104 protein-coding genes and 4 tRNA genes (2 of these 108 cut by a window edge) are annotated in these 114,071 nt (G+C 68.2%); 39 read left to right on the top strand and 69 right to left on the bottom strand.

Translation table 11 applies throughout. From position 1 onward, the window contains the following. The 3 genes from SSMG_RS00785 to SSMG_RS47525 all read left to right on the top strand — a co-directional run. Window positions 1–245: the 3' portion of a TetR/AcrR family transcriptional regulator gene (locus SSMG_RS00785; RefSeq protein WP_009071849.1), read on the top strand. Its footprint begins 334 nt before the window's first position; 245 of the gene's 579 nt are visible here — the last part of the coding sequence; its start codon lies beyond the left edge, outside the window; the stop codon is at window positions 243–245. An 85-nt stretch (window positions 246–330) separates the two neighbouring features. Next, window positions 331–615, top strand: a complete 285-nt coding sequence (locus SSMG_RS00780) for a hypothetical protein (protein WP_234392796.1) — start codon at window positions 331–333, stop codon at window positions 613–615. A 120-nt stretch (window positions 616–735) separates the two neighbouring features. Continuing rightward, on the top strand, window positions 736–1,359 hold the full coding sequence (locus SSMG_RS47525; protein ID WP_199785741.1) for an oxygenase MpaB family protein: 624 nt from the start codon (window positions 736–738) through the stop codon (window positions 1,357–1,359). 28 nt (window positions 1,360–1,387) lie between these two features. Here the strand turns inward: SSMG_RS47525 and SSMG_RS00775 are convergent, their stop codons facing one another. Beyond that, window positions 1,388–1,924 carry an ABATE domain-containing protein gene (locus tag SSMG_RS00775; RefSeq protein WP_199785740.1) on the bottom strand — a complete coding sequence of 179 codons (537 nt, stop codon included), beginning with the start codon at window positions 1,922–1,924 and terminating at the stop codon, window positions 1,388–1,390. A 54-nt stretch (window positions 1,925–1,978) separates the two neighbouring features. Between SSMG_RS00775 and SSMG_RS00770 the strand changes: the two genes are divergently transcribed. Beyond that, on the top strand, window positions 1,979–2,836 hold the full coding sequence (locus SSMG_RS00770) for an alpha/beta fold hydrolase (protein WP_009071844.1): 858 nt from the start codon (window positions 1,979–1,981) through the stop codon (window positions 2,834–2,836). Here SSMG_RS00770 and SSMG_RS00765 read toward each other — a convergent pair. Beyond that, window positions 2,795–4,234, bottom strand: coding sequence for an amidase (locus SSMG_RS00765; protein WP_009071842.1), 1,440 nt, complete (start codon window positions 4,232–4,234; stop codon window positions 2,795–2,797). The genes SSMG_RS00770 and SSMG_RS00765 overlap by 42 nt on opposite strands. A 169-nt stretch (window positions 4,235–4,403) precedes the next feature. Beyond that, entirely contained in the window at window positions 4,404–4,664 is a 261-nt protein-coding gene (locus tag SSMG_RS00760) for a DUF397 domain-containing protein (RefSeq protein WP_037712143.1), read from the bottom strand. A gap of 481 nt (window positions 4,665–5,145) precedes the next feature. On the opposite strand from SSMG_RS00760, the gene SSMG_RS00755 reads away from it, so the two are divergent. Continuing rightward, window positions 5,146–5,379 (top strand): hypothetical protein, encoded by a 234-nt coding sequence (locus tag SSMG_RS00755; RefSeq protein WP_009071836.1) that lies wholly within the window; start codon window positions 5,146–5,148, stop codon window positions 5,377–5,379. 113 nt (window positions 5,380–5,492) lie between these two features. On the opposite strand, the gene SSMG_RS00750 is transcribed toward SSMG_RS00755, so the two are convergent. Beyond that, a complete protein-coding gene (locus tag SSMG_RS00750; protein ID WP_037712141.1) occupies window positions 5,493–6,083 on the bottom strand; it encodes a TetR family transcriptional regulator in 591 nt (196 codons plus the stop codon). A 94-nt stretch (window positions 6,084–6,177) separates the two neighbouring features. Between SSMG_RS00750 and SSMG_RS00745 the strand changes: the two genes are divergently transcribed. Both SSMG_RS00745 and SSMG_RS45185 read left to right on the top strand, forming a co-directional pair. Continuing rightward, window positions 6,178–7,371, top strand: coding sequence for an MFS transporter (locus SSMG_RS00745; protein ID WP_050788100.1), 1,194 nt, complete (start codon window positions 6,178–6,180; stop codon window positions 7,369–7,371). Between the two features lie 17 nt (window positions 7,372–7,388). Beyond that, complete coding sequence (locus SSMG_RS45185) at window positions 7,389–7,772, top strand: nuclear transport factor 2 family protein (RefSeq protein WP_009071830.1); 384 nt, start codon at window positions 7,389–7,391, stop codon at window positions 7,770–7,772. Window positions 7,773–7,806: 34 nt separating this feature from the next. On the opposite strand, the gene SSMG_RS00735 is transcribed toward SSMG_RS45185, so the two are convergent. Further along, window positions 7,807–8,655 (bottom strand): SAM-dependent methyltransferase, encoded by an 849-nt coding sequence (locus SSMG_RS00735; RefSeq protein WP_009071827.1) that lies wholly within the window; start codon window positions 8,653–8,655, stop codon window positions 7,807–7,809. Window positions 8,656–8,775: 120 nt separating this feature from the next. Here SSMG_RS00735 and SSMG_RS00730 point away from each other — a divergent pair, with 120 nt between their 5' ends. Further along, a complete protein-coding gene (locus tag SSMG_RS00730) occupies window positions 8,776–9,930 on the top strand; it encodes a glycosyltransferase (protein ID WP_037712139.1) in 1,155 nt (384 codons plus the stop codon). On the opposite strand, the gene SSMG_RS00725 is transcribed toward SSMG_RS00730, so the two are convergent. Continuing rightward, window positions 9,890–10,744: a helix-turn-helix transcriptional regulator gene (locus SSMG_RS00725; RefSeq protein WP_037712135.1), complete on the bottom strand. Its 855-nt coding sequence runs from the start codon at window positions 10,742–10,744 to the stop codon at window positions 9,890–9,892. The two genes, SSMG_RS00730 and SSMG_RS00725, sit on opposite strands and share 41 nt — an antisense overlap. 283 nt (window positions 10,745–11,027) lie before the next feature. On the opposite strand from SSMG_RS00725, the gene SSMG_RS00720 reads away from it, so the two are divergent. Then, the gene (locus SSMG_RS00720) at window positions 11,028–11,945 is read left to right on the top strand and encodes an MBL fold metallo-hydrolase (RefSeq protein WP_009071821.1); all 918 of its coding nucleotides are present in this window, start codon (window positions 11,028–11,030) and stop codon (window positions 11,943–11,945) included. Window positions 11,946–12,001: 56 nt separating this feature from the next. Next, entirely contained in the window at window positions 12,002–13,438 is a 1,437-nt protein-coding gene (gene gndA / locus SSMG_RS00715) for an NADP-dependent phosphogluconate dehydrogenase (protein WP_009071820.1), read from the top strand. Between the two features lie 96 nt (window positions 13,439–13,534). Here the strand turns inward: gndA and SSMG_RS00710 are convergent, their stop codons facing one another. From SSMG_RS00710 to SSMG_RS00695, 4 genes are all read right to left on the bottom strand, one after another. Continuing rightward, complete coding sequence (locus SSMG_RS00710; protein ID WP_037712132.1) at window positions 13,535–14,257, bottom strand: Clp protease N-terminal domain-containing protein; 723 nt, start codon at window positions 14,255–14,257, stop codon at window positions 13,535–13,537. A 61-nt stretch (window positions 14,258–14,318) separates the two neighbouring features. Then, complete coding sequence (locus tag SSMG_RS00705; protein ID WP_009071816.1) at window positions 14,319–15,491, bottom strand: 4-hydroxybenzoate 3-monooxygenase; 1,173 nt, start codon at window positions 15,489–15,491, stop codon at window positions 14,319–14,321. Window positions 15,492–15,503: 12 nt separating this feature from the next. Continuing rightward, the gene (locus SSMG_RS00700; RefSeq protein ID WP_009071815.1) at window positions 15,504–16,727 is read right to left on the bottom strand and encodes an NAD(P)/FAD-dependent oxidoreductase; all 1,224 of its coding nucleotides are present in this window, start codon (window positions 16,725–16,727) and stop codon (window positions 15,504–15,506) included. A gap of 67 nt (window positions 16,728–16,794) precedes the next feature. Beyond that, the gene (locus tag SSMG_RS00695) at window positions 16,795–17,874 is read right to left on the bottom strand and encodes an erythromycin esterase family protein (protein ID WP_009071812.1); all 1,080 of its coding nucleotides are present in this window, start codon (window positions 17,872–17,874) and stop codon (window positions 16,795–16,797) included. An 89-nt stretch (window positions 17,875–17,963) separates the two neighbouring features. On the opposite strand from SSMG_RS00695, the gene SSMG_RS00690 reads away from it, so the two are divergent. Continuing rightward, window positions 17,964–18,635 (top strand): MerR family transcriptional regulator, encoded by a 672-nt coding sequence (locus SSMG_RS00690; RefSeq protein ID WP_009071809.1) that lies wholly within the window; start codon window positions 17,964–17,966, stop codon window positions 18,633–18,635. Here the strand turns inward: SSMG_RS00690 and SSMG_RS00685 are convergent. Together SSMG_RS00685 and SSMG_RS00680 are read right to left on the bottom strand one after the other, a co-directional pair. After that, complete coding sequence (locus SSMG_RS00685; protein WP_009071806.1) at window positions 18,623–18,943, bottom strand: NIPSNAP family protein; 321 nt, start codon at window positions 18,941–18,943, stop codon at window positions 18,623–18,625. The two genes, SSMG_RS00690 and SSMG_RS00685, sit on opposite strands and share 13 nt — an antisense overlap. Then, complete coding sequence (locus SSMG_RS00680; protein WP_009071804.1) at window positions 18,940–20,061, bottom strand: 5-methyltetrahydropteroyltriglutamate--homocysteine S-methyltransferase; 1,122 nt, start codon at window positions 20,059–20,061, stop codon at window positions 18,940–18,942. Before SSMG_RS00680 ends, SSMG_RS00685 begins: the two co-directional genes overlap by 4 nt. A gap of 73 nt (window positions 20,062–20,134) precedes the next feature. Here SSMG_RS00680 and SSMG_RS00675 point away from each other — a divergent pair, with 73 nt between their 5' ends. Continuing rightward, window positions 20,135–21,475 carry a nucleobase:cation symporter-2 family protein gene (locus SSMG_RS00675; protein ID WP_009071802.1) on the top strand — a complete coding sequence of 447 codons (1,341 nt, stop codon included), beginning with the start codon at window positions 20,135–20,137 and terminating at the stop codon, window positions 21,473–21,475. Window positions 21,476–21,479: 4 nt separating this feature from the next. On the opposite strand, the gene SSMG_RS00670 is transcribed toward SSMG_RS00675, so the two are convergent. Further along, entirely contained in the window at window positions 21,480–23,342 is a 1,863-nt protein-coding gene (locus SSMG_RS00670) for an amino acid transporter (protein WP_286157012.1), read from the bottom strand. Window positions 23,343–23,478: 136 nt separating this feature from the next. On the opposite strand from SSMG_RS00670, the gene SSMG_RS00665 reads away from it, so the two are divergent. The 3 genes from SSMG_RS00665 (at window position 23,479) to SSMG_RS00655 (ending at window position 27,918) form a co-directional block, all read left to right on the top strand. After that, window positions 23,479–24,069, top strand: a complete 591-nt coding sequence (locus SSMG_RS00665) for a hypothetical protein (protein ID WP_158687976.1) — start codon at window positions 23,479–23,481, stop codon at window positions 24,067–24,069. Window positions 24,070–24,147: 78 nt separating this feature from the next. Further along, window positions 24,148–25,095, top strand: coding sequence for a rhomboid-like protein (locus SSMG_RS00660; RefSeq protein ID WP_199785738.1), 948 nt, complete (start codon window positions 24,148–24,150; stop codon window positions 25,093–25,095). Window positions 25,096–25,212: 117 nt separating this feature from the next. Further along, the gene (locus tag SSMG_RS00655) at window positions 25,213–27,918 is read left to right on the top strand and encodes an EAL domain-containing protein (protein ID WP_009071793.1); all 2,706 of its coding nucleotides are present in this window, start codon (window positions 25,213–25,215) and stop codon (window positions 27,916–27,918) included. On the opposite strand, the gene SSMG_RS00650 is transcribed toward SSMG_RS00655, so the two are convergent. Then, a complete protein-coding gene (locus SSMG_RS00650; protein ID WP_037712130.1) occupies window positions 27,912–28,712 on the bottom strand; it encodes an arylamine N-acetyltransferase in 801 nt (266 codons plus the stop codon). The genes SSMG_RS00655 and SSMG_RS00650 overlap by 7 nt on opposite strands. A 153-nt stretch (window positions 28,713–28,865) precedes the next feature. Between SSMG_RS00650 and SSMG_RS00645 the strand changes: the two genes are divergently transcribed. After that, the gene (locus SSMG_RS00645; RefSeq protein ID WP_009071788.1) at window positions 28,866–29,699 is read left to right on the top strand and encodes a hypothetical protein; all 834 of its coding nucleotides are present in this window, start codon (window positions 28,866–28,868) and stop codon (window positions 29,697–29,699) included. Window positions 29,700–30,231: 532 nt separating this feature from the next. Here SSMG_RS00645 and SSMG_RS00640 read toward each other — a convergent pair. From SSMG_RS00640 to SSMG_RS00620, 5 genes are all read right to left on the bottom strand, one after another. Further along, on the bottom strand, window positions 30,232–31,971 hold the full coding sequence (locus SSMG_RS00640) for a glycoside hydrolase family 9 protein (RefSeq protein WP_199785737.1): 1,740 nt from the start codon (window positions 31,969–31,971) through the stop codon (window positions 30,232–30,234). Window positions 31,972–32,412: 441 nt separating this feature from the next. After that, window positions 32,413–32,486: transfer RNA gene (locus SSMG_RS00635), tRNA-Phe, on the bottom strand. Between the two features lie 31 nt (window positions 32,487–32,517). Continuing rightward, window positions 32,518–32,591 (bottom strand) — tRNA-Asp (locus SSMG_RS00630). A 14-nt stretch (window positions 32,592–32,605) separates the two neighbouring features. Then, window positions 32,606–32,678: transfer RNA gene (locus tag SSMG_RS00625), tRNA-Glu, on the bottom strand. Window positions 32,679–32,954: 276 nt separating this feature from the next. After that, a complete protein-coding gene (locus SSMG_RS00620; RefSeq protein ID WP_009071784.1) occupies window positions 32,955–33,206 on the bottom strand; it encodes a hypothetical protein in 252 nt (83 codons plus the stop codon). A gap of 451 nt (window positions 33,207–33,657) precedes the next feature. Between SSMG_RS00620 and SSMG_RS00615 the strand changes: the two genes are divergently transcribed. After that, window positions 33,658–34,080 carry a hypothetical protein gene (locus tag SSMG_RS00615; RefSeq protein ID WP_037712127.1) on the top strand — a complete coding sequence of 141 codons (423 nt, stop codon included), beginning with the start codon at window positions 33,658–33,660 and terminating at the stop codon, window positions 34,078–34,080. Between the two features lie 647 nt (window positions 34,081–34,727). On the opposite strand, the gene SSMG_RS00610 is transcribed toward SSMG_RS00615, so the two are convergent. Beyond that, window positions 34,728–34,931 (bottom strand): cold-shock protein, encoded by a 204-nt coding sequence (locus SSMG_RS00610; protein ID WP_003097368.1) that lies wholly within the window; start codon window positions 34,929–34,931, stop codon window positions 34,728–34,730. Between the two features lie 457 nt (window positions 34,932–35,388). Between SSMG_RS00610 and SSMG_RS00605 the strand changes: the two genes are divergently transcribed. From SSMG_RS00605 to SSMG_RS42200, 4 genes are all read left to right on the top strand, one after another. Next, the gene (locus SSMG_RS00605; protein WP_037712122.1) at window positions 35,389–36,597 is read left to right on the top strand and encodes an Ig-like domain-containing protein; all 1,209 of its coding nucleotides are present in this window, start codon (window positions 35,389–35,391) and stop codon (window positions 36,595–36,597) included. 162 nt (window positions 36,598–36,759) lie between these two features. Continuing rightward, window positions 36,760–37,059 (top strand): hypothetical protein, encoded by a 300-nt coding sequence (locus SSMG_RS00600; protein ID WP_009071772.1) that lies wholly within the window; start codon window positions 36,760–36,762, stop codon window positions 37,057–37,059. 7 nt (window positions 37,060–37,066) lie between these two features. Continuing rightward, entirely contained in the window at window positions 37,067–37,612 is a 546-nt protein-coding gene (locus SSMG_RS00595) for a SigE family RNA polymerase sigma factor (RefSeq protein ID WP_009071769.1), read from the top strand. A 5-nt stretch (window positions 37,613–37,617) separates the two neighbouring features. After that, entirely contained in the window at window positions 37,618–38,127 is a 510-nt protein-coding gene (locus SSMG_RS42200) for a hypothetical protein (RefSeq protein ID WP_158687975.1), read from the top strand. 354 nt (window positions 38,128–38,481) lie between these two features. On the opposite strand, the gene SSMG_RS00585 is transcribed toward SSMG_RS42200, so the two are convergent. Then, a complete protein-coding gene (locus tag SSMG_RS00585; protein ID WP_037716365.1) occupies window positions 38,482–39,840 on the bottom strand; it encodes an MFS transporter in 1,359 nt (452 codons plus the stop codon). Between the two features lie 204 nt (window positions 39,841–40,044). Between SSMG_RS00585 and SSMG_RS00580 the strand changes: the two genes are divergently transcribed. After that, a complete protein-coding gene (locus tag SSMG_RS00580; RefSeq protein WP_037712119.1) occupies window positions 40,045–40,623 on the top strand; it encodes a PaaI family thioesterase in 579 nt (192 codons plus the stop codon). 58 nt (window positions 40,624–40,681) lie between these two features. On the opposite strand, the gene SSMG_RS00575 is transcribed toward SSMG_RS00580, so the two are convergent. The 8 genes from SSMG_RS00575 to SSMG_RS00540 all read right to left on the bottom strand — a co-directional run bounded on the left by SSMG_RS00575 (window position 40,682) and on the right by SSMG_RS00540 (window position 50,512). Then, window positions 40,682–43,765 carry a serine/threonine-protein kinase gene (locus SSMG_RS00575; protein ID WP_286156922.1) on the bottom strand — a complete coding sequence of 1,028 codons (3,084 nt, stop codon included), beginning with the start codon at window positions 43,763–43,765 and terminating at the stop codon, window positions 40,682–40,684. Between the two features lie 72 nt (window positions 43,766–43,837). Beyond that, a complete protein-coding gene (locus SSMG_RS00570; RefSeq protein ID WP_009071759.1) occupies window positions 43,838–44,803 on the bottom strand; it encodes a glutamate ABC transporter substrate-binding protein in 966 nt (321 codons plus the stop codon). Further along, on the bottom strand, window positions 44,800–46,188 hold the full coding sequence (locus SSMG_RS00565; RefSeq protein WP_009071756.1) for a hypothetical protein: 1,389 nt from the start codon (window positions 46,186–46,188) through the stop codon (window positions 44,800–44,802). Before SSMG_RS00565 ends, SSMG_RS00570 begins: the two co-directional genes overlap by 4 nt. 91 nt (window positions 46,189–46,279) lie before the next feature. Further along, window positions 46,280–47,335, bottom strand: coding sequence for an ATP-NAD kinase family protein (locus SSMG_RS00560; protein WP_037712117.1), 1,056 nt, complete (start codon window positions 47,333–47,335; stop codon window positions 46,280–46,282). A gap of 143 nt (window positions 47,336–47,478) precedes the next feature. Next, window positions 47,479–47,700 (bottom strand): heavy-metal-associated domain-containing protein, encoded by a 222-nt coding sequence (locus tag SSMG_RS00555; protein ID WP_009071751.1) that lies wholly within the window; start codon window positions 47,698–47,700, stop codon window positions 47,479–47,481. Window positions 47,701–47,882: 182 nt separating this feature from the next. After that, window positions 47,883–48,086 carry a cold-shock protein gene (locus tag SSMG_RS00550; RefSeq protein ID WP_009071749.1) on the bottom strand — a complete coding sequence of 68 codons (204 nt, stop codon included), beginning with the start codon at window positions 48,084–48,086 and terminating at the stop codon, window positions 47,883–47,885. A 211-nt stretch (window positions 48,087–48,297) separates the two neighbouring features. Beyond that, a complete protein-coding gene (locus SSMG_RS00545) occupies window positions 48,298–48,573 on the bottom strand; it encodes a hypothetical protein (protein WP_037712115.1) in 276 nt (91 codons plus the stop codon). A gap of 295 nt (window positions 48,574–48,868) precedes the next feature. Beyond that, a complete protein-coding gene (locus tag SSMG_RS00540; RefSeq protein WP_009071745.1) occupies window positions 48,869–50,512 on the bottom strand; it encodes a thiamine pyrophosphate-binding protein in 1,644 nt (547 codons plus the stop codon). A 124-nt stretch (window positions 50,513–50,636) separates the two neighbouring features. Here SSMG_RS00540 and SSMG_RS00535 point away from each other — a divergent pair, with 124 nt between their 5' ends. The 3 genes from SSMG_RS00535 to SSMG_RS00525 all read left to right on the top strand — a co-directional run bounded on the left by SSMG_RS00535 (window position 50,637) and on the right by SSMG_RS00525 (window position 52,840). Continuing rightward, window positions 50,637–51,917, top strand: coding sequence for a hydroxyacid-oxoacid transhydrogenase (locus SSMG_RS00535; protein ID WP_009071743.1), 1,281 nt, complete (start codon window positions 50,637–50,639; stop codon window positions 51,915–51,917). After that, window positions 51,914–52,318, top strand: coding sequence for a thioesterase family protein (locus SSMG_RS00530; RefSeq protein ID WP_199785736.1), 405 nt, complete (start codon window positions 51,914–51,916; stop codon window positions 52,316–52,318). The genes SSMG_RS00535 and SSMG_RS00530 overlap by 4 nt, the downstream gene beginning before the upstream one ends. Before the next feature lie 446 nt (window positions 52,319–52,764). Then, window positions 52,765–52,840 (top strand) — tRNA-Lys (locus SSMG_RS00525). A gap of 41 nt (window positions 52,841–52,881) precedes the next feature. Here the strand turns inward: SSMG_RS00525 and SSMG_RS00520 are convergent. The 8 genes from SSMG_RS00520 to SSMG_RS00485 form a co-directional block, all read right to left on the bottom strand. Further along, window positions 52,882–54,075 (bottom strand): site-specific integrase, encoded by a 1,194-nt coding sequence (locus tag SSMG_RS00520; RefSeq protein ID WP_009071737.1) that lies wholly within the window; start codon window positions 54,073–54,075, stop codon window positions 52,882–52,884. After that, complete coding sequence (locus SSMG_RS00515; RefSeq protein ID WP_009071735.1) at window positions 54,075–54,272, bottom strand: AlpA family transcriptional regulator; 198 nt, start codon at window positions 54,270–54,272, stop codon at window positions 54,075–54,077. Before SSMG_RS00515 ends, SSMG_RS00520 begins: the two co-directional genes overlap by 1 nt. Window positions 54,273–54,290: 18 nt before the next feature. After that, window positions 54,291–55,883 carry a replication initiator gene (locus SSMG_RS00510; RefSeq protein WP_009071733.1) on the bottom strand — a complete coding sequence of 531 codons (1,593 nt, stop codon included), beginning with the start codon at window positions 55,881–55,883 and terminating at the stop codon, window positions 54,291–54,293. Then, complete coding sequence (locus SSMG_RS00505; protein WP_009071732.1) at window positions 55,883–56,269, bottom strand: hypothetical protein; 387 nt, start codon at window positions 56,267–56,269, stop codon at window positions 55,883–55,885. The genes SSMG_RS00510 and SSMG_RS00505 overlap by 1 nt, the downstream gene beginning before the upstream one ends. After that, window positions 56,266–57,816 (bottom strand): FtsK/SpoIIIE domain-containing protein, encoded by a 1,551-nt coding sequence (locus SSMG_RS00500; RefSeq protein WP_286156921.1) that lies wholly within the window; start codon window positions 57,814–57,816, stop codon window positions 56,266–56,268. Before SSMG_RS00500 ends, SSMG_RS00505 begins: the two co-directional genes overlap by 4 nt. A 332-nt stretch (window positions 57,817–58,148) precedes the next feature. Beyond that, a complete protein-coding gene (locus tag SSMG_RS42195) occupies window positions 58,149–59,057 on the bottom strand; it encodes a Scr1 family TA system antitoxin-like transcriptional regulator (protein WP_078560674.1) in 909 nt (302 codons plus the stop codon). 53 nt (window positions 59,058–59,110) lie between these two features. Then, a complete protein-coding gene (locus SSMG_RS00490) occupies window positions 59,111–59,569 on the bottom strand; it encodes a hypothetical protein (RefSeq protein ID WP_009071728.1) in 459 nt (152 codons plus the stop codon). Window positions 59,570–59,594: 25 nt separating this feature from the next. Further along, a complete protein-coding gene (locus SSMG_RS00485) occupies window positions 59,595–59,825 on the bottom strand; it encodes a hypothetical protein (RefSeq protein ID WP_009071726.1) in 231 nt (76 codons plus the stop codon). A 248-nt stretch (window positions 59,826–60,073) separates the two neighbouring features. Here SSMG_RS00485 and SSMG_RS00480 point away from each other — a divergent pair, with 248 nt between their 5' ends. Then, on the top strand, window positions 60,074–60,817 hold the full coding sequence (locus SSMG_RS00480; RefSeq protein WP_009071724.1) for a DUF5919 domain-containing protein: 744 nt from the start codon (window positions 60,074–60,076) through the stop codon (window positions 60,815–60,817). A 10-nt stretch (window positions 60,818–60,827) separates the two neighbouring features. After that, window positions 60,828–61,298, top strand: a complete 471-nt coding sequence (locus SSMG_RS43075; protein WP_009071722.1) for an NUDIX hydrolase — start codon at window positions 60,828–60,830, stop codon at window positions 61,296–61,298. Between the two features lie 31 nt (window positions 61,299–61,329). Here the strand turns inward: SSMG_RS43075 and SSMG_RS45180 are convergent, their stop codons facing one another. From SSMG_RS45180 to SSMG_RS00465, 4 genes are all read right to left on the bottom strand, one after another. After that, window positions 61,330–62,262: a hypothetical protein gene (locus SSMG_RS45180; RefSeq protein WP_009071720.1), complete on the bottom strand. Its 933-nt coding sequence runs from the start codon at window positions 62,260–62,262 to the stop codon at window positions 61,330–61,332. A gap of 32 nt (window positions 62,263–62,294) precedes the next feature. Next, window positions 62,295–63,356, bottom strand: coding sequence for a hypothetical protein (locus SSMG_RS45175; protein WP_158687974.1), 1,062 nt, complete (start codon window positions 63,354–63,356; stop codon window positions 62,295–62,297). Window positions 63,357–64,051: 695 nt separating this feature from the next. Next, window positions 64,052–64,291 carry a hypothetical protein gene (locus tag SSMG_RS00470; protein WP_037712111.1) on the bottom strand — a complete coding sequence of 80 codons (240 nt, stop codon included), beginning with the start codon at window positions 64,289–64,291 and terminating at the stop codon, window positions 64,052–64,054. 445 nt (window positions 64,292–64,736) lie between these two features. Further along, entirely contained in the window at window positions 64,737–65,009 is a 273-nt protein-coding gene (locus SSMG_RS00465) for a hypothetical protein (RefSeq protein WP_009071712.1), read from the bottom strand. Between the two features lie 92 nt (window positions 65,010–65,101). On the opposite strand from SSMG_RS00465, the gene SSMG_RS00460 reads away from it, so the two are divergent. Further along, entirely contained in the window at window positions 65,102–65,830 is a 729-nt protein-coding gene (locus SSMG_RS00460) for a hypothetical protein (protein ID WP_009071710.1), read from the top strand. A 387-nt stretch (window positions 65,831–66,217) separates the two neighbouring features. Here SSMG_RS00460 and SSMG_RS00455 read toward each other — a convergent pair whose 3' ends face one another. The 3 genes from SSMG_RS00455 to SSMG_RS00450 all read right to left on the bottom strand — a co-directional run bounded on the left by SSMG_RS00455 (window position 66,218) and on the right by SSMG_RS00450 (window position 75,505). Beyond that, window positions 66,218–66,766: a hypothetical protein gene (locus SSMG_RS00455; RefSeq protein WP_159396474.1), complete on the bottom strand. Its 549-nt coding sequence runs from the start codon at window positions 66,764–66,766 to the stop codon at window positions 66,218–66,220. A gap of 275 nt (window positions 66,767–67,041) precedes the next feature. After that, a complete protein-coding gene (locus tag SSMG_RS45170; protein WP_158687973.1) occupies window positions 67,042–67,197 on the bottom strand; it encodes an RICIN domain-containing protein in 156 nt (51 codons plus the stop codon). A 70-nt stretch (window positions 67,198–67,267) separates the two neighbouring features. Next, window positions 67,268–75,505: a M91 family zinc metallopeptidase gene (locus tag SSMG_RS00450; protein WP_078560671.1), complete on the bottom strand. Its 8,238-nt coding sequence runs from the start codon at window positions 75,503–75,505 to the stop codon at window positions 67,268–67,270. Between the two features lie 492 nt (window positions 75,506–75,997). Between SSMG_RS00450 and SSMG_RS00445 the strand changes: the two genes are divergently transcribed. Further along, window positions 75,998–76,525: a hypothetical protein gene (locus SSMG_RS00445; RefSeq protein WP_009071702.1), complete on the top strand. Its 528-nt coding sequence runs from the start codon at window positions 75,998–76,000 to the stop codon at window positions 76,523–76,525. 133 nt (window positions 76,526–76,658) lie between these two features. Continuing rightward, a complete protein-coding gene (locus tag SSMG_RS00440) occupies window positions 76,659–77,126 on the top strand; it encodes a hypothetical protein (RefSeq protein WP_009071701.1) in 468 nt (155 codons plus the stop codon). 629 nt (window positions 77,127–77,755) lie between these two features. On the opposite strand, the gene SSMG_RS00435 is transcribed toward SSMG_RS00440, so the two are convergent. Further along, window positions 77,756–78,058, bottom strand: coding sequence for a hypothetical protein (locus SSMG_RS00435; protein WP_158687972.1), 303 nt, complete (start codon window positions 78,056–78,058; stop codon window positions 77,756–77,758). A gap of 286 nt (window positions 78,059–78,344) precedes the next feature. Here SSMG_RS00435 and SSMG_RS46590 point away from each other — a divergent pair, with 286 nt between their 5' ends. Next, window positions 78,345–78,641: an SIS domain-containing protein gene (locus SSMG_RS46590; protein WP_009071698.1), complete on the top strand. Its 297-nt coding sequence runs from the start codon at window positions 78,345–78,347 to the stop codon at window positions 78,639–78,641. A 589-nt stretch (window positions 78,642–79,230) separates the two neighbouring features. On the opposite strand, the gene SSMG_RS00425 is transcribed toward SSMG_RS46590, so the two are convergent. From SSMG_RS00425 to SSMG_RS00310, 24 genes are all read right to left on the bottom strand, one after another. Then, the gene (locus SSMG_RS00425) at window positions 79,231–81,222 is read right to left on the bottom strand and encodes a M6 family metalloprotease domain-containing protein (RefSeq protein WP_037712104.1); all 1,992 of its coding nucleotides are present in this window, start codon (window positions 81,220–81,222) and stop codon (window positions 79,231–79,233) included. Window positions 81,223–83,009: 1,787 nt separating this feature from the next. Beyond that, on the bottom strand, window positions 83,010–84,014 hold the full coding sequence (locus SSMG_RS00415; RefSeq protein ID WP_234392794.1) for a hypothetical protein: 1,005 nt from the start codon (window positions 84,012–84,014) through the stop codon (window positions 83,010–83,012). A gap of 680 nt (window positions 84,015–84,694) precedes the next feature. After that, the gene (locus SSMG_RS00410; RefSeq protein ID WP_234392793.1) at window positions 84,695–85,687 is read right to left on the bottom strand and encodes a hypothetical protein; all 993 of its coding nucleotides are present in this window, start codon (window positions 85,685–85,687) and stop codon (window positions 84,695–84,697) included. A 1,106-nt stretch (window positions 85,688–86,793) separates the two neighbouring features. Next, the gene (locus SSMG_RS00405; RefSeq protein ID WP_009071689.1) at window positions 86,794–88,476 is read right to left on the bottom strand and encodes an alpha/beta hydrolase; all 1,683 of its coding nucleotides are present in this window, start codon (window positions 88,474–88,476) and stop codon (window positions 86,794–86,796) included. Between the two features lie 81 nt (window positions 88,477–88,557). Further along, on the bottom strand, window positions 88,558–88,737 hold the full coding sequence (locus SSMG_RS00400) for a hypothetical protein (protein WP_158687971.1): 180 nt from the start codon (window positions 88,735–88,737) through the stop codon (window positions 88,558–88,560). 165 nt (window positions 88,738–88,902) lie between these two features. Next, window positions 88,903–89,352: a hypothetical protein gene (locus SSMG_RS00395; protein WP_037712093.1), complete on the bottom strand. Its 450-nt coding sequence runs from the start codon at window positions 89,350–89,352 to the stop codon at window positions 88,903–88,905. Window positions 89,353–89,410: 58 nt separating this feature from the next. Then, window positions 89,411–89,626, bottom strand: coding sequence for a hypothetical protein (locus SSMG_RS00390; RefSeq protein WP_037712090.1), 216 nt, complete (start codon window positions 89,624–89,626; stop codon window positions 89,411–89,413). Window positions 89,627–89,765: 139 nt separating this feature from the next. Next, window positions 89,766–90,008, bottom strand: coding sequence for a hypothetical protein (locus SSMG_RS45165; RefSeq protein WP_009071682.1), 243 nt, complete (start codon window positions 90,006–90,008; stop codon window positions 89,766–89,768). Between the two features lie 50 nt (window positions 90,009–90,058). Beyond that, complete coding sequence (locus SSMG_RS00385) at window positions 90,059–90,337, bottom strand: hypothetical protein (protein WP_009071681.1); 279 nt, start codon at window positions 90,335–90,337, stop codon at window positions 90,059–90,061. Then, window positions 90,334–91,107, bottom strand: coding sequence for a TauD/TfdA family dioxygenase (locus SSMG_RS00380; protein WP_009071679.1), 774 nt, complete (start codon window positions 91,105–91,107; stop codon window positions 90,334–90,336). The genes SSMG_RS00385 and SSMG_RS00380 overlap by 4 nt, the downstream gene beginning before the upstream one ends. Further along, window positions 91,091–91,594, bottom strand: coding sequence for a TauD/TfdA family dioxygenase (locus SSMG_RS45160; protein WP_050788098.1), 504 nt, complete (start codon window positions 91,592–91,594; stop codon window positions 91,091–91,093). Before SSMG_RS45160 ends, SSMG_RS00380 begins: the two co-directional genes overlap by 17 nt. 583 nt (window positions 91,595–92,177) lie before the next feature. Further along, window positions 92,178–93,197 carry a hypothetical protein gene (locus tag SSMG_RS00370; RefSeq protein ID WP_009071675.1) on the bottom strand — a complete coding sequence of 340 codons (1,020 nt, stop codon included), beginning with the start codon at window positions 93,195–93,197 and terminating at the stop codon, window positions 92,178–92,180. An 11-nt stretch (window positions 93,198–93,208) separates the two neighbouring features. Then, window positions 93,209–94,060, bottom strand: a complete 852-nt coding sequence (locus tag SSMG_RS00365; RefSeq protein ID WP_009071673.1) for a TauD/TfdA family dioxygenase — start codon at window positions 94,058–94,060, stop codon at window positions 93,209–93,211. A 2,336-nt stretch (window positions 94,061–96,396) separates the two neighbouring features. Further along, on the bottom strand, window positions 96,397–96,792 hold the full coding sequence (locus SSMG_RS00360) for a VOC family protein (protein ID WP_037712088.1): 396 nt from the start codon (window positions 96,790–96,792) through the stop codon (window positions 96,397–96,399). A 17-nt stretch (window positions 96,793–96,809) separates the two neighbouring features. Continuing rightward, a complete protein-coding gene (locus SSMG_RS00355; RefSeq protein WP_234392792.1) occupies window positions 96,810–97,226 on the bottom strand; it encodes a hypothetical protein in 417 nt (138 codons plus the stop codon). A 248-nt stretch (window positions 97,227–97,474) separates the two neighbouring features. Then, on the bottom strand, window positions 97,475–98,056 hold the full coding sequence (locus SSMG_RS00350) for a TetR/AcrR family transcriptional regulator (protein ID WP_009071666.1): 582 nt from the start codon (window positions 98,054–98,056) through the stop codon (window positions 97,475–97,477). Between the two features lie 182 nt (window positions 98,057–98,238). Next, entirely contained in the window at window positions 98,239–98,493 is a 255-nt protein-coding gene (locus SSMG_RS00345) for a MerR family transcriptional regulator (protein WP_286157011.1), read from the bottom strand. Window positions 98,494–99,271: 778 nt separating this feature from the next. Then, window positions 99,272–100,219, bottom strand: coding sequence for a helix-turn-helix transcriptional regulator (locus tag SSMG_RS00340; RefSeq protein WP_037712086.1), 948 nt, complete (start codon window positions 100,217–100,219; stop codon window positions 99,272–99,274). A 101-nt stretch (window positions 100,220–100,320) separates the two neighbouring features. Next, window positions 100,321–100,719: an STAS domain-containing protein gene (locus tag SSMG_RS00335; RefSeq protein ID WP_009071661.1), complete on the bottom strand. Its 399-nt coding sequence runs from the start codon at window positions 100,717–100,719 to the stop codon at window positions 100,321–100,323. A gap of 296 nt (window positions 100,720–101,015) precedes the next feature. Further along, the gene (locus SSMG_RS00330) at window positions 101,016–101,855 is read right to left on the bottom strand and encodes an SDR family oxidoreductase (RefSeq protein WP_009071660.1); all 840 of its coding nucleotides are present in this window, start codon (window positions 101,853–101,855) and stop codon (window positions 101,016–101,018) included. Then, complete coding sequence (locus tag SSMG_RS00325; protein WP_009071658.1) at window positions 101,852–102,784, bottom strand: patatin-like phospholipase family protein; 933 nt, start codon at window positions 102,782–102,784, stop codon at window positions 101,852–101,854. Before SSMG_RS00325 ends, SSMG_RS00330 begins: the two co-directional genes overlap by 4 nt. Before the next feature lie 153 nt (window positions 102,785–102,937). Continuing rightward, window positions 102,938–103,273 (bottom strand): hypothetical protein, encoded by a 336-nt coding sequence (locus SSMG_RS00320; protein WP_037712084.1) that lies wholly within the window; start codon window positions 103,271–103,273, stop codon window positions 102,938–102,940. A 106-nt stretch (window positions 103,274–103,379) separates the two neighbouring features. Further along, on the bottom strand, window positions 103,380–104,981 hold the full coding sequence (locus SSMG_RS00315) for a carboxylesterase/lipase family protein (RefSeq protein ID WP_009071654.1): 1,602 nt from the start codon (window positions 104,979–104,981) through the stop codon (window positions 103,380–103,382). A gap of 268 nt (window positions 104,982–105,249) precedes the next feature. Beyond that, window positions 105,250–106,566, bottom strand: coding sequence for a helix-turn-helix domain-containing protein (locus SSMG_RS00310; protein ID WP_009071653.1), 1,317 nt, complete (start codon window positions 106,564–106,566; stop codon window positions 105,250–105,252). A 334-nt stretch (window positions 106,567–106,900) separates the two neighbouring features. Between SSMG_RS00310 and SSMG_RS00305 the strand changes: the two genes are divergently transcribed. The 8 genes in view from SSMG_RS00305 to SSMG_RS42180 are tightly spaced (at most 36 nt apart) and all read left to right on the top strand, a layout consistent with a single transcriptional unit that may run on beyond the window. Further along, window positions 106,901–107,488 (top strand): toll/interleukin-1 receptor domain-containing protein, encoded by a 588-nt coding sequence (locus SSMG_RS00305; RefSeq protein ID WP_158687970.1) that lies wholly within the window; start codon window positions 106,901–106,903, stop codon window positions 107,486–107,488. 36 nt (window positions 107,489–107,524) lie between these two features. Beyond that, window positions 107,525–109,654 carry a hypothetical protein gene (locus SSMG_RS00300; protein WP_009071650.1) on the top strand — a complete coding sequence of 710 codons (2,130 nt, stop codon included), beginning with the start codon at window positions 107,525–107,527 and terminating at the stop codon, window positions 109,652–109,654. Continuing rightward, entirely contained in the window at window positions 109,651–110,628 is a 978-nt protein-coding gene (locus SSMG_RS00295; protein ID WP_009071649.1) for a hypothetical protein, read from the top strand. The genes SSMG_RS00300 and SSMG_RS00295 overlap by 4 nt, the downstream gene beginning before the upstream one ends. Before the next feature lie 3 nt (window positions 110,629–110,631). Beyond that, entirely contained in the window at window positions 110,632–111,651 is a 1,020-nt protein-coding gene (locus tag SSMG_RS00290) for a hypothetical protein (protein ID WP_009071648.1), read from the top strand. Continuing rightward, complete coding sequence (locus SSMG_RS00285; RefSeq protein ID WP_009071645.1) at window positions 111,648–112,592, top strand: protein kinase; 945 nt, start codon at window positions 111,648–111,650, stop codon at window positions 112,590–112,592. The genes SSMG_RS00290 and SSMG_RS00285 overlap by 4 nt, the downstream gene beginning before the upstream one ends. Then, entirely contained in the window at window positions 112,589–113,290 is a 702-nt protein-coding gene (locus tag SSMG_RS00280; RefSeq protein WP_009071643.1) for a vWA domain-containing protein, read from the top strand. The genes SSMG_RS00285 and SSMG_RS00280 overlap by 4 nt, the downstream gene beginning before the upstream one ends. After that, entirely contained in the window at window positions 113,287–113,808 is a 522-nt protein-coding gene (locus tag SSMG_RS00275; RefSeq protein WP_158687969.1) for a hypothetical protein, read from the top strand. Before SSMG_RS00280 ends, SSMG_RS00275 begins: the two co-directional genes overlap by 4 nt. Further along, window positions 113,792–114,071, top strand: the beginning of a protein-coding gene (locus SSMG_RS42180) for a zinc finger Ran-binding domain-containing protein (RefSeq protein ID WP_009071640.1). The gene runs 461 nt beyond the window's last position; only the first 280 of its 741 coding nucleotides appear in the window; it begins with the start codon at window positions 113,792–113,794; the stop codon falls past the right edge of the window. Before SSMG_RS00275 ends, SSMG_RS42180 begins: the two co-directional genes overlap by 17 nt.

Here is a 114,071-nt window from a genome sequence, read left to right as displayed (position 1 = left end):
CGCACGAGCTGTATCTGCAAGCCGCACGCGACCCTGGCTTGCACGAAGCATCGGCGAAATGCTTTGCGGCGTATGACGAATTGGCCATCACGATCCTCACCGCACTCGGCCTGCCGGACCCGGAACGGGTAGCCGGACCGGTGGTCGCGCTGATCGCCGGACTGCAATTGCGTCGGCTGGCCACCGGCACGGACGTTCCGGCCGCCGAGCCGTTGATGATGCTGCTGCACGGCGCGCGAGGCTGACCCGGCCCCGCCGGTCGTTCGAGGTACCGCGGCTTGGCGGTATCTCGGCGACTTCCGCGGCGCGCTGCTCGCCGGACAGGTGCACGTGATCGGGCAATTGCCGTTCGGCACGGACGACCTCACGCCGCATGAGCTGTATCTGCAAGCCGCACGCGACCCCGGCTTGCACGAAGCGTCGGCGAAATGCTTTGCGGCGTACGACGAATTGGCCATCACGATCCTCACCGCACTCGGCATACCGGACCCGGAACGGGTAGCCGGACCGGTGGTCGCGCTGATCGCCGGACTGCAATTGCGTCGGCTCGCGACCGGCACGGACGTTCCGGCCGCCGAACCGCTGATGATGCTGCTGCACGGCGCGCGAGGCTGACCCGGCCCCGCCGCGGCTTGGCGGTATCTCGGCGGCTCGCTGGGAAGGTGCTCGTGCTGCAGGTCGCGCATCCGGTCGTCGCGGCCGGGGTACGGGATCATTCGGACTACCGCCCGCTTTATGCGCACCGTCGCTCCGCTGTCGATCTACGCGTGCGGCGAGACAAGGCACGCAAGTCGAGGCCGCGCGGTTGCGGAAACTGCACTGATCGTTCACCGGAACCGCCGATACAACCCGCTCGGCCCTGGTGCATACGCATGGGTGCACGCGGCGTTGGCGATGACTCCCGTTGCCGCACAACGGTTATTGAGCCACCCAATGTCCACTTCGGAGCTTGACGAGCACCACACGCAGATGCAGATCCTCGGCGTGCGCGAACGCGATCCGCCGCCGACCTGGCCCGGAATTCGAGCGGTACTACCGGGAGATAATCGCCAGGTTCCGAACGAGACGATCCGCACACTGCTCGAGACCATCGACTCGGTCCGGAACCCGTTCTCCCACTTGTCAGCGGGCTCAGGTCCAAAGAGGACACTCAAGCGCACAGATGTTCCTGATCCGCATGCCGGACGCGCCCCTTCGCCCCGACCCGCCAGCGCAGCCCCGCCCTCCTCCGGGGGACGGCCCTTGTCCAGTCTATCCGCCCTCACCGACAACCCGGCTCACTTCGGGCGGGTTGTCCACAGTGACTTCGACTTGTGGAGAGTCCGTGCTCACCGCCCCAGGGGGCGATCGGCAAGCTGAACGGGGGACTGCGCGCGCACCCGTGGGCTTAACGGTTCTTCGTCCGCTCGTAATGTGCCCGGGCTTTCACCCGGTTGCCGCAGCGGGACATCGAGCACCACTGGCGGGTCCGGCGGGGCGATGTGTCGACAAACCGCAAGCCGCAGTCGTGGGCCGAGCAGATGCGGATATCTTCCGTGCCGGTGGCGAGGTCGACGGCGTCGGCGGCCAGCACGGCGAACGCCGTCGCCACCGGGTCTGCCGGAGCAGGTACTTCCCGCTGCAGGATCCCGTGCTTCACCACCAGCCGGTCCGGTTTCGGGGCGGCGGCGAGCGCGTCGTTGACCAACCGGACGTCGGCGACCATCGGCTTTGCGGTGAGCAACCGGTTCACCGCCTCGCGAAGCTCCTTCGCCGACTCCAGCTGGGCAACGGTCACTGGCAGGCGGCCGAACCCGGCCAGCTCAAGCCATTCCGCCAGCGCGTCCGGGCCGGTCAGCAGCTCTATGCCCTCGGGGAGATGCCGGGAGCGCAGCGTATTCACCAGGTGCAGACACGGCCGTCCGCCGTCGAACACCCACTCCATGCCGCCCATTCTAACCATTGAAACCGGTGAGAACGCGCGCTACCGTCTAACCCCATGAGCCGGTTAGAAGCAGCCATGGCCCAGGTAGGCGACCTGCGCATGCATTACCTCCGGGGCGGCGACGGTCCGCCGCTGTTCCTCCTGCACGGCTGGCCGCAGACCTCGCACTGCTGGCGCCGCGTCGCCGGACCGTTGGCCGAGGAGTACACCGTGATCGCGCCTGACCTGCGCGGATACGGGCGCACCGACAAACCCCGCACTGGCTACGACAAGCGCACGATGGCCGCCGACGTCGCGAAACTGGCCGAGCAGCTCGGGTTCGACCGGGTCGCGGTGGCGGGGCACGACCGCGGCGGACGGGTCGCGCACCGGTGGGCACTCGACCGTCCGGACCAGGTCGAACGCCTGGCCGTACTGGACATCGCGCCGACCCGCGAGATGTGGCGTCGCCTCGACAAAGACCTCGGAAAGGCGTACTGGCACTGGCTTTTCCACCTCCAGCCAGACCTGCCGGAGCTGCTGGCGGGCCAAAACGTCGCCGCCTACCTCGGATACTTCTTCGAACACTGGACCTTCCAACGCCAAGGCCTGCCCGCCGAGGACATCGCCGAATACGTGCGCGCCTTCGAAGCACCCGGCGCGCTCCGAGCCGGTTTCGACGACTACCGCGCCTCATTCCCGGACGACGCCGAACTGGACAACGCGGATTACGCCGCCGGGAAACGCCTCACCCAGCCGGTACTGGCGATGTGGGGCAAGGCCGGCCTGCTCGGCAACCTGCCCACGCTCGACATCTGGCGCGACTACGCGGACCACGTCACCGGCATCGGCCTCGAAGACTGCGGACACTTCCTGCCCGAGGAACAACCCTCACAGGTCGTCGCGCATCTTCGGGAATTCCTGGCCAGTTAACGAAATTCGCGAGAAACCCGCACCCACCGTCTGCTCGATCGCCGCGCCGACCCGGAACGCCGTGCGGTCGGCGTACTTGCCCGCGACCACCTGGACCCCGGTCGGCACGCCATTGCTCGCCCACCCGGACGGCACGGCGAGCACCGGATGTTCGCTGCCGACATTGAATGCCGGGGTGAGCGAAGCGTCCGAAAAGTGTTCCAGCGCAATGCCATCGACCATGACCTGCGCAGAAAGGTAATCCTCCCCGGCGGCGAAAGCGGTGGCACCGAGCGTCGGCACGATGAGTGCGTCGAAGCGCGCGAACACCGCGTCGAGGCGGTCAAGGATCGCCGCTTCGACCGCGCGGCCGGTTTCCGCGTCCACAATGTTCTCGACGCCCTTGCGCGCGAAAGCCTGGCAGTACGGGGTAATCACGCCCGGGTTCCGCCGGTCCAGCTCCAGGACTTCGGCGGCCAGGCCGGTCCCGAAGTGCGCCCAGAGGGCCTGTTTGACCATGTCGAGCGTCCAGTCGATCTCGATCTCGGTCACCACCGCACCGGCGGACGCCAGCGCGTGCGCGACGGCGCGGGTATTGACGGCGACCTCCGCGGCCACCGGGAAATCACCCGGCACCGGGCAACACGCGACGCGGAGCCCGCGCACGTCGCCCAACTCGATCGGCGCCGACGGAAGCCGGGAGTGTGGGTCACGCGGGTCCTCGCCCGCCATGACGTTCTGCAGCAGCGCGCAATCGGCGACGGTCCGGGCCATCGGGCCGTGGTGGTAGTAAGTATCCAATCCGGCGGGCGGGAGGACCGGATTCCGGCCGTGCGGCGGCTTGAACCCGACAACGCCGGTGAAGGACGCGGGCGCGCGAAGCGAACCGCCGATGTCCGACCCGGTGGCGAGGAAGGCGGTTCCGGCCGCCAGCGCCGCACCCGAACCGCCGGACGAGCCGCCCGCCGCGGTCTGGAGATTCCACGGGTTGCGCGTGATTCCCCAGCGCCGCGTGTGGGACAGCGGCATGCAGCAGAACTCGGACGTCGTCGTGCGCGCGTGCAGAATCCCGCCGGCCGCCTGGATCCGGCTGAGCCCGATCGCCGTTTCCCGCGCGATCCGGGGCGGGCGCAGGAGGGTGCCGTCGGTGACCGAGTGCCCGGCCAGCGGCTGTTCTTCCTTCGCCGCGATGGGCAGTCCTTCCAGCGGCCTCGGCTGGCCGCCGGGCGCGTACCGCTTCTCCGCGACGGCCGCCGCCCGCAGCGCCTGCTCGAACAACTGCTCGGCGAACGCGTTGACGTCCGGCTCGACCCGCTCCGCCCGTTCCACGACCGCGCGCATCAACTCCACCGGCGAGAGCTGCCGGGTCCGGAAGAGGCGCAGTGCTTCGCCGGCGGGGAGGTAGTGGAGTGGGGTCATGGCGCGCTCCGCGAGGTCGGGCCGCTCAACCTACTCAGCTGGCGACCCTCGCCAAACCGACATTGAGCCCACACCGCCCGGCACTCACGGTGACCAGGTCCGATCCACGCTCCACCCGATCGAGTGACTGTTTGCGAATCGCTCTCAGCCGAGACCTCGTCGTGGTGGACTACTCGCTCGGCGGCAGGTCGAACTGGCCCGCCTTGACCGCGACGAGGAAGGCGTCCCACTCGCCGCGGTCGAACACCAGCACCGGGCTCGCCGCGAGCTTGGTGTCGCGCACGCCGATCAGGCCGGGACGGGAGAGGTTGACCTCGACACAGTTTCCGCCGTTGGGTTCGCTCGCGAACGACTTCGCCCAGGCCGCGGCCGCGAACAGCGACTCCGCCGTGTCCGGGTCGTAATCCTGGGGCGACGGATAATCCGCCATGGGTCGTCCACCTCCGAGCCTTGTGCAGGGCGTGCGGTCTGGTGCACGTCCCCGGCTTCTTTGCGTCACTACGGAGCAAACCGCAGGGCCAAGCGGGTGATCAACTCGCCCCGATCTCGACATGAAGATTATTCCAGGAGTAGGATTAATCGCAGCGATCGGGGCGTCAGTGGTGGGTGAATGGCTTGCGACATTCAGCCCAACACCGGCAGCACCGGCCCGGGCACCCGGCCCGGGCGGCGGAACAGCCGCGAGAGATCGGGAGGAGTGCGGATGCGAGCCGACCCGTTCGGACCGGCGATCCCATCCGCGAGCCTCGCCGGAATCGGCGCTGGTCCAGGTGCTGCGACGACCCTGCGGAGACGCCGCAACGGAGCGGTTTCCCTGGTGCCCGGCGTTGACCCGCCGAGCGCGAACCACCCCGATCCGGCCGGCGCCGACCCGCGCCGGTTCCCGTTATCCGAACTGGGGGTGTGATCCCATGGCCGTACGGCTCACCACGCTTTTCCGCCGTGAGGACGAACACACTCGCGGCCGGCGTGGGATCAATCACGAATTGCGCAACCGGTTCGGGTTCAGCCTGATCCAGGCCCCGCTGCGCAGCCCGATGGTCGTGGACACCGAAATCGAAGTACCGGCTCCGCGCCAAGCGGACCCCGTCCACGCCACCCACCGTCGCGAGACACGAGTACCGCTGCTCCACGGGCTCGGCTGAGCCGCCGCCCGCATCGTCCACGCTCCCCGGAACTTCTTTGCCGGGGAGCGTTTTCGTGTCCGGACCGCCCCGCCCCGGTCCAGACCACCTCAGAGGTCTGGACCAAAACCCGCTCATTCCGAGGACGCGGACCGGTCGCGAGCCTTCCCGGCCATCGCCTGGACCGCCGCCGAGACCTGAGCGCCGAGCTGGTCCAGCGAGTAGTCCTCCCCTAGCACCATGCGGCGCAGCTGCGGCATCGACAGACTCCAGCCGACGAGCCCCATCGTGAAGAACAGCAACGCCTTCGGATCCTCGCCACCGCCCGCGAGCGCGGTTTCCGCGGCCGCGACCTTGTCCAGGTAATGCCGGGTCCGGGCCGCTTCCTCGGGCACCGGTTCGTCGCCCATCTCCAGCGCTTCCCACAACAGCAATCGCAGCGCCTCGGGGTGGGCGCGGTGATAGTCGAACAGGGCTCCCGCATACGCGCCGAGGTCCGCGCCCTCCGCGGGCGGGACAGCTTCGGCCAGTTCGGTCATCAGCCGTTCCAGCACGGCCGCGAACAACGCCTTCTTGTCGCCGAAGTAGTCGTAAATCGCCCGCTTGTTGGCTTCGGCAGCGCCCGCGATGCGGTCGACCCTGGCACCGGCCACCCCGTACGCGGCGAATTCGGCCGACGCGGCGGCGAGGATGCGGTCCTTGGTCGCGGCTGAGTCGTAGGCCATGCGACCAGGGTAACGAACCAGTTCGTTTGACAACCCTCGCCCGTCTCCCCTTAACTGACCGAACCAACTAGTTCGATCGATTGGGAGGACGCTGATGACCACGGCGGAAAGCCCGCCGCTCGCCCGGCCGTTGCTGTTCGGGGCGATGGCGGTGTGCAGCGGCGCGGCCGTCGCGAACGTGTACCTGGCGCAGCCGCTGCTCACGTTGTTCGCGAGGGAGTTCGGCGGCGGAGCGTCCTCGGCCGGGCTGGTGGTGACGTGCGCGCAATTCGGCTACGCGGCGGGGATCCTGTTCCTGGTGCCGCTCGGCGACGTGCGCCGCAGGCGTCCGCTGCTGAGCGCACTGCTCGCCGGGACGGTCGCCGCCCTGCTGCTCGCGGCGGCCGCGCCGAGCCTGTCGCTGGTAGCGGCGGCCGCGGCGCTCGTCGGCGGGTTCACCGTGCTCCCGCAGGTATTGATCCCGCTGGCCGCGGAATTGGCCCCGCCGGAGAAGCGAGCTTCGGCAGTGGCCGGGGTCCAGATCGGGCTGATGACCGGGATCATCGGATCCCGGGTGCTCGGCGGCGCGGTCGGCGAAGCGGTCGGCTGGCGTGCGGTGTATCTGCTCGCGGCCGTGCTGACCGCGGCGTCGGGCCTGGCGACCGTCGCGCTGGTGCCGCGCGAACCCGTCCGGGCGAACGCCGTCGGGTATGGGCAGTTGCTGGCGTCGCTGCCTCGCTTGCTGCGCGGCGAACCTGTCCTGCGGCAGTCCTGTCTGCTGCACGCGTGCCTGTTCGGCGCGTACAACGCCACCTGGACCTCGCTGGTACTGGTGCTCACCCACGATCCGTACCGCTTCAGCACCGCGACCGCCGGATTGTTCGGTCTGCTGGGACTGGCGGGCGCGTTCGCCGCGCCGTGGGCGGGCCGGTACATCGACCGGCGCGGCGCGTTGCCGATCGTCGCCGCGGCACTGCTGCTGACGTTGGGCTCAGCCGGCGCCTACGCGCTCGGCCAGGTCTGGCTCGCGTTCCTGGTCGCGGCGATCGTCGCGGTCAATATCGCCGTGCAATGGAGCCAGATCGCCAACCAGGCCCGCATTTTCGCCCGGCTCCCCGACGCGCGCAGCCGCGCCAACACCGTCTACATGGTCGCGGTTTTCCTCAGCGGCGCACTGTGCGCGGCGCTGGCCGTGGCCTGCTACAGCACGTTCGGCTGGCTTGGAGTCTGCGCACTGCAAGGGATCCTCGCCGTGGCCGGTCTCGCCGTCCTGCCCGCCGCACGCCGTTCCGACCGAAATTCCGCCTGAGCACCAAGGAGATTCCCATGCTCGCGATGCCCCCTGCGGTCACGCAGTTCTTCACCGCGTCCCAATCCGGAGACGCGGACGCCTGGGCCGGCGCGTTCGCCGCCGACGGCGTCTTCCACGACCCGGTCGGCGAGCCGCCGATCGTCGGCCGCGCCGCGATTCGCGAGTTCATCGCGTCGGTGCTGCCGAACTTCAGCCCGTTCCTCGGCCTCACCCCGCGCGAGGCGCACGCCGTCGGCCGATCGGTCGCCGTTTCCTGGAGCGGCGCGGCCGTCACCGGCAGCGGGGTTCCGGTCAACTGGTCCGGCATCAACGTCTACGACCTGGGCGAGGACGGCCTGATCAGCGAGGCCCGCGCCTACTTCAATCGCGCGATCTTCCAAGCCCAGCTCAACGGATGACCCCCCGGGGCCGGAGCCGGCCGGCTCCGGCCCGTCAGGGCTTGCGCCCCAGAGCGCAAATCCCGCCGCTGAACGAGGGATCGTCCGCCATCCGGTCGCCCGCGCTCGATTCGCCCGCTTCCGGGTGCCAGGCCGAGACCCACGAGATGCCCGGCTCCACCAGTTCGAGCCCGGAGAAGAACTCCGCGAACTCCGCCCGCGAGCGGAAGTGGAACGGCGTGCTCGACTGCTGGTACTGCTTGTGGATCGCGTCGCGGCTTTCGCCGTCGCTGGTCGGCACGCCGTCGTCGGTCAGGTGCGAGGACAGGAAGTACGAGCCGGACGGCAGCAGCGACAGATACTTCTGCACGATCTCCAGTGCCGGTTCGTCGCGGCCGATGAAGTACAGCACCCCGACCATGATCAGGCCGATCGGGCGCTTCGGGTCGAGGACGCCGGTGTCGAGCGCGCGCGGCCAGATGTCGGCTGGGTCGCGCAGGTCGCCCTGCAGGACCGCGTGCCGGTCGGCGACGCCCTCGCGTTCCAGCAGGACCTGCGAATGCGCGACGGCCACCGGTTCGTTGTCGACATAGACACAGCGCGCGTTCGGGTTCACCGACGTGGCGATCTCGTGCACGTTGCCGACCGTGGGCACGCCGGACCCGATGTCGAGGAACTGGTCGATCCCCTGTTCGGCCATGTACCGCACGCCGCGGCCGAGGAACTCGCGGCCCGCCCTGGCGATGGTCTTGATCATCGGAAAGGTCTGGACCGCCCGTTCGCCGAACTCGCGGTCGATCGCCCAGTTCGCGGTGCCGCCGAGGAACCAGTCGTAAATCCGCGCCGCGTTCGGCCGATCGAGGTCGACGCCCTCCGGGGCTTCCGGATCCGGTGCCTGAGTCATCAGCTTCCCCTTCCGTGCGGGTACCAGTCTGCCCACTCGCCGCGGCCGCGTGCCGCCGCCCCCGGCAACCGCCCGAAAATGCCACGACTTCGGTACGTCCGGGCTACTAGGTTGCGGTGGATGCGCATTCTCTTCTCGTTCGTCGGCGGTCGCGGGCACTTCGATCCGATGGCGCCGGTCGCGCGAGCGCTTGCCGCGCACGGGCACACCGTAGCCGTCGCGGGCGGCGGTTCGCACGTACCGGCGCTGGCCAAAGCCGGGTTCACGACCTTCGCGGTGAACGAGCCCCGCGAAGTCGAGGCGACACGGCAGCCGATGCCGCCGGTCGATCCGGCGCGCGACGACTGGGAAATCCGGGAGCTGTTCGCCCGCCGCGCGACGCGCGAACACGTGCCGGTGCTGCTGGAGCTGGCCCGGGAATGGCGGCCGGACCTGATCGTCCGGGACGAGGTCGACTTCTCCGCCGCGCTCGCCGCCGAGGTGCTGGGCCTGCCGTGCGCGACCGTACTGGTGCTCGCCGCGGGAACGTTGCTGCGCAAGGAACTCCTCGCCGAGCCGCTCGCCGAGGCCCGCGCCGCGCACGGTCTGCCGGACGACCCGGAGCTGGAAATGCTGACCCGCGGCCAGGTGCTTTCGCCGCTCCCGCCGTCCTTTCGCGACCCCAGCGCGCCGCTGCCGCCGGGCACTTTCTCGTTCCGCCAAGGAGATCCGGTCGCGCCGCGCCGGCCCGCCGGGAAACCGCACGTGTACTTCACTCTCGGCACCAACTTCAACCTCGAGTCCGGCGACCTGATCGAGCGCACGCTCGCCGGGCTAGGCCGATTGGACGCCGAGGTGACCGCCACCGTCGGCACCCAGATCGACCCCGCCGAGTTTGGGCCGCAACCCGCGCACGTCCGGGTGGAACGGTTCGTCCCGCAGGCCGAACTGTTGCCTCGCCTCGATTTGATGATCTCGCACGCCGGGTCCGGCAGCGTGATCGGCGCGCTCTCGCACGGTCTGCCGTCGCTGCTCTTCCCGATGGGCGCGGACCAGCCCGGCAACGCCCGGCGCTGCGTCGCGCTGAACGTGGGCCGCGCGCTCGACCCGGAAACGTCCACTCCGGACGAAATCTGCCAGGCGGCCGCGGCGATGCTCGCCGATCCCAGCTACCGCGCGGCCGCGCAGCGCGTACAGGCGGAGATCAACGCCCTGCCCGCCGCCGAGGCCGCCGTGCCGGTGCTCGAAGCACTCGTCACATCATCTGCGAGCGGTAGCTTTCCGCCAGCTCCTTGAGGAACTGCCGCGTCTCGCCGCGCTCCAAGGCAGCGCCGCGCAGCCGGTCCCACGAGTCCACGAAGATGTTGAAGTCCTTCACGTCGTCGAGGTACAGCCCGCCCGCGGAGTGTTCGATGTAGACGAAGTCGCGCGTGCGGTCCGGGAACCGCATGATCGTGAAGTCGTTGGGCACCGCGGCGAGCTTCGCGCTGAACGGCAGGACGTGCACGTAGACGCGCGGGTGCCGGTCGAGCGCGAGCAGGTGCTCGACCTGGTCCAGCATCACCGCGGGCGCGAACCCGCCGGGCGCGCGGCGCAGCGCGCCCTCGCTGATGATGAACCGGTAGTACGGCGGCTGCTGCTGGTCGAACACCGCCTTGCGGTCGAGCCGGTTGCGCACGAGCGACGTGACGTCGGTGGCTCCCGCCTCGGTGAACTGCTTGAGCATGTAGTGCTCGGACTGCAGCGGCCCCGGCACGCGCTCGCCGTGCCAGGTGAGGATCTCCGCGGCGGCCGGCTCGAGGTCGGTGAAGGTGCGGAACCAGTGCGGCACCACCGACCGGTAGCCCGACCAATGGCCGCGCTGCCCGGCCGCGGCCCGGGCCAGGTTCATCAGAGTGTCGGCCTCTTCGCCGTTGATCCCGAACGCGTTCAGCATGGTCCGCACATCTCCGAGCTTGACCCCCACCGCACCGGACTCGATCTTGTTGACCTTGCCCTGGGTGCAGCCGAGTACCTCGGCGACTTGCTGCTGCGTCATCTTCGCGGCGTTTCGAGCATGCCTGAGCTCATTGCCGAGCTGCTTGCGGCGCGAGGTGACGGTGCTCGCCATCTCCCCTTGCTCTCCTGGACCACTACTGCCGACGGGCTTTCCGCCGGACCGCGAACTACGAACCACCCAGGCCACTGCGACCCAACGGAGTTCGATGATGACACCCGGCAGCGTTTCAGGAAATGCGCCAGAACGCCAGTCACCCGGCATGTCACCCTGCCGGAGCAGTGGATTCCGGGCGCCGCGGACATCCCGGCTACTCCATTCGGATTAAGAGGAGACTTCCGGGCACAGCTGATCCGCCGGTCCACCACTGCGCCGCCCGGGACGGCATAGTGGCGGCGTGATCGATCGATCCCCCGGCGCGGCGAGCGTCAAACAGCTGGCAGACGGCGCGTTCGGCTACGTCCAGCCCGACGGTTCCTGGTTCATCAACAACTGCGGCTTCGTCGATGCCGACGGGCACGCTGTGCTTATCGACACATGCGCGACCGAGCGGCGCACGCGTGCGCTGCTCTCGGCCGTCGGCGACACCGTCGGCCCGGTCACGACGCTCGTCAACACGCATCACCACGGCGACCACACCAACGGCAACTACCTGGTCGGCGGCGCCACCGTCGTCGGCCACCGCAAGACCCGCGAGACCCTGCTGGCCGACGGAATCCAGCGGTACGAGGGAGTCTTCACCGACAGCGACTGGGGCAAGCTCGAACTGCGCGTGCCCGACCTGGTCTTCGACGACACGGTCACCCTCTACGCCGGACAGACCCGGATCGACCTCATCCACCCCGGCCACGCCGCGCACACCACCAACGACGTCCTGGTCTGGCTGCCCGAACAGCGCCTGCTCTACGCGGGCGACCTGGTGTTCAACGGCGGCAGCCCGTTCGCGCTGATGGGGTCGGTGGCGGGCTGGCGGGCCGCGCTGAACCTGATCCGCGAACTCGACCCGGCGGTCATCCTGCCCGGGCACGGCCCGGTGTGCGGGCTCGAAACGGTGGACGCGGTCGACGACTACCTGGAGCTGGTCCAGCGCGCGGCGGAAACCGGCAAGGCGGCCGGGCGCTCGCCGCTAGAACAGGCGAAGGCGACCGACCTCGGCCGGTTCGCCGAGCTGACCGAGCAGGAGCGCCTCGCCGGGAACCTGCACCGGGCGTACGCGGAACTCGACGGCGAAGGGTGGGGTGCGCCACTCGATCTGGCGGCTCCGCTGAAGGACATGCTGGCCTGGAACGGGGGCCCGATCCGCTGCTTCTCGTGAGCACCGGTTTTGTGGCTAGGCTCGGAATCCGGCAGAGGTTTTCGGAAAGGTTTCGGATGAGCAAGAAGGCGAGCATCGGGGTCACCGGCCTCGCGGTCATGGGCCGCAACCTGGCGCGGAACCTGGCCCGGCACGGGCACACGGTCGCCCTGCACAACCGCTCCGAGGAGCGCACCCGCTCGCTCGTCGAGCAGTTCGGCGACGAAGGCGACTTCATCCCGGCGTACACCGCGCAGGAGTTCGTCGACGCGCTGGAGCGGCCGCGGCAGATCGTGATCATGGTGAAGGCGGGCGGCCCGACCGACGCCGTCATCGAGGAGTTCGCGCCGCTGCTGGAGCCCGGCGACGTGATCGTCGACGCGGGCAACGCGCACTTCGCGGACACCCGCCGCCGCGAGCAGGCGCTGCGCGAACGCGGCCTGCACTTCGTCGGCACCGGCGTGTCCGGCGGCGAGGAAGGCGCGCTGCACGGGCCGAGCATCATGCCCGGCGGGTCGAAGGAGTCCTACGAGTCGCTCGGGCCGCTGTTCGAGGACATCTCGGCGAAGGTCGACGGCGAACCGTGCTGCACGCACGTCGGCGCGGACGGGGCCGGGCACTTCGTCAAAATGGTGCACAACGGCATCGAGTACGCCGACATGCAGCTGATCGCCGAGTCGTTCGACCTGCTGCGCGGCGCGGCCGGCTACTCGCCGGCGGAGATCGCCGACGTGTTCGGCACCTGGAACACCGGGCGGCTCGATTCGTACTTGATCGAGATCACCGCGCAGGTGCTCAAGCACGTCGACGGCGCGTCCGGCAAACCGTTCGTCGACGTGGTCGAGGACGCGGCGGAGCAGAAGGGCACCGGCCGCTGGACCGTGCAGATCGGCCTCGACCTCGGCGTGCCGATCAGCGGCATCGCGGAAGCCGTGTTCGCGCGTTCGCTGTCCGGGTCCACCGGCTTGCGTTCGGCCGCGCGCGGCCTGGGCGGCCCGACGCGCACGCCGCTCACCGGGTCCGCGCTGGAGACCTTCGCGGACGACGTCGAGCAGGCGCTGTACGCGTCGAAGGTGGTCGCGTACGCACAGGGCTTCAACCAGATCCAGGCCGGCGCCGCGGAGTACGGCTGGGACATCGACCTGGGCCGCGTCGCCTCGATCTGGCGCGGCGGCTGCATCATCCGGGCGAAGTTCCTGAACGACATCACCTCCGCCTACGCCGCCGAGCCGGGCCTCCCGACGCTGCTCACGTCCGGCGACTTCCGCGCGGCGGTCGAAAACGCGCAGGACTCGTGGCGTTCGGTCATCTCGACGGCGGTCCGGCTCGGCATCCCGACGCCCGGCTTCTCGACCGCCCTGGCGTACTACGACGGCCTGCGCGCGGACCGGCTGCCGGCCGCGCTGGTGCAGGGCCAGCGCGACTTCTTCGGCGCGCACACCTACCGGCGCGTGGACCGCCCCGGCTCGTTCCACACGCTGTGGGCCGGGGACCAGTCCGAGGTCGACGCCTGATTTTTGTTTGCGACGGAAGGGCTCTCCCCGGTCTGGGGAGAGCCCTTCTTCGCTAGATGAGGGTCAAGACGAACAACACCGCGAGCGCGACCGCGATCATTTCTGCAACGTGCTGAGAATTTCCGCGAGGAACTCCTTGATCTTCATTTCGGCCCGGTCCTTGTCGACCCCCAGTGCGGCAAGGACTTCGTAGCCCGCGCCCTCGCCCTGTTCCAGCAAGGCGAGGAGAATGTGCTCGGTGCCGATGTAGTTGTGGCCGAGCCGCAGCCCCTCGCGCAGAGTGAGTTCGAGGGTCTTCTTGCCGGCGGCCGCGAACGGCACCGGATCCGGCGCGTCGTCGACCGGCTCCGGCAGCCTCGCCTCGGCCGCTTCCTTCACCGCGTCGAGAGTGATCCCCTGCGCGGCAATGGTGCCCGCCGCGAGCGCGTCGGGTTCGGAAAGCAGGCCGAGCAGCAGGTGAACGGTGTCGATTTCGGGGTTCTTGTGGTCGATGGCCGCCTGCTGAGCGGCGACGATGACGTGCCGCGCCCGGTCGGTGTAGCGGCCGAACATCCGTTGTATTCCGCCGGAGGAATCGTCGCTCTTCGGAACGAATCTCTTCTGGGCGGCCTGTTTGGATACCCCCATGCTGGCCCCGATGTCGGTCCAGGAGGCCCCGCTGCGCCGCGCCTGGTCGACGAAGTGGCCGATCAGGTGGTCCGCGACGTCGCCGAGATGCTGGCCGACGTAGACGGCGTCGGTGAGCTGGGCGAGGGCGTCTTTCTCGTTGTTGGCCTTGATGGCGCTGATGAGGTCGTCGAGTTTCACTGAGTCGGTCATGGCGTCAACTGTAGGTTGACGATTGCCGGGCGTCAACCCTGGGTTGACCAGGTGAGCGGACTCAAGCGAACGGCAGCCCCACGTAGTTCTCCGCCAAACTCGTCGCCGCCGCCCGGGACGAAGCCGTGTACCTCAGCTGCGAGAGCTGCAGCCGCCGGGCGAAAGCGTCCGCCCCGGGGTCCACGTGCAGCATCGTCGTCATGAACCACGAGAAGTGCTCCGCTCGCCACACCCGGCGCAGGCAAGTGTCCGAATAGGACTCCGCCAGTGCCGAATCCCCTTGCAGCAACGCAGCCAAAGCCCGCGAAAGCACCACCACGTCCGCGACGGCCAGGTTCATGCCCTTGGCTCCCGTGGGCGGCACGATGTGCGCCGCGTCGCCGGCCAGGAACAGCCGGCCGTGGCGCATGGGTTCGGTGACGAAGCTGCGCATCGGCGTGATGCCCTTGTCCAGGATCGGCCCCTCCTGCAGGGTGAACTCCCCGTCGACCGCCAGGCGCGTCGACAGTTCCGTCCAGATCCGGTCGTCCGACCAGGCCGCCAGGTTCTCCCCGGGGGCCACCTGCAGATACAACCGCGTGACGTCCGGAGACCGCATGCTGTGCAAGGCAAATCCCCGGGGATGATGCGTGTAGATCAGCTCCTCGTGCGACGGCGGCGTCTGCGCCAGCACCCCGAGCCAGGCGAACGGGTACTCCCGCTCGAAGGTGGTCAGCACACCGTCCGGAATGGACGGACGGGAGACTCCGTGGAAGCCATCACAGCCTGCCACCGCATCGCATTCGAGGGTTTGCACAACCCCAGCGGAATCCCGGTAGCGCACCACCGGGCGCGAGGTGTCCAATGCGGACAGAGAAACTTCCGAAACCTCAAAGTGCAGCGGCAATTCCGCGGCCTCGTGCGCGTCCACGAGGTCCTTCACGATCTCCTGCTGCCCGTACACGGTGATCGCCTTGCCGGTCAGCTCGGTGAGCGCGATCCGGTGGTCGGCACCGTCGAACCGAAGCGAGAAACCCTCGTGCGGCAAGCCTTCCGCGGCCAGCCGTCCGCCGAGGCCGATCTCGGTGAGCAGGTCGACCGTCGGTTGTTCGCAGACTCCGGCGCGCACGCGTTGCCGCACGTACTCGCGGTCGCGGGCTTCGAGCACCACCGCCTCGATACCCGCCTGGTGCAGCAAATACGACAGCAGCAACCCGGCCGGGCCGGCACCGATCACGGCGACCTGCGTGCGCAACGGAACCTCCGATCAAGCCGCGGTGCGCGACTTCAGGTGTGCTTTCAGATCAAACGAACTGGCTTCCAGATCCGCGTACGCCGGATGCGGGTCCGCGGCGAACAACCGGCGCGCGGCGATGTGGTCCGGCGCGCGGTTGACCGATTCGACGGCGATCAGCACGTCGTCGCGGAAGGACAACACGGAGAACTTCCCGGCGGCCCGATCACCGGTGACCACGGTCCGGTCCGCGGCCCCGAGAATGCCCGCGATCTGCAGTTTCGCGCCGGTCTGGTCGGTCCAGAACCACGGCAGGCTGTCGTACCGCGCGGGCTCCCCGGCGATCGCCGCGGCCACCGAACGGGCCTGGTCAACGGCGTTCTGCACGGACTCCAACCGCGTCGCGGCACCGGCCTGCACGCACGGGAAGCACGCGCAGTCGCCGATCGCGAAAATCTTCGGGTCCGCAGTGCGCAGGTGTTCGTCCACGACGACGCCGTTGCGCACCTCAAGCCCGGCCGCCTCGGCCAGCGCGGTCTCCGGCAGCACCCCGACCGCGACGACCACGAGGTCCGCGGGCAGCCGTCGCCCGTCGGAGAGTTCGACCGACTCCACGTGCCCGGCCCCGTGCAGCGCGGTGACCCCGACGCCCAGCAGCAACGTGTGCCCAGCCGCGCGGTGATGTTCGGCGAAGAATTCCGAGATCTCCGGCGACGCGACCCGCGCGAGCAGCCGGTCCTGAGCCTCCACCACGGTGACCGGACGCCCGGCGTGCGAAGCGAATTCCAGCCCGATGAACCCGCCGCCGATCACCACGACGTCGCCCGCCGCGTCCAGCGAAGCCCGCAGCCGGTCGGCATCCGCGCGGGTGCGCAGCGTCAGGACGCCTTCGAGGTCGGCGCCGGGCACCGGCAACGCGCGGTTGCGCGCGCCGGTGGCCAGCACCAAATGGTCGTACCCCAGCTCCGCACCGTCCTCGAGCCGGACTTTCGCCGCGTCCCGGTCGATCGCGGCGACCCGGCCGCGGACCAGCTCGATGTCCTTTTCGGCGAAGTAGTCCTCCGGCCGCAGCACCAGTTGCTCGACGCCCGCGCTGCCCGCCAGGTACGCCTTCGAAAGCGGCGGTCGCTGATACGGCACCCCCGGCTCGTCGCCGATCAACACCACGCGGCCGGCGAACCCCTTGTCCCGCAAGGACGCCGCGGCCTGGAACCCGCTTTGCCCGCTGCCGACGACGAGAACGGTCTCGGTGCTCATCTCGCTCCTCCCGACATCTCGGGCTCCATCTGAGCACACCTCGGCCAAGATCGTCGAGGAGCGGCCGTCACACCCGGTGCAGGAACGCGATCGCGTCCGCCGCTTCGACCGCGTCGAACGGCAGATACCCGCGTCCGTCACCGGGCCGCGCGGGCAGCCCGGGGTCGATTCCGGCGGTTTCGACCAGTTCACGGTCCCGCACCGTCGCGGCGAGATACGCCTGCAGCGTCCCCGGCGCGGGGTTCCCTACCGCATCGGACGAGCCGAAATCGGTGGCAATGAACACATACCGGTCGCCGAGCCGGTGCGCGACGTGCGAGCCCGCGCTCCACCACTGCGCACCCATCATCGACGCCGCGCGCCGCTGCAGGTGCTGGTTGTGCGCGGAGACGAACGTGCCCGGCAGCGCGAGCAGGTTGTCCGCCATCATCGCGTCGCGCTGCGCCCCGAGCCGGCCCAGCCGTTCCGGCGAGGTGTCGGCCATCAGCGAGTGGTAGCGGCAGAGCCCGACCGCGGTCCGGGCGAGCAGGTCGCCGCCTTCCGGCAACGCCGGACGCGCCCGTTCGAAGTGGCCAGCGAGATCGTCGGCGACCAACCGCAGCTCCCGCGCGTCCGGACTGTCCCCTTTGGACTTCGCCCCGTCCCACATCGCCGCTTCGTCCGCCCAGGCCGCGTCGTCGCCGGCCAGCCGCTCGATGGTCGCGACGTCGTGCGGCACGTCGTCAAGATGCTTGGACAGGAAGCCATGCAGTTCGGTGAGCACCGCGCGCGGGCTGGGTGCGCTGGCCATCTCGAGCGGGGCGTCGAAGCCGTGGAAGCGGACCTGATCTTCGGGCGCGCGGCCGGCGTTGTGGTCACGCAGCCACTCGACCAGCGCGCGGTTCGACGGGAACGCTCCGAAACCGTGGCTGAACCCGGTGGCGAGCACCTGGTCGAGGTCGCCTTCGCCGGTGGTCACGTAGCGGTCGACCAGGCGTCCGGCCAGGCAGTCGGTCTCCAGCGCGATCGACCGGTAGCCGTGTTCGCGGACCAGGTGCTGGAAGATTTCGTTGCGGAACAACGGGAAAGCCTCGGTCCAGTGCGTGGGCTCGCCCAGCCCGAGCAGGGTAGGCGAACGGCGGGCGAGGAAGTCGTCAAGGGTCTTCATTGCTTTGACCGTATCGTTGAACTCTCGGTTGGCACTTTTGCGCGAAACACCTGGTTGAATGGCTCCGAAACCCTCAAATCGGAGGCGAGATGCGGCCGAAGGACCTCGCCCGCGAGCACGGCTTGTCGACCCAGGCTGTCCGCAACTACGAGGAGGACGGCATCCTCCCGCCCGCCGAGCGCGGACCGCAGGGCTACCGGACGTACACCGAGCAGCACGCCCAAGCATTGCGCGCCTTCCTCGCCCTGCGCTCCGGCTTCGGCCACGCCCGCGCGGCAGCGATCCTCCGCGCGCTCAACGAGCGTTCGGAAGACACCGCGTTCCAGCTGATCGACGAGAGCCATGCCGAGCTGCTGCGCGACCGCGGCACCCTCACCGAAGTCGAGCACGCGCTGCGGAACCTGACCCGGGAACCGGACGTGCGCCAGACCGTGCCGTCGATCGGCGCGCTCGCGCACCAGCTGTCCGTGCACCCCGCCACGCTGCGGAAATGGGAGGCCGCCGGGATCCTCCAGCCGGAGCGGGACCGAGCCGGAAACCGCCGCTACCCGCCGGCCGCGGTCCGCGACGCCCGCCTCGCGCACCAACTCCGCCGCGGCGGCTACCCGCTCGCCCGGATCGCGGCGGTGCTGGAGCAGGTCCGGCACGCGGGCGGGGTCGCGCCGCTGGAAGAAGCCTTGCGCACCTGGCGTTCCCGGCTCACCGCACGGGCGCACGCGATGCTGGACGGGGCCGCCCAGCTGTCGCGTTACCTCGGCTGATCCTCCGGCAAAAGGGGCCGCATGAACGTCCGCCGGTACCGGATCACGCAGCCGCTCTCGTCCCGGATCCGGTCCGCGGCCACGAACTCGGGGTCCACTCCGAACAGCTCCCGATACCGCTCGTAGGCGGCCAGGCTGTCGAAGCTGAACAACGCCCGAGCCTCGTCGCTGGCCCCTTCCGCGGGAAGGAAATACCCGTGGTGCACCCCGCCCTCGCGCCGCACCAGCCGCATCCACTCGGCGGCGAACCGTTCGAAGTCCGCGATCTTCTCCGGGTCGATCACGTAGTCGACGACGCAGGTGATCACGAGCGGCCCCAGACCCGCTCCGCCGTCGCCACGATCAGCTCCAGCTTCCGCAGCTGCTCACCGGCGGTCAGGTCGTTTCCCTCCTCAGTGGACGAGAACCCGCATTGCGGCGACAAGCACAGCTGGTCGATGTCGACGTACCGCGACGCTTCCTCGATCCGCCGCACCAGCGCGTCCGCGTCTTCCAGCTCCGGCCGTTTGCTGGTCACGAGCCCGAGCACGACCCGTTTTCCCTTCGGCACGAACCGCAGCGGCTCGAAGCCGCCCGAGCGTTCGTCGTCGTACTCCAGGAAGAACCCGTCCACCGCGAGCTCGCCGAACAACGCCTCGGCGACGAACTCGTAGCTGCCGGACGCCACCCACGACGAGCGGAAATTGCCGCGGCACAGGTGCGTCGTCACGGTCAGGTCGTCCGGTTTCCCGGCGAGCGCGGCGTTGATCGTCGAGATGTTGCGCAGGTGCATGGTGTCCGGGTCGCCGCCCATGCGCGCGACGAGTTCGCGCTGCTTCGGGTCGTTGAGATACGCCAGGCTGGTGTCGTCCAGCTGCAGGTACGTGCAGCCCAGCCCGCTCATCGCGCGCAGCTGCTCCGCGTACGCCGCGCTGAGGTCGGCGAAGAACTCGTCCAGCTCCGGGTACACGGTCTCGCTCACCGCCGCCCGGCCGCCGCGGTGATAGACCATGCTCGGCGACGGGATGGTCAGCTTCGGCGTGATGCCCGGGTCGGTGTGCGCCTTGAGGAACTCGAAGTGGTCGGCGAAGATCGGATTGTCGAGCCGCACCTTGCCGTCGACCTGCAGGCCGGGCGGGCTGAACTCCAGGTCGCCTGCCAGATTGTGGAATTTCACGTGCAGCCGCTCGTCACTGCGCGAGACGCCGCCGAGCTGGTAGATGAAGTCCATGTGCCAAGAGGACCGGCGGAACTCGCCGTCGGTCGCCGAGTGCAGGCCGGCCGCCTTCTGCATCTTCACGACGTCGCGGATCGCGTCGTCCTCGACGGCTCGCAGTTGTTCGGCGGAGATCTCCCCCGCCGCGTGGTCGCGCCGCGCTTCGCGCAGCACCGGCGGCCGCAGCAGGCTCCCGACATGATCGGCACGGAACGGAGGTCGTGCAGTCATGCTGGCATCGTCACACACAAACCGGTGGTATGTGCAGCGATAATCCGGCGGAACCACACAGAAGGAGCCGCTCATGACCAACGCCGCGCACCCGGTCGACCGGGGCCTTCCCGCCGGACGGCTGCTCCTGCTCGGACTGCAGCACATGGCGATCATGTACACCGGCTGCATCGCCGTGCCGCTGGTCATCGGCAGCGCGCTGCACCTGGACAACGCGTCGATCGCGCTGCTGGTGAACGCGGACCTGTTCGTCGCCGGACTGGCCACTTTGGTCCAGTCGGTCGGCATCGGGCGGCTGTTCGGCGTCCGGCTGCCGGTGGTCGCGGGCGCGACCTTCACCGTGGTCAACCCGATGATCCTGATCGCCGCGCAGTACGGCATCACCGCGGTGTACGGCGCGATGATCGCCTCCGGCGTCTTCGGCCTGCTGATCGCCCGGCCGTTCGCCGCGCTGATCCGGTTCTTCCCGCCGCTCGTGTCCGGGACACTGCTGCTGGTCATCGGCATCTCCCTGCTCGGCCCCGGCACAGCGATGATCGGCGGCCACGACACCGGCGACCCGTCCTACGGCGATCCGGCGAACCTCGGGCTCGCCTTCGGGGTGATCGCATTGGTCGTCCTGTTCACCCGAGTCCTGCGCGGCTTCCTCGGCCAGATCGGCCCGCTGGTCGCTCTCCTCGCCGGTGTCCTGATCGCGATCCCGCTAGGCCGCACGCACTTCTCCGGCGTCAGCGACGCGAGCTGGTTCGGCCTGGCCTCGCCATTCCACTTCGGAGCGCCGACGTTCCCGGTCGCCGCAGTGGTGTCCATGTGCGTGGTCATGCTGGTTTCGTTCACGGAAACCACCGCAGACCTGATCGCGGTAGGCGAGATCACCGGCCGCCCAGTCACCCCCGCCGACCTCTCCCGCGGCCTGGCCACCGACGGCCTGTCCGCCATCTTCGGCGGCTTCATGAACTCCTTCCCCGACACCGCGTTCGCACAGAACGTCGGACTCGTGCAAATGACCGGCGTCCGCAGCCGCTGGGTAGTCGCCACCACCGGTGCCATGCTGGTCGTGATGGGCTTGGTACCGAAAATTGGCGCGTTCATCGCCGCGATCCCGGAACCAGTAGTCGGCGGCGTCGCGGTAGTGATGTTCGCGATGGTCGCGGTGGTCGGCGTGCAGACGCTCAAGAAGGTCGATTTTTCCGGCAATCACAACGGTTTCGTGGCCTCCGTGGCGATCGGCGTCGGACTGCTGCCCGCCTTCGGCCTGGACCGCTTCGGCAACTCGGTGTTCTTCCAACACTTCCCCGCCTGGCTGCGAACCATCTGCGGCAGCCCCATCACCGTCGCCGCAGTACTGGCCTTCGTGCTGAACCTGCTCTTCAACCACCTAGGCCGGAAACGCGAAGAAGACCTGCTGCCCTAAGCAGTCACCCGACATGCACCAACGGCCTCCGGTGCGGATCCGGCTCCGCCCTCCGCAGCACCTCCCGAGTAACCGGAGGCACATCCCCGTCCCCGAAAAACAAATACCGGACCAGAAACTTGAACGGATTCCCCTCCGTCCAGGCAAAGTAAATATGCGGCTGCACCCCGGTCTCGTCCCGCAAATACAACAACACCGCCGCGATAGCATTGGCGATAGACGGGCTCTTCATCCGCAAAATCCGGTACCCGGCCCGCTTCTCCCCGTGCACCCGCAGCGTAGTCTCGAAATCCGACGCATCCGAGATGGTGACCTCAAGAAAGAACAACGCACTGTCCCGAGGAATATGGTTGTCCTCCCGGGCCTCCCGCTCCTTCTCCCGATACTCCGCCTCGTCCCGGGCGTCCGGCTCATTGGCGATGATCCGGACCGCCCCGGACCGCACCGCCTTGTCCACGATCCGCCGAGCAGCCGCGTCCAGCTCCACCTTCTCGACCCGCAGCTCCAACGACCGAGTAGCCCGCGAGACCAAGGACGTCACCACAATCGCCCCGATAAAGAACCCGGCGATCTTCACGCCCTCCGGCCGCTCCACGATATTGGCCACCGTCGTATACAAAAACACCAGCGTAATAACGAGATAAGCCCAAAACGCCCGCTGCCGCAGCCGCCGAGCCGACAACGTCACCGCGACCGACGCCGACGAAATCAACACCAGCACCCCTGTCGCATACGCCCCGCCCTGCGCCTCGACATCAGCGTCGAAGATCAGCGTGATCACGAACGCGATCACGGAAACCACGATCACCAACGGCCGAGTGGCCCGAGCCCAATCCGGAGCCATCCCGTATCGCGGCAGATACCGAGGCACGATGTTCAGCAACCCCGCCATCGCCGACGCCCCGGCAAACCACAAGATCGCGATCGTGCTGGCATCGTAAACCGTGCCGAACCCGTCACCGAGATAACTGTGCGCCAGATAAGCCAGCGCCCGCCCGTTGGCCTTGCCCCCAGCCTGGAACTCCCGCTGCGGAATCAACACCGCGGTAGCGAAGCTGGACGTAATCAGAAACGCGCTCATGATCAACGCCGCGGTCACCAGCAACCGCCGCGTATTCCGGACCCGCCCCGCCGGATCTGCCTCCGTGTCCCCGCTGGCCCCGCGAACCAGCGGCATCACCGAAACCCCGGTCTCGAACCCGGACAACCCCAGCGCCAGCTTGGGAAACACCACCAGCGCCACCCCCGCCATCAACCACGGATTGGGATGCTCGCTGATCAGCAGGTGCTGCCAGTCCACAATCAACTGCGGCGCCCCGAACACGTGCGCCAGCGCGGTAACCACCACGACGACGTTCAACGCGAGATAAACCCCCACGAGAACCACCGCGACCCCGATCGCCTCAGCGAACCCCTTGAGGAACACCGCCCCCAGCAACGCGATGAGCACCAGCGTGATCCAGACCTGCCCGCCATGCAGCGCAGCCGGAACGAACGGATTCTCGATAACGTGCGCGGTCGCGTCAGCCGCGGACAGCGTGACCGTGATGACGAAGTCAGTGGCGGCGAACCCCAGCAGCGCAAGCACCAGCAGCTTGCCGCCCCATCGGGACAGCAGCTTCTCCAGCATCGCGATCGACCCCTGGCCGTGCGGGCTTTCCTTCGCCACCCGGCGGTAAATCGGCAGCGCACCGGCAAGCGTCAGCACCACGAGCACCACAGTGGCCAGCGGCGACAGCACTCCGGCCGCGAGCGCGGCGATTCCTGGCTGATAGCCGAGCGTGGAGAAGTAGTCGACGCCGGTGAGGCACATGACCTTCCACCACGGCTGTTCGGCCTTTGTGGTCTCGCGTTTCCCACCGGTCATCTGCTGGGCGCGCTTGTGCTCGCCCTCGAGAAGCCAGGCTCTCAGCTTTGTATTCGACACGCGGTCGATCATGCCGGGTTCTGCCGCTTCGCGCGGACCAAGCTCAGCGGGCGCTCAGAGCGCCTAAAGGCAAATGATGTTCAGGACGCACGGCGGCTCGTGGCTGCTCGGCGACGACGGCTGGCTCGAACTTGACGGCCCCGACGAGCTCGACGGCGCCTGCGTCGGACCGGTCGGGCCGGTGGTTTCCGGCCGTTCGCTCGACGACGGCCGCGCCGGCGCGGAATCAGCCGGGCGCTCCGGCGCACTGCTGTCCTCGCCGAACGGATTCACGTTCGCCTTGCGCGAAGGGGCATCCCCGACGGTCACCGTGCCCTCTTCGGACTCCGTGCCGGTCGGCGTGGGCGGGTTGGTCTCGTCGACGCCGCCCGCGCCGCCGGTGCGGTCCGGCATCTCGATCACGCGCATCTCGGTGATCCGGGAGGCCCCGTCGTTCGCCGTGGTCCCGTACGAGACGAGCATGGCCGCGGCCCCGCAGCCGACGATCACCGCGAGCATCACCGAAACCATGCGCCACCTGGACCGGGACGGCGGCGGAATCCGTCGTTCGTGTCCTTCGCGCACCAACAGCTCGGCGACCGAAACCTCGTCGTTCACCAGCGAGACCTTTCACCAGGAGTGGCCTAGTCCTACCGGATCCGGCCACCGAACGGGTGACAAAGGGTAAAACCTTCTACCCAGAGTGCTCACTCTAGCGGGTGTGAATCACAGCGCATTCACAGCTGCGGTTAGCCAAAATCCCAGCATGCCCAGCCACTCTGGACGCATGTCGCTGCGTGAGCCGGACCCGGCACCCCGCCCGGCACGCAGTGCTGCCACCACCGGAACTCCCCGGAAGTGGCGCTTCTGGTCGTGGCTGCGCACGCCCGCTCCCGACCCCGTCTCGCCGACCGAACCCGTCGGCCTCCTCGAACCGGCGACAGCCCCGGCTGGCGGAACCCGTTTGGCCGACCCCCTGGGCTCCCCGACGGCGACGGCCGTGCTGACGCAGGACGACCTCGTCCAGCCCGTTCCCCGGCCCGCCTTCCTCGCCGCGATCCCGGTCAGCTGGCGGCCGAAACGAGCCTGGCTGAGCCTCGTCCCCAGCCCGCGGTCCACGCCGTTCACCTTCGGCTACCTGGTCCTGCTCCTCGGTACCTCGCTGCTCATCCGGTTCGGCAGCGCCAAGCTCACCGACAAACTCCTCGCGGTCTCCAGCACTGACGCGCACAACATGGCGCGCCACCCCCTCACCGCGCTCCTGACCAGCGCGTTCTGGATCGCCGACGGCGGCTGGCTGCCGTACGCGGTGATCTTCGCGATCGCCGTCGCCCCGTTCGAGCGGCGGTTCGGCGGGCTCCGGACGGCACTGGTCTTCTTCAGCGGGCACGTGCTCGCCACGATCGCGACCGAACTGCCGGTGATGGCCTTGATCCGCACCGACGTCCTCCCGCATTCCGCGGGCCGCTGGCTCGACATCGGCGTCAGCTACGGCTTCCTCACCACCGCCGGCGTGCTCGTCGCGCTGCTGCGCGGGCGGGCCAGGATCGTCGGAATCGTGGCCCTTGAGCTATTCGTTATCGGCGTCTACGTGACCGACGATCCGGCCACTCTCGCCTCCGTCGTGACCCTCCTCGGACACGCCTGCGCGGCCCACTTCGGCCTGCTCGTATGGGGTCCGCGACTGCGCAGCGTGCCTCGCGTCGCCCGATAGCACCCGCCCTCCTGGTCCGGACGAGTGACGCAGGCGGCTCCCCGTGTGGATATACACAGGCTTCACTCGGTGGTGTAATCGACGGGCCATACGCCGACAAGGGGGATCGGAAGCACCATGGAGGCTGACGCCCTGGCCGGCGAACCGGGTGGGATCACCCGGCGCGCCCAGCTCGCGGGCCTGCGGCCGGACGCCGGCGCGGGGGTCCTGTTCTCCCTGCACGCCTCCGAACCGGCGACCCTCACCTGGCTGCCCGGCCTCGACGCGGTGCTCGGCCTCCCCGGCGCGACCGGCAAGGAGCTGTGCGACCGGCTCACCGAGCTGCTCCGCCCGCTCACCGCGAACCTCCGCCGCACCCCGCCCGGCCGCGATTTCGAACTCGAACAGCCGCAGGACGGCCCCGACGGCACGCCGCGCCGCATCCGCCTGCGCGCGCGGACCGTCGGCGAGCGAGACCACACGACCGGCCTGCTCGGCGTCGCCTCGGCGGTCGCGGAAGCCGCGCCGGAAAAGTCCGAGCTCGCCGAGCTGTCCGACCGCTACCAGCTGCTGATGGAGCAAAGCCCGGACGCGATCTGCGTGTACTCGGGCGGCGTCGTCACCTACGCCAACCAGGCCGCGCTCGACCTGTTCGGGGCACGGGCGGCGCACGAGGTCGTCAGCCGCGAGTTCGCGGACTTCGTGGCCGCGGAATCCACGCAGCTGCTGGAGGATCCCAGCGCGGAACCCCGCGAAGCGGTGCTGAAACGGTTGGACGGGAGCAAATTCGTGGCGGAAACCGTGTCGGTGCGCACGAGCGACTCGAACCCGCCGTCGTTCCAGGTCGTGATCCGCGACAGCACTGTCAAACACGCCGCCGCAGCCGCCGTCCGCGCGCAGGAAGCGCTGGTCACGCACGTCAGCGACGCCATCGTCACGATCACCGGCGAGGGCATCGTCACCGGATGGAACCCGGCCGCCGAGACCGTTTACGGCTGGCCGGCCCCGGAGGCGCTCGGCAGGCGGGTGCACGAGGTCCTCGGCATCGACCCGGACCCGGCGTCGATCCGCGACGGCGTCGCCCAGCAAACCCACCGCGGCCGGGACGGTTCGCCGCGGCAGGTCCGGGTGTCCGCGACCGAAACCGTCGACGGGTTCCTCCTGGTCTGCACCGACGAAACCGCGCGTCGGCGCGTCGAACAGCACTACGCGACGGTCGTCGCGGCGCTCGACGAGGGCGTGCTCGTGATCGGGCCGACCGGACTGATCCAGTCCGCGAACCCGTCCGCCTGCCGCATCCTCGGCGTCCCCGAGCCGGAGCTGCTCGGCGTGTCGTGCACCACGCTCGTGCTGTTCGACGAGGACGGCAACCGGATCCCGGACGACGAGCTGCCGTCCATGCACACGCGCCGCACCGGGGTCACGCACAACGGACTGGTCGTGCGCCTGCGCCGCCCCGACGGCCGCGACGTGTGGGTGTCGCTGACCTCACGGCTGCTCGATTCGGACGACCCGAACGGCGTCTCGGTGGTCACGTCCTTCACCGACATCACCGAACGGCGCGCGATCAGCGCCCGGCTGGCCCACGAGGCCACCCACGACCCGCTGACCCGGCTCGCCAACCGCACCCTGGTGCTGGACCGGCTCGACCGCCGCGACGGGGCCGAGTCCGCCGCCGTGCTGTTCCTCGACCTGGACAAGTTCAAGCTCATCAACGATTCCCTCGGGCATCCGGTCGGCGACCAGGTCCTGCGCATCGCCGGCGAACGCCTGCGCCGGGCCACTGGCCCCGACGACGTCGTCGGCAGGCTGGGCGGCGACGAGTTCGTGGTCGTCACGTCCGCGACGACCGGCCCGGCCCAGGTCGGCGTGTTCGCCGCGCACCTGCGGTCGGTGCTGTCGGAACCGGTATCCGTGCACGGCAGACAGCTGCATCTCGACGCGAGCATGGGCATCGTCCTCGTCGAACCGGACGACCGCCGCACCGCCGAGGACTTGCTGCGCGACGCGGATGTCGCGATGTACCAAGCGAAATCCCGCGGCCGCGGCCGGTTCGAGTTCTTCGACGTCGCCCTGCGGGAACGCATGCAGCGCCGGCTGCGGATGGAGCAGGACCTCCGCGACGCTGTCCACAGTGGACAGCTATGGCCGGCTTACCAGCCGGTGGTCGACCTGCGCACCGGGGAAATGGTCGGCGTCGAGGCGCTGCTGCGCTGGACCCACCCGAAACACGGCGCGATCTCGCCCGCGGAATTCATCCCCCTGGCCGAGGAAAGCGAACTGATCAACGTGCTGGGCAAGTACGTCCTGCGCGACACCACCCGCGAACTGGCCGCCCTGCGCACCGGCCGAGGCCTCGACCTGAGTTTGAAGGTCAACCTCTCCGTGCGGCAGCTGGACGACCCGCATCTGGTGCCCGCGGTCCGCGACGCACTCGCCACCACCGGCCTTCCGCCCGGCTCGCTGACGCTGGAAGTCACCGAAAGCGCGCTCATGCGCGACACCTCGGCAGCCGCGGAAGTGTTGTCCGCCTTGCGTTCTCTCGGTGTTCTGCTGGCGATCGACGACTTCGGCACCGGCTATTCTTCCCTGGCGCAGCTGCGTCGGCTGACCTTGGACACGCTCAAGATCGACCGCTCCTTCATCACCGGAATCGCCGACTCGCGCGACGCGGCCGCGATCGTCACGAGCATCATCGCGATGGCGCACGCGGTGGATCTGACCGTGGTCGCGGAAGGCGTCGAGACCGCCGAAGAACTGGCGCTGCTGCGGGAACTCGGCTGCGACCAGGCCCAGGGCTACCACCTGGGCCGGCCGCTGGCTGCCGCGGAGCTGTTTCAGTAAGTCTCGAGCAGCGCCGCCAGCTCGTCCTCAGTCAGCACGACGTCGAGATCCTCCAGCGTCTTGCCGAGATCGACCGGTTCGATCGTGCGCTTCTCGACCGTGCCGTCCGGGTGGCTTTCCTGATACTCGCGCCCGAGCAGCCGCCGGAGCCGTCCCGGCTCGAGCCGCATCACCACGAGCCGCCCGGTGAACGGCGACTTCGGATGCGTGGACGTGTAGTGGTGGAACACCTGGTAATCGATCGGGCGGCTGTGCACCACGGGCAGCAACTCGTGCAGGTCTTCCCAGCCGTCGCCGTCCTGTTTCTGCAGCACCCACCAGCCGTCGCGCAGCTTCATCCGGTGCGTCCACCCGGCCTGGTCGACCTCGGCCCCGTCGATCAACGGCATCGGCAGCAGGATCCCGGCCCCGAACCCGACGTCCACGAGAAACTGTTGCCCCGCAACGGTAATCACGAGCGTCATGTGCGTGTACGGCCCGCTCTTCCGCGGCTGCACCCGCGCGACCGTGCGCTGCACCTCGTAACCCAGCTGCTCGGCGACGGCCGCGAACAGCCCGGCCTGCTCGTAGCAATAGCCGCCCCGGTGCCGCCCGACGAGCTTCTCGCTGACGACATCCAGCTCGATCCCGCGATGCCGGCCGATGACCACGTCGACGTTCTCGAACGGGATCGTCTCGACGTGCGCCCGCGCCAACCGCTCGAGCGCCGCCGCGGACGGTTCCTCCCGGCGCTGTCCGATGCGCGCGAGGTAAGCGTCGACGTCTACTGCCTCGATGTTCCATTCCCCAGCCATGCGGACAGTCTGCAACCTCCAGCTTGCTCAAGGTCAAGTCACCCAGGGTCACGACGGTTGTGACTGGCACCACTCTCTGGTGTGATGTACCCCGCGATGCCTACCAGTCAGTAGCACACGTTCGAGTGGTGCTGGCTTTTCGAAGGGAGCCCGATGAAGACCCCTCGACCACTGGCCAGGGCCAGTGCGGTGACGGCACTGGCCACCGCCGCCGCATTGCTTCCCGCGACCGCCTGGGCCGCGACCCCCGCCTGGGCCCCCGCGGACACTGCCGCCGTGCACCCCGGGGTGCAGACGCGCACCAACGGGGCGCAATGCACCTCGAACTTCGTGTACAGCAACGGAACCGACGTGTTCCTCGGACAGGCCGCGCACTGCTCCGGCACCGGCGGTTCGACCGAAACGAACGGCTGCTCCGCCGGTTCGCTCCCGCTCGGCACCCCGGTCGAGATCGCCGGGGCGAGCAAGCCGGGAACGCTCGTCTACAACTCGTGGCTGACCATGCAGTCCCGCCACGAAGCGGACGCGAACACCTGCCAGTACAACGACCTGGCGCTGGTGAAAATCGATCCCTCGGACGTGTCCACAGTGAACCCGAGCCTGCCGTTCTGGGGCGGGCCGACCGGCGTGAACACCACCGGAACGACGCAACTCGCCACCGTCCTCAGCTACGGAAACTCCGAACTGCGCGGCGGAATCACCCAGCTGTCCCCCAAACAGGGCGCCAGCCTGGGCGACACCGGCGGCGGCTGGAGCCACACGGTGTTCACCGTGACCCCCGGCATCCCCGGCGACTCCGGCAGCGGCTTCCTCGACCGCGACGGCAATGCGCTCGGGGTGCTGAGCACGCTGAACCTGCTGCCGCAGCCAGGCACGAATGGTGTTGGAGACCTTTCGCGGGAACTGGCGTACGCGAACGCGCACGGCGGACTTGGGACTGTGCAACTGGTTCCGGGGACGGCTAAGTTCCGTGGGCCGTTGATCTAGGTTTGCTGCTTCGCCCGTGCCCGGCACGATTCAGTTCGTGCCGGGCACGGTCTGGTTCTGCGCCCCGCTTCTGCCTTCCGCTCACGGCAAGGCGAGCGCAGGCTTGTGCCGGGCAGATCGGCTCGGCGGGCCGGTGAAGCCGTGACAGCCACGGTACGAATGCCGGCCCCCGTAACCCGCTGAATCAACGGCCGCGAGCCTGCGGCGACCGGCACGATTCAGTTCGCCCCAGGGCCGGTCGATTCCATGACCGCTGAACCGACGATCGCTGCTTCCCTGCGCGACGCAACCCATGTCTGCGCACCGGCCAGGCTCCCTCGCCCGCGGATGCCACGCACACTCCTGCGAAAGTCCGTCATCGCCCAGCCAGCGCCATCCGAGTCGTACCGACCGCGGGCTCGCGGGCAGACGCACCTACTCCTCCGACGGCCATCCCGAGTAAGTCCACGCGCCGCGGACCTAACCGTTCGTGACGAGATCCAAGGGAAACCTCCTCAGGAATCCCGCCACCAATGCAGCCAGCAGCCCCGCGTCAATCACCCACCGCGACCGCGTACAGGTACCACGTGGAGTGGGGCAGCCACTGTTCATCCCACCGCCAGTCGTCGTCCTTTCCGGTCACCACGTAGCCCCGGTCCCATGTGATGCCGCTGCCGTCCTCGTTCAAGCCGGTGATGCCGTTGACGATCCCGCCCGCCGTCGGCAGGAACTGCCACGAGCCGAGCCAGCTGTACTGCGGGTTGCCGTGGCCGCTGCCGTCCAGCATGCACACGCCGTACGGGTTGGTTCCGCAGATCCAGTTCAGCTGGTCAGCCGCGTACGACCGCAGGCGCGTCGCGAACTCGCCGGGAAACCGTTGCGCGGCAAGGCGAGCGGCGGTCGCCAGCGACGCGATCCGGGCGTTCTCGCCCTGCCACCACTGGTCTTTCGCGCGCGGCGTGACGTTGTGCGGGAAGAAAAACGAGCTATACCTCTTGCCCTCCCCATCTTGCACCAGATTCCGCGCATACCCAAACGGGTTAGGCACCTCGGCGGTCACCGCGAGTTCGAACTCCAGCGACCGGCGCACGACCTGCAGCACCGCGGAAACCGTTGCCTCGTCAGCGATCTCGGCGTAGGCGAGCAGACTGAGCACCGGCAGACCGGCGTCCGAGGGATGAAAGTAAGGCCGGTCGCCGTCGTCCGCGCGCCAGTAATCGCGGTAAGACTTCCAGGAAACCAAGCGCTGCAACAGATTTCGCGCCCGACGGTCCGCCGCCTCGCGGTATACTGGTTTCTTGGTCACCTGGTACAACTCGACCGCCGCCAGCAACGCGCCGTAGTCGTCCTGGATGTTTTCCTTGCCGTCATTGGTCATCTCGACGTTGTGCTGCTCGAGAAAATCGAACGCGGCTTCGGCGGTCGCCAGATACTCCTCGGGCGAATAGTCGCCCGACGCGTCCAGCGTGGTCGCGGCGGCCAGCGCCGCGATCGCGACCCCGCCGCCTTCGCGGTAGTTCACCTGGACGGGTTCGCCGTCACCGTTCGCCAGGACGTACCGCAGCTTCGGGTCCTTCGGCGGCCCGGGCTGGATGACCGACGTCACGAACGTGCCGCCGTCAAGCTTCACTCGGCGCAGGTAATCGGCGCCGAACAGCGCTTCGTCGGCCAGCCAGGTCCGCAGCTGGGTGAAGTTGGTGTCGCCGCGCGCGGTGAGCCGCTGGTACGCCTTCGCCAGCACCCAGGCGGTCAGCGGGATTTGGAGGGTGTTGAAGTAGCTGCGGTCCGACAGCTGCGTGAAATGCTTGCCGAAGTCGCCGGTCGCGTCGTACCAGCCGCCGTGCGCGTCCATGACCTGCGTGCCCTTGGGGCCGATCGGAGCTTGCCGGTCCTGGCGATCGAACCGGTCCGAGCTGCGGGTGCCCTTGAAGTAGTGCACGACGTGGGAGAGCGTGTAGCGCTCCAGCACCAGCTGCTCGACGCGAAACGGCTGAGACCGCCCGTCGGCGGCGAGCAGGACGTACTCTCCCTCGGTCGTCAGGGCAGAGAAGTCCGCGGTCCAGTAATGCCGATCGTCCCAGCCCGGAACCTGCGCCGCCGCCCGCGGGGTGCCGGTGAAGACAACCTTCCCGGTGGCGACGTCCACGACGGTGAACCTCGGAACCGCCCGCGGCGACTCGACCGCGAGCACCGCCCGCTTGGGCGCGCCGGGCGCGTAACCGACGTTGTTCGCGTAAACCGCCACCCCGGACCGCCCCTCGACGGCCTCCGCCTCGGCTCCGAACGGAGCCATCGCCCCCACCCCCACCGCCGCCGACCCGGCAAGAAACCCGCGGCGCCCCATCTCTCCCGGCATGCTCGACCTCCAGTGGTCCAGACCTTTGAGATGGTATCGAGGCTAGGGAGCGATCTTGAGGTTTGGCAAGACTGCTTCCGAATGGCAGCACCGCGCTCGACAGTGACGCGCCGCAGCGGTGACTCCGCCGCGACGACGAAAAGCCCCATCCGCCGGGGACCGGGGCTGCGTCACTGAAATTGGCTGCGGCCAGGGCCGGGATGACCTTCCGCTTTCAGTTCACTGCTCAGGCAGCTCCCGCCGAGCGCAAACCCCTTGGCCGGAGCGACACCAGCACCCACCCGAACGACGTCGGACTGAGACGGAAGCTGAGACGGCCGAGACACGAAACAGCCCCCACCCGGTCTGGGTGGGGGCTGTTTCGCAGGTAGATGGCTGTGGCCAGGGCCGGGGTCGAACCGGCGACCTTCCGCTTTTCAGGCGGACGCTCGTACCAACTGAGCTACCTGGCCGGGAACGCCGGCTAGGAGCCGAACGATCTTGCGACCCTGACGGGACTCGAACCCGCGACCTTCGCCGTGACAGGGCGACGCGCTAACCAACTGCGCCACAGGGCCTTACTGGTACTGCGTACTCCCAACGGGATTCGAACCCGCGTTGCCGCCTTGAAAGGGCGGAGTCCTAGGCCACTGAACGATGGGAGCCCGATCGGTTTCGGTGGACCGACCGACCGCGCTCTCAGGTGTTCCCCTGGGAGCGATTACAAGCATAGGGCACGTTCCGGGGGCCGTGCACCGGGGGTTCCTTAAGCGATCGGCAAGCCTTCGACCTGCGACAACGTCCGCGCCGACGACTCGACCGCGCCGCCTCCCGCCGATCGCCCCGCCAGAAGCCGGGCCGAGCGATCGGTGTGCGCCACGCCACTCTACGCCGGACAGGGTCTCGCCCGGCCGTCAAGACGCAGCGGAGGTGCCGCCGGATCAGCGCTGCACGGGTGCCTGACCGTCGTCGCCCGGACTCAGCCCGAGCATCTCCAGCAACTGCACGCAGTCCTCCGCGTCGAGCGCACCGGCCGCGACGGCCAGGCGTGCCCGGCGGACCTGGTCGTCGGAGACCCGTTGCCCTTCCGACGACCCGCGCTGCGCCGGCACTCCGCCGGACAGTGACGTGCTTCCCCCGTCGGCACCTTCGTACCGAAGGAGGAACTGACGAACTTCGACCGATCCGCTCATGGCCCCTCCGCGCGGTTCGCAACAACTGGCCGCGAGGCTAACCAGCGGCGAGCAACCCCGGCAGCCCCCCGGAGAGTGAACCTGCGACCACTCTCCGAAACTTCCCTGGTAACGCATTCCAAGATCGCGCAGAACGATTTCTCGCGGCTTCCCCTCGCCGATCCCCGGAACTCGTGCAACAATCGGTGTTGCTGACACACCCCCGGTCAGCGCCTGTGGAGATCCCCTCCGACCCCCGCGTTCCTCCCCCTGGCGCGGGGGTCTCTCCATTTCCGCACACCGGCACTGACCTGCGGATCTACTCTCGGTACCGCTGATCGACAGACAGTCGCGAAATGTGTTTGCCGAGTGGGCTGAACAGGTGATCGAATTAGGCTTGCCGGGCACGGAAATGCGTGTGTCGTGGCTCACAGTGGTTTCCTTGTCGAGACCCAACCGTTATCGTGTCCGCGTGCCTCTTCCCTCCCTCGGCCGCCTCAGCAGCCGCACGAATCTCAAAGCCGTCTCGAGCGGGCGGCATCGCAATGCCGCCAAGGCCGCCGGCGACGAAGTCGTCGAGGACAAGGAGCTCACCAGCTACCTCGCCGCGCTCGCCCCGGACTCCGACCCGGAGAGCACCGGAACCGGCAGCCGCTTCGGCGACGCGCAGGTCTACCAGCTGCGCATGAACCTCATCGCGAGCCAGCAGCTCAAGGACATCGCCCTCGCCCGGAACCTGACCCCGCAGGCCCTGGCGCAGGAATGGATCCTGGAGCGCCTCTCGTGGGAGGGCCAGGCCGCCTCCGCCCAGGAGCGCCGCCACTCCGACGCGATGACCGACGAGTTCCACTTCCCGGCGGACGCGTTCGACCAGCAGCCCCTCGTCGGACGCTGATCCCCGCCCCCCCCCGAACGAAAACCCCCGGCTTCCCCCGACGGCCGGGGGTTTTCCCTTGTCCGGGTCCCAGTGGGCGGGACACGCTCCAGGATCCCGCCGACGACGGCGCGGCTGATGATTCGGGGCAGGCGGGCAGAGGGGTGAGAACGCCGGGCCGGAAGCCAGTCGTGGCGCGATCCGGCCCCGGGCGGCGGCGACGCGGCGCGGGCTGGATCAGGTTGGGTCGGGTCATGAGCGCCGAGAACCGTGATCGCCGCCCGAAAGCCCGCGCCAGAGCACCCCGCGACGCCGACCGATCCTGCTGACTCCACCTCGTCAGCCACTCCGGCCGCCAGCACGGCCCGCCGAACCCGAGCTACCGGCCCAACCCCGACCAGCACCACCCGAACGGGTCGACTCCCGCACACCCACACACAGTCGGGCAATCAACCGATCCGGCGTCGCCCGTACGTGCTGGCCTTCGGCCAACTTCCCGCGACACCCGGCCAAGCGAGGCCGCACCCGCTCGAGCATGACCCCGGAGCAACCCGCGGTAACCGTCGCTCCAACCATTCCCCACAACGGAACCCGCAATGAAAAAAGGCCCCGACGGGAAATCCCGTCGGGGCCCTTCATTCAGGCCTGAGAAAACGCGCGGGCCTGACTCAGATCGCGCGGACCTTCTGGGCCTGCGGGCCCTTCTGCCCCTGGCCGACCTCGAACTCCACTCGCTGGTTCTCCTCGAGGGTGCGGAAGCCGCGTCCCTCGATCTCCGAGTAGTGCACGAAAACGTCGCCTTCGCCGCCGTCCTGCGCGATGAAGCCGAAGCCCTTCTCCGCGTTGAACCACTTCACAGTGCCTTGCGCCACCGCTGTACTCCTCGTAACAGATCCGCTTCGAATGCCACCGAAGCGGCACCCAGGCCGTCCCGGGCGGTTCCAACGAGACGAGCGAAGAGCTTTTCGGCCCCACGGCTCGCGTCAGAAGTTCCGCGAGTGTGAAGCCACGAACACGCAAAACGACGGCCTGGTCAGCAGCCTACCGGGATCTCACCAAATCTGAACCCCGTTGATCGCAAGGATCGGTTCCGTCGTGCGCGCATCACCGGAACGTCGTATCGCCGCCTACGCACCGAAGTCGGACCCCTGGCTACTCTGGTCCAGGACGCCCAGCGCACTTCGGGGATGCACAGTGCGCGGTCGGTCGAGCCGCTTCCGTGATGGTCACTCGGTGCAGTGTGATGCTGGTCACCCTGTTTCCGGTGAACGTGAAGGGCGCTCGGGACGTCTGGGTGTTCGGGGTACCAAGGGGAGATTGGGGATCGGTGTGACTATCCGACACTTCGCACGCCGCCGGGCCGGCGTCGCGGTGCTGGGCTTGGTCGCCGCGCTCACGCTCGGGGCGTGCAGCAGCGGCGGGTCGAGCGTGAACGCGGGCGGAACCGCGGGCGGAGGGCCGACCGAGGCTCCCGCCACGCCCGTGAAACCGGCGGCCGTGACGCTCACGCCGGCGTCCGGGGCGGGCGACGTGGCGCCGGGCGCACCGGCGAAGGTGACCGTCGCGGGCGGCATCCTCGGGGCCGTCACGCTCACCAACGCCGACGGCAAACAGGTGCAGGGGCAGCAGTCTCCGGACAAGAAGAGCTGGAGCAGCACCGAGGACCTCGGCTACGGCAAGACCTACACCTGGTCCGGACAGGCCACCGGCGAGGACGGCAAGCAGGTCCAGATCAGCGGCTCGTTCTCCACGGTCAAACCGCGCAGGCAGATGCAGGGCAGCCTGAACGTCGGCGACGGCCAGACCTACGGCATCGCGATGCCGATCGCGCTCACGTTCCCGAGCGCGGTCAAGGACAAGGCCGCCGTCGAGCGCGCGCTGTCGGTGGAGACCACGCCGAAAACCGAGGGCGCGTGGGCGTGGCTCAACGGCGACACTTCGGTGCACTGGCGGCCGAAGGAGTACTTCAAGCCGAACACGAAGGTCGTCGTCTCGGCCAACATCTACGGCGTTCCGATGGGCGACGGCGTCTACGGCAAGCAGGACGTCTCCGCGAGCTTCACCATCGGCCGCTCGCAGATCGTCAAGGGCAACACCCAGGAACACACCATGCAGGTCATCCGCGACGGCCAGCAGGTCATGGACTTCCCGGTGAGCTACGGCCTCGACTCCGACCCGGGCCGGGTCACGCACAGCGGCACGCACGTGGTGATGTCGAAGCACGCGACGTACTCGATGAGCAACCCGCGCTACAACTACACCGACGTGAACGTGCCGTGGGCGGTCCGGATCTCCAACAACGGCGAGTTCATCCACGGTCTCGCGGGGTCGATCTGGGCGCAGGGCAAGAAGAACATCTCGCACGGCTGCCTCAACCTGTCTCCGGCGAACGCGAAGATCTACTACGACAGCGTCCTTCCCGGCGACCCGGTGGAGATCTCCGGCAGCACCCAGCAGCTGAGCGCGAAGGACGGCGACTACAGCGACTGGACCTACGACTGGGCGTCGTGGACCAAGCTGTCGGCGCTGGCCGCCTGAGCACAGCCGCATCAGCGTCGACCGGACGGCCGGGAGCTTCGAACGCTCCCGGCCGTTCGGCTGTCCGGGGCGGAAAAATTCGATGCAACCCCGGCGCGGACCGACCGCATGACTAGAGCAGAGGAGTGCCGCCCGGCGCTCGCCTGAACCAGGAGGAAACTCGTGCGTGTTCGCTTCGCTCTCGCCATCGGTTCGCTGCTGCTCGCCGGAGGCGCGCTGACCGGCGGCGCGGTCGCTTTCGCCGCGGACGCCCCGCCGTCGGTCTCCCAGCCGGCCCCGCAGCAGACCGCCGCCCCGACCGCCGCGCCCGGCGTTCCCACCGCCGCCCCGGCACCGGCGCAGCGCGCGACGACCGCGCCGAAGGTCGCCGCGCCGGGTCAGCCGGCGAAGTCCAAGCGCGTCCCGACCGCGGTGCCCGCGGGCCCGACCGGCGACCTGCACCTGCCCTCGGTCTGGGGCTGATCGCCCGGTGCCCTCCCGCTCCCGTCCGGCGTCCAGGCCGAGCTCACCGTGGGACGGTGAGTTCGCCCGGTACTTCGGCGAGCGCGCGCACAGCCTGCGGTCCACCGCCTACCTGCTTTGCGGGGACTGGCACCGGGCCGAAGATCTCGCGCAGGCGGCGCTGCTCAAGCTGTACCTCGCGTGGCCGCGGCTGGCCCGGCACGACGCGCTCGACGCTTACGCGCGCAAAATCGTGCTGCGCACTTTCCTCGCGGAAAACCGCCGCAGCCGCTGGAAACGGGAGCGGCTCACCGACGCACCGCCCGACGTCCCGGCTCCGGCCGCCGAGACCGAGCACGACCAGCTGATCCAGCAGGCACTCGCCGCACTGGCCCCGCGCCAGCGCGCGGTGCTGGTGCTGCGGTACTTCGAGGACCTGTCCGTCGAGGAGACCGCCGCGGCGCTCGGCTGCCGGACCGGAACGGTGAAAAGCCAGGCCGCGCGCGGTCTGGCCACCCTGCGGGCCCGGCTGGGCCCGCATTTCGAGGCATTGCCCGTCCCTGGAGGGAGGTGAACGAGATGGTCTCCGATGATTTCGAGAACACCGAAGACGTGCGCGCCTTGTTCGCGCGGACGCCGGACGGCCCGCCGATGCAACTCGACGCGGCGGACGTCATCGTGCGCGGGGCCGCGGTCCGGCGCGCGCGCAAGCGCTGGGCGGTCGCGGGCAGTTCCGCGGCGACGGTCGCGGTGCTCGTGGTGGCCGGTCTCGCGGTCGGCAGCCGCGGGGCCGAGCAGCCGCCGGTCATGCCTGCCGGGCCGGGACTCGCCACCGTCTCGCCCGCCCCGTCCAGTCCGGTCGCGCCGATGCGGGTTTCCCCGGGTCCGGCACAGGTCCCGACGCCCGGTCCGAAGGTGAGCCCCGGCTCGCCGGGCAAGGAACCGCCGACGGAACCGACCGGTCCGCGGGCGGGCACGTCCCGGGCGCCGCAGCCGCCGCGGGCGCATCCGACCACGACCGAACAGGCCCCCGCGTCCCTGCGTTCACCTGCGGGAAGCACCTCGTTACCCAGCTCGACCTCCGGCTGAAACGCATTCGCGGCAAGAGTGGCGGAGGTCACCGGATTCAGTGGGTTTTCGACGAAATATCCCGGGCTTTCGGGGCGATGTTCTCAGTGGCGGCCGGAGCGGTCGTCGAACCAGTCGCTCAGCCGGCACGGCATTGGCCGGCCCGAGAACCTGAGGAGGAAGCACCATGGTGCTCGTTGCACTGATGATCGAAACCGTTGTTGCCGTCGTGGTCGCCGGTGGCCTGGCAGCCTGGGCCCGCAAGCGCTTCGCTCCGCAGGCGGTCGAGGCGACGCAGAACAGCTGACTTCGCACGAAAAACCGCCCTCTGTCCTTAATGGACGGAGGGCGGTTTTTTCGTACCGGCTCAGCGGCTCACTTGCTGGCCCCGGCGAGCTTGCCGCCGGTGTCCGCGGTGTCGATCTGCTCGATCGGCACCCGGGCCGTCTCCGGGATCTTGATGATCGGGACGAGCGCGATGAGGGCCGCGATGATCAGGTAGTACGCCGGCCAGTCCGCGTTGCCGGTGCCGTCGATCAACGCCGTGACGATCACGCCGCAGGTGCCGCCGAACAGCGACGTGGAGATGTTGTAGCCGATGGCGAACGAGCCGTAGCGCACGCGCGTCGGGAACATCGCCGGGAACGTCGAGCCGATGACCGCCAGCATCAGCGCCAGCAGGATCGCCACGACCAGGAAGCCGACGATCAGCCACAGCAGGCTGCCGCTCTGCATCAGCTTGATGCTGGGCCAGCTCAGCACGATGAACCCGATCGCCGCGGTGAGCAGCAGGGGTTTCCGGCCGATCCGGTCGGACAGCGCGCCGAGCGGGATCAGCAGCGAGAACTGCACAATTTCCACGCCGATGACGATCAGGCTCGACTCGGTGTCGCCGATGTGCAGGGTGTTGGTGAAGTACGTCGGCATCGTCGTGAGCAGCATGTAGTCGGCGATGTTCAGCAGCAGCACGATGCCGATCAGGTTGAGGATCATCCGCCAGTTGCGCTGGATGGTCTCCTTGAGCGGAGCCTTCTTCGCCTTCTCGCCCGCCGCCTCGAGCCGGCGGAACTCCGGCGTGTCCTCGAGCTTCGACCGCAGGTAGAGCCCGATCGCGCCGATCGGGAGCGCGATGAAGAACGGGATCCGCCAGCCCCACGAGTTGAACTGCTCGGTCGACAGCGACAGGTAGGTGATCAGCACGACCGCGTTGCCGAGCACGTAGCCGGCCAGCGTGCCCATCTCCAGGAACGAACCGAAGAACCCGCGCCGTTTGGTCGGAGCGTATTCGGCGATGAACGTCGCCGCGCCGCCGTACTCGCCACCGGTCGAGAAACCCTGGATGAGCCGCAGCAGCAAGATCGCGATCGGGGCCGCGATGCCCATGCTGTACCCGCCCGCGTACGTCGGCAGCACGCCGACCAGGAAGGTGCAGCCGGACATCAGCAGGATGGTGAGCGCGAGGACCTTCTGCCTGCCGAGCTTGTCTCCCAACGGGCCGAAGAACGCTCCGCCGAACGGTCGCACGATGAAGCCGACGGCCAGCAGGGCGAGCGATTTCAGCACCGCGTTGCCCTCGCCGGGGAAGAACAGGGTCCCGATACTCGTCGCGATCGCGCCCGAGGTGAATACGCCGTAGTCGTACCACTCGGTCGCGTTACCCATCGCGGACGCGATCACCGCGCGTTTGACTGTTCTCTGATCGACCTCGGGTTTCCCCGTCTTTGGCTCACTCATCCCGGCGGTGACCTCCTCCTGCACGCGTCCCGGTCCATCCGTTGGAGCACATTTCCCCAGTCTTGCCCCGTTGAACCGTGCTGGCAGGATGAGTCGCGAAATTTCTACCGTGCGGAATTTTCCGACTACCCTGCGCTGAAGAAAGCCGGACGGCCCGGTCAGGGCGGGTGCCGACGGGTCCTTCCGCCGGGTTAACGTCGTCGCATGAGTCCTGTTTCCGGCCCGTGGCCGCCAGTGCCGGTGGAGCCGCCGGAGATCCACCCGAAAGCCCCCGCGCCCGGCACTGAACTGGGTACCCACTTCGCCGAATGCTTCGGCTGCGGCGACGAGGTAGACGACGGCCTGCACCTGCGCTCAGCCATCGGCGACGGTTACACGGTGCACTCGAAGTTCACCGTGACCTCCGCGCACCAAGGCGCCCCCGGCCTGGCCCACGGCGGCCTGCTGGCCTGCGCCTTCGACGAAGCGCTCGGCTCAACGGTAGGCAACCTGCTGCACCGCCCCGCAGTGACGGGCAAGCTGGAAACAGACTTCCGCCGCCCAGTACCGGTCGGCTCCACGCTGTACATCGAGGCCAGACTGGACGGCATCGCAGGCCGGAAGATCTACGTAAGCGCGGACGGCCACCTAGACGCCCCAGACGGGCCAGTGGCGGTAAACGCCCGAGCAGTCTTCATCGCAGTGGGCTTCGAACACTTCAGCACCCACGGCGACCCCCAAGCACTGGAAAAGCTCGCCGAACAGCACCGCCGCAACAAACGCGAGTGGGACATCAACCCCTGATGTCCGTGAAGGGCTCCTTGAGGGAATCTGAGTCCCTCAAGGAGCCCTTCACGGACGGTCAGGTGAGGGTGCGGGGGCGGATGGCGTTCGCCCGATCCACGAGCGCGATCCGGTCGCTCGCGTTGTCGGTAAGCCGGGCCAGTGACCGGTAGCAACGTTCAAGTCCGAATCGGACGTCCCGCTCCTCCAGCTCGCACCCCACCACCTTCGAAGCCCCAGACTTGGCCTGGCCTGGCACCTTAAGCCAGTCATAGGCCGCCTCCAGGACCTCCGCGCTCAGCCGCGTGTGCCGCTCGGCGTCCAGGTTGAGGCGCTGCAACCGGCCCGAAGCGTCGACGAGGTCTCCCTCGGTGACGGTCGGCTGCTCCCCAGCCGCACCCCCGTGAGCCCGGGTCTTGATCTTGATCGCCGCGACCTGCGCATCCACATAATGCGTAGAAGTAGCCGGAACCCCCTCCAGCACCTCCACCGCACTCTGCCGCGCCCCCTGCGCGAGATACACCCGAGCAAGCCCGAACGCAGCACTCACATAAGTGCGGTCCGTCCGCCAAACCAGCTCGTAAAACCGAGCCGCCCCGAAGTAATCCCCCACGCCCTCCGCACTGACCGCCAACGCCAGCTTGGGCGCGATCTCCCCGGGCAGATCGTCGTAAACCGCATCGAACGCCACGTGCGCCACCCGCGGCCGCCCGCCGGCAAGCTCGATCAGCCCGCGATACCAGTCGATCCGCCAGTCATGCGGAAACCCGTGCCGGATCGCCAGATACTGCGCCGCCTGCAACTGGCGCTGCGCCTCCACGAACTCGCCCAGCTCAATCCGAGCCCGCACGATCCGCAACCGCACCTCGATCGACTCCCGCGGCGCGGTAGCCAACGCCTCGATCGCCTCATGCGGATCAAGCGCAGTCGTCGTAGCGAGCACCCCGGCAGCCGGGTCATCCGTGTCGACCTGCGGAATCGGCAGCCCGGCAACCACCTCGGCCGCGTCCGGCAACGGCACCCGCTCACCCTGCTCGGGCACCACCAGATGGACACCGAAAGTCCGGCTCTCCGGCCCGAACACCGTCGACGCGGCAGGCCGCGGCTGTCCAGTCCCCAGCGCCATGATCTCGCGCAGCACACCGGTCAACTGATCAGCCATGTCGTCCGCGGCGATGAACCGCCGATCCGGATCAGCGTGGGTGGCCCGCTTCAGGAACCGGTAATACGACCCGAACAGCGCGAACAACGGCACCGCATCAGGCCCAGGCAGCGTGTTCTTGAACTCCCGCGTGTACCCGGCGAACTCGAAGCTCAGCACCGCCAGCGTCCGGCCGACCGTGTACAGGTCCGAGGACACCGACGCGCCCTGCGACGCCAGCTCGGGCGCGCTGTAGCCGGTGGTGAAGAACAGCGGGCTCTCGTAGTCGTCGATCCGCCGCACCGCGCCGAGGTCGATCAGCTTGAGCTGCTCGCGGGTCTGGATGACGTTGTCCGGCTTGAGGTCGCAGTACAGCAGGCCCTGGCTGTGCAGGTAGCCGAGCGCGGGCAGGATCTCCAGCCCGTACGCGATGACCTGGCCGATCGGCAGCGGCTCCGGGCGGTTGCTCTCGCGGTGGTGCTGCAGCGCGAGCTCGCGCAGCGACTGGCCGCCGACGTACTCCATCACGATGTACCCGACGGTGTTGCCGGTTTGCGGGTCCGGATGCTGCACGAAGTTGTGGATCTTGACGATGTTCGGGTGCTCGACCTCGGCGAGGAACCGCTGCTCGTTCGCCGCGGCGGCCATCGCGGTGGAGTCGCCGGTGTCGATCAGGCCCTTCAGCACGACCCAGCGGTCGGACACGTTGTGGTCCTTGGCCAGGTAAATCCAGCCGAGACCGCCGTACGCGAGCGCGCCGAGCACCTCGTACTGGCCGCCGACGAGCTCGTGCGCCTTCAGCTTCGCGACGAACGAGAACGGCGTGCCGCACTTCTCGCAGGTGCCCTCGGGCTCGCCCGGCTGGCCGTCCTTGCCGCGGCCGACCTTCGCGCTGCAGTTGCCGCAGAACCGCTTGTCCTCGGCCACGACCGGGTTCGCCAGCACCGCGGTCGACGGATCGCGGTACGGCACCGGCGGGATGTCGATGAGACCCGCGCCGAGCCGGCCGCGCCGGGAACGGCGGGTGCCGCGCGAGCCGGTGCGCCGCGAGGTGCCGGGGAACGAGCCCGTTCCGGTACCCGTGCCGGTGCCTTGCGAGCCGTGCGAACCGTGCGTGCCGGTGCCGTGGCCCTCGCTGGGTCCGGACGGCAGGACGCTGTCCGTGCCGTGGTCGGGCAGCGGGCCGCCGTCGGCGGGGGCCACCCGCGGGGTCGGCGGCATGATGCTCTGGGTGTGCGGCGTCGGGCTGGCCAGCACGCTGGTCGGCATCGGCGCGGCCGGATCGGCCGGAGCCACCGGCTGGTTCGACTGCGGCAGGATCACCGGCGCGAGGTCGCCCGGCGGACGCGTCGGGGCCTCCCCTCCGTCAGCCGGGGGTTTTCCCTGCGCCGCGGCGCCCATCGGGATCGGGCCGGAGTTCGGGCCGGTGGCGCGGTTCTCCGGCGGGCGCGACGGGCGGTTGCCCTGCTGCGCTTGTTGCGGACGGTTTTGCGGGACCGGCCGCTGACCGGTGCGCGACTGCGGCGGATACGGCTGGCCCTGCGACGGCGGCGCGGGCTGACCGGGGTACGGCTGGCCTTGCGACGGCGGCTGCGGACGGCCTTGCGGCGGCATCGGCTGACCGCCGCGCGGAGCCGGACGGCCCTGCGTGCGCGGCTGCTGCCCGGCTTGCCCCGGCTGAGCGGGCTGTCCCGGCTGGCTGGGCTGAGCGGGCTGACCCGACGGTGCCGACTGCCCCGGCTGTCCCGGCTGGCCTGGCTGACCGACCCGCGGAGCCTGCTGACCGGGCTGCCCGCCCGGGGCTTGCGGACGCTGCACCGGAGCGCTGATCAACGTCTCGGCGTCCGGGTCAGCCTGCGGGTTCAGCCGCCCGGACACCGACAGTTCCGGGGTGTCCCAGCGCACGGGCGGCGGCGGGGTCCACTCGGCCTCGCCCCGCCCGGACGGCTGGTCCGCGGCCTTCGCCTCGTCGCCGTCCCCCTCCGGTGCTGCGTGCCGAGGACGGCGCGCCTCCTCCGACACAACTACCTCCCGAGCTCCCCGCGGCAAACCTGCCGCTCAAAACGTACAACTCGCGCCGCGAGACCGGCCTGGTCACCCGTATTGCGGGGACGGCGGGCTCGCCGGTCCCAGCCGCGCGCCGACCCAGTTCTGGTAACTGTTCGCCCAGGTGCCGTCGCCGCGGATCTTGTCGAGCACCGCGTTCACGAAACGGACCAGGTCCTCCTCGTCCTTCGGGATCCCGACGCCGTAATTCTCCTGCGTCATCGGGTCCCCCGCGACCTTCACCGTCGGATCCTGCGCGGCCATGCCGGCCAGGATCGTGTCGTCCGTGGACACCGCGTCGACCTGGCCCTGCTGCAGCATCACCAGGCAATCCGACCAGTTCGGCACCGACACCGCGACCGGTTTGGCCGGGTCGGTGGCGATCTTCGCGAGCGAGGTCGACTTCGCCGCCGCGCACACGCGCTTCCCGGCGAGGTCGGTCAGCGACTGCGCGTTCGACGACTTCGGGACCAGGATCTTCTGCCCGGCCACGTAGTACACCGACGAGAACTGCACCTGCTTGCGGCGGGCGCAGGTGATGCTGTAGGTCCGGACCACCACGTCGACCTGGTGTTCCTTGAGCACGGTTTCCCGCTGCGACGACGTGATCGCCCGGTACTGCACGTGCCCGTCGGAGCCGAAGATCTGCCGGGCGATCTCGTTGACCAGGTCGATGTCGAAGCCCTCGAGCTTGCCGGTTTTCGGATTCCGGAAGCCGAAGAGGTAGGTCGTCTGGTCGACGCCCGCGATGAGCTTCCCGCGCTGCTTGATCTTCTGCAGGCTCGGCCCGGAGGTGTCCAGACCGTTCGGCGCGAGGCTGGCCAGCGGGTTGCAGCTGGTGTCGGAGTCGCCGCCGGCCGCGGCGTCCGGCCCGCCGACTCCCGCCGGGGTCGGCCAGGCCGCGTCGGTGACGGGCGCGGCCTCCATCGGCTGGGCCGCCGTCCCGCAGGCGGCGGCGAGAACCGCGACCACCGCGAGCACGGCAGTCCGGACGAAGTGCCGCGACCGGATCACCGGTACTCCCTCAGTCTCTCCCGCACGCCGACTGTGATGCCGCCCGCCGCGAACACCGCCAGCACGCCGACGCCCGCCGCGAGCGCGGTGAGCGCGTTGTCGCCGGATCTGGTGCTGTCGAGGAATTCCTGCCGGCAGACGTCGATCGCGGCCTGGAGGTTCGTGTCGAGCCGGGCGAACGCGGCGGCGGCGCTGTTCGGGCTGACGCTCGTCGCGAAGTCGACCGCCTCCTGGTACTGCCCGCCGTCGTCGAGGCGGCGGACCTGAAGGTGGGCGAGCGACCATTCGCGCGCGGCCTGTTCCGCCGCTTCGATCTTCTGCTCCCCCGCGGTGCCGGACGCGAGACCGCGAGCCTCGCCGAGCAGGCCGCCCTTGCCGTCGGCGCCGACGAGCTTCTCGGCCAGCTTGATGAACTGCTGCTCGTACGCGCCGCCGTCGCCGCGTGCGACCAGCGTCAGGGTTTCGTCCGCCCGGGCCTGCAGCGCGTAGATGCGGGACCGCACCAGGATGTCGACCTGCGACGTGCCGTCGGTGCGCCCGGTCGCGACGAGGCTGCCCTGCACGACGAGCGCGACCGCGCCCCACAGCAGCGACAGCACGACGCAGCCGGTGGCCACGAGCAGTCCGATGTTCAGCACCCGGTTCGTCCGCCGGGTCAGGTAGATCTGCGCGGCCACGAGCGCCGCGAGGAGCACGACGACCAGCGCGACCGCCGCCCACGGCACGTCGCTGCTGCTGTCCTGCTCGTCGAAAAGCTTCTTGGTGTGCGCGTTGTAGAGCGCGTCCGCGGCGGGCAGGATCGTCGTGCGCATGAGCTGCGAAGCCTCGCGCAGATACGAAGCGCCGGACGGGAAACCCTGCCGGTTGTTCGCGCGCGCGGTCTCGACGATCCCGGTGTAGACCGGGACCTTCTGGTTCAGGATGTCCACCTGGTGGGCGGCGTCGCCGACGTCGGCGGTGTCGGACGCCGCGCGGGCGAGCGCGGATCCCGCTTCAGCGATGTCCTGCTCGTACCGCTTCCGCAGCGCGGGCGGTTCAGTGCCGACGGAAAGAAACGCGCTGGCGGCCGTCGCGTCCGCGTCCGACAGCGAGCGGAACACCTGCTGCGCGGCCGCCGCGAGAGGTTCGCGGTGGTCGATCAGGCCGTTGATCGTGTTGTCCTTGTCTTTTACGGACAACACGCCCACGAGGCCGGCCACCAGCGAAAGCAGCACCAGGGCGACCGCGATCAGCGAAAGCTTGCCGGGCGTGGTGGTCGTGGATCTGACGACCGCGCGCACCGCCTGGCCGGGCAGGTCCAGCAGGCCGGCGATTCCGCTGCGGCCCCGAAATTCCTCCGGTGGGGGCTCGGCAGTCGTTTCCGGCCGCGTCGCAGTGCTGCTCATCCCCGATCCTCCCCATGTGCCACTCGCAGAAGGTAGCCGGTCGGGCAAGCCGCAGCGAACGACACCCGGAAGGTGTCACCTGCACGTGATCTCAGCCAGCGCACCGACCGTGGCTTCGGCCTTTTTCCGCGGTTCCGCTTGTCGCGGCACTGCGTAGCAACCCCTGGGTTGCCGCTTCGGCCATCGCCGCGCGTACGTCGACGCACCATGGACCGTCGGCGCGCAGTTCGACGTACGCGCCTTCACCGTTCTTCAGCTCCAGCTCGCGTTCTCCGTCGACTGCGATAACACCGCCACCTGCGGCAAGGTCCACGCGCACGCCGGGACGCAGGACTCCCCAGCCGCGTACACCGACTGGACGCACCACGCCGGGCGCGATCGCGGCGTGCACCACGTATGCGGAACTCTCGACCGGACCAAGCTGGAGCGCTACGCCATCCGCGCTGGAACGAGAACTCGGACACAGCTGGCCGGCGATGCTCGACAGGCCGATGCCGTCCGGCTCGGCGAAGGTGCAGTACAGCTCAGTGAGCGCGGTGGGATCCCAGAGCGCCTTCGCGCCGACGTGCTTGTTCATCGAGACCGCGACGTCCACCAGCGCGATCTCGCGCCGGTTCTTCGTGACGACTTCCAGCATGCTGACCCGCTGGGTCACGAGGTCGGCGTCGACCTGGCCGCTCGCGACCATCCCGGCGGCGAGCCCGGCCACCGTGGCCTCTCCGGCCTGCGGAAACGCGTTGTTGGTGCCCGTCGGCAGCGCGAGCAGCGGGACGTCGCCACAGGCCTTGGCCGCGACCCGGGCGGTGCCGTCGCCGCCGAGGCACACGATCACGCCTGCCCCGGCGTCGACCATCCGGCGCACCGCGTTGACGGTGTCCTGCGCGGTGCCGGTGAGCGTGTCCTCGTCGCAGAACTCCACCTGGGGCAGCGGTTCGCGACCGAGGTCGTGCAGCACGGCGGCGGAGATGCCGCCGAGGTCCGTGGACAGCAGCGTGCGCTCGACGCCGGTCACCGCGAACGCCGACAGCAGCCGGCGCACCAGGTTGGCCTTCTCCTCGACCGGAACGGCCGAGGCCTGCGTCACGAGTCTCCGGATGTCCTGTCCGGACGCGGGGTTCGCCACGATTCCCGCAACGACTTCCCCCATCGACAACCCCCTCAATCCGCTGCCGCCAGGGGACCAGCACACGCGTCCGGCCGCGCGGAGGAAAGGGTTGCACGGACGTTGCATCGGCCGTGCCTCCACGCCGGCCAGAGCCTACCTTGGGTTCTCGCGCGGCTACCCGTCGTTCAGACGAGAGAAGCAAGTCCTTCGTAGGTGTACCCGGCTTCTTCGACCGCCGCGCGGACGGCGGTCTCGTCGAGGGCTTCGGCGCTGCGGACCGTCACGTGCCCGGTTTCGACGTCGACAGTCACGTTCTCGACCCCGGGGACCTCGGTCAGTTCCTCGGTGACCGACTGCGCGCAGTGGCCGCAGGACATCCCGGTGACGAGGTAGGTGTTTTCGCTCATGTCCGCGAGCCTACGAGCCCCCGGACTGTCCACGATCGGGTGATCCACAATGGCCGGTCCGGCATAAAAAGCCTTGTCCGGCAAGACAATCCGCATCGTGAGACGGCCGGAAGAGGGCGGAGACGAAAGAAGCCACCACCCCCGCGACCGGGAGTGGTGGCGACTTAGCGATTAGACGCAGGTCAGATCAGGCTGACCGACGTGGCCTGCGGGCCCTTCTGGCCCTGGCCGATCTCGAACTGCACGCGAGCGTTCTCCTCGAGGGTACGGAAACCGTTGCCCTGGATCTCGCTGTAGTGCACGAAGACGTCGCCGCCGCCGTTGTCGGGAGTGATGAAGCCGAACCCCTTCTCGGAGTTGAACCACTTCACGGTGCCCTCAGTCATCTAAACAATCTCCATACATAACACCAAAACAGGAAGCCGACCGACGTCCTGGGCCCAGACACGGGCGAGATGCGTTCCTCGTGGAGGAAGCCCACGCCCGCTGAGTTCTGCGAGCGTGCATTACCACGAACACAAAAATCGAGACCAAGGAAAGTAAAGCACAGCGGAGCGGGACCGGACAAGCCGACTCACCCCAGTTCGCGAGACCGGGTCACTCCCCGCTGGCGTGGCGCAGCGGCGCGTCGAACGGCGAACGCCAGTCCGCGCCCTGGTCGGACGCGACCACGGCTTCGTCGTGGGCTTCCGCACTGGCGCTGAACAGCACCGGAACCACTCCGGACCGGTTCTGGGCGGGCACCTCGACGGCCTGTCCCTGTTCCGGCTCCTCGCGCACTACGGACACCAGCGCACCGGCCCGCGCGGACCGGGCGCGGCCGCGAGCAGTCGCCGCTGCGGTACGGGATTTCCCGTCCTTTTCGTCGGCCATGACGAACTCCCCTCGTTCCTTCCCCGCCCCGAGCGGGGGATGACCGCGATGGTGCCATCCGGCACCGACAAAATCCGGCCGAAACCGGTTGTCCCCACCCCTGAAACGCGCCGAATGGCCGCGCACGAGCCGGGGAACGTGTCCACCCGGGAATTTCCCCAACCGAACGCCTGCCGAACCTCGCCGGGCGAACCGGGTCCGGATGCCGAACCCCGGGAACACCGTCAGGTTACCTGAGCCAACCCCCGCCAGCCACCGAACATTCCCGGCGTTTCCTTGTGTTCTCAGGAAGATTTCAGGTCCCGGAGGGACGCGGGGCTCCGAGAAGCGTGCTCAGCCGGACGTCCGGGGTCACCACATCCGGGTCGGTCCGGACGTCGATCACGCACGGCCGCTGCCGGACGAGCGCGCTCGCGATGATCGGTTCGAGCCGCTCGCGATCGTCCACCGTGTACCCCGCCGCGCCGAGCCCACGCGCCCACGAAGCGAAGTCAGTCAGCGGGATGGTCACTCCGGACAGCCGTCCGTGCGTACGCGCCTGATGCATCGCGAGCGGACCGTGCAAGCCGTTCTGGAACACGACCACCATCACCGGTGCGCGGTAACGCACAGCGGTCTCGATCTCTTGCCCTGTCATGAGCGTGCCCGCGTCGCCGACCATCGCGACCACAGCGCGCCGCGGTTCGGCGAGCTTGGCAGCTATCGCCGCAGGGACCGCGTACCCCATCGCGGCGTTGCTCGGGCCGAGCTGGCTGCGCGGAGCGGTGAAGCACCAATAGCGGTGCATGAACTGCGCGAAGTTGCCAGCGTCACTCGTGACGATGGTGTCCTCCGGCGCGAGCTTTCGCAGCGCGCGCACGACGTCGACCGGATGTACGCGCGTGTTGTTGCTTGTGTTCGGCGGTGTCATGAAGGTGTGCACGGCGGCGTTCGCGGCCGACGCTCGGCGCGTACGCGGCGAAGCGATCGCGCGCAGCTCCTTCAGGAACGGTTCGACCTCAGTGTCCACGCGGAAGGTCAGGCCGCGACGGCGCTGTTCGTCGATGCCAGTGCCGACAAGGACAAGCGTCTGCTGTGGAGTCGGGTAGCGGAAGCCTTGCGTCGTGACTTCGTCGAGCTGTGTGCCGAGCGCGAGCACGAGGTCGGCCCGTTCGAGTGCGTCGAGCTGACGCGCGGGGATGCCGAGACCGAGGTGTCCGGCGTAGCGCGCGTGGTTCTCCGGGAACGCGTCCTGGCGGCGGAAAGCGTTGTACACCGGGAGCGCCAGCTCGTCCGCGACCGCGATCAGTTCGTCCCGCGCGGACCGGGCGCGTCCGCCGACGATGACCACCGGGTAGCGCGCTTCGTCCACCAGCCCGGCCACCGCTTCCGCCGAACGGCCCAGCGTTCCGGTGGCCGGCGGGCGAACCTTCGCCACCGGTTTGGCCGAGTCGTACGGGACGCCCCACGCGTCGCTGGGCACGCCGATCACGACCGGACCCGGCCGTCCTTCTCGGCACCGGGCGAGGCCTTCGGCGAGCAGATGCGGCACGTCGTCGGGATCGTCCGCGCGGACGCACCATTTGGCGATCGACTCGAACATCCCGGTCGAATCGGACGTCGGGACCTCGCCGGTGAGCACCGGGTCGAGCGCGGGGGTTTCGAGCAGCACCACCATCGGCGTCTCGTCCTGATACGCCGTCTGCACGCCCATGACCAGCGCGGCAGCGCTCGGGCCGCGGCTCGCGAGCAGCACGGCGGGACGTTCGGTGAGCTTGCCCTCGGCCTCGGCCATGAAGGCCGCGCCCGAATCGTGGCGCGCCGAAACGAGCGTGACGTCGCGCTCGCGGCGGAGCGCGTCGAGCAATTCCAGGAACGACTCACCGACGACCGCGTACACCCGGCGGACCCGGGCCTCGTTCAAGACGCGTACGGCCGTTTGCGCGACGGTGGTTCCCACTTGGTATCTAATGAGGAGAGCTTAGGGCGGCACCGTGAACCGGCGTCAAGTGATCTTGAGCAACTCGCCGCCGGATTGTGCCGATTGCCGGATCGGGCCGCCCACCAGTTGGGAGGACGCCGTCGTGACATCCGCCGAACATGAGACTGTTTTCACTTACGGGGCTCCGGCGCTCAAATACGGAAGCGGGTCGAGCGACGAGATCGGATACGATCTCGCCCAGTTCGGCGCCCGGCGCGTGCTCGTGGTGACCGACCCGGTCGTCGCGGCGACCGGATGGCCGGAGCGGATCGCCGAGGGCATCCGCGGCTACGGGATCGCGGCCGAAACCTTCGACGGCGTCCAGGTCGAACCCACCGACGTCAGCATGCGGAAGGCCGTGGACTTCGCCCGCGGCACCGGTCCGTACGACGCGTTCGTCGCGGTCGGCGGCGGTTCCAGCATCGACACCGCGAAGGCCGCCAACCTGCTGACCAGCAACGACGGTGAGCTGATGGACTACGTCAACGCGCCGGTCGGCGGCGGCCGCGCGCCGGCGAACCCGCTGAAGCCGCTGGTCGCGGTGCCGACGACGACCGGGACCGGGTCGGAAAGCACCACGGTGTGCGTGCTGGACGTGCTGTCGCTGCGGGTGAAGAGCGGGATCAGCCACCTGCGGCTGCGTCCCACGCTCGCGGTCGTGGACCCGCGGCTCACGGCCAGCCAGCCCGCCGGGGTCACCGCGGCGAGCGGGATGGACATCCTGTGCCACGCCGCGGAGAGCTACACCGCCAAGCCCTACACCGAGTTCGACCGGAAACGGCCGGAGGAGCGGGTGCCGTACTGCGGGGCGAACCCGCTGGCGGACATGTTCGCGGAGAAGTCGCTGCAGCTGCTGTCGTGGGCGCTGCCCGCCGCGGTGCGCGACGGCGAGGACATGGCCGCGCGCGAGGCGATGGCGCTGGCCGCGACGTTCGCCGGGCTCGGCTTCGGCAACGCCGGCGTGCACATCCCGCACGCCAACGCGTACCCGATCGCCGGGCAGGTCCGGGATTTCCACCCCGACGGCTACCCCGGCGACGAAGCGATGGTGCCGCACGGCATGGCCGTCTCGCTCACCGCGCCCGCCGCGTTCCGGTTCACCTTCGCCGCGAACCCGGAACGACACCAGCGCGTCGCCCGGCTGCTGGCCCCGGACTTCGAATGGTCCGGCGACTTCGCCGACCACCTGCCCGCCGTGCTGACCACGCTGATGAAGGAGATCGGGCTGCCCGCCGGAATCGGCGCGGTCGGCTACACCGAGTCCGATGTGGACTCTCTAGTCGAGGGAACGCTGAAGCAGCAACGATTGCTGGCCACCGCACCCCGCACCCCGTCCGAAAAGGACCTGGCGGACATTCTGCGGGAGTCGGTGCAGCTGTGGTGAACTATCCGCATTGGCAGACGGTTCCGTTGCGCTGGAAGGACAACGACGTCTACGGCCACGTGAACAACGTGGTGCACTACTCGTTGATGGACACTGTGATCAACACCTGGCTGATCGAACGCGGCGGCCTCGACATCGAATCCGGGCCGGTGATCGGGCTGTGCGTGGAATCTCGTTGTGCTTACCACGCTTCGGTTTCGTTCCCGGACACGCTGCGGATCGGACTGCGGGTAGCGCACCTCGGCCGGTCGAGCGTGCGGTACGAGATCGGGATGTACACCGCGGCGGAGACCTTGGTGGCGGAGGGGCATTTCGCGCACGTCTTCGTGGACCGCGAATCGCGGCGGCCGGTGGAAGTGACCGGGAAGCTGCGGGAATCGCTGGCGGAACTGGCTGGTTGAGCACGCCGGGCCGGCCGCCCGGGTTCGCGCAAGTGTTCCGCCAGCTCCGGAGGTTCGTGCACCGCGAACGCGCGGCCGAGGCTGGTCAGCCGAGCCACTCCAGGGTGTCGGCCGGGCTGCCGACTCGTCGGGCGGGAAGTGTGCAGCTTCCTGGTCACGTACTCCGCCGGGTCCGTGGTCGTTCTACTCGAGTGCCGGGCTCGCCTGGCCACGAGGCCCGACCGGGGTGCACAGCGGAATGCCTGGCGATCCGGCGGCTGGCGGTAGCGGGCGTCGGAGATCGCCCACTGGCCTCTCGATAACCCGGACCGACCCCACTTCATCGCGATGGACCAGCCGGAGTCCTACGCAGCCGACCTCGCCCGGTTCGCGACGAACCCCCGGTCGCGACTCGCGGTGCCAGGCCCTGGCGAAGGGCTGGGCGCAGCCCGCTAGACTGAGCGCGCGGGCCGTTAGCTCAATTGGTAGAGCTGCGGACTTTTAATCCGTAGGTTCTGGGTTCGAGCCCCAGGCGGCCCACCAAAACCCCAGGTCAGCGGCTATCTGGTTGCGACCGAGCAAGATCAGCTCCCCGGTTTATCCCCGGTTTTGGGCTGGGACGGATTATCCAGTAGCCCCTCCAGGGCCATCGCCGTGACCGGGTCGACCGCCTTCCGCTCCAGGTAGTTGTCCTGCGTCATCGACACCCGCGAGTGGCCGAGGTGGTCCGAGATCAGCCGGGTCGGGATGCCCGCGTCGTCCAGCGCGGTCGCCGTCGTCTTCCGGAAGTTGTGCGACGTCAGCCAGATGAAGTCATCGCCACCGCGGATCTCCCGGATGACCCGCAGGACGTTGTTCGGGTCCCGCAGCCCGCCAACCGTGCTGGCGAAAACCGGACTCGCCAGCGACCGGCCGTCCTTCCGCGCCTCAGCCCACCGCCGCTTCAACAGCGCCAACGCCCAGGACGGCAACGGAAGCGCACGCAGGCTGGACTCCGTCTTCGGCCGAGGCTTCCGCAGCAGCCCTTCGCCCTTGACCCGGACCACCGTGTGCGTGACGTCGACCGTCCCCGCCACGAAGTCAATGTCCTCCCAATACGTCGCCAGCGCCTCACCGACCCGGACACCCGCAGCCATCATGAAGCGGGACAGATCCGGCAGGTCCCAGCGCCGCGCCTTCTCGTTGGCCTCGACCCGAGCCAGCCACTTCGCACGCTCCTCCGCGTCCAGGGCGCGCGGCTTCTTCTTGCTCTTCGGGATACGCCGGGTGTCCCGCGTCGGGTTGCTGTCCACCGCGTCGTACCGCGCGGCGAGGCCGAGCATCCCCGACAGTGCCGTCCTCGCGGTCTTGGCCGTCGAAGGCCCGACCGTCGACTGGAGAGCGCCGAGGAACCGATCCAGCCGCATCACCGTCGCCTCGCGCACCCGCAACTCCCCCACGCCCGGCGTCACATGGCGCTTAAGGATGGACTCGTACGTCGTGGCCGTCGTCGGCGATTTGGTTCCCTCGCGGACATCCTTGCGGATCTGCTCTATCCACACGTCGGCGAGATCCTTCAACTTGGTTTCCCGGGTGATCTCGCCCGTGGTCGACCCGGTCCAGTCCTTGAATGCGTCCCGAAGCCGTTGCGCCGCTTTGCCTTTCGTCTTCCCCGACCGCTCGACCTCGCGCGTCTTGCCGTCGAAGTCACGGAAGAGAGCACGCGCGCGGTAGCCGGTCGGAATTGCCGAATAGCGGATCTCGCCGTACGTCCCGATCTCCAGCTGAGGGCGAGGCATCACGCCACCTCGTCCGACAACTGGTCGACCCACGCACTGACGTCCTGCGGCCGATAACGGATGTACTTGCCGACCCTCCGACCAGCCGGGCCGTAACCCTTGGTACGCCACTGGTACAGCGTCGAGACCGGGACGCCGAGGAACTCCGAGACATCCTCCACCGTCCACAAACGACTGAATTGCACGTAGTTGTCCATCAGTTTCCCCCTTCCCGATCAAGCCGCGAGCTGAGTTGCCGAAGTTTCCGGCGGACTAGCCGCGAGTAGCGCGCGGTCGTATTCGGCTTTCCAGGCGATGCGTTCGGCGATCGCGTGCATCACCAGATGCGGTCTGGGTGGCACGTGCGGGTCGGCGGCGTCGACCTTGCGCCAGACGAGCCGCGCCGGATCCGGTTGCGGCTTCTCGATCCCGACAGCGGCCAGGGCGTCCATCACGAACGCCTTCCGGTCGGCCTTGTGATCCACCAGCGTCTTGCCCGACCACTTCCGCGACACCAGAACCCGACGGCCCGGCAGGCCGAGGGTGGTCCGTCGGTGCGCCCGGCCCTTGCAGTGCCCCGGGGTGGTTTTTGCGTTGGCTCCCTTGGGTTGGATGCCGTAGAGCAGCCACACCGCGCAGCGAGGCGAACAGGGCGTGACGGCCAGTTCGGCATGGAGCCGGTCGTGGTGATCGGCCAGGGCCGGGGTGTCAGCCTCGACCACTTCGCCGGTGGACTTGGTGAGGTATTTGGTCAGGTAGCCAATGTGGCGGCCGGCGTCTTCGGTGCCGCCGAGGATGCCCTTGGAGTGGACCTGGCGGCCGAAGGTCACCACGTGCGCCGGTTCCTCGACCTGGTCCACCGCGTCGTCCCAGGTCAGCAGGGGTCGACGGGTGTCGGGGTCGACAAATCCCCGCTCCGGGCCGTCCCACGCGGGCATCCGGTCGGCGTAGACGATCTCGTCGTGCTTCGGCCACCACACCTGGTGATACGTCGCCTCGGTGACCTGCCGGATCACTTCGTGCGGCACCGTTCCCCGGATCGCTGCGTGCAGGTGCGGCGCGGTCCGCTTCTGCGGTTCCACGGTCGCGAAGTACTGCACGTCCCACCCGACGACCCGGCGCAGGTTCTGCCACCACCGATCCACCAACGCGGAGAAATGCACCGCATCCCGAGCCGCCCGCCGGTAGTCGTAGGCGGCCGGATTCACCGGCGAACCGTCACCGCGGACCGGGCCGTAGGTGTCGCAGGTCAGCGTGACGAACATCGACGGACGGAACCGCCCCGCGTACTCCCTGCCTACCGTGGTCTTGGCGACCTTGCGCCGGGGCAGGTTCGGCGCGTCCTGTCGCCGCTTGGTCGACCGCTTCACCGGCTTCTTGGTCGGCAGGTCTACGGAGGGGAGACGGCCCCGGACCCCGAGTTGCCGAAGTTCTTCGTCCACACCACGGATCTCGGCCCTCAGTTCTTCCGCTTCTGCGGGGTCGGTGTCGGCGACTTCGCGGTAGGAGGCGACGAGATCAGCCCGGTAGGCCAACAGTTCGGTTTGGTCCTCGGTTGGCTCGTCGGGCGTGAGGTCGGGTTCTTCGGTCAGGTGCCAGCCCTCGCGGCACTGGACTTGCCGCAGCGCCTTGGCTTTCCGCGCACACGGCAGGCACACCGATTCCACAGTGGACCCGCACGGCACCGGCACGTACCGCAACTCTCCGGTGTCCTGGTCGCCGACCTCCATCGTGAACGGCCGCACGCACACCCCGTGCTTCTCCGCCGTCGCCCGGATCACATCGTCGGCCAACGGCATCCGCATCCGCTCCGCTCGTGTCCCTTCCATCAGGCCGCCGCCTCCCCTCGCGAAGCCCACCCGCGCAGCACCTGCACCGGCATCGGCTGCCTGTCCCCTGCCGGAAGATCCGGGAACACGCTCGGGTCGAACACCACCGCGCCGTAAACGCGCACCGGGATCCCGCACGGCGTCCGGCCGACGATCCCGACGTGCACCCAGCCGCCCGCAGCGATCCGCCACAACGTCGCGGTGACGTCGTCGAGAGTGTTCGCCCAGGTCAGCAGCGCCCGGGCGACCTCGGCCAGGCCGTCGACGTCCAGTTGCACCGTGATCGGCCTAGACCACGCGGAGACGTCCAGTGACGCGACCGGCGGCAGCTGGTGCAGGTCGAGGTGGTCCCGGATGGCGTCGAGGAAGATCATGAGCCGGTTCATGCCGCCCTCCTTTCCTCAGCCCGTGCCTGGTCGAGGTGGTGGGCGCCGCCGTTGGTGACGTACTGCTCCAGGGCCTTCACCGTCTCGTCCGAGACCCAGCCCGCACGGACCCGCAGGGGTTCGCGAATACCCTCGCCCCACACGTAACCGGTGCCGGGCATCGTCTCCGGAATGCGGTTGGCCCACGCCCCGCGTTCGTACGCGCCGTCGCCCAGCACCATCCCGACGTGGTTTTTGGAGGTGACGCGCAGGCAGACGCGGCGGGTGAACAGCTCCCGCACAGGCACCGTGTCCTTCGTCGGCTCCTGCACATAGCCGCGGACCGACACCCCCAACGCCCGGCCCTGAGTGTTGAGGACCGCGACGTGCTCCACGATCGCCTCGCGGGTCTTGCGGTCGGTGTAGCGGGTCAACGCGCCGATCTCGTCGAACTCCAGCAGCTCCAACGGAAACTCCGCCGACAACGGCACATCCCGCGTGTTCCCAGCGAACTCACGCTTCCGCCGTTCCAGCTCGTCCCGCAGACCCTCCAAGAGTTCGAGGGTGTCCTTGCCGGAGACCGCGTAGCGGGCGAAGATCCCGCGCCCGTAAGCCAGTTCCATGCCCTTCGGGTCCACACCCGACACCCGCACCAGCCCGGAACGGATCGCCGAGGCCGCCGACACCAGCGGGCACCACATCACCGAGTTCTTCCCCGCACCGCTGGCACCGGCGACGAGGATGTGCGCGCCCGCACCGGTCAGCGGCAGCCGCCACGGCGTCCCGTACTCGGTGGTTCCCGCGAACACCGCGCGCAGGTTCACCCGAGCCGGTTCCAAGCCGGGCAGGGGCTGGGATTTCACGGGGGTGGTGAGCAGGTCGCGGCGCATGAAGTCCAGCGACACCACATCCGGCGCGATCTCGCGCACCTGCACCCGCGACACCTTCCGCGCCGTCGCCAACGCCCGCGCCGCCTCGTCGAAATCCTCCGGCTTCTGCCCCGGCACCAACCGGACGCGAACCTCGTCCCACGACGCACCCGACCGCACCCGCACCAACGCAGGCACCGCCACCCCCGACGTCTTCCGCGCCTGCGTGACAGCCTGGCGCTTCCGCCGCCGCGACACCAGGTTCACCGTCACGTCCACCGGGATCGCTTCGTCGCGGACAGTCAGTCCGCAGGCATGCAACCAGTCCGGCAGCTTGCGCCCGTAGACCGCCCAGCGCAGCCACCACGCCCGCATCCACCGACCGCACCACCGATCGAACCCGACCACGTCGAGCTGATTCCAGACCACCGCGATCAGCACCAGCGTCACGAACACGACCGTCAGCGACAGCCAGCCCCACCACCGCAACCACACCACGATCACGACCAACGCGAGACAGGTCCGCCACCGAGTCACGATCTGCCGCACCAGCCAGCCGACCGCCCGCAGCACCGTCCAGAACGCGAAACCCAGAAACGCCAACGCCGCCAGCGTTTCCACAATGGACGCCAACGCACGCCCCAGCTTCGCCAGCACCCACAACACCACCGCGACACCCGCGCCGACAGCAATCAACACCGCCGCATTCATCGGCGCTCACCGCCCTCAGCCGCGGCGAGGTCAAGCGGCAGCATTCCTTGACATGCCGCGCACTTCGTTTCGCCCCGCACGAGGCGAGTGAACTTTTTGCATGCGGCGCAACGCATCCGGGTGACCCCCGTTGACGCACGCCGTCCAGAACCGGTTATGTTCGTCATTGTTCACTTCCCAGTGGACAGCGCAGAACCGGTGAAGGTTGGCATCCAGAGGCCGGTTCTGCGTTTATACGGAACAATTCCAAGCGCATCAGGGCGCGTTGAACACAGCACACGTCGCCGTGCGCTTTTTTCAGTACTCGCTTGGTTTTTCGGCTAGTCCTCGGGTTCCTCGCCGGTCAGGAGCCGGTTCAGCCCGGCGTCAGTCGCCCGCCGCTGCGCCTTCACCTCTTTCAAAAGCTGGTCGACCACGACCGACAGGCGCGCCTGCGATTCCGCCGGGGACAACGCCGCCGCCGAAAGCCGATCGATCGTCACCTTGTACGAGGCTGCTTCATTGCCGACCAGGAACACGCCCATCGCGCGATGCGGGCAGTACACGACGTCCGAGGTGTCCTTCAGCGTGTACCGGCTGAACGCCTCCTCCGTCACCGCCTGACTCGGAGCCAGTCGGATCGTCATCGTCCGCGACAGCCCGATCAGATCCTTGAGAAACCGGGTCTGCCGCAGCATCACCTCCGCGTCCCCGAAGTGGTTCCGCAGCGCCTCCGAGCCGATGAACATCTGCGCCTTCACCGCGCCCGCGCCGAACAGGATCCGGTTGCGGTCCATGCGGCTCTCCACCACCTGCTCCAGCTTGTCCTTGTCCCGCAGATCCGGGCCGAACACCAGCCGCGCGTAATCGGGAACCTGCAACAGATCCGGGATCAACAGCGGAGCCCACACCGTCACCGACGTCGCGACCCGCTCGTGCGCGATCAACATCGTGTAGTGCGCCGGGTCCGCCTGCGACCCCACCGACGACCAGCTCGGCCCCGTCACGCCGTGAGCCAGCAGCATGATCCAGGCTTTTCGCTCCCCGGTCACGCCGAGCGCGCCGAGCACGTTCGACACCTCCTCCGGGGTCGGGACCCGCTGCCCGAGTTCCCAGTTCGACAACAACGCCGGGTTCACCCCGATCCGCCGCGCCAGCTCACGCAGCCCGAACCGGGCCTCGATCCGAGCATCCCGCAACGCCGCACCCAGGCCGCGGGCACGCGGGCTCGCCATATCCGTCCCACGCATCAACCACACCTCCGGCCCGGGATCGTCCCTGTCTGCAAAACGAGAACACCCATCTACGCCGCCTTGCCCTCACCAGCCGGAGACGACGCCCCCGCCGACCTCGACGACGACTTCCCCGCAGCAGCCTTGAACCCCGTCGCCCGAAAGACGTACGTCTGGTACTTGAACTCCCCCTGCCCGCCGACGCGCGGCTCCGCCGTCAGGCCCTCCAGCTCCACCGGCCGCATCCCCGGCAACGCCTCCGCCGTCGTCGGCACCGGCTGCACGTCCGCCAGGAACGTCACCTCGAACGAGGCCCGCTTCGCCTTCGTCTCGCCCGGATCGGTCACGGCCGCCCGCCACTGCCGCTTGCCAGTCGCCTCGTCAACGCGCTGACGCACCGGCCGACCCGCAGCACGATCCTCCCGCGACTGAAACTCGTTGTCCGGAATCACCTCGCCCACCATCACAAGCCCCTGCGGGAACGCCTCGTCGAAGTCGATCGCGAACCGGTGTCCCTTTTCGATAGCCATAACCGCTAGCTCCCAGTGTCTTTTGTCAGTCAGTCGTTTCCGGCGTCTCGCCGCCGCAGTCCGTCCGTGTCGCTGCGCTCAGCGCTGTCTCTGCTTCGTGAAGTTGCTTGCCCAGAACCGCGATCGCGTCAGAGTCGACGAGCAGGACCACGGGGAACGCCTTGCCGAAGCGGATCTCCGCTCGGTTCGCGTACGTCAGAGCGCGGACGCGGATCGGCAGGTCTGCCGTCACGTGGATCTGGACCGTGTCGCGCATGTCGCCCGCGCCTAAACCACACGCTTGCGAGACACCTGCGCAGCCGGACCGCTCGACCCGCCGCCGAGGGCCGAGGCCGTCCTTTCAGTCATCATGTCTGCCTCCTTCGGGTTCTGCCGCCGAGCGAGTCTCGGCAACGTGCCACCCAATCTCCGGCAAAAGGCGGGACATGATCACCACATGGCGGGACATCTTGGGACGTCCCTGGTACGGTCGAAGACGTCCCTAAAAGTCCCAAGGGGGTACGGATGCCGAACGAACGGCTGCGTGACGCGCTGCTGCGCAACGGGCTCACGCTGGAACAGGTGGCGAAGGCCCTCAGCGTCGACCAGAAGACGGTCGAGCGGTGGATCACCAAAGGCCGCACCCCGTACCCGAAACACCGGCACAAGATCGCCGCGATGGCGCGCGAATCGGAAACCTACCTGTGGCCGGACTCCGTCGCACCGGAACGCCGGGCCGAGACCGCCGCCGCCGAGGTCGTGAGCGTGTTCCCGCACCGGAACGCGATCCCGGTCGAACTGTGGGACCGGCTGATCAACGACGCGTCAGAGACCGTGGAGATCCTGGTACACGCCGCCTTGTTTCTGGTCGAGCGCCCGCGGTTCATCAAGGACCTTGCAGCCAAGGCCGCGGCCGGCGCGAAGATCCGCCTGGCATTCGGCGACCCGGACGGCGACAGCGTCGCCCTGCGCGGGGAAGAGGAGCAGCTCGGCGACGGGACGCTCCCCGCGCGCGTCCGCAACGCGCTGGCGTTCTACCGGCCGCTCGTCGGCGTCGAAGGCGTCGAGATGCGATTCCACAACACGACGCTCTACAACTCCATCTTCCGCTTCGACGACGAGATGATCATCAACACGCACGTCTACGGGTTCCAGGGCGCGCACGCGCCGTCCCTTCACCTGCGCCGACTCTCCGCAGGGGACCTCTTCGAGACTTACTCGGAGAGCTTCGAGACCGTCTGGAACCTCGCCAAGCCCGCCACCATCTAGGAGGCACTCCATGGCACGCGTCGACTACTACAACGATCCGAACGCTCCCAAGGCAAACAGCATTGCCGTCGCGGTATCGGCCTTCATCCAGGACGACGAAGGGCGGATTCTGATGATCCGCCGGACCGACAACGATCTGTATTCAATCCCGGGGGGCCAACTGGAGCTTGGTGAGACCCTGGCACAGGCAGCTGTTCGAGAAGTACGAGAAGAAACTGGAATCGAATGCGAAGTTACAGGAGTTATCGGCCTGTACTCAGACCCAAAACACGTCATCGCATACGACGACGGCGAAGTTAGGCAAGAGTTTTCGATTTGCTTTCGCGCTCAAGCGACCGGCGGCACTCTCCGCACAAGCGACGAGAGCCGTGAAGTTGAGTGGACTGCCCCAAAGCAAGTAGATGAATTGAGAATTCATCATTCCATTAGGGCGCGAATTAATCGAGGACTCCTCAATGATCCCGAGCCATTCTATTCATAGAGCCATTCTATTCATAATAGTCTCATATTATTTACATTCCAAAATACGACTTGATCAATGCGGCAACCACACCGCCCGCGGCCGACGTTGCCACTTTTCCGCCCGCGCCGGCTACGCCGAGTGAAATTCGGCCAAGCCAACCCTGGACTCGCGAACCCGGCTTATCTGGGTCTTGTCCGCCCGCATCAGCACGATCCGACTTGAGGCACTCTTCTAGCTCATGGATATCAGACTCGTCCACCCCGGCGTCAGATAACGCCTTAAGAAGTGCCGCCTCGTCCCCTTTCGGGACCATATCAATGGTCTGAGAAAAGTTTGAGCTAGCAACGGCAACACTGTTACTGCCGCCAAAAATATTAGTGACATACTTAGCCAGAGACTCTTTACCTACTCCAGGCTCACCGATTTCACCAGCCATCGGTGAGGTTTTCTCGAGACTTAGAGCCAAATCCAGAATTCTGGTTCGCACGCTCCCCAGCACTGCCTTGAAAACAGTCGGAGAAATTTGCCGCCACGCCTGCTGAATGCCCATCTGAGGATATAATTCCAGTTGTCCCGACTGAATCAACCCATTCGCCAGTGCAACCACGTCGGCGGGCCAAGGAGCCCTTAGAGGCGTCTTCGAATTCGAGAACTCCTCCACAACGGATATTGGATCGACGATGGCGATTTGGAACAGTCCATTCTTTCGAAAGAACTCCGGGAATGCCATCTTCGGAATAGGCGCGTTCTGCAAACCGGAATTAAACGGGCCACTGAAATGACCGATGACCTCCACCTCGACCGCATGTCGATACTGCGGAAGTTCGTCACCTGATCCATACCCGGATAGTTCTTTCTCAACCCAATGATCAAGCACAATAGAATCAGCTCTTGCCGCGAGCACCTTGACTTGACGGAGAAGGGCGTCCACCTTGGAATTTCCGGAAGAAGCACCCTCGATCAAATTCTCAAGAAGGGTCAATTTATACTTCTTTCAATCAGGCATTAACACTATTACGGGTTTCTTGAAAAAGACCGATAGACAGCGATCGGGATCACAGATATACCCGGATGCTGAGGAATATCCGATAGGCCAAAAGCTCCAAAGCTCTGGATTAAGGATGACACCGTGTCGATGAAGTACTTTCTCGAAAAGTTACCTTTAGAATCTACGGATCCACGAGCATTCATTAATTGATTGAGCAGCTTGACATCTTCGACAGACTGCGTGCAATGGCCAATTGTTCCGATGATCGTCCAGTTCTGCTTAGACAAGCCATACCTTGCTGCGACAGTTGCAGAATCGGCGTCGAAGTACCTGCGGTTCTGCTGGAATCGAGCGGCAAGCACGAGTGCATCCTCGTCTGCGCTTGACTCGACGATCAAGGTCATGCCAGGACGCGAAATTCCTCTAGTCAAGCGAGCCATACTTCGAAATAGGGCAGGAGAAGTGCCGTCCGCTGCTTCAAATTCTTCAATATAGTCTTCTGCTGTCGCGTCTGCAGGAATGGATCTGTAGCGAGATGAGTTTTCGATCCTCGCCGCCTTCGGAGGACGCTTTTGACTGGGTTTCTTGAGGTTGTCCCCAGAACCGCCATCATCGGCGAGCATCAACTTCGTGAAATCCTCAAACCCTCCAGCGGCTGCAGAGAAGCTGGATAATGTATCTGCAAAATATTCAAAGTCGAAAAGAACCCCTGGGGCAGTTAAACGAAAGATGGAACCTTCCGGCCTAATCGACTTGATTGCCGAGAACTTATCAACGCCTGCCCCAAACTCTTCGGTAATATCAACAAGCCAACCGTCCTCCAAGGCTGCTTCTAGCTCTGGGAAGAGAGAATCAACGACTGAGCGCTGCAAGTAGCGCTCCTCCGTTGATTCATTGCTTCCGGAGACAAATTTCTCCCAGCCGAGCGATCTCTTCCTTTTGGTCGCATCAGTCTCACGAAACTCTTCGGGTACACCGAATTCTAGCTGCCCGGCAATAGACCTGACTTTTTCAATATCTAAATACAAATAGTCACGAAGGAATTGCCCACGAGGAGCGTGCTCATTACTGACAACGACTTCGGACAACTTGGCGCCTTTCGTAGTAGCTGCCGAACTTGGCTCTATGGGATCAAGGGCGCGCCGCCGGGCGGCGCGCCTGCTGCGGTCCGTAGCCCCTCACCTGGGCGGCCGCCGCGATCCCGGCACGGCGGGCTCCCGCTCCGCTCCGCCCACCGGCCGGGCCGCGCGGCCGCCAGCGGTGCCGGGCCCCAGCGCCGCCCGCCGACAACACGCATGGCCCTCGCACCAGAACCGGACATCCCACCCATGCGGAAACAGTCGCCAAGGATCCTCGACCTGTTACGCAGAAGCATCGCCTAGAACCACCCCGAAGCCTGATCGTGACAACGGTCGGTAGCACCGCGTCAAGGCGGGAAAGCGTGCCTTGACCCGGTCCTACCGACCGCGTGGGAGCTTCGTATCGGGGTTGGGGGAAGTGTGGGCAGGTAAGACGCGGGCTGAGCGCGCGAGCGTCAGGCACCGTCAGAGAGCATGATCAACTCCCCGGTTCTCCCCCGGAAAACGATCGAAAACGACGAGAACCGGCGACCGGGCATGATCATCCGCGGAGCGCACCCGCGCAGGTCACGGCCAAGATCGGCAGATGACGAGAAACAGCCACTCACCTGGGCTTTGACTCCGTAGGTTCTGGGTTCGAGCCCCAGGCGGCCCACCACTCTCATAGCACCCTGACCAGCACATACAACGTCCTGAAGATCCACTTAGCGGTGGCGTGTCCAGGCCAGTGTGCCCCGTTTCGCCTCCGTTTGTGCCGTTTGTGCCGCTGTGCCGCCGTGCCGATTTGCCGCCGGATCCGAAAGCCTGCGGCGGGACCCGTATTTGCGGGCCAGCTCGTCGGCGTCGCAGATCGTGGCCCGCACCGCGGCGATGGCCTCCGCAGCCTGACTGACGGCTTTGCCCAGGGTGACGACTCCGGCGGCGTTGGTGTCCAGACCACGCATCGGCGCCCTGTGCTGCCCGGCGGCGGCATCGTCGGGGTTTCCGGGAAGACCCTGGCCGTCGAGCGGTCGCCCTTGCCGAACCGTTCGGCCGCGACACCCAGGTGTTCGCCGAAAGCCCGCACCGACAAGCGCCGCTGGACGAACGTGGTCGACAAAGATTCCCGGCAGTGCCCGCCGACCCCCGCGCCCCCCGCCCTTGATCGCGGCCCCGATCCGCCCGACCACTTCGGCACAGTCCGCCTCGCCGTACCTGGCCGCTTTCGCCCGGCCTTCCCTCTCGCCGCTCTCAACCTGTCCGGCACCGTCGCGAACCCATCATTCCCCTCCCTCGGCCACCTCGTCATGCCATGGGGAACACGACGGCGTGATCAACTTTCCGCCCCCGAACAGGGGCATGACCCGCCGGAATGCGGACAGCTACGTAACCGCGGCCGAGGAGAACCACTCAGCCGCCCGACCGCGGGAGCCGGTCCGCGTCGGGAGAAAGCACCACCGCCGGCCATCCGATGGTCCCGGACTCCGTTGCGTTTCCGGGTTCTTCAACCAGGTCCTGCGAGCAGACGCCCGCGATCGGGTCGTATTCGGCGTAGACGGTCCGGGGTTTCGCCGGGCTTGACTTCGTCGGCGATTTCATGAGCGCACGCCGCATCGTCGTCGGCCCCTGCGCGGTCGGGCCGAAGTTTTCGCTCGCGACCAGCGTGCCCGACGTCTCCGCCATCGCTCCCGAACGGGGTGCGCGGAGGCTTCCGGCTGCGCGACTGCCGCCGATCCTGAAGGGTTTATGGTCTTGCTGTGGCATCGTGGCGCGTTATGAACATTCGCAAGTTAACGGGAACAGACTCACGAACGCGTCTCCAACGGATTCTTTTCGGAACGCCCGCGGGCCGGTTGAACTTGTCCAAAGCCGAATACGAGACGGTCGGCCTCCCAGACCGCGCCGCATACACCTTGGTTTACGGCACGACTCTCGTAGCCCTGTTTCTCGCCGGCGTCTCGTTTGTCCTGACGGCCTTGGGCTGGCTGTCTTTCACCGGGGTTAGCTGGAGCCCTTCGGATCAGGCGTTCGGTGTGACGTTGGGAGTATATTTCGGGTTCACCGGGTTGCTGGGCCTGTTGCTGATCCGAGCGTTCGTTCTTGCGGTCCGGTTGAACGACGGCGCAACGGTAGCCAATGTCCAATCCGCGCTCTGGAAGTTTTTCGCGTACTGGCTGATCGTCATCGCAGGGCTGGTCCTCGCGAGAGCGTTCGACTCCATGTTCGTGTGTGTCCCGGGAACGTGCCCTGTTCCCGATCCGAAGGCATTGGCACGTGCCGCTACCGTACCGGCACTGCTTGCGGTCAGCATCGGTTTCATCCCGGTACTGGTGGACGCACGCAAGGAGGTAAGAACCGGCCAGGCACGGGCGGCGCAGAGCGCACCAGCACCGCAACCGGTATCCGTAACGGTGCGCCAGCGGTCTCACGGGGCGTCTGTGATCGCGTCAGCCGGGGTCGTGGCCGTCGTCGCGGCTGTCATGTGGGCGAGAGCGAAGCGTTGAGCCCAACCGGATTCACATCAATGAGCACGACTAGAGAACGCGATGAACGACGCCGTTCACCGCATTGCCAAAGCCGACGAACCGTCAGCGCACCGCCGCGCGACCGGCCGACCGCCGGACCGAGGCCCCCGCGCAGAACCGCCGATCGCCGGGCGCTGCCCGTCACGGACTTTGAGCCAGAGCCGGAGAAATCTGGCCATTGACAAACGCGCCCGTCCGCCAGGCTCGGCTCGCGGCCCTCCTTCGGCCGTCGCCCCTGTGCTGCAGGCCCGGACCAGAACCGCGCCGCGCCGACCAAACGGAAACGCCGACCCCCGCCCTCGCCAGTGCCGCGGTGGAGGTCATCGGGAGTCCTGGGCCGCGGCACTGGTTGAGCGGAAGGAGTTTCTACAGACCCTGGTTCAGCATGCCCGAGGCGATAGCTCCGCTGTCGTCGCCCTTGAAGATCGAAAGTTCGGCTTGGGTGACGCTGTTGTTCGCGTCGCAGCTCTCTGCGGAGAGGACGAAATCAAGCCCGCCCGCTTTCCATGAGAGGGTGGCGAAAGGTCCGTTCGGGTTGGTGCCGGGGAACCATTGCGACGCGTAGATTCCGCTGGCAGTGGTGGTGAGGACCGGCCCTAGGCTCGCGAGGACGACAGTGGCGGGGCCGTCGTTGAAGGCGGGCGGTTCGGTCTGATGGGTGACGGTGCCGCTGTATGTGCCGACGAGTCCGGGGGCAAGGCTGCCTGTCCACGCGGCGATTCCGAGCTTGCTGGTGTCGCAGCTGTCGGCCGCGGACGCAGCTGCCGGAACGACGGGCAGAAGGGCACTCGCCGCGAAAACCGCGAGGGCGGCGGTGACGGAACGTCGCTTCCAACGCATGACGACTCCCCTTGTGCGAAGCTCTGGGCGGTTTTCCGGTCGAAAAGCAAAACTGGGATTAAATACTGCGGCCACCCCTGGAAAATTGCAACCCCGGAGCGGGACACCCACCTATCAGGTGACGGCGGTGCGGCCGTGTCCGGGGCCGCGGAGGAGCATCGGGAAGCCAGCGACGGGCCCTGCGGCTGCCGCGAGCCTCGCGGGGTGCGCTGACGCGACGACCATGACGACTACGACCGACGCTCCGCATCGGCACCCGGCAGGGGCGCGCCCACAGCGTCCGCATAACCGGCCGCTGTGGGCGCGGCCTTGCTTCCGCCGGTGCGCAGCCCCTGCCGGGCGGGCCGGGGTCAGGACGGCTGGCTGTCGCCGGGCTGCCATTTCTGGCTGGCGCTTCCGATGCACCGTCTGATGACCAGCGGCGTGCCGACGGCGGTGCCGACGTCCTTGGTGTCCAGGCACAGGCTCGAGTTGCGATCGGCGAGGGTTCCGTCGGGCTGGGGCATCCAGTGCCGGCCTTCCGCGGCTACCCCCGCGAACGGCGCGCGAGACGCGTTCCGGGAAACCTTGATCGCCTCACTTCTCCGGCTTCGCCACGCAGACTTTCAATTTTCCGGTAACTTTCATCTCACCGCGAGGGATCGGGCGGGCGGCCAGGCCGTCCCATTGAACGGCATTCTTGATGGACAGCACTCCGGTGCCGTCCGGAAGGCACCGTCCACGCAGTGTCGGGCTGACCCAGATAGGCAGCAAAATTTGATAAATCCCTTCACGCTTGTCTTTTTCAGCGTCCGGGCCGGCCGCGTTCCCGAGCGCTCCGTACCATCGGGTTCCGGAATTCTGCGTATTGTCGCACGTCATTGTCAGCTTGTCATTGCTGATCGCGCAGCCGGTCAGCGCCCGGTCACTCTTCCAGGTCTTCCCGTCGTCCAGTGAATACCGCAACGGGAGCTTCCCCTCCTGCGGTTTGACGAAGCCCGCGTACCCGGGTACCCCGAAGTGGAAGACGACCTTGCCGGCAAAGTCGCCGACGACTTCGTATCCGCTGTTGCTGACCTGCCATTCCGCGGTCCCCCACTGCGCGAGCTCGCTGGTGATCGGCGCCCTGTCTTTGCTGCCCTCGAACCCGTTGACGAAGCAGGTGCGCAAGGTCCCGAACGCGTACTGCGTGCCGTACTTGTTCTTCCCGCCCTGCGGATTGTCCTGCTCGACGTTGTCGAGGGTCAACCAGCTGGGCTGCCTCCCCGACGAGCAGTTGCCGACTGGGGAGTCCGCGTCCGCGTGCAAAATCGGCAGGAAACGCAGCATCTGGAACTTCCGTTTCCCGTTGCCGTCTCCAGAGGAACCGTACCATTGTTGCCCCTTCCAGCCGGTGTTATTGCAGGTCATCGTCTTTTTGTCCGAGGAGGTCCGGCAGCGGTACAGGCCCGCGTTCCCGTCAGCGTCCACCCAGCTCCTCCCGTCGTCGTAGGAGTACTGAAGCCTGATGTAGTCGCGCGGCTGCGGTACGAAGGTGGTGTGGTCGGGGGCGTGGAAGACCATCGTCCCGGTGTAGTCCATCGAGACGTTCGGTCCCGCGTTGCTCACCAGCCACGGGACGGGTCCGGTGCCGTCGGGCGAGAGCCGCCCGCTCAGCGCGGGCTTGCCGGTGTCGGAGCGGTCCTTCGCGTCCGGGAATCCGCTCTCGGTGCAGACGGCGAGCTTCCCGGTGAGAGCTATCGAACCGAGCTGGTTCCATCGAGCGGCTTTGTCCTCGCCGCCCTGGCCGTTGGCGCGGCGCGCGTTGGCGAGGTTCATTGTCGCGGTCCCGCCGTTCATGCACGTCCCGACCGGGGCGTCGTCGTTCATCCTGGCCTGAACCTGGAACCGGAACCGGAGCGCGAATTTCTTCCCGCCCAGGTCGTTGCCCCACAGTCCTGCCCAAGCGTTGTCATTGTACGGATACGCTTTATTGTCACCGATGTTCCTGCATGTCATTATCTTCGCCGTATTTGCGAAATAGCAACCGAACAGGGCCGGGTTGCGCGGATCGGTGCGCCAGGTCCGGCCTCCGTCTTCGGAGTACTGCAGCGGGATCTTCTGGTCCGGCGGCGCGAGGAAAACCATGTTGTCCGGGGCGGTGAACACAACGTCCCCGGTGTAGTCGGCGTTGAGCTGGTACCCGTTGTTGGCGATCTCCCACGTCACTGTCGTCTCGCCGCCGGGGAAGACCTTCGCGGGCGGCGAGTCGGGTTGCGACATCCGATCGGTCTTGTCGACGATGCAGAGCGCCAGATCCGACCGCACCGACAACCTCCCCGTGTCGCCGCGCGGAACCCATTTCCCGCCGTCGGTGTACTGCGTCGCGTTCGCCAGCTCCAGCGTTCCGTCGCCCGACGCCGACCCGCACTCGCCCGGGGCCCGCGCGTCGACGGGAGCGTCGTCGTCGACCCTGATCGTGGGGCGGAACCGCACGACCGCCGCGTTCTTGTCTTTTCCTCCCTCCGCTCCTTGCCCGCCCTGCCAGCGCATCTGCTTCCGGCCGGTGTTCTGGCACGTCATCGTCTTGCCGTCGACGGTCGCGACGCAGTCGTGCAGAGTGTTGGCCGGGTCGCGGCCGCCGCTCGGTTCCATGTTCCGCCACGATGCGGGCGAGGTCCCGAAGCTGTACTCCATCGGGATCTTGCCGTCCTTCGGCGCGACGAACCTCGCGTGGGCGGGCGCGCGGAACGTCACCGTCCCGGTCATGTCGGACTTCAGCTCGTACCCGGTGTTGCGCATCATCCACGGGACCGGGCCCTCGTGCCCCGGAGCGAGCATCGCGTACGGCCGCATCCCCTCGTCGCTCCACGGCACCCGGGCGGCGCCGGCGAAGCCGACGGACCCGACTACCACGATGCTGGCCAGTGCGGCCCCGCCCGCCGGGTACGTGCCCAGCGGCACCGCGCCGCCGTCGAGCTCGGGACGCTTGACGACCGCGGTCGCCAGCGTCATCGCCACGGTCCCGCCGGTCAGCACCACCTGAGCAGCATCCTGATCCACCCTCAGAAGCAGCGGCCCCAGGACGATGCGCTCGTCGGCCTTGTCCTTGCCGTCGGCGTCGCCGAGAGCGCCCCGCCAGGTCGTGCGGCCCAGGGAGTTGTGCGCACAGGCCAGGATCCTGTTGTCGTGTTTCCCGGCCTCCAGGCTGCGCACCGCGCACTCCGACACCGTGAACGGGGTGTCGGGAATCCCGTTGCCCACCGTGTGGCCGGACACCTCCGCCTGGTTCTCGAACCGGGAGTGCTCCGGGGCGGTGAACGTCACCGGGCCGAAATCGGCCTCCACGTGATGCCCGGCGTTCTCCAGCACGAACGGCAACCGCGCCTGCTCGCCGGCCGAGGCCGCAACGACGCTCCGCCGCACCCGGACCGACCTGTTCGGATCCTGGATGTACACGTGAATGCCCGCGGTAGCGGTTCCGACTCGCTGCGCCAGGGACAGGCGCATCGCGATCAGTGCACGCCCGGGGAGCGGGATCCGGTCGGCGGGGGCGTCCGCGGCGACCGACACCACGGGCGAGAGCCTGATCAGAGCGCCGGGCGCGATACTCCCGGCGGACGACTTCGGGCACTCCAGGCGCTGTCCCTCGTCGAGCGCTTTGCAGTCGGCCGAGGCGATGCCGAGTTTGTTCCAGCTCTTTCCGCCGTCCGCGGAAACCTCCCACTGAAGCTGGTTTTGCGGCACGAACCGGGTATGGGCAGGAGCAAGGAGGGTGACCGCCGCTCCCGTGCCGGAGACGTCGAAGGTGTACCACTGGGTGTTGCGGAACACCACTTTCGCCTCGCCGGTCTTTCCCGGCGCCAGCGGAGAAAGCCCCAGCACCGGATCGAAAGACACGGCGGGCGGGCGGTGGACCGAGGACGGCTGCGTCGTGTCGACCGCGTCCATCAGCGGCAGTATGGTGCCCCGGTGGGGCGTTCCCAACGACAGCCGAAGGCTTTGCACGCCCGCGCGCGCCGTCATCCGGAACGCGCCCGCGGCCGGGTCCCAGCCCAGAACTCGGTCGTCGAAGCCCAGCGGGCGCAGCGAGAACGCCTTGCCCCCTTTGCCGTCGTCGCCGGCGGCCGCCGTGCAGAACGCGAAGCCCCGGTCGTTCGCGGTCCTGGGGTCTCGCAACGAGACCTTGTTGGTTTCGCTGTCCCAGTAGAGGTCCTTCCTCGACCACGGATCATGGAAGGTGTAGCAGGACTGGTCGGCGTCGGCGGTGTAGAGGCGGAACTTCGAGCGCCAGCCCGGCTCCCATGCGAGGTCGCCGTTGTCGGCGGCGAGCTCGAGGTTGGTCTCGTCGCGCTGTTTGAGGACGGCCTGCCGGGTCGCCACGTCCACCAGCGACGCCGTGTTCTCGGTCGGGAGATCCACCTCGCTGCTCCAGTGCGGCGCGAGGATGTGCCAGGTCGTCCGCGCCGCGAACTCGCGCTGGTCGACGAGGCTGAGGTCGGCCGGGTTCGCGAAGTACGGGCCGGTCTGGCCGAGTCCGGCCTGTGCGTACAGCACCCGCCCGTTGTCCGCGGTCTTCTTCTTGAGGTCGGCGGGGTGCAGCACGAACCCGCCGCCGGGCGCGCGGCTCGGGCACACGTAGCGGCCCGCCTCGGAGTACTTGATATCGTCGGCGCTGGCTGCCCGCTGCTCCCAGTCGGCGAAACCCCCCGGCGGGGGGTCGGGATAGGCTGAGGTGCGCAGGCGGTAGCACCTCGGGATGTCGGACGGCATCAGCGCGAAGGTGGCCTTCTTCTTCTCGTCCGGAGAAGAGGCGTCCGTGACCGCGGCGGTGCGGATCCGCCCCCGGGGCGAGCCGCCGGGGCCGTCCTCGTAACTCCAGAACCGGTCGGGCCGGCCCTCGAAGGCGCTTTGCACGGACACCGGCAACCCGGTCGGCACCGAGGCCGCTTCCCCCGAGTCGCGTGCGAGGATGGCGCGCTGCCCGGCGAACAGCATCGCCTGGTCCGGGCTGATCGCGAGCGCGCTGTCGACGCCGCGGCGCAGGTCGACGCCCGCGGGCACCCGCCAGCGGGCCGCGATCAGGTCGCTGCCCGTCGGGATCCTGCGCTGCTCCCGCAGGTCGTAGAGCGCGTACCGGTCCCCTTTGAGCAATACGATCCGGTCAGTGCCCGGCAATCCGCCCGAACGGGGACTGTCGGGCAGGACCGCGTCGACGCCGTCGGCGAATTCCGGCGGGAGCCCGTGAAGCCGGTTGGCGATCGTGTCGTCCCACTCGAGCCGGGAACTGCTCCCGGCGTACTTGTAGCGGCCCATCTTGTTTCCCTTGAACAGCAGCAGGACAGCACCGCCGTAGTCGTCCCTGACGTCCACCGCGGCGTCCACTCCGGACGCGTACGCGCTCCCCCCGAGGCCTGGCCAGGCGTCGCCGATCTTCTTGGGCGTGTTGTCGCGCAGGCGGTCTTCCCGATCGTCGTAGCTGACGAACGTGTCGCCCTTGAAGAACCCGAATGCGGTGTAGCGCCCGTCTCGCTGGTCCCAGCTGTTCGGATAAGCGAACGCCGCCGAGACGCGGCCGGGGATCCGGGTCTCGAACAGGGCGGGGAACCGCGCGGCGATCCACCCGACGTCCTGAACCGGCCAGCTCACGCGCCGGTCCGCGTCCGCTATGCACCTGTTGCGCGGGCTTGGGAACGGCCCGGCGGCCCCGATCCGGTAGGTGATGTCCTGCCGGGTGATCTGGTGCGACACGAACGTTCCCCAGGGTCGTTTCGCCCGGTAGAACAGGTCGGCCGTGAGCGTCTGGCTGCTGTCGAGGAACACACGTCGTCCGGCTTGCGGGTCGGCGCCCATCTCGTAAGTTCCGCCGTCGGCCGCGGTGACCCTGATGACGAGGTCGACGTCCTTCTTGAGCCGCGGGTCGGGCTTCCACGTGATGACGCGTTCGGTGCTGCACGGAACGACGTCGTTCTGGACGTCGACGGCCGGCATCGTCGGGATCTCCCCCGGCCGAAGAGCGTCGGGGGAGAATTCCGGCGGGGGCGTGAACCACTGTGCCACGGCGTTGACGACGTAGCGGACCGCCTCGCTGGCGAGCTTTCCCAGGGTGTAGGTCAGCACCGCGCCGCCGAGCAATTGGCCGAGGGCGGGGACCACCAGCGCCCCCATGAAGGCCGCCATCGCCACGGAGTTCACCGCGATCGCTTCGGCGTCCCCGCGGTTGATCCCGTCGGCGAGGCCGAGCGCGTCGCCCAGGCCGGGCACCAGCGCGGTCACCCGGGCCGCGATCTCGAGACCGTCGACGTTCTCGTGGGTTTTGGCCAGTTCGTACATGTCGTAGGCCCACAACGCCAGAAAGGCTTTGTTGAGCGGCCCTTCGGTGAGGTTGAACTGGTTCTTCAGCCGGCCCTGGACCTTGTCCAGGGCCGCCTTCGCGTTCTCTTTGCTCCAGACCAGCTCCTTGCTGCCCGGTTTCTGGACCGGCCTCGGTATCTCGGCCATGAACTGTTTGTCCTGCAGGAGGTCCCGCACGATGTCGCTCGCCCGCCGGTTCACCGCGTCGGGCTGCACTCCCGTGCGCGTGCCGCCGGTTTGCGCCGTCACCGGGATGCCGCGGAGGATCTTCTGCGCCTCGACCGCGCCGCGCCACGGATCCCGGTCCAGCGGCTTGAACACCGTCGCCGTGTCGCTCCACCCCGACCCGCGGTCCGCGTACGGGTCGTAGCCCGCGGCGGCCGGCTTGTACGCCCGGTTCGCCGCTGCGTCGCCGGCCGGCAGTTCCTCGACCTTCGGATTCGGATCGGCGACCCGACCGTCGCTGGTCGCCTGATAGGTCGCCCGGTAGTGCTTGGCGCCGATGATGTTCTCCGGGGAGATTCGCCGGATCGCGGACCACTCCCGGGTGGCCTGCGTCGCCGCGCTCAGCGGTGTCGCCGTCTCGAAATCCTTGTACACGGCCTTCTTGTCCGCCGGCAGGTCCGGGTATCCGTTCTTGATCCGGGCGGCCGAGGCTTGCGCGGACACGAAGAACTCGGTCGGCTCGATCTCGTACACCCACCCCCACGCCACCAGCCTCGGCGGACTCCGGTACGTGCCCGGCTGGAACTGCGCCCGCGAGAGCGGCACGGCCTCGGCCTTCGCCCGGTCCGCGGACTCCGTGGTCGTGACCCACCCCGAGTCTTTCAGCACGTCCAGATGGGAGTTCTGCAGCCACTGGTCGGTCAGGGTGGAGTATTCCGTCCCCGGCGCGCTGATCCCGGCCGAGAACACCTTCGCGGGCCCGCGCTCGTCCTCCACTCCCAGGTACACGGAATCGGGCTTCGCGACGCTTCCCTGCTCCCGTAGCCCTGGATGCCCGATCGGCTCCCCCCGGTAGAGGACCGCATCAGGATTGCTCTTCACGAACTGCAAGTTCTCGTTGACCCTGGAACGGGTTGCCTCGGGCACGTCTTTGGGCTCCTGCTTGGGGATGCACGCCGCCCTGGCCCCGGAACTGGGGCACAAGGGAAGAGCCTGCGGCTGCCCGCCCAGCCTCTGCTCGACCGCGGCGGGGTCGCGCGTGTCCTCGACGGTGATCGTCGTCCCGGCTCGCACGATCTTGACTTCGCCCTCGACGATTTTCCAGTGGATCCCCTTGTCCTGGCTGATCTCGTTCGCCGCGGCCGTCACCGCGTCGGCGGTGCCGGAGATGTTCGCGTAGTGCCGGCGAGGGGTGATTCCCAGCTGCTGGGCTATCGAGGTTTCGGTGACGTCGGGGGCGGCGTTGCGCGCGTCCCGGATTTTTTTCAGCAATTTCTTCGTGGCGCGGTCTGGAGCCAGCTTGATGTACGTGTCCATTACCAGCCGCGAGTTCGCGATCGCCTTGTCCACGAGACGCTGCAGGCCGTGCACCTTTTGCTGCTCGGCCGCCAGGAGCGCGTCCGGGCCGCCGAGCGTGCGGATCTCCTCGAGAGGAATGTCCACTTCCCTGTGCTTCTTCTCGCCGAGGTACGTGGTGTACGTGTACGTGATCGGCACCGGCGACCCGTCGGCTGAATGCGGGTACCTGCTCCCCTCGAGGTAGTGGGACGCATGGATGAACTCGTGTGCCAGGGCGTCCTGCTCGCGGATCATGTACCGTCGGCTGTTTTCGAGGTTGACCCCGAAGATGGCGTAGCTTTCGTTCGGGACCACGATCTCGGCGGGGGACCCGACACCGTTGGCCGCACGCGTGTCGTCGTAGGCCATCGTGAACGCGGTGTTGCTGTATTTGGCGTCGCGCTCGCCCCACGCGCTCCGGTGGAGCACGACAGTCACGTCCTTCTGCCCGGTCGCCAAGTCCATGCCGACCTGGTCCAGGGGACGCATCTCGCTGATCCCGCGCAGCAGGCGCGCGCCGTCCGGAGACTTCGCTATCTCCGCGACCGCGTCCTGCATGCGCTTCACGAACCGCTCCGCTTCCGCCGCCCCGCCCGGAGCATCCTCGAACTTGACCACTTTCGGGGTTTTGGCGTCCTCGATGGCCGGGCCGTACAGATCCTTCACCACGACGATCCCGGACTTCTCCACGCCCGGAACCGGGATCCGCACGCCACGCATCCGGGAAGAAGTGCCTGGCAAGGTGACCTCGACGTCCTCGGGCACCTGAGGCGGCGCGGCCTGCCGGACGCCGACGCCGCCGGACGCCGGCCCCGCCATCCGCGCACCGCTCGTCGCCAGCCCCCCGCCGGATGATTCCGCCGCCGCGGCCTGGCGCACCGGCGACGCCGCCGGACTCCCCGCCGCGACCGCGGGCGTCAACGACGCGACCAGCGCCGCGAGCACTGTCGTGACCAGCGAACCGCGCAGCACCCCAGAAAACGCCCGGAAAGACTTCATGTCGGGGAAATCTAGGAAAACGCCCGTTGCCCGTCCAGCATCCGACACAAAACCACTCGATCGTGATCCGGATCACGTCGCATTTTTCCGGCCTGCGCAGGCAGTTCTCGCAAGCGCCGTTCCGTCGCGCCGATCCCGCTCAAGGCCCAGACGACCGCCGAAACCCCTGCTCAGAAGACCGCGTCCCGCAGAGGCGATCGCCGCCGAATCCGCAGGACGAACCCCGGGGACAATAAACGCCGCCCGGCGCAACCCGCGATTCTCCGCTTCGCAAGCACCCATTAACGCGAAGTTCCCACTACTATTTTCAGGTTTTTCGGCGGACCGGAAAAGGTGGCCGGCGTCGCCCGGACGGGTGGCGGTTTGTCTCCCGTCCGGGTGATTGCGGCCGATTGGCTTTGGCGGAACGACGTCCGGAGGTTTTGCCTGGTCCCGAATTCGCACACCCCTCTCAGCCCCGCCCCGGGGCCCCGAACACACGGGAGAAAACCCATGCGCACCACACTCGCCCGGCTGCTGGCCGCCCTCGCCGGCGCCGGCGCGGTCCTGGCCTCGCCCGCCGTCGCGGCCGCCGCGACCGGCACCCCCGCCGCCGACGGCTGCGATTCGCGCGGCATCAGCCTCTGCGGCGCCACCGCGTCCCTCGGCAGCCACGCCCTCGACGGCATCATCGGCAACGCCGTCTCCCCCGGTCCTGCCTCCGTCTCCGTCACTCACGGAGCTGGCCCCGACGGCGGCGGCCCCGGCGACAGCGCCGCCCTCGAAATCCCCGGCCTCACCGCGAGCGCCGACGCCACCGGTGCCGGCCTTGACGCCGACCTCCACGGCTCCGGACTAGACGCCACAGTCCACGCCCAAGCGGACACAGGCCAGCTCTCGGACGCTGCCAAGAGCATCCTCGACAATATTCTCGCGGCGGCACAAGCGTTCCTCGGCCAGCAGCCCATGCCGGTTCCTATGCCGGCTCCCATGCCGGTACCCCTGCCCGCTCCCGTGCCGGAACCGGCAGACGCCGGCTGACCCGCACTTCCGCCCCGTCGCCCCGGCTGCCGTCCGGCCCGCGCCACCGGCCGGACGGCACCCGGTCCGCGCAACCGTCCCGCGCCCCGCGGCTCCGGCCAGCGCCGCCCGCCACTCACAGACAGGAAAACCCGTGCGGCTGCTCATCCTCGACCCCCGCACCCGGCCCCCCGAACACCCCCCGCCCGCCGCCGCCGGCTTCGCCGCCCCCGTCCCCTACGACCCGCAGCGCATCACCGCCCGCACACACCGCGCCCACAGCCGCTGCACCTACTGCCTCGCCCCGCCCCTGAGCATGAAACACCTCCAGCCCGGCACCGGCACCAGCCGATGGCTGACACTGTGCGACCAGCACGACCGCCACCACCGCTGGCTCCAGTCCCCCGACGACCGCACCTGGTGGTACCTGGCACGAAACTCCCCGCCCGGCAACGGCCACTGGTGGCACCTGTACCCCCACCCCCGCCACCCGCCCAGCAGACAACCCCGCTGGCACCTCCTCGAAGCCCACACCACCCGCGCCCTAGAACTCGGCCCCCTGCATCCCTACCAAGCACGCGCCGCCACCGAACATATCCTCACCGCCGGCGGCACCCTGTGAACACACGCCGGCCACCACAACAACCGGCCGGAGCCGGACCGGGAACCGAGCCGCGCACGGAACGGCACCCGGCATAAAACCGCGCCCTCCGACCCCGCCCGCGAGATCCAGCACAAGCGTCCACGGCATCGCGAAAACCCGTCCGTGACACTGGCTGCGAACAAACGGCAGCATTGGCACACCGATGCGGACCAGACCGTGTCGCCGCCGCACACAACGACGATGACCGCGGAAATCCCTGTGCACTCAATAACTTTCACGGTGCGCCGGCGAGCAAGAAACCAATCTGATCGCCGACCGCGACCTCACCCGCACAACGAGGAGCCACAGCACGGCCGCACACTGCCCGAGCCGCGCCCACGAACCAGTCGCACAACACCGCGAACCGACCACGGTCCGGCACCCACCGAACCCGCATCTTCAGCCAGACAACGAAAGCGGAGCCAAGACCTACCCGGGCCCGAAACCCGGCCCGGACGGCGATCCGAATCCGCCGACGACGTCGACCACGTTCCACGAGACAGGCGAGACCGAGTCACACCGCGGCAAGCCAACCTGCTCCCGGCGGCGCGTGCCCTCGCGTTCTCGCTGCTCTCCGCGCTGTCGAAGAGCGGCCGGAAATGGGTCTGTCACCGGGGCCATCCCACGTATTCCCGGTGGATGCCCCAGAGCCGTGCGTACTCGCCGTTCGCGGCAAGCAAGGCCTCGCGGGTGCCTGTTTCCGCGATCTGGCTCTGGCGCGTGACCACGATCCGGTCTGCGGTTTGCGCGGTGGTGAGCCGGTGAAGGATGACCAGCGTGATGCGTTCGCAGCTGATCCGGCCCATCGCACGGTGCCGCGGTCGGGAGCGGCAGTCGCGGGTGCACGAGCGCGGCGCGGGCCAGCGCGATGAGCTGCCACTGTCCTGCGGAAAGGCCCCGCCATCGACCATGCGAACGGCCTATCCCCCGGGCAATCTCGCGATCATCCCGTCTGCACCCACGGACGCGACGGCGCCTTGCACGAACTCAAGAGCAAGGGCGGCAGGGTCGTCGGTTTGGTCAATGTCGTCAGCAGCTCGATCGCACGAGAATGCGGCAGCGGCATGTTCCTGCACGCCGGCCCCGAGTTCTCCGTCACGGCCCGCAAATCCTTCACCAACAGGGGAGTAGCGCTGGCCTTGCTCGCCCTGGAGCTCGGCAGGGTGCGAGACCTGTCCCCTGAGCGAGGACCGCCGCATGGTGAAAGGGCTCGCCGACCTGCCAGCCCGCATCGGCGAGATCCTCGCCACGGAAGACGACATCGCCGCGATCGCCGCACGCTACGCCGAGGCGGAGCACATGTTCTTCGTCGGCCGCGTGCGTGGCTGGCCGGTCGCCAGGGAAGGCGCGCAGAAGCTCAAGGAGATCTCCCACGTCCACGCAGAGGCGTACCAGCCGTCCGAACTCAAACACGGGCCACTGTGCCCGACGACGAACTGCTCGCCAAGAACATCTCGACCATCGAGGAAATCAAAGCCCGGGGCGGCCCGGTGATCGCGGTAACCGACGCCGCCTTGCCGCCCGGGCTCGCTAACGACGTGATCAAGATTCCCCGCGTACAGCCGGAACTCGCCCCGATCGTCCTGTCCATACCGCTGCAGCTTTCTCCGGCAACGGCGTTCGGGCGAAAGTCCGATTGTCGGCAGTCAGTGCCGAAACCGCGATCGGGGCGTTCCAACCTGGCCACGCATTACGGGATCACTCGGCCCGTCGTTGACGACCTGCATCCGCTCGTCCCGGAGATGAATCGTGCTGCCGTATCGGGTTCGTTCTTTTGCCAAGCGCGTCGATCGGCATTTCACATGCCGTCTTCACGAGCGTGCTCGGCACGCCCTGGACGGCATCGGTTCGGCTGGAGGCGTCGATCATACCGGCTGACGACACCGAACTCCCTGGCCAGAAGCGATGAAAGGCGACCGGGAATCCAGCACCCGGATTCTCCCCGAGGCCTCTTGCGGCTCGTGTTGCCTGCACAACCTGACGAGACCGGACAGCCGGGCCGCGCGGAGGGAGCAGCTCGTGGCTGACCTCCCTGCCGCGCGGCCCGGCATCTCCGGACGGTTCGGGCGTTCGCCGTCTCCGGTTATTGCGCTGCTGGCTTGGTAAAGGCGAGCCGGACGGTGACCGTGCCGCCGTCGAGCGCTTCGCCGGCCAGCGTGACGCTCGTGCCGGTGTCCGGCACCGCCACCGCGGTTCCCGGCAGCTTCTTCGCTGCCCAGAGGCGATCGTCGAAGACCGGTTGCGCGGGAGCCGACGGTGCGGAAATCCTGGCTTGGTACTTGATGTTGTCCTCGTTCCGGTTCAACCACCGCAGGTCCAGCGCGGGCGTGGGGGTCAGCGTGAAGGCCGCGTCGTACATCTGCACGGCGACGGGGGCCGCACGGCCGTCGTCGGACGAGATCTGGTCGGGGTGGGCGTCGATGGGAATCACCTGCCCGGCCCCGGGATGATCAGCCATCTTGTTGTCGGTGTAGGACCGGTTCCAGTACCACAGCAGCATTCCCGGCTCGTAGCCGAAGCGCTGCACGACGGAGCCGTCGGGATCGCTGCGGAAGTACGCTCTGCGCAGATCGGCGTTGTATCCGGTGTAACGCCGGTTCTCCGCCAGGTAGTAGCGGCCCTTGCCGTCCGGGCCCTTGGGCAGGATGACGACCAGCGCCTGCGGGTTGTCGCCCTGTTTCGCGTCGGATGCGTCCAGAGCGACATCGCCTCCCTCCCCGTAGCGGACGGCCGTGTAGTCCACCCAGCCGAGCATGAGCTTCTCCCACGGCCCGAATCCGGACGGCGCCGTGCCGATGGCGGTGTCCGAATCCGACAGCCACGACCCCTTGTCCATGATGGACCAGAAGCCCGCGGTGTTGTGGGTCTCACCGACGGTGTCGTAGAGGTCGGGCAGACCGAGGTCATGGCCGAATTCGTGCGCGATGACGCCGACCCCGGCGTTCTCCGGCTCGATGGTGTAGTCGGCGGCGCTGATCCCGGTGCCGCCGACGTCCACCGGATCCAGCGGCTCCGAGCTGTGCGACCAGATGTTGTCGCGGTACCGGGGGTCGTCCGTCTGATCGGGGCTGACTCCGGTCGCCTCGGCTCCGACCCCGGCGTGGATGATCGTCAGGTGGTCGATCCGGCCGTCCGGCTTGTCCTGGCGGGAGGCGCGGCTCCACGTGTCGAACGTGGCCAGTTCGGCCTTGATCTGGGCGTCGGACCACCCGGCGGCCTTGCGGTTGGCGACCCATCCGTTCATGCCGTCGGCGATGAGCTGGTCCAGCTCTCCGTAGTCGACGTTGTTGTAATAGGCCTCGCTGTGCGGGAGCTTGATCCACTCGGTCACCGAACCGGTCACGCCGAAGCGGCCCTGCGACTGCTGCCGGTAGAAGTCCTTGAAAGAGGGCGTCCGGTCGCCGAAGAACACGTCCTGGTAGTGCTGCCGGTCGAAGTCCGGGACCCAGTACGTCGAGTTGTCCTTCTTCGGGTCCGGGCGGGGGATCTGGTTGTGCACCGGGCCGGCCGGCCCGCCGATGGCGGGGGTCGTGTCGTCGCCGAACTCGACGGCCAGCACGAACACCTTGTGCGTCCCGACCGCCTTCAACGACTCCGCCGTGCCGGGCGCCGGGTCCGCGGAGCCGGACGCCGCGGCCGGACCGGACCGATGCCCCGCGGGACTGTCGGCAACCGCCGACAGCTCGCGTTCCACCTTGTCCGCGGCCGCCTGCCGGCGCACCTGCTCGGCAGGCGAGGGCCGGTCGTCCAGCCCGGCAAAGTCCGCCTCGCCGTCCGCCCGCGTCGCGGCCGTCCCGTGCCTCGTCGCCGCCTCGCGCCTCGCGGACGGTGTCGGAACCTCCGGACGCCCCGGCGCGGCCGCCGGTTCCGGCAGTGCCGGCCGGCCCTCCTGCTGCCGCGGCGCTTCCGCACCGCGCGGCACCGGGCCGTCGGCACGAGCCGCGCCCGGCTGCCCGCCGGCCTGGGGCGCGGCCCGGTCGATCAGAACCCCGTCGCCGACCAGCAGCCCGACGACCAGCAGTCCCGCCACCCCAGCGGCGATCTTGGCCCGAAGCCGTCTCTTGCTCACATTCATCCGCTCTCCTCTGTCGGAGTACCCGCCGTCAGGCCGCGACCGGCCATGGAACAACACCCGCAATACCGGAACAAACCGGACCGCCCCGCCGAGCGAATTCCCCTGGGGAGGGCGGCAAAACAACCGGAGAATCATTCCGTCGGTGGACATTTCGCGCTGAATCGCGAGTTCGGGTTTCTTGCCGAACAGCTGACCCTGCCGGAGAGACTAGGAAACCTTAAGCGAAGCTGAGTGTCAAGATTCAGTGCGTCGACCAGGCAAGCAAGTGCAATTGTTCATTCGGCAGCCATGACACTCGAACGGTCGCCTGATGATTTATTCAAGGTGTCTCACTCGAACAATGCCAGCTGCGACACGGAAATCCTCCCGCTATTTCCGCGGTCACAAATTCCTTCCTCCGCACTTACAGAAGGTAATCACGATTCGTGCGCAGGAGTCATGGCGGAGGCGAACTCGCGAGCGGGACGTCACGGCCAGGCCGCAGAAGCTCGGTGACGGCGCTGCTGGCGGCACGTGCGCCACCACATCGCCAATGCTAACGCCGTGTTCGGCAGGATCGGCGCTTTCGGGCCAGCGCGCGAACGCCCTGCGGACAACCGGAGCCGGGCGCCAATGGGACTCCGCAGGCCCTGTCGACCGGCTGCTGCGGAACGGCGGGCGTCGTGGCGGCGCGGCACGGTGCTCAGTCCGCAGCCGTCGGCGACGCAACAGGTCCGGACGGCGTGCCGTGACCGGAAGAGTCGGCATACCGGAGGTGCGGTCGCGTAGCGTCGGCCCAAGGCGCGGTGCCGGCCTTTCGGCCAACTCGTTTCCTCAGGCCGCCCTCTGAACCCGCCGCGCCCGTTTCTGAGCAACGGGCTCTCCGCAAGTCCGCGCGGTGCAGGCGGCTCGCCTCATGTTGCGCTCGGCCAAGGCGAGGGGATCGCCGTTCCCCGGCATCGGCAGCGGGTGGTCCGCACCTTCGCCGGATCGCCTTGTCCTCGGCGGCCCGCCAACCGCCGCCGCAGCGGTGCCGGACTTCCTTCCATGTGGCCCGGCGGTGTTTGCCTCGCAGCCATCCGAATACCTGTCGCCAGACGACGGCGCGCGGGTAGCGGAACGTCGCGTGCGACACCCCGGCCGGACGTAGGTGGTCCAGCCCCCCAGCAGCGAATTCAGTTGATGCAGCAGGACTTCGAGCGGCAGATTCATGTCTCCGCGCGCCTGGACAACGCCGAGACCGTCCTGGACGCGGTCTGAGACTACTGCGTGGAGCGGTCGGCGCCGTTCAAGTGCTTGTCCGGGCGGACGGCGTTGTTCATGCACGACGTCAAGTACGCCGGCCGCGGGGCAGCGGCAAATTCGCGACCCTCTGCCGACCGGCGAACTCCAGATGCGAAGGGCGCTGAAGGACCTGGACGCGGTGATCGGCGGCGAGCGAGCCCGGCCCGTACGTCCCGAGCGATCCGCGGCGGAATCAGGAGCCGCCGTACCTGCGCTACGGCGGATTCGCCAGATGATTCCTCGAGACTGGCGACGGCGACCGCGAACCGGCGATCGAGCCCCCGGACGGCACGCTCGCGCCCGGCGGTCGCACCCCTGGGGGTTCACGACGCTGAGGTCATCGCTGGCACAATTGAGGAGATGGCGCCGCTCGATCCTCACCGGGCCGAGACTATCGCCCGTATCGTCGATGATCTCCATGAGCAGGCATATACGTTGTGCACAGTGATCAAGCATATTTCGGCTGAAGACGAGTTTCGGTGCGCTGAGCGCCGTGGGCCAGGTCAGTGTGCGGCGAGCCGCGGCTAGGGCCGCGGCTTCATCAGCTTCGGGTATTCCTTCCGGAACTTCTCGATCATCGTCGCGGACGGAACGATCTTGTTCGGGTTGTCTTGCGTGAGGGCTTGCTTCTCGCCCCACGCAGCCGCGGCCTTGCGCTGCTCAGGAGTGCCGTGGCTGTGCTCGCAGTCGCCGTTGGAAGCGCTCAGGTAGGCGAACTCCTGCTGAGCGCGGGCATCCCACGCCGCGCCCTTCGCATGCGCGAGGAAATAGCCCGCGTAGGCGTCCGGACCCAGTTCCCCGGACTCGTCCTCCGGCGAGTTGTGGTGCGCGAAGTTAACCTGGTGTCCGTACTCGTGCGCCAAGGTCCCTTCCACCGAAACGTCGCCGAAGCCGGCCCGGGCGTCCAGCTCGAGCGCGCCGTCGCCCAGCACGATGCGCTTGCCGCCCGGGTCGCCGGGAGGCGACGCGAACGCGTTGAGCGACAGCAACGGGTTCCGTCCGCCCTGCAAGGCCGGCACCTCGTGCACCACCTTGCTCGCCAGCGCACCCGCTGCCGCGGCCCGCGCCGGGGCGAAGCCGCGCGCGAACGTCTGAGTCATCTTCTCCGGGCTGGCCGCGTCCGTGCCCTTGTGCGCCACCAGCTGAATGTTCCAGCTCTCGATGTCCCAGAACCCGCGCAGCTTGTCGATCGCGGCCGCGGCACGGGCCGTGTACTGGCCGTCGGTGCCGAAGACCTGCGGGGTCTTGTCGTTCGCGACAACCGACGCGTACAGGTAATCGAGACCGCCGATGACGTCCACCGCTCGCTTTTCCACATCCGTGAGCGGCGCCCTCAGCTTGTTGTACTCGGAATCCTGCGGCCCGGGGGTGCAACCCGGGATGGCGCCCGGCTCGCCTTCGGCTTTCCGGCCGGACCCGGAAACCGGCGCCTCGATCCGTGGCTTGGCCTCGCTCAGCGCGCTCGCTGAATACGTTGCCTTCAAGAGGTCCTCGTATTCCCGCTCCAGCTGCGCGATGTCCTTCTCCACCGACGAAGGCTTCGGCGCGGCCGCCGCCGGGACGGCCGCACCGGCCGCAGCCGCTACCAGAACGCCGACCGCGACAAAGGTCCTGCTGAGAGCTCGGGATCGTTGTGACACGAGATACCTTTCCTCCGGTTCACCTGCGCGAAGTCGCGAACGTAAGTCAATTTCCGCTCGGAGAACAGGTATGCGAGCTGAAACCCCAGCATCGAGCCAGAACTTTCGTAGTGACTCGGACCGCCTCATTCCCCGCATCCCGGAACATGAGCGAATAGTCAAGCTTCCCGTGAAAATCAATGCGCGGGTCGATTCCCCGCGGGCCGGCTCCGTCCAGGACGGTCAGAGATCCCGCATCGACCGAACCCGCATCTTCAGTCAGACAACAAAAGCGGAGCCAAGGCCTACCCGGGCCCGAAGCCAGGATCGGCTTTCGCTTTCAACGGCTAGGCCAGCGAACTCCCGGACAACTGCACCTGGATCTCGAGTTCCAGGCAGAGCCGACCTTCAGGCTCGAGGTCCTCCTTTTACGATCACGAACTTCGCGCCGGGGCTGGTAGCGCCGACCATCGGCAAGCGGGGTGAGACGCTCACAAGCCGCGCCCCACCCCGTGATCAGCTGCTGAAGACGAACAGCTCAGACGACTACTGGCAAAGCATTGCCGCGCCGCCTCCCGCCGCCGAGAACGTCACTCTTGGTCATCCGCCAAGACGCCCGGGTGGCACTCGACATGCCCCAGGTTGAACGACTTGCCCGCCACGCTGAGCGAAGCCGCATCGGCCGAGATGCCCCCATCGGGAAGGTCGTTCACCACGCCTGTACCAATGTTGACAATTCCCGGAGCGTCAAACCCCTTGCCGGCCACGGCTTGATTAATGTGCACCGGCGGGAACGGGGCCCACCCCGCGATGGAGATTTCGGCATCGATCTTCAGAGGGGACACTTCGGCGGCAGCCGGCGTACCGGCCGGGCCTGCCTGACAGCTTGTGCCAAGTCCGGACAAAGAGAATTTCGCACTTGCTTCAACATCGTAAGCAAAAGCCTTCGCCGCCAGCAGCAACCTCTTGCCCACGCCGTCCGGGACCCCGCCGATGATCGAATCGATCAGCTTCCCCGCCGTCAGCTTCACATCAACTCGCGCAGTCAAGGCGGCCGCCTTCGCGGTCGACACCCCCGTGGCCGGGTTTGCCGTGGTGTCAACCGCCAGCACGCCCCCGCCGACGCCGTCACCTTCCAGCAGAAGGTTGATGTCGCCGACGGGAATCGACACTGACTTTGCCGCGTTCCCAGGAACTTTGGCGCCCGGATCGGACTCCGGTGCCGCCGGGGCAGCGGCGGACAGGATGTTCGCCCCGCTCGGCCAGTACCTCAATGGAAGACTCCCAGACGCGCCGGCGATGTATCCGTAGGCACTGGGAGTGGCCTGCGCGGCGGCCGCCACCCCCGCCGTTCCCACTACCAGTCCGGCTCCCATCAGGCCCGTTGTCGCGCCGAGCGCGACGATCTGCCTCAATCGCATGAACATCATCCTTAAGGTCACCCGATCGAAGATAGACAAACCGCGACGAGCGAAGCGGCACCGTTGCGGTCGGAAGCATAGTGACCGACTTCCCGCGCAATGAGCAATATTTACCCCGAAGATCACCCTTTCGAACAATTGAATAACCATGATCGCGGACATGAGATAATCACGAAATTATAGTGATCCAGAAACCCGTTAAGACCATCGGCGAAGTTGGGATTTCCAGCGATGAGCGGCCCTCACCGCGCCGCAGGGCCCTTCGGAGAGCGCGCCGACCTCGTCCCCCGTGAGATCGAAGTGGCCGAGGCAGCCGACGCGAAGACGCTGCCGTCAACCTGGCCGGCAGCGGGTCGATCGCCGCGGCGAGTTCCGCGTCGACATCGGCCACCAGCGTGCCGTGCGCGATGCTCCGCATCTCTTGCCTGGCCAGCACGTGCGCAGCATGATCGACACGAGGTTGCGCCCGAGCCGATCGGGCAGATCGCGCGAAATGCGGGTGCGTTCCCCGTGCGATTTCGGCATTCTCCTCGGACAGCTCGACGGAGCGGCAGCGAACCCGGACGTCGGCCGTGCCCAGGATTGCGTGACCGAGACCAGCCCGGTGCCGGAATTGCTGCCCAAACCCACTCGCCGCGGGCCAGAACCAGCAAGAGCAGACCGGCTCACGGTGCCCGTGGGTTTCTGCACCTGAGGAAAAGGCGAATGCGAGGAAGACCGCGATCAACATGCTCGGCGCGATCGGCAACCAGGTTTCCGCAGCGGCATGCGCGCCGTGCGAACCACCAGCCGGTGCGGGCAGACCAGCGTCTGCACGGCATACCAGGCGGACTGGCCGATGTCATCGGTTTCGTCCAGGACCTTCGCCGCACTGGCGTGCTGGCTACGCCCAGGATGATCCCCAGCGATCCCGGCTGCGGCGAGCAAGAACGTGCGGCCGCCGACGCCACCTGTCCTCCAGCGGAGTGCGCTGCCGAACACCGGTCAAAATAAGCGTTCGCCGAAGTCCCGCCCTCCTGCCGCCGCATCGGCGCGCGATGTCAACCCTGCCGCACAGCCGCAGCGGCGGCATGCCGATCAACCCGCAGCGGATCTGTGCTCTGCTCGGCTCGAACGAGACGAGCGGGCAGGAGGGGCCCGCCAACTCCTGGCAGGCCCCTCCCGTGATCACTCTCCAGCTGCGGTTCTCAGTGCAGGCGACGCCAATGGCTTCCATCAGTACCGGCTGCTCGGGAACCTCCCCCGTCTCTCGTCTGACCGAGGCCGCCTCAGCCAGCGGGGAAGATCTGGCTCCAGGTTCGGGTCGAGATCGCCATCAGCAGCGCGTCGACATATTGCGCCACAGTGGGCGCCCGGCCGCTGCCCGCAGCTGGCTGAGCATCCGGCAGCTGTGGTCCTTCTTCGTATACGCGGTCCTCCTTCACCATGGGCGTGCCCTGGCAGACCACGTCGTTCCCGGGCAGCACCCCCTGTTGCAGGTATCGATTTACCGCGGCATCAGCGCATGAGTTGTTTCCGGCCACGCCGTGGTCGCCCGCGTTGATCACGGTCACCATGCGGGTCGCGGGGTTGTTTCGGTGCGCGGCGACGGCACCCTCATAGGCAGTGGCGGGGTCAAGCGTGTTTTGCAGCATGAGCGCGCCCGGCGCGGTTCGGCCGGTCACCGGCGTCAGGCCGACCGGCCGGTACGGCCAGTAATTACAGGGCTGAACGGCGAAGCCGGAACCAATCAGCGAATTGCCGTTGGCGGCCTGCTTCCTGGCGAAATCGACCCAGTAATCCTCGCCACGCCAGGCGGTGTCGTTGCAGGTGATCGCAGTGAACACCGCATTGGACTCGACCGGTGGGGTGTTTTCGGGGAAGATCTTCTTCACGGCGTCGACGATCCAGGAAAGCACGGAGCCGCCCTCCACCGGCTTTCCGCTCCGCACCGCCTGGTCCAGCTCATGCAGTTTCCCTGCCTGCTCCTCAAAGGAGGACGAGCTGTACAGCGAGGACGTCACGGCCGCGTCCAACTGATCTGGCGTCAGGCGGCCGAGCTTGCCGCTTCCGGCGGCCGCGCGAATCGCCTCATAGGTTTTGCCGACCGCTTCCGGCGTGTCGCCGAGATGATACTTCGAGTCATGCCGGGCCGCCCACGGAAGGAACTGCTTTTCGAACCGCCGCTGCACCGACATCGGCTGCGTCTCGAAGGTGGCTTGCCAGCCGTCGGAGAACTGGGCATTGGAATCCAGGACGAACCGGCCCGCTCGCTCCGGGAAGAATTTCTGATACTGGGCACCGAGCCACGTTCCGGCAGAAGTGCCCTGATAGTCGATGGTTCGCGCGCCCAGCAGCGCTCTCCCCAGATCCATGTCCCGGACCGTCTGCTCAGTGGTGAGATAGGGCAGGAGGTCACCGTGCTTCGCCGCGCAGACGGCAATCCACTTCTTCACGTTCGCACGCGCTTTTGCGATCGCGACGTCGGACAGGTCCCGAGAGTCGGCCGACGGCTCCGCTCCATCCGACGGATCCGCTTCATTGTCATCGCAATCCACCCGCGTGCCCAACCCGGTCCCCCGTGGATCCACCGCCACGAAATCATGGTCGAGCAGCAACTGCGGTTGCTTGATCGCGGTAGCCGCCGGCATCGGGAACCCGGCTCCACCCGGCCCCCCAGGATTGATGAACAGCTCCCGCTTCGGGCCGAAATTATCGTCGCGGGCAACCTGGGTAATTCCGACCTTGATATCACCCAAATCCTGATGATAGTAATCCTTGGGCGCGAGGAACGTTCCGCATTTCTGCCGGACCGGCGTCGGAGCCATCGCCGCCAATGTCTTGTTCAACCCCGGACAGTCGCCCCATGCGATCTGCTGGTCGAGATATCTTTTCGCAAGGACAGGGGCACTCTCCTCGGCACTGGCCGGAGCAACCTGCGCTTCACGGACCTGGACGTAGATCGCGTACACCGCGTCGAACGGCCCGGCCCCTTTGCTTTCCTCCGCGACACGTTGATGCCGACCTCGCCCGCAGCATCGGAAACCACCGGGTCAGGCCGAATGCCCGTTCCGGACATTCGCCGACTCTCGACCCGGCTCGACCTGGTTCTTTTCGTCCGGGCCGGTCGACGCCAGCCGTCGCGCCGTCCCCTCAGCGACCATCACCGCCGCGGCGGCCTGCTCCGGCGGCAGGTCCAGCGTCGGCTTGGCCTCACTTTTGCGTAGATTCACCAGGCCCGATGTCATCACTCACAGTGCCCCTCCCCACAGACTTCAGCCCGGCGTGCCGGGCCGGAAACTCCGATCTTGAAACAGTCCGGTGACCCGCGGCGGGAGTCAGGAGGCTGTCTCGGCAGTGGGATCGTCCTCGTCGAGGTCGGTGGTGCCGAAGGGCAGTTACTGGGCGATGCCAGGCAGGCGGTGGGGATCGGCGAGTCCGAGGATGAGGCCGTGGCCGCGGTCGAAGCGGTGCACCGGACAGCGCTTGGCGACCTCCTTGTCGAGATCGTTGTCGACCACGATGAGCTGGCAGGGGCCGCTGGTCCACGACCTGGACGACGCATCCGGCCGCTCAAGCGGCGCGCTCCCCCCTCCGCGCATCTCGCACACGGGGGTGCGCGGAGCGTCGACGGCGTGCTGGATCAGCTCGCACAACCGGTCCAGCAGACCGCGCAACCGGGTGGTCGGGTACTTGCCCGGGTTCCCCGCCAGCTCCAGTTGCACGGCGCCGCCGGGTGCCGGCTGGCAGGCAGTCAGCTCCAAATCATGGACCGGCCCGCAGTTCCACGGGTGGACCGAGGCGTCAACGTCGCCGAAGTCAGGGCACGCCGCGCCGAACAGGAGCATGTTCCCCGGCACCGGCCGGGAGGAACGTCCCCGCCGAACCAGGTCGCGGCGCACCTGTTCACGCCGGTACCGCTGGTGCGGCAACGCACGCCGGACGCGCCGCGGCGGGGACCGACTCCAAGGTGTCGTCCGAGCCCACGAACAGCCGCAGCGGCAGCCTGTTGGCCAGGACCCCCGTCGTGCGCCGCAAGGTGTCGGAGACCCGCCCGGCCGCGCTCAGTTCGTTCAGAACCTCGTCGCCGCCCAGCAGCACTGACAGGCAGCCGGCGATCATCGCGGCAGCCCCGGGACTCTCCCGGTGCCGCGGACTCGACCGCGGCCGACAGCCGTTCGGGCAGGCAGCAACGAACACGCGCGGGAGCCTCGGCCGGCACCGGTGTGCCCGGCAGTCCCGCGAAATCGGCCAACGCCGACTACCAGTAGTCGGCGTCCGAACGACGGACCTCTCCCACCGCGACGTCCTCGGGAGCCAGAGGGACTTCTCCGGCTCCGAGGGCACGGTAAGCCTCCGCGACGCGCCACAGCCGCCATCGGCCGGTGTAGCCGTCCGCGACCACGTGATGAGCGCGCCTGGCCAGCAGGTGTCGATGTGGGGACACCGCGACCAGGGCGAGCGTCCACGCTCGGTCCTCGGGGGTGAGAACCGGCCCGGACAACCACTCCCGCAGCCATCGCCATCCCGTCGTGAGTGTGTTCGCCCGGCCGGTCAGGTCGACGACTGCGGGGATGGCGCGAGGCCGGAGGCACTTCGCGAAACGTGTCCGGCCCCGTCCTCGACCACGATCCAGTCGGCCGTCTCGCTCCTCGACCCACCGGACGGCGCGGGCGAGGCGGTCCGCGCGAGGTTCCCGGTCAGCACGACGATCTCGCCGACCAGATAGGGATCCCGTCTCCCCAGCGGGGCCTGGGCCAGCCAGATCTCCTCCTGCGCCGAGGACAGCAGGGAAGCCGCGGGCTGTTCGGACTCCGGTCGTGCCTCGGTCACGCCGGTTCCTCCCCGCGGATGCGCGGGCGCAGGTCGAGGACGCCTTTGAGCATGCACCGCTCGCCCCAGAACGCGTAGCGCCCGTGCAGGACCTTGCGGTTGTGCACGAACACCGCGTCCCCCGGCGCGAGCCGGATCTGTTCGACCAGGCCGCCGTCCACGAGCCGCTGCTCGCAGAAGTCGGCGAACCGGGCGCACATCCGGACTACTTCGGGCGGGTTGTCCCCGGCGACTCTGGTGCTGCTCCAGTTGAACACCGGGTCGCCTCCTTCGTAGTCGATGACCCGCCGGGTCACCACCCGTTCGCCCTTGGAAAAGCGGACCTCCACGTTCAGGAGCGCGCGCAGCAACGCCGGATCGCTGGCCGAGAGGTACTCCACTACGGTGGTGCCGTCCACGGCGAAGGTCGCACCGCCGAAGCGGGCGGCGGCACGGCAGCGGATGAAGAAGACGTCGAAGTCCACGTCGCTGTACACACCGTCGACGTGCAGCGGCATCCGGCCGTTGCCGTAACGGTAGCGCGAGCCGGCCGCCAGATCGGGGTCGTAGCGGATGTCCAGCCGGCCGGGCTTGTCCAGCCCGCCGGGGTCTTCGTCACGGAAATGGAAATGGAAATGACCGAGCGCGCTGGCCAGCCGCCAGTAGAAGGCGTCGCTGTCGACATCGGCGGCTCTGCGCAGCACCACCACCTTGTGCTCGGCGAGTGCTTCGCCGACGACGTCCACGGTGTCCCCGCCCGGCTGTTCGACGACCTCAGCAAGAAAGCGCACCAGCTTCTCCTACCAGGCGTTTCCGGCTTGGCGCTCCGTCATCGCTGACCGGCACGCGGTGAATCTCGCGCCGCTGACCGTGGTAGTCGTTGAGCGCGTAGTGCTGCACGCAGCGGTTGTCGATCATCACGACCAGTCCGGCCGCCCATCGCACCCTGCTGACGAAACGCGGGGCGACCACCTGCCGGAACAGCTGTTCGATCAGCTCAGCCGCCTCGGCGTCGGCCAGCCCGGCCACTCCGGTCAGGGGGCAGGCGCTGACATAGAGCCCCTTGCGGCCGGTCAGCGGGTGGGTGTGCACCAGCGGGTGAAGGAAGGCCTTGCCGGCGCGTGCGGTGTCGTCGACTCGCTGCACGTCTCCGATGGCGAACCGGGGACCCGCGCTGCCGTGGACCTTGGATGCGGTGAAGAGCCCGTCGAACTCGCCGGGTTCGAGCCGGTCGAGTCGCACGCCGCTGACGCGCGGCGCGATGTTGCCAACTTTCACGACACCTCCAGGTGCTTCGGCACGAGGGCCCGTCCGGCGGCGAACCCGGACTCCAATCGTGGGAACCTTCGCCGTGAACAGGCCCGGTCCGGCAGCCCGGTATCCGCGCGCTGCCGGGGGTGAGGCCGACCCCCGAGCCGGCGGGGGATCGCCACTCGGCACCTGGTGTCCCGTGCCCCGTCGAGTGCGGCGCAATTCGGGGAACGCTGCTGAGCAAGGGCGCTGCTGGCGTCGCGTACCGACGCGTCCTCCAGGACCGGCTCGCCCGCGCCGCCGCCCCCCAGTCGTGGACTCACGGTCGTGTTCGCCGCCGAGGCAGGCCCCGCTTCCGCGCCATCCCAGGCCGAGCTGCATCCGCGTCCAGCCGGCGGCGCGAAACCGGCGATCCCGGATACGCACCACCGCCTGGCCGGCAGCTTTGCCTTGTGCCTGGCCAGGCGCGCCGTGCGGGTGACGAAGCTGGCAGGGGCACCAGCGGAAAGCGCATGTCCGCCCCCGCGCAGCCGACCTTTCAGCCCTGACCCGGTGCCGCTGCCGGGCGCCGGTTTTGCGGGCCCCGCCATGTTCATCGTCTCCTCGGGGTTCAGGCTCGCGGGTCGGGAAGCCACGTCCTGACGACCCCGCACTTCCGCGGTTTGGCCAATCGCGCGCCGGACATCACTTCGTCATGGGTTCGCACGGGGTCCTGCCTCCACGCCTCCAACTGGTCGAGGTCCAGCGACGACCGCCGCCGCCACGGCAGCCCGGGATAGCCCGCGGGCACGGACGTGATGGTCGGCACCGGGAGGCGCTCGCAGTAGAGACGGCCGGCCCAGAGATCTCCGCTGCCGTCCAGCACGCCGACGCGGTCGCGATCGACCAGCCTGGCCGCCGGCAGCTCCTGCGGGAAACGGAGGCTGTTCTCCGCGCCGGGCAGGTCGTTGTGCTCTATCCAGTCGACCAGTTCGTCCTGCCGCCGGTTGAGCCGCTCGTCGGCATAGACCGAACTCATCACGACCGGCACCGCGGTCCCGCCCGCGTCCCGATAAGCCAGCATTCCCGCGAGCCGTTGGCGGAGCTGGCCGGGAGTGTCCATCGCGCTCACCGACACCCGCAATTCCGCGCCGGCCCCGGCCAGCCCGGCAAGGCTGTCGGCATCGACCGAGCGGAAGTACTTGGTGACGAACACGGTGCACCGGCCGGAGTCCCGGACGAGTTCGGCGAGCAGGCGCGCCTTCGGCCAGTTCCACGAGGCGTCGCTGTTCCAGCCATTGCGCAGGAACCGCTGTTCGGCAGGCAGCGCGAGCAGGTCCGCGCGCAGCACGTCGGGATCGAGCAGATTCTCCACGCGAGTGCCGAAGTCGTAACCGGCGGCGAACGCGCCGCGGGCGGCGAAGCAACTGCCGTAGCAGATCTGGGTCGCGGGCAGGCAGCCCAGATAAAGGTCTGACGTGATGCTGTCGAAAGGCAGCCCGCCCCGGCGCCCCGCCCGGATCGTGACTGGGTCGGGCACCCCAAGAGTACGACCCGCCACCATGACCGCGGAACTCTCCGCGATCGCCGCACGGACGGCCCGGATCGCCGAAGGCGCGACGGAGGCTGCCGGTCCCTGGCCGAGATTCATCACGGTCCTCCTCATTCCGCGCTGGACGTCGCGGCAGCGCACTCGGAGACCACTTCGCCCGACGGGACGGCAAAGATCTCCTCCGGAGCGAAAACTTTGGCGGCCTTGAGCCACCGCCGACCCTGGAACCGCTCACGGCGGTGCAGCAATTGCGTGTTGTCGTAAAGGGCGAAATCCCCCGCCTGCCACCGGTGGGCATAGATCCGGGACGGCTCCAGCAGCCGGCTCAGCACCCGTTGCTTGAGAGCCGCCGACTCGTCTGCCGCCAACCCGGTGAACCCGAGAGTGTTGTCGCTGACGTAGGCATAGTGCCGGTCCCCGGTGCGGCTGGTCAGCAGCGCGGGATGCGACACCCGCACCCGAGGCGCGTTGTCGTGGTTGAACGCCGGCTCGTACACTGCCCGCCGTCCGGCCAGATCGGCGACCGTGGCCTCGTCCAGCCCGGCCGACTCGACGTCCGCGGACACGAAACTGGTCGCGCCCCCGGACGCGGCCGGAACCACACAGTAAAGCACCGCCAGGGTCGCGGGGCGCTCGCGGTGCTGCTGGTCTGAGTGCCAGTAGTCGGTGTCCGCCCCGGGGAAGCCGATGAACTGGCCGTCTTCGTCGCGCAGATTGGACAGGTAGCTGATCTCGGGGTGCTCCGGGGAGAGACACACCTTGCGCGACGACTCCTCCAGCGGGCCGATCCGCCGCGCCAGCGCGTGCAAGTCGCCGTCGTCCAGGCACTGACGGCGAAACACCACCAGCCCGGCCCGCTCGACCAGGCGCAGCGCCTCGGCCAGTTCGCCAGACGAGCAGTCCTGCAGCGCGCCGCCGCTGACCTGCAGGCCCAACGAGCGAGACAGCGATGCAACCTTCATGGTTCCTCCAGATCAGCAAGCAGTGACAGGCGCCCCACGCCGGGCTGGACAAGACTGCGAGGCCCGGCTCCGGCAGGCGGCCCCAGCAAACACGCCGGACCGTCGCCATGCGGTGCGCGATGAGCAGCACAGAACGGCCGCCGGCGGCTTCGCGCCGCGGCCAGTGCACGAGGTGATTCGACGTCGGTTTACCCTCCCGCGCGAGCCCTCGACTTTCTTCAAGCCCGCCAAGCAAACATGCGCCCCTCGAAATCTCTCTCGGACTTCATCGACAGGGCCTCCGCGCACAGTTCGACTGTTACGGAAACAAAGCCCGGGACGCACAGATTCTCGTGCGCCCCGATTGCCGACTTCCGATACGGTGCGGAGACCGCACCGGCCGACGAGGCAAAGGCCGAGCGTTCCTTTGTCGCGATGGTACGCACTTTCGAACGCGGCGTCCCGATACGATGGAAATGATTTCCGTCGCCCAAAAGCAATGCGCAGAACCCGCGCGCCGTCCGGTCGCCGGCACCCAGGACCGCCTGCGGCTCCCACGCAGTTTGAACCATTCGACGGGCCGCTACAAGCGCTCCGCGCATTAACACCGGCGAAGGCGATCACCGACGCACCCGCCGAATCGAGGACTTCGACCGCTCCCGGGCATGCGAATGCCGAAGGAGCCCGCGAGGCCCGGTCCATACATGTCATCTCCTCCACTGCTCACCCCCTGGGATCGAATCGCGTCCCGGCATCGCCGCTCATTGCGACCTCGACAGAACGCCGCACACCAGCCTTCGCCGAACCAACCTGTCGCAGTTCACGCTCTGCCGCCGCGTCACGCAAGCCTCGAACAGGTGACGAAAACCTGTTCGTCCAGGCGACATCGAAGCCGCTATTGTTTTGGTGATAAATTCATTCACCTGAAGGGCGTGCCAATGGCCGGATTTCTCTTCCCGTCGACGGCTGGTTGTTGTTCCCGCCGGCGTGCGACTGCGGAAGACCGGCTTCACGAGGACGATGCGGGTCTTCGTACGAGGCCGACGCCTTTGCCTTGAAGGACGCGTTCGGACTGGCCTGCGGCCGCTCCCCGCGCCCGTCCACGCCCTCGGGTCTCGCAGTGGCGCTCCGGCTGATCCCTGCTGCTACCGGCAAGTGAACACGACGTTCCCGGACGCTCCCGCGACATCGCGCAAGACCTCGAGGCACCGCCGTGCGCGACCACCCCTGCACCGGGTGGACGAGCTGACAATGTCCGATCCGCGGCGGCAAGACAAGCACCGCGGCCTGTCAGCCCAGCCGGACGCGTTGAACGACAAGATCTCCTCGCTCGACGCCGTCCGCAGCACCCGGGCTTCGAAGAAAGCGCGGCCACCGCGAAGCGCAGCAGTTCGGAAAGAACCAAGCTGCCGCCGAGGGCCATCGAGGTGCGCGACTGCCTCTCCAGAAGCAGGCATCATGCCTCCTCTCACGTCCGACATCGTTCGGGTGCCCCTGGCCTGGTCGGCAGTCTTGTCGTGGCGCGCGGGCTCGGCGGCGCGACCGCGTCACCCAGCAGCAGACCGCGGCCGACCTGCGAGCCGGAGACTACGACGTCGACGAACAGGCCGCCCGCGCACAGTGGAGGCGATGAAGGAAGCACAGCGCACACGCGAACTGCAGCCAGCGCCAAGAGGACAACCGGCAAGGTTAGCTGGGCCGCTCAGACCGAGCAGCCGCCGCGCAGCGAGAGCCCTGCACCTGCCAAGAACGTACTGTGCTGATGCTTCGGAACGACCTGACAGTTGCCCGACCGCGGCGAACGCAAGCCGCGAACGGCATACCATAGGGCAACGACTGCCCAGCCGCGCCGCGAGCATTTCCCGGCGCGGTCCATACGCCCAGAATATGCTCCAGAGCCGAAGCAAAGCCCGCCACCGCGCAACATCAACCATCTCTCAATCAACCACTAAAACCGCCCGCCACCTGCATAAATTGATACAGCCAGACACTTCCCGGAATTTCCGGAAATCAATACCTTGGGACTTTTAATCCGCAGGTTCTGAGTTCGAGTCCCAGGCGGCCCACTCAAACTTCCAGGTCAGCGGCTCTTTGCTCGTGGCCAGTCAAGATCAGCTCCCCGGGTTTGAGCTGGGACGGATTATCCGGCAACCCTTCAAGGGCCATCGCCGTTACCGGGTCGACCGCCTTCCGATTCGGCAACGCCAACGCCCACGACGGCAATGGAAGCGCACGCGGGGCTGGATTCCGCCATCGGCCGAGGCTTCCGAAGCAGCCCTTCGCCTTGACTCCGCCGCGTGCGTGACGTCGATCGTCCCGCGACGAAGTCGACGTCTTCCCCCTTGGCGCCCCGCGGGTCACCAAGAAGTCGGGACATCCTGTGCGATCCCGATCAGGTTCCCGTCCGCGGCCTTCAGCACTGCCAACCGGCGGCCCGGGACGTCGACGATTCCTGTCGCGCCACCATCGCTCGGGTGCAGCACACCCGCCGCGTCCTGTGCCAGTGCCGTCGCGCCATCGGCGATCAGTGCGCGGTGGGCGTTCTCGACATCCTCGACCTTGAAGAAGACCAGCGGGTGGTCCACCCACGGCAGCCGGGACAGCCCGATTTCTACGCCGCCGTCGGAGAAAGTCGCGTAATCGTCGTTCTGATAAACCGGCCCCCGGCCCAGCGCGGCGGTCCAGACCGCGATGCCCGCGGCCAGATCACGTGCCGGGTAGACCACCATGTGCACACCGCTCAACCCGCTCATTCCGCGAGCACTCTCCTTCATCGACGTAACAAGAAATCAAACCCATACCGCCGCCGCGCGTAGTCCACTGTGATCGCCAGCAGCAGCGGCCCCCAGACCAGCAACGGCGCATAGCAAATCCGGAGGACGAGCCCGGCCGTTCCGTGTGGGAAATCGGGGTGCGACAACGGTCCGCCGTCCATCAGTGCGATCACTGCTGTCGCCGTGGTGACCGTCAGCGCGCCGATTGTCGCCGGCACGATTGCGACCAGCGGAGGAATGCGCCGCCCCCGCAGCCACGGCATCCACTTCGGCACCCGTTCACCCCACGGCCGCACCAGTCCGAAGCTCAAGAACGCGGCCGCCTGCGAGACGATCGTCAGTGTCCAGACATAGAAAATGAACGACGGACCGTGGTACAGCCGCCCCAGTTCGCCGGTGAACCCGACGTCCACTCCGAACCCGGCCGCCACCCGCCAGACGCACGACGGCGCCGTGCACAACACGGTCGCCCAGGCTGCCCACACTGCCCACCGCGGGACCGCCGGCCGGGTCTCAGCTTCCCGCTCCGCCAACACCGTCGACACGTCCGCTCCCCCGTTTCGAACCGCTCCGGGCACCCCGGTGCCAAGGACGGTATCGGAGAGTTCTCTCTAATTCAATATGGAGAGTCGTCTCTAGAAGGTGTCTTCGCGGACTCGTCCTAGGCCAGCAGATCCCGCGCGCAGCGTTCGGCGAGGTCCTCGGCATGCGCAGGCAGCGGTTGGCCGTTGCGCCGATACCGGCGGACCATTGCCAGCGGCAGCTCGACCAGGGCGAGCACGACCCGGTCGAGGTCCATTTCGGTGTCGGCGCCCACACGTTTGGCGAGCTCGGCCACCGCTCCCAGGACACGCTTGTTGCCGTCCTCGCCGCGCCGCGCGTGTTCGTCGGTCCATTCGTCGCGCCCGAACGCCTGCGGCCCGTGCAGCAACACCGCCGCTTCCTGCGGGTTCAGCCGGCTCCAGGCGACGACGTGGCGCGCCGCGGCCGCGCCGGCCTTCAGCGGATCCGGGTCGGAGCCCAGCGCGGCGAAGTATCCGTCCTGGAAGCGCTCGACCGTGCGCAGCCACAGCTCGGCCTGCAGCGCCAGCCGCTGCGGGAACCGGTGGTAGAGCGAACCGCTTGGCGCCCCGCAGGCTCTGGCGACCGCCGACATGGTCACCGCCGCCGGTCCCGAAGCGGCGGCGATCTCCAGAGCGGTGTCCAGCAGCAACGTCTCGTCATAACGGGGCGGGCGAGGCATGAAATAGAGACTAGGCTCCAGTTTGCCTTGGCGCGACTTCCCTTGCGCGGCGGCGTCCCACGACGCCGTCGTCCGATGTCGCCGACCGCGAACCCGGCCGGAACAGCGGAAGCTGACCTGCAAACCGCGGCCCAGAACGCACGAACGGCACGCGGCGACAAGGGCCGCGTGCCGAGCGGGAGTCAGTCCTCTGCGCGGAGTTCCGCGTTCTGGCGCTGGGCTTCGTGGAGCTGGTCTTCGAGGGTGACGATGCGGCAGGCGGCCTCGACGGCCGTGCCCTGGTCGACCAGTTCGCGCACCCGGGTGGCCAGGCGGAGCTGGTGCCGGGTGTAGCGGCGGTGTCCTCCGGGCGAACGCTGCGGCGTGATCAAACCCGCTTCGTCGAGGCTGCGCAGGAAGCTTTGACTGGTGCCGAGCATGTCGGCGGCCCGGCCCATCGTGTAGGCGGGGTAGTGCTCGTCGTCGAACTTGTCGGCCCCGCTGGGCGTGGCCGGTCCTTCTTGGTCAGGGATCAATTCCACCTCCACGTCAGAAAGGACCCCGGGTGCCATGCACGGCACCCGGGGTCCTCAAGGGTTGGGTTTCATCATTGCCAACCGGCGCGAACGCCGGCTTCCTGCACCCGCTTCCGGCACCACGCCGGGTTTCGCGGGGATCGCTCATTCGTGACCGAGAACCACCTCCGAACTCGATGGGACTGCGGCACCCGCGCGGCGCTTTCCGACCGCCGCGGGCGATCCAATGATGTTCCCGTTCCCTTCCTTCCGGTTTTCTCCACTTGCTGGGTACTGCGTTTTTCCTCGCTGCGAACGCCACCGCCGGGGAACCCTTCCACTGATCGGTCCCAGCACGCTGACGCCGCTGGCCACTGCCCGGAGCCCGTTCACTGATCGGCCCCGGCCACCTGACCGGTCCTGCACTTGCCACTTCACTCAACTGGACTTCACGGGCGCACCTGCTCCGCCCGCTTCCTGCACTTTCCGCCCCGGGGCCGCACATCCGAACCAACCCCGGCCCCGGGGTACTGCTCCCGGTCACCAGCCGGAACCCGTTTACTGCTCGGTTCCGCGCTTCCCGACCGGCTCATCTCACTTCGCGGGCAGTTACGTCATCTCCCGCGCCTGCTTGACGTTGTCTTTCTCGGTACGAACAGAAGACTACACACGACTGCGACCGAATGTCTACTCCAGTCAGCATAGATTTTCTGCGCGGGCGTCAGTCGTGAAGAGCCCGAGAAGGCAGCTCCCCATACGCGGCCCGGTAGTGCGCGGTAAACGCACTAGGCCGCGTGTACCCCCACCGCGCCGCGACCTGCGTAACCGTCGTCTCCCCCGGCGTCGCAGCCCGCAGCTCAGCGCGTGCGTGGTCGAGACGCACGCGCCGCAGGTAAGCCATCGGCGTCGTGTCGAGGTGGCGTCGGAAGGCCAGCTGCACCGCGCGCGCTGAGACGCCGGCGGCCAGGGCCAGGTCGGTCGCCGTGAGGTCGCGGGCGGGGTTGGCCTCGACGAACGCGATCGCGCGGCGCAACGCCTGGGGATGCGCGTCGAGGTCGGTGCCGGCGCGTTCGTCCAGCGCGGTCGTGGGAAAAGCCGTGAGCACGGCCGCGGCCAGGTGCTGGGTCGCGGTGCTGACCAGGAGCGGGTGCTCGGCGATGTCCGGGGCGGACAGGACTTGTTCGCGCAGGAACGTGATGGCCGCGCGCAGGTGCTGGGCCGCGGCGGCGGACACCGGGTTGTGGTCGAGCAGTTCGACGGGCTTTTCGACACCGGCGACGCGCGTGAGCAACTCCGGGTCGAGCATCGTGATGCTGTAGCGGGCCCGGCAGATCCGGCCGGAGTACGGGCGGTCCGGCGGGGCGAAGGAGAACAGGTCGCCGGGGGCGAAGTCGGCGGGTTCGGTCCACCCGGCTACCCGGTGGTCTTCGATGGTTCCCGCTGCGATGTCGCACAGGCAGATCCGGCCCAGCGGGTTGACGTCGTAGCTCATGTCGAAGTCCAGGTCCAGCTCGTCGGCGCTGACCGCGTCGGTGGCGACCCGGGTGATGCGCGCGCCCGAGTCGCGGCTTCCGCTGCCGATCCGCATCGGGGCGTAGGAATCGCAGAGGAATTCCTCGGTGCGGTCCAGGTCGTCGCTCTCGAAAACCACCTTTCCCGGGGTGGACATCCGCCGGTTCGCCCTCCGTCCCACGCCGACCGTCACCCCGGCGGGTCCTTGGGCGTCGTGCAAGAACCTCCGACGTGTGCGGTCGCGGGGCAGGCTCCCGGTTACCCGCGTTGGCCGGGGAGCAAACCGCCGAGCCGGGCGCAGGCGTCGTCGATGGTGGCGGCGAGGTGGAGCAGGACGTCGACCCGGGTGACGCGCAGCGGACGCAGGACGGCGCGGTTTCCGCCGGTCACCACGATGAGCTTCTGGTGCCGGGCGCGCGCGGCCCGGTGGGTTTCGAGCATCAGCGACATCCCGACGACGGCCATGAAGTCCAGGGCGGTGCAGTCAAGGACGATGTCGCGGCCGGTACGGAGCTGCTGGTCGAGCACGGCGGCGAGGTCGTCGGCGGTGGCCAGATCGAGCGCGCCGCCCAGTCTCACCAGCAGGAGCGAGCCCACGGAGCCGCAGCGGATAGCCAGGTCGCCAGGGCGTAGCGACCGGTCGGTGGTTTCGGACATCAGCGGAGTTCTCCCTGTCGTAAGTGTGGCCAACGCCGCGACGGGGAATCGTTCCCGAAGACACCGCTGAATTTCGCTGTTCGGCTTCCGGGCCTCTTCGCTCCGGAACGAACGGGGTTGCCTCCACGGTGCAGGGCTCGCCTGGAACGGTCTAGCGGGGTAACCGAACTCCCGGCCTATCCGGAAAACGAAGCGTCCACCCGGACGATGTCCGGCGCGGGCGGACCGGGTCGGCACAGGCAGCAACCGCTCTCTTACGCGGCCTCGCCGAGGCCAGGCCGCGCTTGGTCGCCCGACTACCGCTGTTTTTCTTGCTGTGCCTCGAGATTTGCCCGGTACGCCGTTCGTTCCGGGCGATCCGCGTGCAACGCGCGGTCGTCGCGGACCAGACGCCGGATGCGGTTGAGGACCGGCTCCGGGGTGACGCCCGCGGCCGCCGCGAGCAGGCCGACGTAGCCGGGAACGGCGATCTCCCCGCGCCGGTGGTGCACCGACTCGACGACCGCCCTGGCGACGTCTTCCGGCTGCACCTTCGGGATGGGCCGCATGTCCAGGCCCGAGGCGAGCGCGGTGTCGACGGCCGAGGGCAGCACCGCGGTGAGGCTGACGCCCGCGTCCGCGAACTCCAGGCGGGTCGCGGCCGTCAGCCCGACGACGGCGAACTTGGTCGCGTTGTAGACGGCCAGTCCCTTGACCGGGAACTTGCCCGCCAGCGAGGCGACGTTGACGACGTGTCCGGACCCGCGTTCGACCATGCCGGGCAGGGCCAGTTTCATCCCGTTGAGGACGCCGCCGAGGTTGACATCGATCTGCAGCCGGTCGGTGGCGTCGGCGAGTTCGAGGAATCCGCCGTTCGGCGTGAGACCGGCGTTGTTCACCAGCACACGCAACGGTCCATGGGCCTTCTCGGCCGCAGCGAGGAAGGACGCGAACGAGCCGCGGTCGGCGACGTCCAGGTGGTGCGCGGTGCCGCCGATCAGCTCCGCGGTCTCTTTGGCGGCCGTCTCGTTGAGGTCGCCGATCGCGACGCGCGCGCCCTTGCTCGCGAACAACTTGGCGACCGCGCGGCCGATCCCCGCGCCGCCACCGGTGATCGCGACGGACGCGCCGTCGAGGTCGATCTTGGGGTAGCTCATCGGGTCGCTCCTTGCTCGATGGCGGCGCGCACGCGCGCTGGGGTCAGAGTGCGGCAGGCGCGGAGCACGTCGGCGCGGCGGCGCAGGTCCATGAAGTTGGGACCCATGACGTCCAGTTCAGCCGCGCCGGGTTCGATGCGGAGCACCCGGATTCCGGCGGCGCGGAGGTGCTTGACCTCGGCGTCGACGCGGCGGGTCATCGCGTGCCGGGCGAGTCGCTCGACACGGGCGAAACCGCGGCCGGGCGCGCCGCCCTCGGTGGACATCGGCGGGAGGAGCACGACCTCCTCGACACCGGTCTGAAGGACGAGATCGGCGGACGTCGGCGAGACGGTGCCGCCGTCGACGTACTTGCGGCCGTTGATCGCGACCGGCGGAAACCATCCCGGAATGGCCCACGATGCGGCGATGCCGGTGCCGAGCTGGGTCCGCTGCGAATTCCCGAACGCGACCCGCTCGCCCGTGCGGATATCGGCCCCGACGAGCCAGGTCCGCGGATGATCGACCCAGCCGTCGGCATTGGCCAACGCGGCACCGAGGTCGCGCAGCCAGCCAGCGTCGCCGCGTCCTCTCGGCAGCGCACCAGCCAATCCGGCCAGCAAATCGACTCGCCCGCGCAGCGCCGCCGCGGTGAGGCCGAGGCCAGGCCAAACCGGCGTCGGCAACGGCGGCAGCAGGCCCGGATGCTGAGCGAGATGCCGCACGACGCGGTCGTCCGCGGGTTCGCCGACCAGCGCGGCCATGATCTCGTCGACTCCGATGCCAGCGCCGAGAAGTGCCGCCATTTCCGCGCCCGCGGAGGTGCCGACCAGGACGTCTGCCTCGCGCGCGTCCCATCCCAGCTGGTCCTCGACCGAGGCGAGGGCAGCGGCGGTCCAGGCGAAGCCGAGCGTGCCGCCGCACCCGAGCACCAGTGCGCGTTGGGTCATCGGCCACCTCGGCGGAATCGCGTGTCAGTGGCGGAACCGTATGTCATTTTCACGGGCAGGGCAATACCGCTCCGGCGAGGTCGGCGCTGTTGACGACCCGGTTGCGATGGGGAGCGCCCGGGTGCGCCGAACCAGCCGACGCACCCGGGGCGGTCACTTCGAGGGCAGCGGCTGCGGTTTGCCGCCGTCGAGGAGGCCGTACGGCAGGATGCTGTCCGGGGTTCCGGTGATGGCTCCGGCCGGGTTGTTCATCAGGCCGTTGACGAAGTTGGCTCCCGAACCGTTCGGGGAGGGCAGCAGGAAGCCGAGCGTTCCCGCGCCTCCGGCCAAGCCGCCGACCAGGTCGCCGACGCCGCCGAGGCCGCTGTTGGCGCCCGGGCTCGAGCCCGGGCTGTCCTGTCCGATCGCCGACGGCGCGGCCTGTGCCGTCGCGGTGGACAGAAAGACCAGTGCCAGCCCCAGTCCGAGGCCCCCGAGTACACGCTTCACGAAAACTGCTCCTTTCCGAGGTGTCGTCCGATAACGCGAACCAGGGTTGTGTCCGGCGGCAGGCACTGCCACTGGAGACCGGCTAAACCGCCCGATCAGGCAAGCTTTATCGGTGCTGGAAGGGAGTCAACGGGTTCCAGAGTTCCGCGCAGTGATGCTGCCGCGGGATCTCCGTCGTGAGCTGACTGTCTCCCGCCGCGTTGAGCGCCAGCACCACCGGCTTGTCCTTTGTGTACGGATCCCATTGCGGAGCACCGTCCACAGTGGGGTTTCCGGTGCGGGCGAAACCCGCCCACTGCGTCAAGATCTGGTCGGCGAGCACCTGTTGGTTGGGCGTCAACTGGACCCCGTCCGGGAACATCAGCTGCCATTCGGCGACATGGTAGGCGCCGTTCGGCTTGGCGGGGTCGACGAAGAACTGCGGCGGGATGTCGGTGTCATCGACCTGATAGGCGAAGACCGGAAGGTGCCGGGACAACCGCTCGTCGTTGAGCAGGGCGGGGCAGACCGAGTTGGAATCCGCGACGGCGGTTCGGTACGCGAGGTACGGGGCTGGCGCGGGGTAGCGCTTCAGCGGGTAGGTCTTGCGGACCTCGTCGGCGTGCTTTCCGTACTGTTGCTTCAGGAATTTCTCGTAATCGGCTGCGGTCTCGGCGGACGGCAGCTGAGTTTCGTCGCGGTCGACGCCGTGCATCAGCGTTACGCGATTGACCTGTCCGGTCGCGAAAGCCTCGGCGGGGGACATCGGCAGAGTCTTGCCGTCGACGATCGGCGCGACCGTGCCGTTGTCCGGGTTTCTCCCGTGGTCGGCCTGTTTGAGCACCGCTTGCGCGGGCAGCGCGCGCAGGCACGCGGCGGTCGAACAACCCAGTGCCGCGGCGAATCGTGCGCCCTTTTGCCGCGCTTGTTTCTCGGTGGGCAGGTTTGCTTTGCAGTCTTGCGTTTGCCAGATGATGTCGACGCCGAGCAGCGAGTTGTACTCGCCGCTTTGGCTGATTCCACGCTTGAACAGCCCAGCCGAGGTCGGCGAAGCGGTGTGGGCGCAGATGCTCGAACCGCCCGCGGAATCGCCGTAGATCGTGACGTTGCGGGGGTCGCCGCCGAACTTCGCGATGTTCCGTTGCACCCAGCGGAGCGCGGCTTGCTGGTCCTGGAGTCCGTAGTTGCCCGCGTGCGCCCCGAACGATTCGTGGGCCAGGAAGCCGAAAATCCCGAGCCGGTAATTGAACTCCACGCTGACGACGTGCCCCGCGGCCACGAGACGACTCGCGTCGGTCGGCTTCCACAGCAGGAATCCGCCGCCATGGATCTGCACCATCACCGGAAACGGACCGGGACCCGCGTTGTTGGGCACGCGCACGGTCAGATTGAGGCAATCCTCGTTGTCCGACCCCGGACCGGTACCCGGCGGCTGCGGACATTCGTTGCCCTCCGCGGTCGCGGGGAACGGTTCGGTCCAGGGCGCGGGACGCTGCGGCGCGGCCCAACGCAACTCGCCCACCGGCGGCGCGGCGTAGCGAATCCCTTGCCACGACGTGATTCCCGCGCCCGCGACACCGCACACCGGCCCGTCATCGGCGGGGACCGTCGTACCCGGCGAACACGCTGGCGCGCGCACCTTGCCCGCCAGCGCCGCCGATCCGGCCAGCGACAGCACCACCCCGACGACAGTCGCCAAGACAGCGGGCGCCTTTCCGCGGAATCTCATCCGTCCTCCTTCGCTCCCGCCTGGCCGGGGAGGAACGACGAGCAGCAACCACGCACCGAGGCGGTTTACCGGCATGGGCTCGACCGATGACCAACGGGGCCATCGCGGCGGGAACGGGTCCCGCGTGCCTTCAGTCTGGCGGCCGCGAGGGGAGGCACAACCTCCGTTCGGGCGCGCGAGAGGGGTCAAATTCCCGGGGACGATGGTCTTTTGCCAGGGAGCAAAGGCGGAAGAACGCGAGAAAAGCAGGAGGCATATCTGGACCCGGTTATCTCGCCGTGCTCAAGGCCGCGGTCAGCTCGGGACCTACGGCACGGACGTCCGGATGGGCGTGCCACCTTCGCAACACCACCGCCAGTTTCCGCAGATCGGTGCGGATTGTCGCGGAGCCGAGCTGGGCGAGCTGCACCAGCAGCGGCTGCGCGAGGCGGCACGCCTGCTCCAATTCGCCGGACGCCGCGTAGGCCAGGCACAAGCGCAGGCCGAACCGGGTGCGAGCGCGTACGGCGCTGAGCGGGATCCGCGCGAGTTCCCGGTCCAGCACTTCCGCTGCCTCCGCCGGGCGGCCGAGGTCGTAAAGGCACCAGCCGGTCGCGACCCCGACCGGATCGGCGACCTGCGACGTGCCGATCACCGGTCCGTCCGGCACGCCGTCGGGGTCCTGCAGCCAGGTTCGCGCCCGGTCCAGCGCCCGCAGGCAGCCATCCGGATCACCGGCGAGGGCGCGGCCTTGAGCTTCGCGCTGTGCCGCGAGCCCGAGTATCCGGGCCGGGACGTTTTTCCTTTCCTGCGCCTGTTGCGCGAGTGCGACGGTCTCCGCCCCGTCCCCCTGGTACATGGCGATCAGGGCTTGCCGGACCAAGGCGTAACTCGACAGGTAGTCATCGCCGGCGACCCCGGAGACACGCACCGCCCGCGCGGTCCACCAAGCGGCGGCAGCGTCGTCGCCGGACTCCTGGGCCATCCAGCCCGCGTACTCCGCCGTCCGTGCCGCCAGCGAGGCCACCTTCGGCAGAGCCCCGCCGGTGACCTGCGTGGCGAGCGTGCGCAACGCCTGCGCCTGCCCCACCACCATCGGCAGCACGACGTCCGGCGAAGAGGACTGGCCCAACGCCCGCGCGGCGTCGAACAAACGCCGGTGCTGGAGCAATTGCGCCTCGGCGTCCACGGCCACGACGCCGGTGCCGGACACCTTGAGCCCGGCGATCACCGCCATTCCGCCGAGCAGCACGTCCCGCCGTCCGACCGGATTGAACGAGCCGCCGCCCTCGGGCATCATCGTCATCACCCACACTTCCTCCTCGGTTGCCCCGGCCGCGGCCGGCCGGGCAGCCCGCTCGGTTTCCCCGGCGAGGTCGATCAGCTCTCCCCCGGCCCCCAGCACCGCGTCGCACTTCCGCACGAACTCCGGCGACGGCGCCTGCGCACCGGTCTCGACCCGGCTCACGTGGCCCTTGCTGTAGTAGAGCCGCCGGGCGAACTCGCTCAGCGAAAGCCCTTCGGCGATCCGCATCGCTCGCACTCTCGATCCGAACGTCTCCGGCACGGAAGACACCTGGCGCACCGCCCTTCGTCGGTTTCCCATCCTGCCCGACCGGCAATCCTCCGCCGAGCGGGTTAACGTTCCCCGCGACATCCGGAAACAGGAAACGATCAGTCCGTGCGGTGCGATTTAGACCAGGAATCGGATCATTCTGCGACGATTCCGTAGATCGTTACTGCACTGCCGCGACGGTAGTCAAAAGCTGGACAAAAGCGTCGCCGGCAAGAGGAAACAGGAAACGGTCCCCTACCCTCAAGTAGGTCTTGTCAAGCAGCCGTTCGGATGCCAAAGATTGCTCTCTGCTCCCCCGACCCTCCGCCCCGACCGGCCCCGAGCCGTGCCGCACGCGAGCGGACAGACCTGGAAAGGCCCCGCGTTGAACCAGATTTTCCTCAACTACCGCACGGTCGACGAACGGTTCGGCGTGGCGCTGCTCGACCACGAACTGTCTCGCGCGTTCGGCCCGGAAGCCGTCTTTTTCGCTTCCAAGTCGATCGAACTCGGCTCCGAATGGGAGCAATACCTGTTCGACGCGGTCAAGGCCTCGCAGGCCCTGCTGGTGGTGATCGGGAGAAATTGGCTGAACGCCGCCGACGAGGACGGGAACCGGCTCCTCGACGACCCGCGCGACTTCGTCCGCCGGGAGATCACCACCGCATTCGAGCTGGGAAAACGCGTTATTCCGGTACTGCTGGACACTCCCCGGATTCCGCGCGAGGAGCTGCCCGCGCCGCTTCGCCAGCTCGCCGACGTGCAAGACGCCCGAGTCCACTTCCGCAACGCCGTGCCCGACATCGACCGCCTCGCCACCCGGCTGGAGCAGCTCGTTCCCGAACTGCACCGAACCGCCTCGACCGGGACCGCCACCGCCGCGAAGTTCACCGCCCACGCGCACCAGGGCGGCGTGGTCAACCAGTACGACCGGGTCGACGTGCGCGGCGACTTCCACGCCGGACCGCGCTGACCGAATTCCCGAACCCGTTTCCCCCGGAGCTGACTCTTGAGCGAAGAGACTCCGGCCGAGGAAGCTCCGAAGGAGCCGGCGGAATCGCCGTCCCCTGAGCCCGCCTCGGCCGAAAAGGACCCCCCGCCGCCCTCGGACCGGGACCAGGCCGTGCACGACCTGCGCGGCCAGGCCTCGGATCTGCTGAACGTGCAGTTCAGCAAGATCGTCTCGGAAGCCGCCGGCAGGCTGCGAGGCGTCACGAACGTCAACATCTTCCACGAGGTGCACGCCGACGGCGACTTCCTCGCCGGGCCGGGCAGCCGGAGCACCGCGCGGCGGTCGGGCAGAAGCCGGGCTCAGCCGCAAGACCTCGCCGCGATCGAATACTTCGCGCCCCCGCCCGACTTCCAGGACTGCGTGGACCGGCTGCGCGACACCAACCTGCTGATCATCGCCGACGCGGCGAGCACCGGACGGTTCAGCCGCGCGCTGGCCGCCCTGCGGGAGGTGGTCGACGAGGACGCGGTGATCTACCGCCTGCCCACCTCGATCCTGGGCAACCCGAGCTGGCGGATTCCCCGGCCGCGCAGCGGATGCCTCGTCGTCGACCCGGACAACGGCGACGGCAAGTTCTCCGCGAGCAAGCTCACCGACGACTGGCTCGCGAAAACCGCCGAACGCCTGCAGGACGAGGGAAGCCACCTCGTGGTCGTGACCGGCCCGGCCGCCGGATCCCTTGCCACCGCGACGAAACGCGTCGAGTTCGTCGTCGAGGAACTCGAACTGCCGGATCCGATGGACATCGTGCGCAAGCGGCTGGACGGCGAGATTCCGTGGGCCGACCCCGAAACCCTCCGCGATCAGCTGGCCGCGGCCGGGGTGGAGGAACTGCTTGAAGAACGCGACAATCCGGAGTTCGCCGCTCGCGTCGCGCGCGCCGTGGTCGCCGCCGTCCGCGCCGGCGAGGATCTCGGCAAGGCGCTCGACAAACTGCGCGATCCGACCGGGCAGGTCCGGGAATGGCTCAGCCAGAACCCGGGCAGTGTGGACGTCGCGCTCGTCTTCGCCACCGCAGTGCTCGAAAACGCCAGCTATCTGCACGTCGCGGACGCGGCGATCGCACTCCATCGGCAGCTCAGCAACGGCAGTTCGGCGACGCTCACCCTGCGCTACCTCCGCAAGATCGTCGCCGAGCGCAGCTGGCTTGAGCTGGATTCCGACGAAGCCGGGGGCAGCGCCAGCCTGCGGTTCAAATCAGTTCGCCTGCGGGTCGCCGTGCTCCGCATCCTGTGGCTCGAGCTCGACGGCGCCCGCGAGAAAATCCTGACCTGGCTGAAAAATCTCGCCGACCACACGAACGTGGACGTGCGGGCCAGGGCGGCCCACGCCGCGGGCATCCTCGCGAACACCGATTTCGAGCACGGCGTGCACGGCTACCTGCTGCACTGGGCCACGTCCGAATCGCCGTTGCTGCAGCAGAGCGCCGCGTACGGGCTCAACGTCGCGGGGACGCAGAGTCCGGGCAACGCGGGCATCGCCTGGTCGTATGTCGAGCGGTGGGCGGAACTCGTCGGCGAGCCGAAGATCCGCAGGCTGCCGATCACCGCGGGCCTCGCGGTCGGCGGGCAGCTCGGCACGGAGAACCCCCGGCGGGCGTTGCGCGTCCTGCGCCGCCTCGTCCGCTTTGGCGACTGGGGCCTGCTGGAATCCGTCGCCGTCAGCACTCAGGCACTGCTCGAGTCCGGCTGCGCGGGGGAGGTGCTGCAGGCCCTGCTCGAATGGACCGAGCGTTCCGAGGACGGGGAATCCGAGGTCAAAGCCCTGACGATGTTCGCCTTCGCCGTCGAGCCCGAAGCCGGCCGCGGCGAGCGTCCGCTGCTGATGCGCGAAGAATCCCGGCACCGGGAAGTGCTCTCCGAACTCTGGGGGCGGGCGTTGGCCAACTCCGCGGCCCGGGGCCTCGCCGAGGACGCGCTGCGGTCGTGGGTCCGCATCTGCGACCGCGACCGTTCGACCGCGGAACCCGTACTCAGCGTGCTGGCTGGAATCGCCGACCGCGGGACGAGCGATTTCGAACGGATCCTGCACCTCCTGCGCGGCTGGGCGAGCGACCCGCACGACCCGTCGGACCAGGCCGCCGAATTCCACGACACCCTGCTCGACCTCGAGGAAGAAGCATCATGAGCACGTACAACCCGGTCCTCAGCTGCGTCGAAGTCCGCCGGATGCGCCTCGGCGCCCCGCTGCGCTCGCCCGAGCTCGGCGTCGCGATGGTCCTGGAGCGGGCCGCCGGCGCGCCGATCGTCGTCAACCACGGCGAACGCGTGCCGGACGCCCGGACCGGCAACTACCGCCGGATGCATCTGATCGACGTGGCCACTCGCGGCCTGTCCTTCGCGATCCACGTGGCGAGCAAAGATCCGGCCTTCACCTTCCGCGTCACCGTCGAGTTCGCCTGCCAGGTCACCGATCCCGTCGCCATCGCGCTGAACAAGGTCACCGACATGACCGCCAGCCTGCTGCCGTCGCTCACCGGGATCGTCCGCGAGGCGGCGGCCCGGTTCGACGTGCTGGAACCCGCGGCGGCGGCGAGCGCGATCTCCTCCCGGCTCAACTCGGCGCGCGATTCGCCCGCCGTGCGGCTCAGCGCCTACTCGGTGTCGGTCTCGATGGTCGACAACGAGGATTTCGTGACCGAGCAACGGAAAATCCGCGTGCGCAAGCTGTCCTACGACGCCATGCGGCCGATCGCGGGCGGCACGCGCGAGGACATGCTCGCCCACATCATGTCGATCGACGACGGCGACCCGATGGCGCTTCTGGACCGGGAACGAGCCGACCGCGCCGCCGAGATGAAGGCCAAGATCGACGTGCTGCGCGCCTTCACCGGCGCCGACATGGAGGACTTCAGCATCTCCGAGGTACGCGAACAGGTCCTCGGCGAGTTCTTCGACCGCAGCAAGGCCGTACCCGGCAAGCGGCGGAAACTCCGCGACAGCCTCGAATCCCGCGCCAAAGCGGAAATCGAAGAAGCCAAAGTCGTCGAGGGCAACGTTCCCCCGGCGAAGGACACCGCCGAGGACGAGGTGCCGTCTTCGAAACGCGCCAGCCGGCTGCGCGGCACCCTGCGGCCGGCCGAGCCGGAGAACGAAAGCTGAGGCATGGACGTACCTCCCGGTGCGCGAGGCGGCGCACGCCTCTGGCACTACACCGAAGAAGCACTCGCCGCGGTCGCGGTGTGGACGGAACGGATCCCGGGGAAGGGCGAGGACGCCGACCCGCTCGTGCTCCTGCACCGGCCGTCGAGGTCCGGGCTGCTCGCCGTCTTCGACGGGGTCGGCGGCGCGGGCCGGGCCCCGGCGGGCCGAACGCCGTCCGGGCAACTGCGCACCCAAGCCTGGCTCGCGTCCCGCCGGGCCCGCGCGCTCGTCGAAGAGTGGTTCACCGACGCGCGGGCGAACATCGCCCCGCACGTGCTCGCGGCGCATCTCGGCAACCGGCTGGGCGCCGGCGTGCTGCGCCCGCGAAGGATCCGGGGGAAGCTCCAGCGCGAACTTCCGACCACCTTCGCCGGGTTGGCCTTCGAACTGGCCGACGGACAGGTCTCGTGGCACGTGCTGTGGGCCGGGGATTCCCGCTGCTACGTAGCGGAACCCCGCGCCGGACTGCAGCAGCTCAGCCTCGACGACGCCGAGCCCGGCGACGCGCTGGAACTGCTGCTGCAAGACCCGCCGATGACCAACCTGGTCCAGGCGGGCGGCCCGTTCCAGATCCACGGCGGCCAGGGAACCGCCCGGCTGCCGTGCCTGCTCGTCACGGCGACCGACGGATTCTTCGGCTACGTCGGCACTCCCGCGGAGTTCGAGCACGCGCTGTGGGAGACGTTGCTGAGCGCGCAGGACGAGCTGCACTGGTCGATTCTGCTCACCGAGAAGGTCCAGTCCTACACCCAGGACGACGCGTCGATCGCGATCGTCGCGCTCGGGTTCGAGGATTTCGCCGCCGTCCGCGCGAGCTTCCGGACCCGGTTCGACCGGCTGCGCGAAGAACACGCCGAACCGATGCGCCGGGCGGCCGCGGGCGGGCGGACCGCCTTGGTCGAAACCAGAACTCGCTCCTGGCTCGCCTACCGCGGGCACTACGAACGACGGCTTCCCCCGCGAGAAAGGAACGGCTCGTGAAACTCGGCTCGGCGGTGCGGGGCTACGAGATCGTCACGCGCCCGTCGAACGCGAACGCCGGCAAATGCCTGTGGGCGTTCGCCCGCAAGGACGGCAAGGAATTCTTCGTCAAGGAGTTCCTCGAGCCCAAACGCCCGCGTCCGGACTCGATGGGCTCGGTCGAGGACAAGAAACGCCGCCTCGCCGCCTGCCGGAAATTCGAGCAACGGCACGAAAAACTGTCGCGGATCCTGCGCGCGGACCATCCGCACGCCGGAAATCTCGTGCTGGCGAAGGACTTTTTCGCCGAAGGGACGCGCTACTACAAGATCACCGACCGGATCGACCCGGTGGACGTGGCTCCCGCGGACCTGGCCCCGCGCGATCGCGCCATCCTGTTGCACACCCTCTGCGAGAGCGTCGCGCTGCTGCACGAGCACAAGATCGTCCACGGCGACCTCCGGCCGGAGAACGTGCTGATCCACCGGCCGCCGCGCAGCGATCTGCACATCGCGAAACTGATCGACTTCGACGATTCCTACGTTTCGGGCGCACCGCCGAAAGCCGGGGAGGTCGGCGGAAACCCGTACTACGGCGCGCCGGAATGGCTCAGCTATCTGCGCGGCGAGCGGGGCGTCCGGTCGTCCCAGCTCACCACCGCGGCGGATATTTTCGCGCTGGGACTGCTGATCCACACTTATGTGGCCGGCACCCCGCCCGAGTTCCCGGCGGAATTCGAATCCCCCGCCGCGGCGGTCCTCGCCGGCGCCGACCTGAAACTCGACCCGGCATTGCCGGAGGACTGGGCGGAATTGCTGTCCGGCACGATGCGGGACCGTCCGTCGGCCCGGCCCGCCATCGACGACGTGCTTTCCCTGCTGCGCGCGCAGCATCAGCCGGCCGCGCGCAGCCGGGTCCGGATCAACCTCACCGGCCGCGTTCCAGCGAAAGGAAACCGATGAGCCAGCAAACCGCGACCGATCTCGGCTACGCCGTCGACATCGTGTTGTGCATCGACACCACGGCGAGCATGCAGCCGATCCTGGACAACGTGAAGGAGAGCGCGCTGACCTTCCCCGGCAGGCTCATGCAAGAGATGGCCGACAAGGGCAGGCGGATCCGCAGCCTGCGCTTGAAGGTCGTGGCGTTCCGCGATTTCGGGGACCGCGCCGACGACGCCTTGGCCGAGACCGAGTTCCTTTCCGTCCCCGCGAAGGTGGACGAGTTCGAACGCACCGTCCGCGCACTGCGTCCGGTCGGCGGCGGGGACGAACCCGAGTCCGGGCTGGAAGCGCTCGCCGTCGCGATGCAGTCCGAATGGGAGACCGGTCTCGACCGGCGGCGGCACGTGATCGTTCTCTTCACCGACGCGCCCGCGCACCGGCTCGGCGATCCGCGGCAACGCGGCGCGGCAGGCTACCCGTCCTCGATCCCGGGTTCGCTGGACGAGCTTTTCTCCTGGTGGGGCCACGCCCAGCAGCGCGGAGCACGCATGGAGAACTCGGCCAAACGGCTCCTGCTCTTCGCCCCCGAGGCCTATCCGTGGGAGGACATCGCCGACGACTGGAACAACACGCTCTTCTTCCCGTCCACCGCGGGCGAAGGGCTCGAGGAATGGGAAATGGACCAGATCATCGCGACGATCGCGAGCAGCCTTTGAGCAGGCGCTTCCGCTGGCCGAGCCGACGCCGCCAGGCGGTGCCGCCGCCGGCGCAGGCTCCCCCTCGTCCGCTGCCGCCGCCGATCGAAGGGCCGGACGTCGTGCTGTACCGGGACCGGGCGTTGCTGATCATCAGCGAACGCCCGCGCCCGGGGACTCCGCAGGCGGTGTTCCGGGTCCCGGTCCGCAACTGCACCGCGGCGGCGCTCTCGGTCGAACCCGGGCTGGCGGGCCAGGAACTGCTCCGGCTGGACCTGACCGCGCGCTGGGGCCGGGACGCACTGGTCGAACTCCCGATGTGGTTCCCGGAGCGGCACCGGATCTTCCTGCAGAGGCTGGTCGACGAGGTGACCGCGGTGGGGCACCACGGTTCCGCTCCCCCGAGGCCGCCCGCGCCGCCGTCGGCTCCGGTGCTCGCGCCGCTTCCGGTCCGTCGCGCTCCCCGCGACGAGAACTGGGTGACCTTCCGCTCCGGAGACGACGACGAGGTGGTGGTATTCGATGCCGGACAAAGCTGATTGGTCGTGCGACTCCTGCCATACGAACAACTACGCACAACAGTCGACGTGCCGGGTCTGCGGCCGGGAAGCCGGCAGCGCGACCGGAGAACTGGCCCTGCCCGACCATCGTCCGCTCGCGATCTCGGCCGAGGAAACCGTCGCGTTCGTGGAATCCAAGCACACCGAAGCGGAGCGGCCGACGATCGCGCTGGCCCCGAAACCCCCGCCGCCGATGCGGCCGCCTCCGCCGAAGGCCCTGCCGAAGCCGCCGTCGTGCACTC

The sequence above is a fragment of the Streptomyces sp. AA4 genome (assembly GCF_000158875.1).
GTDB lineage: Bacteria > Actinomycetota > Actinomycetes > Mycobacteriales > Pseudonocardiaceae > Amycolatopsis.
The sequence above is the reverse complement of the archived record's forward strand: the minus strand, read 5'-3'. Positions and strand labels throughout refer to the sequence as shown.

What these genes read in the sequence shown, in the direction of transcription:
- SSMG_RS00480 (WP_009071724.1), top strand. Translation starts at nt 60,074, where the DNA reads ATGCCGAACGAACGGCTGCGTGACGCGCTGCTGCGCAACGGGCTCACG.
- SSMG_RS00655 (WP_009071793.1), top strand. Translation starts at nt 25,213, where the DNA reads ATGGAGGCTGACGCCCTGGCCGGCGAACCGGGTGGGATCACCCGGCGC.
- gndA (WP_009071820.1), top strand. Translation starts at nt 12,002, where the DNA reads ATGAGCAAGAAGGCGAGCATCGGGGTCACCGGCCTCGCGGTCATGGGC.
- SSMG_RS00280 (WP_009071643.1), top strand. Translation starts at nt 112,589, where the DNA reads ATGAGCCAGCAAACCGCGACCGATCTCGGCTACGCCGTCGACATCGTG.
- SSMG_RS00660 (WP_199785738.1), top strand. Translation starts at nt 24,148, where the DNA reads ATGCCCAGCCACTCTGGACGCATGTCGCTGCGTGAGCCGGACCCGGCA.
- SSMG_RS00485 (WP_009071726.1), bottom strand. Translation starts at nt 59,825, where the DNA reads ATGCGCGACACGGTCCAGATCCACGTGACGGCAGACCTGCCGATCCGC.
- SSMG_RS00360 (WP_037712088.1), bottom strand. Translation starts at nt 96,792, where the DNA reads ATGAGCGGGTTGAGCGGTGTGCACATGGTGGTCTACCCGGCACGTGAT.
- SSMG_RS00620 (WP_009071784.1), bottom strand. Translation starts at nt 33,206, where the DNA reads ATGAGCGGATCGGTCGAAGTTCGTCAGTTCCTCCTTCGGTACGAAGGT.
- SSMG_RS00345 (WP_286157011.1), bottom strand. Translation starts at nt 98,493, where the DNA reads ATGGGCCGGGCCGCCGACATGCTCGGCACCAGTCAAAGCTTCCTGCGC.
- SSMG_RS45170 (WP_158687973.1), bottom strand. Translation starts at nt 67,197, where the DNA reads ATGCCCCAGCCCGACGGAACCCTCGCCGATCGCAACTCGAGCCTGTGC.
- SSMG_RS00390 (WP_037712090.1), bottom strand. Translation starts at nt 89,626, where the DNA reads ATGATCGCCGGCTGCCTGTCAGTGCTGCTGGGCGGCGACGAGGTTCTG.
- SSMG_RS46590 (WP_009071698.1), top strand. Translation starts at nt 78,345, where the DNA reads ATGGTGAAAGGGCTCGCCGACCTGCCAGCCCGCATCGGCGAGATCCTC.
- SSMG_RS00690 (WP_009071809.1), top strand. Translation starts at nt 17,964, where the DNA reads ATGCGGCCGAAGGACCTCGCCCGCGAGCACGGCTTGTCGACCCAGGCT.
- SSMG_RS00565 (WP_009071756.1), bottom strand. Translation starts at nt 46,188, where the DNA reads ATGAGCAGCACTGCGACGCGGCCGGAAACGACTGCCGAGCCCCCACCG.
- SSMG_RS00315 (WP_009071654.1), bottom strand. Translation starts at nt 104,981, where the DNA reads ATGAGATTCCGCGGAAAGGCGCCCGCTGTCTTGGCGACTGTCGTCGGG.
- SSMG_RS00290 (WP_009071648.1), top strand. Translation starts at nt 110,632, where the DNA reads ATGGACGTACCTCCCGGTGCGCGAGGCGGCGCACGCCTCTGGCACTAC.
- SSMG_RS00765 (WP_009071842.1), bottom strand. Translation starts at nt 4,234, where the DNA reads ATGACCCCACTCCACTACCTCCCCGCCGGCGAAGCACTGCGCCTCTTC.
- SSMG_RS00560 (WP_037712117.1), bottom strand. Translation starts at nt 47,335, where the DNA reads ATGGGGGAAGTCGTTGCGGGAATCGTGGCGAACCCCGCGTCCGGACAG.
- SSMG_RS00550 (WP_009071749.1), bottom strand. Translation starts at nt 48,086, where the DNA reads ATGACTGAGGGCACCGTGAAGTGGTTCAACTCCGAGAAGGGGTTCGGC.
- SSMG_RS00515 (WP_009071735.1), bottom strand. Translation starts at nt 54,272, where the DNA reads ATGGACAACTACGTGCAATTCAGTCGTTTGTGGACGGTGGAGGATGTC.
- SSMG_RS00555 (WP_009071751.1), bottom strand. Translation starts at nt 47,700, where the DNA reads ATGAGCGAAAACACCTACCTCGTCACCGGGATGTCCTGCGGCCACTGC.
- SSMG_RS00670 (WP_286157012.1), bottom strand. Translation starts at nt 23,342, where the DNA reads ATGACCGGTGGGAAACGCGAGACCACAAAGGCCGAACAGCCGTGGTGG.
- SSMG_RS00665 (WP_158687976.1), top strand. Translation starts at nt 23,479, where the DNA reads ATGTTCAGGACGCACGGCGGCTCGTGGCTGCTCGGCGACGACGGCTGG.
- SSMG_RS00510 (WP_009071733.1), bottom strand. Translation starts at nt 55,883, where the DNA reads ATGGAAGGGACACGAGCGGAGCGGATGCGGATGCCGTTGGCCGACGAT.
- SSMG_RS42200 (WP_158687975.1), top strand. Translation starts at nt 37,618, where the DNA reads ATGGTCTCCGATGATTTCGAGAACACCGAAGACGTGCGCGCCTTGTTC.
- SSMG_RS00760 (WP_037712143.1), bottom strand. Translation starts at nt 4,664, where the DNA reads ATGGCGGATTATCCGTCGCCCCAGGATTACGACCCGGACACGGCGGAG.
- SSMG_RS00770 (WP_009071844.1), top strand. Translation starts at nt 1,979, where the DNA reads ATGAGCCGGTTAGAAGCAGCCATGGCCCAGGTAGGCGACCTGCGCATG.
- SSMG_RS42195 (WP_078560674.1), bottom strand. Translation starts at nt 59,057, where the DNA reads ATGCGTGGGACGGATATGGCGAGCCCGCGTGCCCGCGGCCTGGGTGCG.
- SSMG_RS00745 (WP_050788100.1), top strand. Translation starts at nt 6,178, where the DNA reads ATGACCACGGCGGAAAGCCCGCCGCTCGCCCGGCCGTTGCTGTTCGGG.
- SSMG_RS00775 (WP_199785740.1), bottom strand. Translation starts at nt 1,924, where the DNA reads ATGGAGTGGGTGTTCGACGGCGGACGGCCGTGTCTGCACCTGGTGAAT.
- SSMG_RS00465 (WP_009071712.1), bottom strand. Translation starts at nt 65,009, where the DNA reads ATGGCGGAGACGTCGGGCACGCTGGTCGCGAGCGAAAACTTCGGCCCG.
- SSMG_RS00450 (WP_078560671.1), bottom strand. Translation starts at nt 75,505, where the DNA reads ATGAAGTCTTTCCGGGCGTTTTCTGGGGTGCTGCGCGGTTCGCTGGTC.
- SSMG_RS00730 (WP_037712139.1), top strand. Translation starts at nt 8,776, where the DNA reads ATGCGCATTCTCTTCTCGTTCGTCGGCGGTCGCGGGCACTTCGATCCG.
- SSMG_RS45185 (WP_009071830.1), top strand. Translation starts at nt 7,389, where the DNA reads ATGCTCGCGATGCCCCCTGCGGTCACGCAGTTCTTCACCGCGTCCCAA.
- SSMG_RS00350 (WP_009071666.1), bottom strand. Translation starts at nt 98,056, where the DNA reads ATGCCTCGCCCGCCCCGTTATGACGAGACGTTGCTGCTGGACACCGCT.
- SSMG_RS00725 (WP_037712135.1), bottom strand. Translation starts at nt 10,744, where the DNA reads ATGGCGAGCACCGTCACCTCGCGCCGCAAGCAGCTCGGCAATGAGCTC.
- SSMG_RS00460 (WP_009071710.1), top strand. Translation starts at nt 65,102, where the DNA reads ATGAACATTCGCAAGTTAACGGGAACAGACTCACGAACGCGTCTCCAA.
- SSMG_RS00545 (WP_037712115.1), bottom strand. Translation starts at nt 48,573, where the DNA reads ATGGCCGACGAAAAGGACGGGAAATCCCGTACCGCAGCGGCGACTGCT.
- SSMG_RS00325 (WP_009071658.1), bottom strand. Translation starts at nt 102,784, where the DNA reads ATGACCCAACGCGCACTGGTGCTCGGGTGCGGCGGCACGCTCGGCTTC.
- SSMG_RS00395 (WP_037712093.1), bottom strand. Translation starts at nt 89,352, where the DNA reads ATGCTCCTGTTCGGCGCGGCGTGCCCTGACTTCGGCGACGTTGACGCC.
- SSMG_RS00710 (WP_037712132.1), bottom strand. Translation starts at nt 14,257, where the DNA reads ATGACCGACTCAGTGAAACTCGACGACCTCATCAGCGCCATCAAGGCC.
- SSMG_RS00505 (WP_009071732.1), bottom strand. Translation starts at nt 56,269, where the DNA reads ATGAACCGGCTCATGATCTTCCTCGACGCCATCCGGGACCACCTCGAC.
- SSMG_RS00695 (WP_009071812.1), bottom strand. Translation starts at nt 17,874, where the DNA reads ATGAAGACCCTTGACGACTTCCTCGCCCGCCGTTCGCCTACCCTGCTC.
- SSMG_RS43075 (WP_009071722.1), top strand. Translation starts at nt 60,828, where the DNA reads ATGGCACGCGTCGACTACTACAACGATCCGAACGCTCCCAAGGCAAAC.
- SSMG_RS00735 (WP_009071827.1), bottom strand. Translation starts at nt 8,655, where the DNA reads ATGACTCAGGCACCGGATCCGGAAGCCCCGGAGGGCGTCGACCTCGAT.
- SSMG_RS00755 (WP_009071836.1), top strand. Translation starts at nt 5,146, where the DNA reads ATGGCCGTACGGCTCACCACGCTTTTCCGCCGTGAGGACGAACACACT.
- SSMG_RS00370 (WP_009071675.1), bottom strand. Translation starts at nt 93,197, where the DNA reads ATGAATCTCGGCCAGGGACCGGCAGCCTCCGTCGCGCCTTCGGCGATC.
- SSMG_RS00340 (WP_037712086.1), bottom strand. Translation starts at nt 100,219, where the DNA reads ATGTCCACCCCGGGAAAGGTGGTTTTCGAGAGCGACGACCTGGACCGC.
- SSMG_RS00520 (WP_009071737.1), bottom strand. Translation starts at nt 54,075, where the DNA reads ATGCCTCGCCCTCAGCTGGAGATCGGGACGTACGGCGAGATCCGCTAT.
- SSMG_RS00410 (WP_234392793.1), bottom strand. Translation starts at nt 85,687, where the DNA reads ATGTCCGCGATCATGGTTATTCAATTGTTCGAAAGGGTGATCTTCGGG.
- SSMG_RS47525 (WP_199785741.1), top strand. Translation starts at nt 736, where the DNA reads ATGCGCACCGTCGCTCCGCTGTCGATCTACGCGTGCGGCGAGACAAGG.
- SSMG_RS00295 (WP_009071649.1), top strand. Translation starts at nt 109,651, where the DNA reads ATGAGCACGTACAACCCGGTCCTCAGCTGCGTCGAAGTCCGCCGGATG.
- SSMG_RS00435 (WP_158687972.1), bottom strand. Translation starts at nt 78,058, where the DNA reads ATGGTCGATGGCGGGGCCTTTCCGCAGGACAGTGGCAGCTCATCGCGC.
- SSMG_RS00445 (WP_009071702.1), top strand. Translation starts at nt 75,998, where the DNA reads ATGCGCACCACACTCGCCCGGCTGCTGGCCGCCCTCGCCGGCGCCGGC.
- SSMG_RS00335 (WP_009071661.1), bottom strand. Translation starts at nt 100,719, where the DNA reads ATGTCCGAAACCACCGACCGGTCGCTACGCCCTGGCGACCTGGCTATC.
- SSMG_RS00750 (WP_037712141.1), bottom strand. Translation starts at nt 6,083, where the DNA reads ATGGCCTACGACTCAGCCGCGACCAAGGACCGCATCCTCGCCGCCGCG.
- SSMG_RS00425 (WP_037712104.1), bottom strand. Translation starts at nt 81,222, where the DNA reads ATGAATGTGAGCAAGAGACGGCTTCGGGCCAAGATCGCCGCTGGGGTG.
- SSMG_RS00490 (WP_009071728.1), bottom strand. Translation starts at nt 59,569, where the DNA reads ATGGCTATCGAAAAGGGACACCGGTTCGCGATCGACTTCGACGAGGCG.
- SSMG_RS00330 (WP_009071660.1), bottom strand. Translation starts at nt 101,855, where the DNA reads ATGAGCTACCCCAAGATCGACCTCGACGGCGCGTCCGTCGCGATCACC.
- SSMG_RS00470 (WP_037712111.1), bottom strand. Translation starts at nt 64,291, where the DNA reads ATGCGTGGTCTGGACACCAACGCCGCCGGAGTCGTCACCCTGGGCAAA.
- SSMG_RS00310 (WP_009071653.1), bottom strand. Translation starts at nt 106,566, where the DNA reads ATGGGAAACCGACGAAGGGCGGTGCGCCAGGTGTCTTCCGTGCCGGAG.
- SSMG_RS00580 (WP_037712119.1), top strand. Translation starts at nt 40,045, where the DNA reads ATGAGTCCTGTTTCCGGCCCGTGGCCGCCAGTGCCGGTGGAGCCGCCG.
- SSMG_RS00645 (WP_009071788.1), top strand. Translation starts at nt 28,866, where the DNA reads ATGAAGACCCCTCGACCACTGGCCAGGGCCAGTGCGGTGACGGCACTG.
- SSMG_RS00585 (WP_037716365.1), bottom strand. Translation starts at nt 39,840, where the DNA reads ATGAGTGAGCCAAAGACGGGGAAACCCGAGGTCGATCAGAGAACAGTC.
- SSMG_RS00675 (WP_009071802.1), top strand. Translation starts at nt 20,135, where the DNA reads ATGACCAACGCCGCGCACCCGGTCGACCGGGGCCTTCCCGCCGGACGG.
- SSMG_RS00700 (WP_009071815.1), bottom strand. Translation starts at nt 16,727, where the DNA reads ATGAGCACCGAGACCGTTCTCGTCGTCGGCAGCGGGCAAAGCGGGTTC.
- SSMG_RS00640 (WP_199785737.1), bottom strand. Translation starts at nt 31,971, where the DNA reads ATGGCTCCGTTCGGAGCCGAGGCGGAGGCCGTCGAGGGGCGGTCCGGG.
- SSMG_RS00365 (WP_009071673.1), bottom strand. Translation starts at nt 94,060, where the DNA reads ATGAAGGTTGCATCGCTGTCTCGCTCGTTGGGCCTGCAGGTCAGCGGC.
- SSMG_RS00680 (WP_009071804.1), bottom strand. Translation starts at nt 20,061, where the DNA reads ATGACTGCACGACCTCCGTTCCGTGCCGATCATGTCGGGAGCCTGCTG.
- SSMG_RS00650 (WP_037712130.1), bottom strand. Translation starts at nt 28,712, where the DNA reads ATGGCTGGGGAATGGAACATCGAGGCAGTAGACGTCGACGCTTACCTC.